Annotated in this window: 92 protein-coding genes, 2 pseudogenes and 1 riboswitch (1 of these 95 only partly in view); of the genes and pseudogenes, 39 read left to right on the top strand and 55 right to left on the bottom strand. The window is 71.1% G+C overall.

Annotated elements, in window-relative coordinates; translation table 11 throughout:
• Positions 1-205 precede the first annotated feature (205 nt).
• Both AB0878_RS14695 and AB0878_RS14690 read right to left on the bottom strand, forming a co-directional pair.
• Positions 206-3913 (bottom strand): BTAD domain-containing putative transcriptional regulator, encoded by a 3708-nt coding sequence (locus AB0878_RS14695; protein ID WP_366579952.1) that lies wholly within the window; start codon positions 3911-3913, stop codon positions 206-208.
• A gap of 192 nt (positions 3914-4105) precedes the next feature.
• Positions 4106-7396: a BTAD domain-containing putative transcriptional regulator gene (locus AB0878_RS14690; protein WP_366579950.1), complete on the bottom strand. Its 3291-nt coding sequence runs from the start codon at positions 7394-7396 to the stop codon at positions 4106-4108.
• 331 nt (positions 7397-7727) lie between these two features.
• On the opposite strand from AB0878_RS14690, the gene AB0878_RS14685 reads away from it, so the two are divergent.
• The 3 genes from AB0878_RS14685 to AB0878_RS14675 all read left to right on the top strand — a co-directional run bounded on the left by AB0878_RS14685 (position 7728) and on the right by AB0878_RS14675 (position 9163).
• A complete protein-coding gene (locus AB0878_RS14685; protein ID WP_366579948.1) occupies positions 7728-8036 on the top strand; it encodes a WXG100 family type VII secretion target in 309 nt (102 codons plus the stop codon).
• Positions 8033-8326 carry a hypothetical protein gene (locus AB0878_RS14680; RefSeq protein ID WP_366579946.1) on the top strand — a complete coding sequence of 98 codons (294 nt, stop codon included), beginning with the start codon at positions 8033-8035 and terminating at the stop codon, positions 8324-8326. The genes AB0878_RS14685 and AB0878_RS14680 overlap by 4 nt, the downstream gene beginning before the upstream one ends.
• A 201-nt stretch (positions 8327-8527) precedes the next feature.
• Positions 8528-9163, top strand: a complete 636-nt coding sequence (locus AB0878_RS14675) for a response regulator transcription factor (RefSeq protein ID WP_364050623.1) — start codon at positions 8528-8530, stop codon at positions 9161-9163.
• A gap of 88 nt (positions 9164-9251) precedes the next feature.
• On the opposite strand, the gene AB0878_RS14670 is transcribed toward AB0878_RS14675, so the two are convergent.
• A complete protein-coding gene (locus tag AB0878_RS14670) occupies positions 9252-9803 on the bottom strand; it encodes a TetR/AcrR family transcriptional regulator (protein ID WP_366579944.1) in 552 nt (183 codons plus the stop codon).
• Positions 9804-9893: 90 nt separating this feature from the next.
• On the opposite strand from AB0878_RS14670, the gene AB0878_RS14665 reads away from it, so the two are divergent.
• Together AB0878_RS14665 and AB0878_RS14660 are read left to right on the top strand one after the other, a co-directional pair.
• Positions 9894-10904 (top strand): NAD-dependent epimerase/dehydratase family protein, encoded by a 1011-nt coding sequence (locus AB0878_RS14665; RefSeq protein WP_366579942.1) that lies wholly within the window; start codon positions 9894-9896, stop codon positions 10902-10904.
• A 20-nt stretch (positions 10905-10924) separates the two neighbouring features.
• Positions 10925-12247, top strand: a complete 1323-nt coding sequence (locus AB0878_RS14660) for an amidase family protein (RefSeq protein WP_366579940.1) — start codon at positions 10925-10927, stop codon at positions 12245-12247.
• A 62-nt stretch (positions 12248-12309) separates the two neighbouring features.
• Here AB0878_RS14660 and AB0878_RS14655 read toward each other — a convergent pair whose 3' ends face one another.
• The 4 genes from AB0878_RS14655 to AB0878_RS14640 form a co-directional block, all read right to left on the bottom strand.
• Positions 12310-13566, bottom strand: coding sequence for a cell division protein DivIVA (locus AB0878_RS14655; RefSeq protein WP_366579938.1), 1257 nt, complete (start codon positions 13564-13566; stop codon positions 12310-12312).
• Positions 13567-13686: 120 nt separating this feature from the next.
• Complete coding sequence (locus AB0878_RS14650) at positions 13687-15678, bottom strand: SDR family oxidoreductase (protein WP_366579936.1); 1992 nt, start codon at positions 15676-15678, stop codon at positions 13687-13689.
• Between the two features lie 345 nt (positions 15679-16023).
• Positions 16024-16734 carry a class F sortase gene (locus AB0878_RS14645; RefSeq protein ID WP_366579934.1) on the bottom strand — a complete coding sequence of 237 codons (711 nt, stop codon included), beginning with the start codon at positions 16732-16734 and terminating at the stop codon, positions 16024-16026.
• A 16-nt stretch (positions 16735-16750) separates the two neighbouring features.
• On the bottom strand, positions 16751-18250 hold the full coding sequence (locus AB0878_RS14640) for a hypothetical protein (protein ID WP_366579932.1): 1500 nt from the start codon (positions 18248-18250) through the stop codon (positions 16751-16753).
• Positions 18251-18581: 331 nt separating this feature from the next.
• Here AB0878_RS14640 and AB0878_RS14635 point away from each other — a divergent pair, with 331 nt between their 5' ends.
• Positions 18582-19448, top strand: coding sequence for a Bax inhibitor-1/YccA family protein (locus tag AB0878_RS14635; RefSeq protein ID WP_366579930.1), 867 nt, complete (start codon positions 18582-18584; stop codon positions 19446-19448).
• Positions 19449-19776: 328 nt separating this feature from the next.
• Complete coding sequence (locus AB0878_RS14630; protein WP_366579928.1) at positions 19777-21333, top strand: DHA2 family efflux MFS transporter permease subunit; 1557 nt, start codon at positions 19777-19779, stop codon at positions 21331-21333.
• 374 nt (positions 21334-21707) lie between these two features.
• On the opposite strand, the gene AB0878_RS14625 is transcribed toward AB0878_RS14630, so the two are convergent.
• The gene (locus AB0878_RS14625) at positions 21708-22928 is read right to left on the bottom strand and encodes an acetyl-CoA C-acetyltransferase (RefSeq protein WP_366579926.1); all 1221 of its coding nucleotides are present in this window, start codon (positions 22926-22928) and stop codon (positions 21708-21710) included.
• A gap of 200 nt (positions 22929-23128) precedes the next feature.
• Between AB0878_RS14625 and AB0878_RS14620 the strand changes: the two genes are divergently transcribed.
• The 5 genes from AB0878_RS14620 (at position 23129) to AB0878_RS14600 (ending at position 30121) form a co-directional block, all read left to right on the top strand.
• Positions 23129-24499, top strand: coding sequence for a cystathionine beta-synthase (locus AB0878_RS14620; protein ID WP_366579924.1), 1371 nt, complete (start codon positions 23129-23131; stop codon positions 24497-24499).
• A 114-nt stretch (positions 24500-24613) separates the two neighbouring features.
• The gene (locus AB0878_RS14615) at positions 24614-26227 is read left to right on the top strand and encodes a hypothetical protein (protein ID WP_366579922.1); all 1614 of its coding nucleotides are present in this window, start codon (positions 24614-24616) and stop codon (positions 26225-26227) included.
• 1264 nt (positions 26228-27491) lie between these two features.
• Entirely contained in the window at positions 27492-28019 is a 528-nt protein-coding gene (locus AB0878_RS14610; protein ID WP_366579920.1) for a hypothetical protein, read from the top strand.
• Between the two features lie 85 nt (positions 28020-28104).
• Complete coding sequence (locus AB0878_RS14605) at positions 28105-28842, top strand: hypothetical protein (RefSeq protein ID WP_366579918.1); 738 nt, start codon at positions 28105-28107, stop codon at positions 28840-28842.
• A 121-nt stretch (positions 28843-28963) separates the two neighbouring features.
• On the top strand, positions 28964-30121 hold the full coding sequence (locus tag AB0878_RS14600; protein ID WP_366579916.1) for a cystathionine gamma-synthase: 1158 nt from the start codon (positions 28964-28966) through the stop codon (positions 30119-30121).
• Positions 30122-31235: 1114 nt separating this feature from the next.
• Here the strand turns inward: AB0878_RS14600 and AB0878_RS14595 are convergent.
• Positions 31236-31535 carry a hypothetical protein gene (locus AB0878_RS14595; protein WP_366579914.1) on the bottom strand — a complete coding sequence of 100 codons (300 nt, stop codon included), beginning with the start codon at positions 31533-31535 and terminating at the stop codon, positions 31236-31238.
• A 96-nt stretch (positions 31536-31631) separates the two neighbouring features.
• Here AB0878_RS14595 and ilvA point away from each other — a divergent pair, with 96 nt between their 5' ends.
• Complete coding sequence (gene ilvA / locus AB0878_RS14590; RefSeq protein ID WP_366579912.1) at positions 31632-32837, top strand: threonine ammonia-lyase; 1206 nt, start codon at positions 31632-31634, stop codon at positions 32835-32837.
• Positions 32838-32843: 6 nt separating this feature from the next.
• Here the strand turns inward: ilvA and AB0878_RS14585 are convergent.
• From AB0878_RS14585 to hppD, 7 genes and pseudogenes are all read right to left on the bottom strand, one after another.
• Positions 32844-33221, bottom strand: a pseudogene (locus AB0878_RS14585) (ferredoxin); the annotation flags it as partial.
• 872 nt (positions 33222-34093) lie between these two features.
• Positions 34094-34540, bottom strand: a complete 447-nt coding sequence (locus AB0878_RS14580; protein WP_285972541.1) for a hypothetical protein — start codon at positions 34538-34540, stop codon at positions 34094-34096.
• Positions 34541-34603: 63 nt separating this feature from the next.
• Positions 34604-35041: a hypothetical protein gene (locus AB0878_RS14575; protein ID WP_366579910.1), complete on the bottom strand. Its 438-nt coding sequence runs from the start codon at positions 35039-35041 to the stop codon at positions 34604-34606.
• A complete protein-coding gene (locus tag AB0878_RS14570; RefSeq protein ID WP_366579908.1) occupies positions 35019-38948 on the bottom strand; it encodes a hypothetical protein in 3930 nt (1309 codons plus the stop codon). The genes AB0878_RS14575 and AB0878_RS14570 overlap by 23 nt, the downstream gene beginning before the upstream one ends.
• Positions 38948-39262 carry a type VII secretion target gene (locus tag AB0878_RS14565; protein ID WP_366579906.1) on the bottom strand — a complete coding sequence of 105 codons (315 nt, stop codon included), beginning with the start codon at positions 39260-39262 and terminating at the stop codon, positions 38948-38950. Before AB0878_RS14565 ends, AB0878_RS14570 begins: the two co-directional genes overlap by 1 nt.
• A gap of 38 nt (positions 39263-39300) precedes the next feature.
• Positions 39301-39846: a YbaB/EbfC family nucleoid-associated protein gene (locus AB0878_RS14560; protein ID WP_366579904.1), complete on the bottom strand. Its 546-nt coding sequence runs from the start codon at positions 39844-39846 to the stop codon at positions 39301-39303.
• A 299-nt stretch (positions 39847-40145) separates the two neighbouring features.
• Positions 40146-41345, bottom strand: a complete 1200-nt coding sequence (gene hppD / locus AB0878_RS14555; protein WP_366579902.1) for a 4-hydroxyphenylpyruvate dioxygenase — start codon at positions 41343-41345, stop codon at positions 40146-40148.
• Positions 41346-41464: 119 nt separating this feature from the next.
• On the opposite strand from hppD, the gene AB0878_RS14550 reads away from it, so the two are divergent.
• A complete protein-coding gene (locus tag AB0878_RS14550) occupies positions 41465-41929 on the top strand; it encodes an Lrp/AsnC family transcriptional regulator (RefSeq protein WP_366579900.1) in 465 nt (154 codons plus the stop codon).
• Here the strand turns inward: AB0878_RS14550 and AB0878_RS14545 are convergent.
• The 3 genes from AB0878_RS14545 to AB0878_RS14535 form a co-directional block, all read right to left on the bottom strand.
• Positions 41926-42738 carry an MBL fold metallo-hydrolase gene (locus tag AB0878_RS14545; protein WP_366579899.1) on the bottom strand — a complete coding sequence of 271 codons (813 nt, stop codon included), beginning with the start codon at positions 42736-42738 and terminating at the stop codon, positions 41926-41928. The two genes, AB0878_RS14550 and AB0878_RS14545, sit on opposite strands and share 4 nt — an antisense overlap.
• 82 nt (positions 42739-42820) lie before the next feature.
• Positions 42821-43318, bottom strand: a complete 498-nt coding sequence (gene greA / locus AB0878_RS14540) for a transcription elongation factor GreA (protein ID WP_360594206.1) — start codon at positions 43316-43318, stop codon at positions 42821-42823.
• Positions 43319-43516: 198 nt separating this feature from the next.
• On the bottom strand, positions 43517-43972 hold the full coding sequence (locus AB0878_RS14535) for a DUF4307 domain-containing protein (protein ID WP_366579897.1): 456 nt from the start codon (positions 43970-43972) through the stop codon (positions 43517-43519).
• A gap of 212 nt (positions 43973-44184) precedes the next feature.
• On the opposite strand from AB0878_RS14535, the gene mca reads away from it, so the two are divergent.
• The 4 genes from mca to AB0878_RS14515 all read left to right on the top strand — a co-directional run bounded on the left by mca (position 44185) and on the right by AB0878_RS14515 (position 48101).
• Positions 44185-45045 carry a mycothiol conjugate amidase Mca gene (gene mca, locus AB0878_RS14530; RefSeq protein ID WP_366579896.1) on the top strand — a complete coding sequence of 287 codons (861 nt, stop codon included), beginning with the start codon at positions 44185-44187 and terminating at the stop codon, positions 45043-45045.
• Positions 45042-45383 (top strand): hypothetical protein, encoded by a 342-nt coding sequence (locus AB0878_RS14525; RefSeq protein ID WP_366579894.1) that lies wholly within the window; start codon positions 45042-45044, stop codon positions 45381-45383. The genes mca and AB0878_RS14525 overlap by 4 nt, the downstream gene beginning before the upstream one ends.
• A gap of 69 nt (positions 45384-45452) precedes the next feature.
• A complete protein-coding gene (locus AB0878_RS14520; protein WP_366579892.1) occupies positions 45453-47444 on the top strand; it encodes a thioredoxin domain-containing protein in 1992 nt (663 codons plus the stop codon).
• 99 nt (positions 47445-47543) lie between these two features.
• Complete coding sequence (locus AB0878_RS14515; RefSeq protein ID WP_366579890.1) at positions 47544-48101, top strand: hypothetical protein; 558 nt, start codon at positions 47544-47546, stop codon at positions 48099-48101.
• A gap of 357 nt (positions 48102-48458) precedes the next feature.
• On the opposite strand, the gene AB0878_RS14510 is transcribed toward AB0878_RS14515, so the two are convergent.
• Positions 48459-48953, bottom strand: coding sequence for a hypothetical protein (locus tag AB0878_RS14510; RefSeq protein WP_366579888.1), 495 nt, complete (start codon positions 48951-48953; stop codon positions 48459-48461).
• A gap of 127 nt (positions 48954-49080) precedes the next feature.
• Here AB0878_RS14510 and AB0878_RS14505 point away from each other — a divergent pair, with 127 nt between their 5' ends.
• Entirely contained in the window at positions 49081-50976 is a 1896-nt protein-coding gene (locus tag AB0878_RS14505; RefSeq protein ID WP_366579886.1) for an acyl-CoA dehydrogenase, read from the top strand.
• On the opposite strand, the gene AB0878_RS14500 is transcribed toward AB0878_RS14505, so the two are convergent.
• Complete coding sequence (locus AB0878_RS14500; RefSeq protein WP_366579884.1) at positions 50960-51835, bottom strand: AraC family transcriptional regulator; 876 nt, start codon at positions 51833-51835, stop codon at positions 50960-50962. The two genes, AB0878_RS14505 and AB0878_RS14500, sit on opposite strands and share 17 nt — an antisense overlap.
• Positions 51836-51925: 90 nt before the next feature.
• On the opposite strand from AB0878_RS14500, the gene AB0878_RS14495 reads away from it, so the two are divergent.
• The 3 genes from AB0878_RS14495 to AB0878_RS14485 all read left to right on the top strand — a co-directional run bounded on the left by AB0878_RS14495 (position 51926) and on the right by AB0878_RS14485 (position 53890).
• Complete coding sequence (locus AB0878_RS14495; RefSeq protein WP_366579882.1) at positions 51926-52819, top strand: MBL fold metallo-hydrolase; 894 nt, start codon at positions 51926-51928, stop codon at positions 52817-52819.
• 103 nt (positions 52820-52922) lie between these two features.
• Positions 52923-53063, top strand: a complete 141-nt coding sequence (locus AB0878_RS14490; protein ID WP_366579880.1) for a hypothetical protein — start codon at positions 52923-52925, stop codon at positions 53061-53063.
• Positions 53064-53158: 95 nt separating this feature from the next.
• The gene (locus AB0878_RS14485; RefSeq protein WP_366579878.1) at positions 53159-53890 is read left to right on the top strand and encodes a hypothetical protein; all 732 of its coding nucleotides are present in this window, start codon (positions 53159-53161) and stop codon (positions 53888-53890) included.
• Between the two features lie 27 nt (positions 53891-53917).
• Here the strand turns inward: AB0878_RS14485 and AB0878_RS14480 are convergent, their stop codons facing one another.
• Positions 53918-54601 carry a hemolysin III family protein gene (locus tag AB0878_RS14480; RefSeq protein WP_366579876.1) on the bottom strand — a complete coding sequence of 228 codons (684 nt, stop codon included), beginning with the start codon at positions 54599-54601 and terminating at the stop codon, positions 53918-53920.
• A gap of 87 nt (positions 54602-54688) precedes the next feature.
• Here AB0878_RS14480 and AB0878_RS14475 point away from each other — a divergent pair, with 87 nt between their 5' ends.
• On the top strand, positions 54689-55465 hold the full coding sequence (locus AB0878_RS14475; protein WP_285972559.1) for an isoprenyl transferase: 777 nt from the start codon (positions 54689-54691) through the stop codon (positions 55463-55465).
• Between the two features lie 86 nt (positions 55466-55551).
• On the opposite strand, the gene AB0878_RS14470 is transcribed toward AB0878_RS14475, so the two are convergent.
• Positions 55552-55797 (bottom strand): hypothetical protein, encoded by a 246-nt coding sequence (locus tag AB0878_RS14470; RefSeq protein WP_364050513.1) that lies wholly within the window; start codon positions 55795-55797, stop codon positions 55552-55554.
• Positions 55798-56532: 735 nt separating this feature from the next.
• Here AB0878_RS14470 and AB0878_RS14465 point away from each other — a divergent pair.
• Together AB0878_RS14465 and AB0878_RS14460 are read left to right on the top strand one after the other, a co-directional pair.
• A complete protein-coding gene (locus tag AB0878_RS14465; RefSeq protein ID WP_366579873.1) occupies positions 56533-57819 on the top strand; it encodes a PhoH family protein in 1287 nt (428 codons plus the stop codon).
• A gap of 101 nt (positions 57820-57920) precedes the next feature.
• Positions 57921-58706: a hypothetical protein gene (locus AB0878_RS14460; RefSeq protein WP_366579872.1), complete on the top strand. Its 786-nt coding sequence runs from the start codon at positions 57921-57923 to the stop codon at positions 58704-58706.
• Between the two features lie 43 nt (positions 58707-58749).
• Here the strand turns inward: AB0878_RS14460 and AB0878_RS14455 are convergent, their stop codons facing one another.
• On the bottom strand, positions 58750-60189 hold the full coding sequence (locus tag AB0878_RS14455; protein WP_366579871.1) for a GuaB1 family IMP dehydrogenase-related protein: 1440 nt from the start codon (positions 60187-60189) through the stop codon (positions 58750-58752).
• A 67-nt stretch (positions 60190-60256) separates the two neighbouring features.
• Here AB0878_RS14455 and AB0878_RS14450 point away from each other — a divergent pair, with 67 nt between their 5' ends.
• Entirely contained in the window at positions 60257-60739 is a 483-nt protein-coding gene (locus AB0878_RS14450) for a DUF309 domain-containing protein (protein ID WP_366579869.1), read from the top strand.
• A gap of 2 nt (positions 60740-60741) precedes the next feature.
• Here AB0878_RS14450 and AB0878_RS14445 read toward each other — a convergent pair whose 3' ends face one another.
• Entirely contained in the window at positions 60742-61470 is a 729-nt protein-coding gene (locus AB0878_RS14445) for an SDR family NAD(P)-dependent oxidoreductase (RefSeq protein ID WP_366579867.1), read from the bottom strand.
• 72 nt (positions 61471-61542) lie between these two features.
• Between AB0878_RS14445 and AB0878_RS14440 the strand changes: the two genes are divergently transcribed.
• Entirely contained in the window at positions 61543-62310 is a 768-nt protein-coding gene (locus AB0878_RS14440; RefSeq protein ID WP_366579865.1) for a helix-turn-helix transcriptional regulator, read from the top strand.
• On the opposite strand, the gene AB0878_RS14435 is transcribed toward AB0878_RS14440, so the two are convergent.
• Positions 62307-62930: an MBL fold metallo-hydrolase gene (locus tag AB0878_RS14435; protein ID WP_366579864.1), complete on the bottom strand. Its 624-nt coding sequence runs from the start codon at positions 62928-62930 to the stop codon at positions 62307-62309. The genes AB0878_RS14440 and AB0878_RS14435 overlap by 4 nt on opposite strands.
• 107 nt (positions 62931-63037) lie before the next feature.
• On the opposite strand from AB0878_RS14435, the gene AB0878_RS14430 reads away from it, so the two are divergent.
• Positions 63038-64258, top strand: coding sequence for an NADH:flavin oxidoreductase/NADH oxidase family protein (locus AB0878_RS14430; protein ID WP_366579862.1), 1221 nt, complete (start codon positions 63038-63040; stop codon positions 64256-64258).
• Here AB0878_RS14430 and AB0878_RS14425 read toward each other — a convergent pair.
• Positions 64218-64865: a Pr6Pr family membrane protein gene (locus AB0878_RS14425; RefSeq protein WP_366579860.1), complete on the bottom strand. Its 648-nt coding sequence runs from the start codon at positions 64863-64865 to the stop codon at positions 64218-64220. The two genes, AB0878_RS14430 and AB0878_RS14425, sit on opposite strands and share 41 nt — an antisense overlap.
• A gap of 69 nt (positions 64866-64934) precedes the next feature.
• The gene (locus AB0878_RS14420; RefSeq protein ID WP_366579858.1) at positions 64935-65402 is read right to left on the bottom strand and encodes a MarR family transcriptional regulator; all 468 of its coding nucleotides are present in this window, start codon (positions 65400-65402) and stop codon (positions 64935-64937) included.
• Positions 65403-65556: 154 nt separating this feature from the next.
• Between AB0878_RS14420 and AB0878_RS14415 the strand changes: the two genes are divergently transcribed.
• Positions 65557-66099 carry a VOC family protein gene (locus AB0878_RS14415; RefSeq protein ID WP_366579856.1) on the top strand — a complete coding sequence of 181 codons (543 nt, stop codon included), beginning with the start codon at positions 65557-65559 and terminating at the stop codon, positions 66097-66099.
• A 43-nt stretch (positions 66100-66142) separates the two neighbouring features.
• Positions 66143-67150 carry an iron-containing alcohol dehydrogenase gene (locus tag AB0878_RS14410; protein ID WP_366579854.1) on the top strand — a complete coding sequence of 336 codons (1008 nt, stop codon included), beginning with the start codon at positions 66143-66145 and terminating at the stop codon, positions 67148-67150.
• 197 nt (positions 67151-67347) lie between these two features.
• Here AB0878_RS14410 and AB0878_RS14405 read toward each other — a convergent pair whose 3' ends face one another.
• From AB0878_RS14405 to AB0878_RS14395, 3 genes are all read right to left on the bottom strand, one after another.
• Entirely contained in the window at positions 67348-68637 is a 1290-nt protein-coding gene (locus tag AB0878_RS14405) for a S53 family peptidase (RefSeq protein ID WP_366579852.1), read from the bottom strand.
• A gap of 124 nt (positions 68638-68761) precedes the next feature.
• The gene (locus AB0878_RS14400; RefSeq protein ID WP_366579850.1) at positions 68762-70285 is read right to left on the bottom strand and encodes an ATP-dependent DNA ligase; all 1524 of its coding nucleotides are present in this window, start codon (positions 70283-70285) and stop codon (positions 68762-68764) included.
• A 66-nt stretch (positions 70286-70351) separates the two neighbouring features.
• Positions 70352-70939 (bottom strand): NAD(P)H-dependent oxidoreductase, encoded by a 588-nt coding sequence (locus AB0878_RS14395; protein WP_366579848.1) that lies wholly within the window; start codon positions 70937-70939, stop codon positions 70352-70354.
• A gap of 103 nt (positions 70940-71042) precedes the next feature.
• On the opposite strand from AB0878_RS14395, the gene AB0878_RS14390 reads away from it, so the two are divergent.
• Positions 71043-71903 (top strand): helix-turn-helix transcriptional regulator, encoded by an 861-nt coding sequence (locus tag AB0878_RS14390; RefSeq protein WP_366579846.1) that lies wholly within the window; start codon positions 71043-71045, stop codon positions 71901-71903.
• Positions 71904-71912: 9 nt separating this feature from the next.
• On the opposite strand, the gene AB0878_RS14385 is transcribed toward AB0878_RS14390, so the two are convergent.
• From AB0878_RS14385 to AB0878_RS14365, 5 genes and pseudogenes are all read right to left on the bottom strand, one after another.
• On the bottom strand, positions 71913-73073 hold the full coding sequence (locus AB0878_RS14385; RefSeq protein ID WP_366579844.1) for an urea transporter: 1161 nt from the start codon (positions 73071-73073) through the stop codon (positions 71913-71915).
• A gap of 96 nt (positions 73074-73169) precedes the next feature.
• Positions 73170-74423, bottom strand: coding sequence for a formamidase (gene fmdA / locus AB0878_RS14380; protein WP_366579842.1), 1254 nt, complete (start codon positions 74421-74423; stop codon positions 73170-73172).
• A gap of 167 nt (positions 74424-74590) precedes the next feature.
• Positions 74591-74752, bottom strand: a complete 162-nt coding sequence (locus AB0878_RS14375) for a hypothetical protein (protein WP_366579982.1) — start codon at positions 74750-74752, stop codon at positions 74591-74593.
• Between the two features lie 27 nt (positions 74753-74779).
• Positions 74780-74881, bottom strand: a pseudogene (locus AB0878_RS14370) (FmdB family zinc ribbon protein); the annotation flags it as partial.
• Between the two features lie 256 nt (positions 74882-75137).
• Positions 75138-76535, bottom strand: coding sequence for a class II fumarate hydratase (locus tag AB0878_RS14365; protein ID WP_366579840.1), 1398 nt, complete (start codon positions 76533-76535; stop codon positions 75138-75140).
• A gap of 138 nt (positions 76536-76673) precedes the next feature.
• On the opposite strand from AB0878_RS14365, the gene AB0878_RS14360 reads away from it, so the two are divergent.
• The gene (locus tag AB0878_RS14360; RefSeq protein ID WP_366579838.1) at positions 76674-77645 is read left to right on the top strand and encodes an NAD(P)/FAD-dependent oxidoreductase; all 972 of its coding nucleotides are present in this window, start codon (positions 76674-76676) and stop codon (positions 77643-77645) included.
• A 35-nt stretch (positions 77646-77680) separates the two neighbouring features.
• On the opposite strand, the gene AB0878_RS14355 is transcribed toward AB0878_RS14360, so the two are convergent.
• From AB0878_RS14355 to AB0878_RS14330, 6 genes are all read right to left on the bottom strand, one after another.
• Positions 77681-78436, bottom strand: coding sequence for a serine protease (locus tag AB0878_RS14355; RefSeq protein ID WP_366579836.1), 756 nt, complete (start codon positions 78434-78436; stop codon positions 77681-77683).
• 18 nt (positions 78437-78454) lie between these two features.
• Complete coding sequence (glpX, locus tag AB0878_RS14350) at positions 78455-79510, bottom strand: class II fructose-bisphosphatase (RefSeq protein ID WP_364050444.1); 1056 nt, start codon at positions 79508-79510, stop codon at positions 78455-78457.
• A gap of 88 nt (positions 79511-79598) precedes the next feature.
• On the bottom strand, positions 79599-79829 hold the full coding sequence (locus tag AB0878_RS14345; RefSeq protein ID WP_220244087.1) for an exodeoxyribonuclease VII small subunit: 231 nt from the start codon (positions 79827-79829) through the stop codon (positions 79599-79601).
• 317 nt (positions 79830-80146) lie between these two features.
• Positions 80147-80590 (bottom strand): hypothetical protein, encoded by a 444-nt coding sequence (locus tag AB0878_RS14340; protein WP_366579834.1) that lies wholly within the window; start codon positions 80588-80590, stop codon positions 80147-80149.
• Complete coding sequence (xseA, locus tag AB0878_RS14335) at positions 80587-81837, bottom strand: exodeoxyribonuclease VII large subunit (RefSeq protein ID WP_366579832.1); 1251 nt, start codon at positions 81835-81837, stop codon at positions 80587-80589. The genes AB0878_RS14340 and xseA overlap by 4 nt, the downstream gene beginning before the upstream one ends.
• The gene (locus AB0878_RS14330) at positions 81834-82472 is read right to left on the bottom strand and encodes a lipid droplet-associated protein (protein WP_366579830.1); all 639 of its coding nucleotides are present in this window, start codon (positions 82470-82472) and stop codon (positions 81834-81836) included. Before AB0878_RS14330 ends, xseA begins: the two co-directional genes overlap by 4 nt.
• Before the next feature lie 151 nt (positions 82473-82623).
• On the opposite strand from AB0878_RS14330, the gene AB0878_RS14325 reads away from it, so the two are divergent.
• Entirely contained in the window at positions 82624-83634 is a 1011-nt protein-coding gene (locus AB0878_RS14325) for a 4-hydroxy-3-methylbut-2-enyl diphosphate reductase (RefSeq protein WP_366579828.1), read from the top strand.
• Between the two features lie 698 nt (positions 83635-84332).
• Here the strand turns inward: AB0878_RS14325 and AB0878_RS14320 are convergent.
• Positions 84333-85235, bottom strand: a complete 903-nt coding sequence (locus AB0878_RS14320) for a DUF6542 domain-containing protein (RefSeq protein WP_366579827.1) — start codon at positions 85233-85235, stop codon at positions 84333-84335.
• A gap of 801 nt (positions 85236-86036) precedes the next feature.
• Positions 86037-86951, bottom strand: coding sequence for a DNA recombination protein RmuC (locus tag AB0878_RS14315; protein ID WP_285972587.1), 915 nt, complete (start codon positions 86949-86951; stop codon positions 86037-86039).
• Between the two features lie 280 nt (positions 86952-87231).
• Between AB0878_RS14315 and AB0878_RS14310 the strand changes: the two genes are divergently transcribed.
• Complete coding sequence (locus tag AB0878_RS14310; RefSeq protein WP_366579825.1) at positions 87232-88386, top strand: exonuclease SbcCD subunit D C-terminal domain-containing protein; 1155 nt, start codon at positions 87232-87234, stop codon at positions 88384-88386.
• Positions 88383-91346, top strand: a complete 2964-nt coding sequence (locus AB0878_RS14305) for an SMC family ATPase (protein ID WP_366579823.1) — start codon at positions 88383-88385, stop codon at positions 91344-91346. Before AB0878_RS14310 ends, AB0878_RS14305 begins: the two co-directional genes overlap by 4 nt.
• Before the next feature lie 722 nt (positions 91347-92068).
• On the opposite strand, the gene AB0878_RS14300 is transcribed toward AB0878_RS14305, so the two are convergent.
• Together AB0878_RS14300 and AB0878_RS14295 are read right to left on the bottom strand one after the other, a co-directional pair.
• Positions 92069-92569: a methylated-DNA--[protein]-cysteine S-methyltransferase gene (locus AB0878_RS14300; RefSeq protein ID WP_366579821.1), complete on the bottom strand. Its 501-nt coding sequence runs from the start codon at positions 92567-92569 to the stop codon at positions 92069-92071.
• Positions 92566-93996, bottom strand: a complete 1431-nt coding sequence (locus tag AB0878_RS14295; protein WP_366579820.1) for an AlkA N-terminal domain-containing protein — start codon at positions 93994-93996, stop codon at positions 92566-92568. Before AB0878_RS14295 ends, AB0878_RS14300 begins: the two co-directional genes overlap by 4 nt.
• Positions 93997-94098: 102 nt before the next feature.
• Here AB0878_RS14295 and ychF point away from each other — a divergent pair, with 102 nt between their 5' ends.
• Entirely contained in the window at positions 94099-95181 is a 1083-nt protein-coding gene (gene ychF / locus AB0878_RS14290; RefSeq protein WP_366579818.1) for a redox-regulated ATPase YchF, read from the top strand.
• A 71-nt stretch (positions 95182-95252) separates the two neighbouring features.
• On the opposite strand, the gene AB0878_RS14285 is transcribed toward ychF, so the two are convergent.
• From AB0878_RS14285 to AB0878_RS14260, 6 genes are all read right to left on the bottom strand, one after another.
• Positions 95253-96095, bottom strand: a complete 843-nt coding sequence (locus AB0878_RS14285) for a hypothetical protein (protein ID WP_366579816.1) — start codon at positions 96093-96095, stop codon at positions 95253-95255.
• A complete protein-coding gene (locus AB0878_RS14280; RefSeq protein ID WP_366579815.1) occupies positions 96088-96402 on the bottom strand; it encodes a hypothetical protein in 315 nt (104 codons plus the stop codon). The genes AB0878_RS14285 and AB0878_RS14280 overlap by 8 nt, the downstream gene beginning before the upstream one ends.
• Before the next feature lie 24 nt (positions 96403-96426).
• Positions 96427-97095 (bottom strand): hypothetical protein, encoded by a 669-nt coding sequence (locus AB0878_RS14275; protein WP_366579813.1) that lies wholly within the window; start codon positions 97093-97095, stop codon positions 96427-96429.
• Positions 97096-97097: 2 nt separating this feature from the next.
• Positions 97098-98339, bottom strand: a complete 1242-nt coding sequence (locus AB0878_RS14270; protein ID WP_366579811.1) for a putative T7SS-secreted protein — start codon at positions 98337-98339, stop codon at positions 97098-97100.
• Entirely contained in the window at positions 98336-98653 is a 318-nt protein-coding gene (locus AB0878_RS14265; RefSeq protein WP_366579809.1) for a hypothetical protein, read from the bottom strand. Before AB0878_RS14265 ends, AB0878_RS14270 begins: the two co-directional genes overlap by 4 nt.
• A gap of 587 nt (positions 98654-99240) precedes the next feature.
• Complete coding sequence (locus AB0878_RS14260; protein ID WP_366579807.1) at positions 99241-99519, bottom strand: 4a-hydroxytetrahydrobiopterin dehydratase; 279 nt, start codon at positions 99517-99519, stop codon at positions 99241-99243.
• A 33-nt stretch (positions 99520-99552) separates the two neighbouring features.
• A riboswitch (TPP riboswitch) is annotated at positions 99553-99668 on the top strand.
• 17 nt (positions 99669-99685) lie between these two features.
• Here AB0878_RS14260 and AB0878_RS14255 point away from each other — a divergent pair.
• The 3 genes from AB0878_RS14255 to AB0878_RS14245 are packed head-to-tail and all read left to right on the top strand — an operon-like array spanning position 99686 to position 103401.
• Positions 99686-100744 (top strand): thiamine ABC transporter substrate-binding protein, encoded by a 1059-nt coding sequence (locus tag AB0878_RS14255; protein ID WP_366579805.1) that lies wholly within the window; start codon positions 99686-99688, stop codon positions 100742-100744.
• Positions 100720-102360, top strand: coding sequence for an iron ABC transporter permease (locus AB0878_RS14250; RefSeq protein WP_366579803.1), 1641 nt, complete (start codon positions 100720-100722; stop codon positions 102358-102360). Before AB0878_RS14255 ends, AB0878_RS14250 begins: the two co-directional genes overlap by 25 nt.
• Positions 102361-103401 carry an ABC transporter ATP-binding protein gene (locus tag AB0878_RS14245; protein WP_366579801.1) on the top strand — a complete coding sequence of 347 codons (1041 nt, stop codon included), beginning with the start codon at positions 102361-102363 and terminating at the stop codon, positions 103399-103401. It abuts the gene before it with no gap.
• A gap of 7 nt (positions 103402-103408) precedes the next feature.
• Here AB0878_RS14245 and AB0878_RS14240 read toward each other — a convergent pair whose 3' ends face one another.
• The 3 genes from AB0878_RS14240 to AB0878_RS14230 all read right to left on the bottom strand — a co-directional run.
• Complete coding sequence (locus tag AB0878_RS14240; protein ID WP_366579799.1) at positions 103409-104287, bottom strand: ABC transporter permease subunit; 879 nt, start codon at positions 104285-104287, stop codon at positions 103409-103411.
• 72 nt (positions 104288-104359) lie between these two features.
• Positions 104360-105361, bottom strand: a complete 1002-nt coding sequence (locus tag AB0878_RS14235) for an ABC transporter ATP-binding protein (RefSeq protein WP_366579797.1) — start codon at positions 105359-105361, stop codon at positions 104360-104362.
• On the bottom strand, positions 105358-106127 hold the 3' portion of the coding sequence (locus AB0878_RS14230) for a sigma-E factor regulatory protein RseB domain-containing protein (protein WP_366579795.1). 334 nt of this gene lie beyond the right edge of the window; only the last 770 of its 1104 coding nucleotides appear in the window; its start codon lies beyond the right edge, outside the window; the stop codon is at positions 105358-105360. The genes AB0878_RS14235 and AB0878_RS14230 overlap by 4 nt, the downstream gene beginning before the upstream one ends.

Below are 106127 nucleotides of genomic sequence, written 5' to 3'. Positions count from 1 at the left end.
TGATCACGTGGGGCCTCTGGAATTTTAGGATTCGATCTTCGCAAATCCAGTCCTACCAGCGGCCCCACGCCTCACCTCACGGCAACACGCACCCCCACCTCGCCCTACTGAGAAAACCTCAATGTGGCGTTCGGTGCGCCCAACGCACCCAACGCGGCGTTCGGTGCGCTCGACGCAACCAACGCCGCATTGGGGTGCGTGGAACTCAGCCGATCCGCCGCGCCACCGCATTCGCGACACCAGACCGCGACGGCGACTCCAGCTTCCCCAGCAACCGGGCCACATGCGCCTGCACCGTCCGCCGCGGCAGCGCCAGCTCCGTGGCGATGTCGGGATTCGACCGCCCCTCCGCCACCAGCGTCGCGATCCGAACCTCCAGCGGCGACAGCGAATCCCACCCATGCCCCGGCCGGGCGGTGGCCACGAACCGCCCGCCACGCCGGACCCCCAGTTCCCGCAGGCGCTTCTCCGCCCGCTGCAAGTCCCACCGGGCCGACAGCGACGTGTACAGCTCAGCCGCCTCGTCCAGCGCCGCGTGAGCCGCGGGCAGGTCCTCGGTGCGCGCGAGCAGCACCGCCGCGTCCTCCAACGCGGCGGCGAGCTCCGGGCGGCGGCCGACCGAGCGGAAGTGCTCGACCGTCCGCAGCACCGGCGCCGGGTCGCCGTCGATGAGGCCGCGGCACCAGTCCATGGCCGCGTGGGCGCGGGCCGGTTCGCGTTCCTTGGCGGCCTCTTCCTCGCACACCGCCAGCCCGCGCAACGCGAGCGCCTGGTCGCCGGCCTCCAGAGCCAGGCCGACGAACATCGGCAGCCACTGGTGCCGCAGCATCATCTGGGCGTAGGTCGGGTTGAGGATCGGTTCGAGGACGGCCAGCGCCTCCTTGATCTCCCCGCGCTGCCACGCCACCACCGAGTTGGCCACCAGCAGGAAGTCGAAACTCTCCCGCTCGGCACCGGTCGCCGGCGCGTACTCCTCGGCCGCGTCCAGATGCGCCGCCGCCTGCCCGCGCTCGCCGCGGCGGGCGGCGATCAGCGAAGCCACGCCGTGCAGCAGCAACGCCGCCGCGCCGGGTTCGCGCAGGCCGTAGAAGGTGATCGCCGGCCCGTCTTCCGTCACGGTGTCGAGCTCGACCAGGGCCTCGTCCCAGCGGCCCTCCCAATACCGGTGCACCGCGACCGACACCTGCAAGCCGATCGGCATCGAATGCCGCTGCGCGATCTCGCCGGCGGCCTGCAACGTGCGGTCCGCCTCGCCGAGCCGGTCGAGGTTCTGCAGCGTGAACACGCGGTTGTCCAGCAGGTCCAGGTGCAGGTCGGCCAGCTCGTGCTCGTCGCCGACGGCCTCGATGGCCTCGTCGATGTGCGCCAGCGCGCTCTCGTGGTGGCGGCGCACGGAATCCACCAGCCACAACGTCTGCAACGCGTGCGCCGACAGGTACGGGTCCCCGTCGGCCTCCGCGCGGGCCTGGTGCGCGCTGGCCTCCGCGACGTCGAGGTCGTCCAGCCCGCCGCGGCGGAAGTTGGCCAGCAAGTGCCGGCGACGCACGTGCCAGATCTCGGGCAGCGCCGGATCGTCCTCGGCCTCTTCGAGCGTCTGCACGGCGAGCGCGACGGCCCCGCGCCGGAACCGCAGCGTGGCCAGCAGGTGCCGCATTTCCGCGACGTTCTCCGGATCCTGCGAAAGCTCAAGCGCTTGTACGGCAAGGGTTTCCGGGTTGCGCTCCAGTCGGAAGAGCACCTTCGTCAACGCGGTGATCAGCGCCTCACGCCTCGGGTCGGCCGCCGAGCACGCCGTGAGCGCGCGCTCCAGCAGCTCCACGGCGATCAGCGGCGCCCGGTTGGTCACGGCCGACTGGTTCTCCGTCAGCCAGTCCAGCACCCACGGGTCCACAGTGGACGGAGCCGCCACGAGCTGCTCGGCCACCCGCTTCACCGGCGCGCCGATCCGCGCCAGCGCCTCCGCCGCCTGCCGGTGCAGCGCCGCCCGCGTGCCCGACAGCAGCCGGTTGTACAACGCCTGGCGCAGCAACGGATGCCGGAACGCGAGCTGCGTGCCCGTGTCGATGAGGACGTTGGCCGCCACCGCTTCTTCCAGCGGCGCCAACAGGTCCGACGGCCGGATGCCCAGCACCGCCGCGATGTCGCCGACCGCGAACTCCATGCCCAGCAACGCACCCCAGCGCAGCACGTCCTGCGTCTCGGCCGGCAGGAAGTCGAGCCGCCGGTCGACGGCCGCCACGAGCGAGCGCGGCGTCTCGAACTCGGCGGGGTCGTCGACGTCGGCGTACCCACCTTCCACTTCGACCGCACCCGCGCGCACGAGCACGTCGACCATTTCCTTGACGTACAACGGGTTTCCCGCGGCACGAGCGGCCAGCTCACGCAGACCGGGGCCGGGATCCGCGCCCAGCAGGCCTTCGATCAGCCGTACGACGTCGTCGGACACCAGCGGTTCGAGATCCAGCACCACGCCGTCGCGCGACTCGACGCCGCGGCGCAGCTGAGCGAGCTCCGCGCGGTCGGGTGCGGGCCGGGTCGCGGCCACGAGCAGCAACGGCAGCTGCCGCGTCGCCGCGCACAGCCGGTGCCACACGAGCACGCTCGACTCGTCGGCCCACTGCAGGTCGTCGATCACCAGCACCAGCGGGGCGTCGGCGCACAGCTCGTCGACCAGGGACAACAGCCGGTCGACGGCTCCGAGCACCGGGTCGCTCGAACCCCACGCGCGTTGCGCCGGCCCCTCGCCCATCAGCTCCTTCGCCACGCGGGCGCGACGCGGATCCGGCGAGGCGGCGTCGATCGCGAGGCACTCCAGCATCACCTGCAGCGGGAACCGGGTGCTCAGCTCGTCGGCCGCCACCCACGCGAGCTGCAGCCCACCGCCGGTGGCGTAGCTGAACACGCGCGTGAGCAGCTCCGACTTCCCGATGCCCGGCTCGCCCTCGATCCACACGGCCCGGCCCCGCCCGTCGCGGACCTCGGCCAGCAGCTCGCTCAGCTGCGCCGACTCGGCTTCGCGGCCGAACAACGGGCTGTCGTCCCCGTCGTCCAGCGCCCGGCTGACGCGCGGCGGCAGCACGGAAATCGGCTCGGGACCGGCCGGCGGCTCCGGCGTCTTCACCTTGGGCAGGTCGAGCGCCGGGTCCTGCTCCAGCACGCGCTGGTGCAGCTCCCGCAGCCGCGGCCCCGGCTCCACGCCCAGCTCCGCGCGCAGGGTGGCGCGGGCGTCGCGGAACACGTCGAGCGCGTCGGAGTGCCGGCCGCTGCGGTACAGCGCGAGCATCAGCGACTCGCGCACCGCCTCCCTCAGCGGGTGCTCGCCGACGAGCACGGTCAGCTCCGCGATCAGGTCCTGGTGGCCGCCGAGCTCCAGCACGGCGGCGGCGCGGCGCTCCAGCGTGTCGAGCCGCAGCTCGGCCAGGTGCTCGCGGTGGCGCTCGGCGAACTCGCCGGGCACGCCGGACAGCGCTTCGCCGTGCCAGAGGGCGAGCGCGGCGTCGTACTCCGCGGCGGCCTTGTCGTGGTCACCGGCGGTGGCGTGCTGCTGGGCCTGCTCGCGGTGGCGTTCGAACACGGCCGCGTCGAGGCCCCCGGGCTCCAGTGCGAGCGAATAGCCTCCGGCGTCGGACACGAGCACGCCCGAGGCCGCCCACTTCGTGCGCTCGGGGTCGAGCGCGCGCCGCAGCCCCGAGATGTAGGTGTGCACGCTGCCCTCGACGCTGGCGGGCGGCGAGTCGCCCCACACCCCCGCGATGAGCTCCGCGCGTGGCACGGACCGGCCTGCGTTGACCGCGAGCATCGCGAAGATGGCACGCTGGCGCGCTGGCCCGAGCTTGATCTCGGCCGGACCTCGCCAGGCCCGCAACGGGCCGAGCACGTCCACCCGCAACCCGCTGTGCGCATCCCCTGGCATGCCGTTCCATTCGACGTACCGGTCTGACTCGCCGAGCTTACCGGGAGCTGGTGATCACCCGGCATCGTACGAGTGGCCGGCATCCACCGATGCCCCCGCCACCACCCTCAACGGAGGCGCTGCGCGCCCATGTTCGACTCAAAAGCCCATCGGCCAGTCCCGCTCAGCGGGGCGCGCCGGGGAAAAGCGGGATCATTCCCCCGCCGCGCGGCTGCGCACGGGGTTCGCGCGGCGGATGCCGTGCGGGTGCATCCGGGTCTCGGCCCGGCGCACGTCCCACGCCGCGCCGAGCGTGGTGTAGCTGGTGAGCGCCGTGCGGAACGCCGAGCGGGCCTCGTCGAGCCGGCAGTGTTCCGCCAGCAGGATCGCGGCGTCCTCGGTGGCGCGCGCGTGTTTCAGCACCCGGCCGGCGGCCTCGTAGTGCGCGGCCGCGCCGAGGATCGCGTCGGGATCGCCCGCGACCAGGCCGCGGCAGTGGGCCGCGGCGGCCATGTGCGCGGGTGGGACATCGGTGCCCTCGGTGTCACCGATCAGCCGCAGCGCCTGGTACGCGTAGTGCGTCTCGCCCAGCTGCATCGCCAGGCGCACCAGGTCGGGCAGCCACTGCTGGCGCGCCGAAGGCGGATAACCCTGGTCCAGCAACGGGGTCAGCGCGGCGAGCGCCGCCTCCGGGTTGCCTTCCTGTTCGGACAGCTGCGCCTCGGCGGCCAGCAGGTAGTCGCCGCCGTTGGGCTCGAGGCCCTGCGGCCAGTGCTGGTGCGCAGCGGCGTCGAGGTGTGCGCTCGCTTCCTCCGGCTCGTCGCGGTGGCTCGCGATCAACGCGCCGACGCCGTGCACGAGCAGCGCGGAACCGGGGCTGCGCAACACGTACGACGCCGTCTCCGCACCGCCCTTGATCACCGTGTCGAGCTCGGCCAGCGCCTCGGGCCAGCGGCCGCGCCAGTAGTAGTGCACAGCGCCCGCCAGGTGCATCTCGCCGGGCACGGCGCGGGTCGCGGCCAGCCGGCGCGCGGTGCTGAGCGGTTCGGCGGCGTCGTCGAGGCCGTCGAGCACACCCAGCTCCGACAGGTCCGGTTCGGACGTTTCGTCCACGGCCAGGCGTTCGAGCGTCGCGCGCAGCGTCTCGTGCCGGCCGCGCCACATCTCGGGCACGTGCGGGTCGGCCAGCGTGCGACGGACCTCTTCGGACGCTTCGGCGAACTCGCCGCGCCGGTAGTAGATGTAGGCGAGGATCCAGCGCATCTCCGCGGCCTGCCTGCTGTCCTCGGTCCGCGCGACGACCGAGCGCGCCTCGGCTTCGGGCTCGCGGCCGAGCCAGAACAGCAGCCGCGCCAGCGTGGCCGTGAGCGGTTCGCGGGCGTCGGCGGGCAGCGAGGCCTGCGTGACCACGTGCTTGAGCAGGTCCACGGCCATGCGCGGCGCCTCCGTCGCGACCGTGCCGATGTGCTCGGTCAGCCAGCCCGTCACCCACGGGTCGACCTGCACCGGCGCCGCGGCCAGCTGCTCGGCCACGCGCTCGGGCGACGCACCGGCGCCCTGGAACGCCTCGGCGAGCTGGCGGTGCAGCGCGACGCGCATGGCGGCCGGCGTCTTTTCGTACAGCACGCGGCGCAGCAGCGGGTGGCGGAAGGTGAGCAGCTCGTCGGACTCGGTGAGCACGCCGGCCGCGAGCGCCTCCTCGACGGCGCCGACGAGCGCGGTCGCCTGCCGCTCGGTGGCGATCGCGATGTCCGACAGCGAGAACTCCTTGCCCAGCAAGGCCGCCCAGCGCAGGACGTCGCGCGTGCCACTGGAGAGGAAGCTCAGGTACAGCGTGACGCGCGAACCCAGCGGTGCCGGGATCGTGCGGCAGCTGTTGCCGTCGACGATCGCCTGCGCGCCGTCGAGCAGGATCATCGCGTTGGAGAGCAGCGTCTCCACGATTTCCTTGGCGTAGCGCGGATTTCCCGACGCGAACGCGATCAGCGTGCGCAGCACCTGGCCCGGCGGGGCGCCGGCGAGATCACCGGCGAGGTCGCGGATCGCGCTTTCGGGCAGCGGACCGAGCGTGAGCAGCTCCGTGCCGTCCGCCGCCAGCTCCGCGCGCAGGCCGTCCAGCTCGGCGGGACGGGGGACCGGGCGGCACGCGCCGATCAGCAGCAGTGGCAGCCGCCGCGTCTCGCGGCTGAGGTAGCGCCACACGCGCAGCGTGGTGTCGTCGGCCCACTGCAGGTCGTCGACCACGAGCGCGAGCGGTTCCTCGGCGCACAGCTCGCGCACGAGCCCGAGGATGCCCTCCACCGGGTCGGCGCCGGGGTTCTCGGCGAGCGCGACGGCCAGCTCCGCGCGGCGCAGGTCCGACGCGCGCGGGTGCACCCCGAGCGCGTCGAGCAGCGGCCGCAGGGCGAAGCGCTGGTCGAGCGCGTCAGCGGAGGCGAACAGCGGTTTGACGCCCGCGTCCTGGGCCAGCGACAGGGTTTCGGCGAGCAACGCGGTCTTGCCGATGCCGGGTTCGCCCTCGACCCACACCGAACGGCCGAGGCCGCCGGCGAGTCCGGCGACGGCCTCGCGCAGCAGCAACGTCTCGCTCGCGCGGTCGAAGAAGATCTCCGCGCGCGGCGGCAGCACCGGCAACGGGAACCGCGGCACCCGGGCGGGCGCCGGCGCCGGCCGTGGCGCGGGGGCCGGGGTCTCCACCGCGGAACCACCGCCCAGCAGCCGCTCGTAGAGCTCGCGCAGAGCCGGGCCCGGCTCGGTGCCGAAGCCCTCGATCAGCTTGTCCTGCAAGTCCGTGTACACGGCCAGCGCTTCGGTGCGGCGGTCGCCGAGCGCGAGCGCTCGCATGAGCAGCCCGTGCAGCGGCTCGCGGAACGGGTGTTCGCGCGCCGATTCGAGCAGTTCCTCGACGAGCTCCAGGTGCCCGCCGTTGTCGAGCACGACCTCGGCGCGACGCTCGACCGTCGCGAGGCGCAGCTCCTCGAGCCGCGTGCGCTGAGACGCCGCGAACGGGCCGGGCAGGTTCTGCAGCGGCTCGCCGTGCCACAGCGCGAGCGCCTCGTCGAGCTTCGCCAGCGCCGGACCGCGTTCGCCCGCCGAGAGGTGGCGCTGGGCCTGGTCGCGCAGGGCCTCGAAGTGGTGCACGTCGACGGTCTCGGGCTCCACGCACAGCGAGTACCCCGACCCGATGGACGCGAGCAGTTGCGGCCCGGTGCCTTTCGCACGGCCGGGCTCGAGCGCACGGCGCAGGCCGGAGATGTAGGTGTAGATGCTGCCCTGAGCGCTGGCCGGGGGCGCGTCGCCCCACACGGCGTCGATCAGCTCTTCGCGGGAAACGGTGCGGTTGGGCGACATCGCCAGCACCGCGAGAACCGTGCGGCGGTGGGCGGAGCCCAGATCCAGTTCGGCGCTGTCGAGTTCCGTGTCGCCGCGCCAGGCGCGGACCGGGCCGAGCAGGCGGATCTTCGGCGCGGTGATACCGCCTGCCGCGCCGTCCGCTGCCGACATCGGTCTCCCTTCACGCGTTGACGGATCGTCACACGCCGGATGCCACTCGTGATCTTACGCCCGAACGGGTGGTGGAGCGGGCCGGGGCCGGGTCTCGCCGGCCGCCCTGACCGCCAGTCTCGGGGCGCGGTGTTGCGGCCACTCGGCGTGACGGCGAACACCGGGGAAACTCCGCCGCCGAGACCCCGGTGGAACGGCAGGCAAGGATATCCGAAAATCGGGCATACCACCTGGTCCCCGGTTTCGCCACCCCCCGTCGGTGGGTCACGCTCGGTGGTAAGCCCGCGCGGCACGGGTGCGGGTACTGGGGACGTGTGGTGAGGAGAGCGTCGTGAATTCGATTCCTCCGACGGTGGTGCCGGACGGTATGCGAGGTGCGGCGGGTGAGTTCGCCCGCGCCATAGACTCGGCCAACGCCCATTTGAGGCGGGTCAACAGCGAGATGGCGGCGCTGCAGGCGTCGTGGCGGGGCGACGCTTCGGTGCGCTTCGGCCAGGCGATGAACGACTGGGAGCAGCAGTACGACCTCATCCTGGGCCGGCTCGCCGACCTGCTCGCGGTCACCGGCGGCGCGGCCGACGCGTGCCCGGCCGCCGACGAGCGGGCGACGTCGTGGACGGGCGGCCTGAGCGGGATATGAGTCCAGGGCGCTTCGACTTCACCGACGCCGACGAGATCCTCGACCGGATGGGCAGGACGACCGGCGGGATCCGGGCCGTGCTGACGGAGCTGGAGTCCACTGTGGAACGGGACATGGCGGCCTGGACCCCGGAGGCGCAGGCGCGCTACTGGGCGGCCAAGCAGGCCTGGACCGAGGCCGTCGGGCGGATGCCCGACTGCGTCGAACGGGCGCGGGAGGCGTTCCGGGAGATCGCCGGGAACTCCGGCGCGGCGGGGCCGGGCGCCTGCGGGGTGTGCTCCGAGGCGTGAAGGCCGGCGTGAAGCCCGGGCCGACGGGTCGCTCAACCCTGCCGTCAAGACCCTCGTGAAGCGGCCCGTAGAGGACGCTGACCTGCGGTTATCCGGAGGTTCTTCACGATCGCGGCGGGCGTGAAGAATCTTGGTAAGAAAACGTGAAGTCGTCCGCGCGAGACTTGTCACCGTCAACCTGGAGTGGTGGTAGGAGATCTCGTGAAGCTCGTCAAAGTCGCTGTTCTCGCCTCGGACCCGATCACCAAGGCCGGCGCCGCGAGTCTGCTGGGCACCCGCGCCGAGCTGCAGGTCCTCCCCGAGGACTCGGCCGCGCAGGCCGACGTGGTCCTCGTGATGGAGGAGCACGTGACCGACCGCGTGCTGTCGCGGGTCAAGGAGCTGGGCCGCGAGTCCGAGCAGCTGGCCGGACCGCACCTCGTCATCGTCGCCGACCACTTCCGGGAGAGCGACCTGATGACCGCCATCGAGTGCGGCGTCGTCGCGATCCTGCCGCGCCGCGAGACCGGTGGCGCCGAACTCGTGTCCGCCGTGCTCACCGCCGGCGACGGCACCGCCAGCCTGCCGCCGCGCCTGCAGGGCGCGCTGCTCGGCCAGGTCCAGCGCATGCGCCGCGACGTGCTGGAGCCCAACGGCCTCACCCTGTCCGGCCTCGCCGCCCGCGAGTGCGACGTGCTGCGGCTCGTCGCCGAGGGCTACGGCACGGAGGAGATCGCGACGAAGCTCTGCTACTCGGAGCGGACCGTGAAGAACGTCCTCTACGGCCTGATGACCCGCTGCGGCCTCAACAACCGCGCTCACGCCGTGGCCTACGCCCTGCGTGCCGGCGCCATCTGAGCCACTTTCGCCGGGCGGCAGTGCCGCCGCCCTTTGCTCCGGGCCTTCTCCCGTTTCGTGGGAGAAGGCCCTTTTCGCGCTTTGTGGTTCAGACGTCCAGAATGCGCAGGCAGAGGCGGCGCAGGGTGGCGCGCAGGTCGTCGTCGGACAGGTGGTCCAGTCCTCGCAGCGCCGGGCCGAGCTCGGTGGCCGTCCAGTAGGCGGCGGTCTGGTCGGGTGTCGGGTGGTCGCCGAAGAGCAGGCGCAGGCCGCGCCGGGCCTGGTCGTCGAGGGCCTGGCCGATGCTCTCGTGCCGCCGCGTGCCCGGGTCGGTGCGGCTGAGCGGCGAGACGGCGCGGTGGGCCACGACCTGCGCCACGAAACCGTCGACGAGCAGCTCGCGCCGCTGCTGTCCGGTTTGGACCTTCGCGGCTGCTTCGAGGAGTTCGTCGAACGCCGCGATGCTGCTCTGCAGGAGAGCCGCGAGGATGTCGGCCTTGGTGTGGAAGTAGTAGTAGACGTTGGCTTTCGTGACGCCCATCGTGTCGGCGATCAGCTGCAGCGACGTGGCGTCGAACCCGTGCTCGGCGAACAGTTCTCGCGCCGTGGCGAGCACCGTGCGCCTGGTCTTCTCGGCCTGCTCAGCCCGGGTGGGTGACACCCGGCGATGCTAACCCACGGTGTTCCTCGCCGGGATGGGCTACAGTGGTTTCATTAGCCAAGCGGCTAATGAAATATCGAGGAGAGACCCATGCGCGTACTGGTGACCGGCGGGACCGGCTACGTCGCCGGCTGGTGCCTCGTCGAGCTGCTGCGGCGCGGCTACGACGTGCGGACGACGGTGCGTTCGGCCGCCAAGGAAGCCGCCGTGCGCCGCGCGGTCGGCAGCGAGACCGACCCCGGTGACCGGCTGGAGGTCGTGGTCGCCGACCTGACGTCCGACGCCGGCTGGGCCGAGGCGGTGGCCGGCTGCACCTACGTGCTGCACGTCGCGTCGCCCCTGGGCGGCGACGGTTCGCGCGACCCCGACGCGTTCATCGGCCCCGCGCGCGACGGTGCGTTGCGCGTGCTGAAGGCCGCGACCGAGGCCGGGGTCTCGCGGGTTGTGATGACGTCCTCGCTGGCCGCCGCCGCGCCGCCGATCGGCACGCGCAGCACCGAGGTGTTCGACGAGACCCTGTGGACCGACCCCGACGACCGCCGCCTCAACCCGTATCGCCGCTCCAAGGCCGTGGCCGAGCGGGCGGCGTGGGACTTCATCGCGTCCTCGGGCGGCGGCACTTCGCTGGCGACGGTGCTGCCGGGCGCGATCCTCGGCCCGGTGCTGGCCGGCCAGGCGCTCGGCTCGGTGCAGCTGATCGGCGCCCTGCTCGACGGCCGCCTCCCTGGCGTCCCGCGGCTCGGTTACAGCATCACCGATGTCCGTGACCTCGCTGATCTCCACCTCCGGGCCATGCTCGCGCCCGAGGCAGCGGGCGAGCGGTTCGTGGCCGTCGGCGAGTTCCTGTGGCTGCGCGACGCGGCGCGCGAGATCCGCGCGAAGCTCGGCCCCGACGCCGCCAAGGTGCCCACGCGCGGTCTGCCCGACTTCGTGCTGCGCGGTTTCGCCCTCGTCAACGCGGGTGTACGCGAGGTGGCGCCGGACCTCGGCCGGAAGAACGTGTACACCTCGGCCAAAGCGCAGCAGGTGCTCGGCTGGCAGCCCCGGCCCGCGGCCGCGACCGTCGTCGACTGCGCGCGGAGCCTTGTCGCTGTCCACTGAGGACGGTTAGGGTGCGGATCATGGTGCAGACTGCGGTGGAGATCGCGCGCGCGGTACGCGCCGGCGAGCTGGATCCCGTTCAGGTGACCAAGGAGGCCCTCGCCCGCATCGCGGCGGCCGACGGCGTGGTCGGCGCGTTCCGGCGCGTGCGCGCGGCGGAGGCGTTGGTGGAGGCGGCCGAGGTCGCCGCCCGCGCGGACCTGCGTGACCTGCCGTTGGCGGGCGTTCCCGTGGCGGTCAAGGACGTCACCGAGGTCGCGGGCGAGTACGCGGGCTGGGGCTCGGTCGCCGGCCCGCAGACGCCGTTTCCTTCCTGCGGGGTGATCGCCGCGCGGCTGCGCGCGGCGGGCGCCGTGATCGTCGGCCTCACCCGCGTGCCGGAGCTGTGCCTGTACCCGATGAGCGACGACCCCACCGGCGTCTCCCGCAACCCGTGGGAACCCGCCTACACGGCGGGCGGCTCCTCGGGCGGCAGCGCGGCCGCCGTCGCCGCCGGCCTCGTCCCCATCGCGCACGGCACTGACGGCCTCGGCTCGGTGCGGTTGCCTGCCGCCATGTGCGGCCTCGTCGGCCTCAAGCCCGGCCGCGGTGTCGTGCAGGAGCCCGCCGAGGGCTGGTACGGCATGTCCACGCACGGCCCGCTCGCCACGACCACCGCCGACGCGGCCCTGCTGATGTCCGTGCTGGGCGAGCGCCCTTCGCTGGCCGAGGTTCCGGTGCCGGGCCCGCAGCGCATCGCCTTCTCCACGCAGGTCCCCGTCACGCGCGCCCCGCTCCCGCGCCCGCTCGGCCAGGCCGTCGCCCAGGCCTCGACGCTGCTGGCCGCTGCGGGTCATACCTTGACGGAAGCCACCCCCGCCTACGGCTTCGACACCATGCTCGCCCTCGTCGCCCGCTGGTTCGCCGGCCCCGCCGCCCAAGCCGACGCCGAGTTCACCTTCCGCCACCTCCAGCCCCGCACCCGCACCCACGTCCGCCTGGGCCACCTCACACGCGCCTTCGTCCGCGACCGCTCCCGCACCACGTGGATCTCCCGCGCCGAGGACTTCTTCACGTCCCACGACGTCCTCATCACCCCGACGCTCGCCACCCTGCCCCCGAAAGCCCAGCGCTGGCACCGCCGCTCCTGGGGCGCGAACGCCCTGCCGGCCGTCCGCGTCGCCGACTTCACGGGCTTCTGGAACCTCGCGGGCTTCCCCGCCCTCTCCGTCCCCGTCGGCCACCACCCGACCCTCGACCTCACCACCTCGGTCCAGCTCGTCGCCCCACCCGGCGGCGAATCCCTGCTGCTGGGCCTCGCCGCACAACTGGAGGCCGCCAACCCCTGGCCCCGCAGCCGCTGACTCCACCGACGACGAAGGCCGCTCCCCGATGGTGGGGAGCGGCCTTCGTCGTGAAGTGCGGGTCAGGAGCTGGACTTGCCGGCTGTCTGGGAGACCGGCTGAGGTGTGGAGCTCTTGCCGTTCGCGTTGCCGTTTGCGGGCTGGGGTTTCACCGTCGGGGCCGGGGTGGTCGGGGAGTCGACCGAGACGACCTCGGGCTTCGGCTTCGGGGCCGGAACCGGCTTGGGCGCGGGTGCCGGAGTGGCGGCGGGCTTGGCGGAAGCAGCCGGGGCCGGCGAAGGAGCGGCGGCAGGCTTGGCCGGAGCAGCCGCAGCCGGCTTGGCAGCAGCCGGTCCAGAAGCCGCAGCGGGCTTGGCAGCAGCCGGTCCAGAAGCAGCCGACGCAGAAGAACCAGCCGGATCATCCCCACCCACCAGCTTCGACGCCGACGGGATCACCGACTCCGCCGGGAGCGCCGCCAGCAGGCTCTCGCTGTTCTTCAGCACCTCGTCCGCCATCGCCAGGTTCTTGCGCGCCTGTTCGCGGATTTCGGCGAGGCGCTCGACCTTGCGGGTCGCCGCGGTGGTGCGCTGGGCGGCCTGCGTGGTGGCTTCGTCGAGGCGCCGCTTGGCTTCCGTGGTGGCCTCGTCGACGCGGCGCTTGGCCTCGGCCGTCGCCTCGGCGATGCGGCGCTCGGCCTGGTTCTTGCTCGCCGTGCGCTGGTCGGCGATGAGCTTCTCGTGCGCGCTGCGCTCGGCGGTGATCTTCGAGTCGAAGTCGCGCTCGATCTTGCGGCGCTTGCGCTCGGCTTCGTTGTCGAGGAGTTCCCGGCGCTGTGCCGCCTCGACCGTGAGCCGCTGGACCTCGGCGCGCGTCTCCTTCAGCGCGGCCTCGTGCTCGGAGTGCAGCGCTTCGGCCTGCTTGTCGAGCTCCGACACCAGGCGCGTGTAGCGCTCGCGCAGCTTCGTGGACGCCTCGGTGGACGAAGCCCAGTGCTTCTCCGCCGCCACCTGCGCGCGCTTGGTGATCTCGTCCGCGCGCGCCTGCGCGAGCTGCACGGTGCGCTGCATGCGCTCGTCCAGGTCCTCGAGCCGCTCGGGCGGCTTCATCAGCTCCTCGACGCGGCCCTGCAGCTTGGTCACCTCGCCGCGCGCGGCCTCGAGCTCGCGCGACAGCGTGGCGACCTGCGCCGCCGCCGCGTCGCGGTCACTGAGCAGCCGGCGCAGCTGCGCCTCGATGTGGTCGAGGTACTGGCGCACCTCGTTGCGGTCGAAGCCGTGCCAGGCTTGGGTGTACTCGCGCCGCAGGGGCAGGAGGCCGTTGTCTCGCTCGGGAACCATGGGCCCGACCGTACCCGCGCACATTGTGTCGTCGGCGTCAGGACTGGTGATTCACCGCCACGTGTCGGGCCCTACCTGGTGATCGTCCCCTGAACGGCCTCACCCTCGAACGCACCGTGACTACCAGTGGAACCCGCGCGACAGCCGCGCGAGCGCCATCGCCGCCCGTGACAGGTGTTTCTCGCCACGGCCGATCTTGAGCCGGCCCGAACCGCCGGCCGCCGTCGAGTCGGGGAAGATGCGGAAACCCTGGTACGCGATCGCGTCCGTGAGGCCCGGTGCCAGCGTGTACGTGAGCCCGATGGCCTGCCCCGCCGGCGTCCCGATGTGCTTCGGCCGCTCGATCAGCGCCTTCATGACCATGTCGGCCGCCTGCTCCGGCGACTTCGTGGGGAACGCGTCGTAGATCTTCGTCGGCCGGATCATCGGCGTGCGCACCAGCGGCATGTGGATCGTGGTGAACGTGATCCCGTCACCGTGGGTCTCCGTCGCCGCGATCCGTGAAAAGTAGTCGAGCGCGGCCTTCGACGCGGCGTACGCGGAGAAGCGCGGCGCGATGCCCTGCACACCGATCGACGACACGTTCACGATGTGCCCGAACTTCCGCTCCGACATGTGCGGCAGCACCGCGAGGATCAGCCGCACCGCACCGAAGTAGTTGATCGCCATCGCGCGCTCGTAGTCGTGCATGCGGTCGTACGACAGCTTGATCGACCGGCGGATCGAGCGGCCAGCGTTGTTCACCAGCATGTCGATCCGGCCGTGCTCGGCCAGCATCGCGTCCACGGCCTTGTGCACCGACTCCTCGTCGGTCAGGTCCGCCGGGTACACCGACGCCGTGCCGCCGGCCGCGATGATCTCGTCGCGCACCTCCTCCAGCTCGTGCTGCCGGCGAGCCACCAGCAGCGGCACGCCGCCCGCGGCCGCGACCTTCAGCGCCGTCGCGCGTCCGATGCCCGAAGACGCGCCGGTGATGATCACGCGCCGCCCGTCCAGCTCGCCGCGCGGACCGTGCTTGCGGGCGCGGAACGGGTCGAGGTGCTCGCGCCAGTAGCGCCACAGCGTGGCCGCGTAGTCCTCGAGCCGCGGCACCTCGACGCCCGTGCTCGCCAGCGCCTTGCGCGTCTCGGTCGAGGCGAACACCGACGGGAACGCCATCGTCTCCAGCAGCACCGGCGGGATCCCGAGCCGCTCCATCACCGCGTCGCGCGCGATCGTGAAGCCCGGGATGTGCTCGCTGAGCTTGACCAGTCCGATGAGCCCCTTCGAGACGCCGTCGCCCAGCTGCACCGAGATCGTCGGCGCGCCCGCGGAGCGCGCGAACGCGTTGTACACCGACACCACCGGCTGCGGCTCGGGGTTCACGAGGTGGAAGGCCCGCCCGTCGAGGCCCGCCGTGGTCACCAGCTCCAGCAGTGCCTTGGCCACGTAGTCGACCGGCACCACGTTGGTGTCGCCGAGGTCCGGCCCGACGATCGGCACGTCGGGCAGCCCGGCGAGCCGGCTGATGGCGGGGAAGAGGTAGTACGGGCCGTCGATCTTGTCCATCTCGCCGGTCTTGGAGTCACCGACCACCACGGCCGGCCGGTACACGCGCCACGGCACCTCGTGCTGCTCGCGCACCAGCTTCTCGGCCTCGAACTTCGTGCGGTGGTACGGCGTGATCAGCCGCTGCCCCACGTCGAACATGTCCTCGGTGAACAGGCCCTCGTGATCACCGGCCACCGCCACCGACGACACGTGGTGCAGCACGCCGGCGCGCAGGTCCGCGGCGAGGTCGACGACGTGCTGCGTACCGTCCACATTGGCCTTGATGCTGGTCTCGTCGTCGGCGGTGATGTCGTAGAGGGCGGCCAGGTGCACGACGTGGTCCACGCCGCGCAGATTGCCGCGGTCCTCCTCGGACACACCCAGCATCGGCTCGCCGAGGTCGCCGGTCACGAGCGTCACGCGGTCCGCGTGCGGCCACCCGTCCACCAGCTTCGCCAGCTTCTCCCTCGACGACGCGCGCACCACGAGGGCGACGCGTTCCGCATCCGGCCGCATGAGCAGCAGCCGGGTGAACTGGCGGCCGATCAACCCGGTCGCACCCGTCACCAAGAACGTCGCCATCTCCATCACCCTCCGCCGTACAACGCTGGACCCTTGCCGCATTCTGCTGCATCCAAGCCGCGCTGACCACAGCGCGCCCCAGTGATGTTACTCGCTAGTAACTTCTCGCGAAACCCGGGTCCCGCAGGTCGGAGGCACCTTTTCCCGGCGCCGGCGTCCCGATGAGTGGCACGAAGTGCCCGTTCGCGACACCCGCCGAGCAGCGCGAACGGTCCCCTCGTGCCACGCGAACTGCACGCCATTGCCTGCCACGCGGGAGAAAAAGGCAGAAAAAACGGTGCCCCGGCGAAATCCCGCCGGGGCACCGTTGTCGAAGAACGCGGTTGAAAAGCTCGTCGAAAAGGATCAGACCGGATCCGCGATGACGACCCGGTTCTCCTCGTACCCGTCGGCCCCGCCGACCCACCGGCCGCCACACGTCACGAGCACCACCCGGTGCGGCCCGGCCTGTCCGAAGAGGTCGTCGGCCCGGGCCGGGAGATCGTCCTTGTGCACGGTGACCAGCTGCGAGATCCGGTACTTCGACGTCTTCCCCGCACTGTCCACAATGGTCACCTCGCCGCCGATGCGCTCGGTCCACAGCTCGGCGAACGGGCCCGTCGCGCCCTTCCAGTTCACGTGTCCCGCGAAGACGCTCGCGCCGCTCACCGCGTCGAGCGCGGCGCCCCACCAGGCCGCCTGCCCGATGTCCGACGGCACCGGCAGCGTGTTGCCCGGCCCGAGGCCCTGGCGCACCATCGCGGCCGTCCCGCCGCCGGGCAGCCGCAGCGTGCCCGGCTTCTGCGGCGCGAGCGGAGGCTGCTTGTGCTCCACCGGCGCGGCGGGCGGCGGCGCGGCCGGCGCGGTGGACGACGGCGTCGGCGGAGGCGCCGAAGAAGAAGGCGCCTCCGGAGGCGCGGCCGGCCGCAAACCCGCGAGGGCGGCGGCGGCCGGCTGCGCGCTGCCGGCCACCACCGCCATCGGGGGTGCGCTGATCACGACGGTGGCGAGCTCCACCACGAGAACGCTCGCCGCGCCGAGGACGAAACCGGTGATCAACCGGCTCTTGCGTGCCATACCCGTTCCGCTCTCACTACCTCCGGGACGCGCGCCGCGCGGCGAACCCGACCAGACCCGAACCGACGAGCGCGAGCACCGCGAGGCCGATCAGCCCCGGCGTGGAGAAGCTCGTCTCGATCGCACCCTTCGCCATCGCGACCGGCTGGTCGCCCGCGGGGATCGCGTGGGGGACCTCGTTCGGTGTGTTGGCGATGGTGAGCGCCAGTGTGTCGCCCGGCTTCAGCGAGCCGCACACCGAGGGCGGGTTCTTCGGGTCGAACGCGTTCTCGTAGCCCGGCGGCGCGTTGACCTCGACGACGCAGATGTCCTGCGGCGCCAGCAGGTTGTCCACGGTCACCGCGCCGGTGTCGCCGGCGGTCGTGACGACCACGGGCTGCCCGTCGGGACCGTCGAGCGGCTTGCCGTCCTGCCCGGTGGCGGCGGTCTTCTTGTCCTTGCCGGTGATCCGCAGCGTCGCACCGCCGATGCCCTTGCCGGTCTTCGCGTCGGTCTTGGTCACCTGGACCTTGCCCGGCTTCGCGACGGCCACGGCACCTTCCGCGGTCAGCGTCTTCTCGCCACCGGTGGACACCACGTTCTGGATGCCGGTGTTCACCGGGTTCTGCACGTAGGGCCGGTCGGCCGGCGCCGACAGCGACGTCGCGAGCTTCGGCTGGTCACCGGTCGGCGTGAGCTTCACCGAGATCGTGCCGTCGGCGCCGGTCTTGAGCGTGGTCTCGGTCTGCGCGCCCTGCACGGTGGCGCTGCCACTGGCCGCGTCGGACGTCTGGGTGGTGTCGTCCGTGGCGTCGCCGGTCGTCAGCGTCGCGTCGGTGGCGTCGAGCTTCACCGCGACGTCCGGCACGCCGGTGCCCTTGGCGTTCTTCACGGTGACCGTCCAGGTCGCCGCGGTGCCGAGGTGCTGGTCGTCCTTCGGCGGCGTGACCGAGGCGGTCCACGGGCCGCGGTTGGCCTCGGCGTCGGCGGTCAGCTTGGCGACGTCGTCGTACGCCGTGGGGGCCTTGTCCTTCAGCCCCTGCAGGTGCATGGCGATGTCGTAGCCGATCTTGTCCGCGGGCAGCGCCTCGTTGAGGTCGTCGTGCCCGGGCCGCGGCGCGGAGGTCCACGAGTGCAGCAGGTGCGCGAGCGCGGCGGCGACGTTCGCGTCCTTCGTGTCGCCGTAACGCAGCAGCAGGTACGAGATGTTGGCCGCCTTGTCGGCGGGGATCTCGTCGCCCCACTTGGTGAGCAGCTTGTCGCCGGGCTTGTACTTCTCGTTCGAGTCCGGCGCCTTCAGCTGGAAGCTGACGCAGAAGACCTGCTTGCCGGCGACGAGGTAGGACCCGAGCCAGTTGCCGCTGTGGTCCTTGTTGTCGAACCGCTGGGCCGGGACCTCGACCCCGATGCCCTGCTGGGTCGCGGCGTCGGCGGCGGTCGGGGCGATTGCGGTGAGGGAGAGTGCGCCGAGCACGGCCGTGGCGACCAGACCGGCGGCCGCGCGCAGGCGAGCGCGCGGGCGTGAAGACCACCCCATGGTGTGTTGACTCCTTCAACATGCTCTGCCGTGACGCCTTTGCGTCGACGCAGGTCACACGATCGAACAACTCCCCGACACGCCTTCGGTCACATTCCGAACACGCGAAGTGAAGGTTCGCGGCTGATCACCCGGATTGTCTAGGGGCCATCGGGTGACCTGCGGTGAACGGTCGTGATCTCAGTCGCATACGGTGTAGCCCGGCGCGGGTCCGGTCCCCTGATCGGGCAAAAGGGTAAAGTCTCCTTTACTCGACGGTCTCGACGGGAACCAGCAGGCCCGAGCGGTCGTTGAACCCCATGCAAGGTGCCAGCAGATCCAGGAGGATCAGGTGCGTTCCAGTAGCAACCCGGCGTTCCGCAACCTGTCCCGCGGTTCGGCCGCTTCAGGGCAGTACGGGCCGAACGTGGGCTTCGACCAGCGGCCCTACGGCACTCCGCAAGGCCAGGGAGGTGTGCCCGGCTACGGTCCCGGGCAGATGGCCGCCGGTTCCGCCGACCGTCCGATGACGGTCGACGACGTCGTCGTCAAGACCGGTCTTTCGCTGGGTGTCGCCCTGCTGTTCGGCGTCCTCACGGCGATCTGGGCCCAGACCCAGCTCATCACCGACTCGCTCGGCCGCGTCGAGGGCATGAGCGGGGCGCTGCTCGGCGCGCTGTTCGGCGGCTTGATCGTGGGCCTGGTCCTCTCGCTCGTGATCATCTTCGGGCAGAAGGCGAGCGGTCCGCTCACGCTGGCCTACTCGGCCGCCGAGGGCATTTTCCTCGGTGCGCTCAGCGGGCTGTTCGAGCTGCTCTACCCGGGGATCGCGCTGCAGGCGCTGATCGGCACGGCGGGTGTGTTCATCGCGATGCTGGTGGTCTACAAGACCGGCGCCGTGAAGGTCACGCCGAAGCTGACCAAGTGGATCGTCGGCGCCGTGGGTGGCGTCGTGGTCCTGATGCTGGTCAACCTCCTCACCTCGCTGTTCTTCGGCTTCAACCCGCTGCGCGACGGCGGGCCGATCGCGATCATCTTCAGCCTGGTGGTCATCGGCATCGCGGCGTTCAGCTTCCTGCTCGACTTCGACCAGGCCGACCGCATGATCCGTTCGGGGATGCCGGCCAAGTGGGCGTGGTTCGCGGCCTTCGGCCTCATGACCACGCTGGTGTGGCTGTATCTCGAGATCCTGCGGCTGTTGTCCTACCTACGCGACTAGTGCTCGCGTAGGAATCCCGAGAAGGCGCTCCGTGTACTACGGGGCGCCTTTTCTGTGTACGCGTTCTGTGCGCGGGGAAATCGCTCTTCGCGCGACGGAGCGCGTACGCAGAGTGCTTGTGCGGGACCAATTCCTGGCCGCATCAGCGCAGGTGGAGGACTTTCCGTGGCCGGCCGGAGAACGCGAAAAGTCGTCTACGTGGTGCTTCGGGCGAAATCGATGGCTTTTTGTCGGTGGCGTCCTCTAGCCTCGACGAAGTCACGCAAGGGGGACCCGAACTGGGGCTTGCGTGACCTTTCGCTTCCGAACGATGGGGATGGTCCACCGCATGTCCGCACAACCGAGCCCGGCCGCGCCGGGCGCCGCCGGGCTCGATGACAAACTCGACCGTGGAGTGCTCAAGATCGCTTCCGTGGTGGTGCTCGGCGCCATCATGGCGATCCTCGACACCACGGTCGTCAACGTCGCGCTGCAGAAGCTCACGATCCAGTTCTCCACGTCGTTCGACACGATCCAGTGGGTCGCCACGGGCTACATGCTCGCGCTGGCCACGGTCATCCCGGTCACGGGCTGGGCGTCGGACCGCTTCGGCACCAAACGGCTGTACCTGCTGGCCATCGGCACGTTCCTGATCGGCTCGATGCTGGCGGGGCTGGCGTGGAACGTCGAGTCGCTGATCATCTTCCGTGTCGTGCAGGGCCTCGGCGGCGGCATGCTGATGCCCGCGGGCATGACGATCCTGACGCGCACGGCGGGGCCGCAGCGCATCGGGCGCGTGATGTCCGTGCTGGGTGTGCCGATGCTGCTGGGCCCGATCTGCGGTCCCATCCTCGGCGGCTGGCTCGTCGACGCCGTGAGCTGGCGCTGGATCTTCTACATCAACGTGCCGATCGGCATCGTCGCGTTCGTGCTCGCGCTGCGCCTGCTGCCGAAGGACAAGGCGACGAAGTCGGGCCGCTTCGACTTCGCGGGCCTGCTGATGGTGTCGCCGGGCCTCGCGGCGCTGATCTTCGGCGTCTCACGCATCCCGTCCACGGGCACGGTCACCGCGATCGAGGTGTGGCTGCCGGCGGTCGCGGGCGTCGTCCTGCTGGTGAGTTTCGTGCTGCGCGCGCTGCGGGTGGCCGACCCGTTGATGGACCTGGGCCTGTTCCGCAACCGGACGTTCTCGGTCTCGATGATCACGCTCTCGGTGTTCTGCATGGGTTTCTTCGGCGCGATGCTGCTGCTGCCCACGTACTTCACCCTGGTGCGCGGCGAATCCGCGCTGCACGCGGGCCTGCTGCTCGCCCCGCAGGGCTTCGGCGCGATGATCATGATGCCGATCGCGGGCCGCTTGTTCGACAAGTTCGCCGCCCGCCGCATCGTGCTGCCGGGCCTGGCGCTGATCGTGGTGGGCATGGTGCCGTTCACGCAGGTCACGTCGACCACGCCGTACGCGCTGCTGCTGTCGGCCGCGTTCGTCATGGGCCTCGGCATGGGCTGCACGATGATGCCGATCACGTCCGCCGCCCTGCAGACGCTGCGCTCCGAGGACATGGCCAAGGCCTCGACCACCACGAGCATCCTGCAGCAGACGTCGGGCGCCATCGGCTCCGCGATCATGTCCATCGTGCTGGCCGCCCTGCTCGGCTCGCGCTTCGGCGTCCCCACCAACCAGGGCCAGCTGGCGGCCACCGCGGCCACCCTGAACCCCGCCACGCACACCGCCGCCTCCGCCCTCGCCGCCGGCGCCTTCGCGACGCCTTTCCTCATCGCCACGGTGATCCTGGCGGTCTGCCTGGTGCCCGCCGCCTTCCTGCCGAACAAGCGCTTCATCCCGTCGCCCCCTGCCACCGGCTCCGACGACGCGGCCACTCCGGTGCCGGCGGCGCCGTTGCACTGACTTGGTTTGCTCCACGGGGGAGGGCCGCTTCGCGCTTGCCGCGGGCGGCCCTTTCCTGTGCTGGCTGGGGTTTCCTCGTGCGATCCCGCCCCGCCACCCGAGCGGCAGCCGCGGTGTGATTTGTCAGGGTGACCGGTTTCCTTGGTGTCACGGGATCACCGGGCGAGCGATTGGCTACTTCGCGCCGAACCGGCCGGATAGCTGCCGCTTACTTGCTCTGCGGCTCCATGGGAATCGCGCGAGACGCACCGCCTCCGACGAGTCTGCTGTTCGCCGCGGTGTCCCCGCGTCGGTCGTCAGGCATCACGCCTCAGGGACAGCAAAAGGGCCGCCCGCGCACAACGTCGCGAGCGGCCCTTCGTCCGCGTTCTAACTCAGGAAAGGCGCTCCAGCACCATCGCCATTCCCTGCCCGCCACCGACGCACATCGTCTCCAGCCCGAACTGCTTGTCGTGGTGCTGCAGCGAGTTGATCAGCGTCGAGGTGATCCGCGCGCCCGTCATGCCGAAGGGGTGGCCGACCGCGATGGCGCCGCCGTTGACGTTCAGGCGGTCCAGGTCGATGCCGAGGTCGCGGTAGGATGGGATGACCTGCGCGGCGAACGCCTCGTTGATCTCGACGAGGTCGATGTCCGAAATGGACATCCCCGCGCGGGCGAGTGCCTGCTTCGAGGCCTCGACCGGGCCGTAGCCCATGATCTCCGGCGACAGGCCCGTGACGCCCGTCGACACGATGCGGGCCAGCGGCGTGAGGCCGAGCTCGCGCGCCTTGGTGTCGGACATGACGATCACGGCGGCGGCGCCGTCGTTGAGCGGGCAGCAGTTGCCGGCGGTGACGCGGCCGTCGGGGCGGAACACGGGCTTCAGACCGGAGACGCCCTCGATGGTCACGCCGGCGCGGGGGCCGTCGTCCTTGGACACGACGGTGCCGTCGGGGAGGGTGACCGGAGTGATGTCCTTGGCCCAGAAGCCGTCGGCGATCGCCTTCTCCGCGAGGTTCTGCGAGCGCACGCCGAACTCGTCCATCTCCTCGCGCGTGATTCCCTTGAGGCGCGCCAGGTTCTCGGCGGTCTGGCCCATGGCGATGTAGACGTCGGGGACGTTCCCCTCCGTGCGCGGGTCGGACCAGCTGTCCGTGCCCGACTCCGCCGTGGCCTTCGTGCGCGTTTCGGCGTCGGCGAAGAGCGGGTTGTGCGTGTCGGGCCAGGAGTCGGAGCTGCCCTTCGCGAAGCGCGACACCGTCTCGACGCCCGCGGAGATGAACACGTCACCCTCGCCGGCCTTGATCGCGTGCATCGCCATGCGGGTGGTCTGGAGGCTGGAGGAGCAGTACCGGGTGATCGTGCAGCCGGGCAGGTGGTCGTACCCGAGCTCGACGGCCACCGCGCGGCCCATGTTGAACCCGGACTCGCCGCCGGGCAGGCCGCAGCCGAGCATGAGGTCGTCGATGTCGGCGGGGTCCAGCTGCGGCACCTTGTCGAGCGCCGCCCGGATCATCTGCACGGCGAGGTCGTCGGGGCGCATGCTGACCAGCGAGCCCTTGGCGGCACGGCCGATCGGGGAGCGGGCGGTGGAGACGATGACGGCTTCGGGCATGGCGTGACACTTCCTCGGGTCGGTGACAACGGCGGGCGCTAAGCGGTTGCTCACCATAGTGCCGCGTGTCCCGCGTCTCGCAAAGCCGAAGGCGACGTGGACCACTATCGGGCGTCCGCCTGAGTGGACAGCGCCGCAGGTCCAGCGTTTAGGCTGGGCGTCGCCGCCGAGATCCGGCGCGGAAGGGCAGGAGCGCAGTCGTGGAGTACGCCGAGCACATCGTCGACCTCGTGGGGAACACCCCGCTGGTCAAGCTGAACTCCCTCACCAAGGGGCTCAAGCCGCTGGTGCTCGCGAAGGTCGAGTACGTGAACCCGGGCGGCAGCGTGAAGGACCGCATCGCGCTGCGGATGATCGAGGCCGCCGAGGCGTCGGGTGCCCTCAAGCCGGGCGGCACGATCGTGGAGCCGACGTCGGGCAACACGGGCGTGGGCCTGGCCATGGTCGCGCAGCGCAAGGGCTACAAGTGCGTGTTCGTCTGCCCGGACAAGGTGAGTGAGGACAAGCGCAACGTCCTGCGCGCGTACGGCGCCCGCGTCGTCGTGTGCCCGACGGCCGTGGCGCCCGAGCACCCCGACTCCTACTACAACGTCTCCGACCGCCTCGTCCGCGAGATCGACGGCGCGTGGAAGCCCAACCAGTACGCCAACCCCGCGAACCCGGAGAGCCACTACCTCTCCACCGGTCCCGAGATCTGGCGCCAGACCGAGGGCAAGGTGACGCACTTCGTCGCCGGCGTCGGCACGGGCGGCACGATCTCCGGCACCGGCCGCTTCCTCAAGGAGGCCAGCGACGGCCGCGTGGAGGTCGTCGGCGCCGACCCCGAGGGCTCCGTCTACTCCGGCGGCACCGGTCGGCCGTACCTGGTCGAGGGCGTCGGCGAGGACTTCTGGCCCGAGACCTACGACCGCGGCATCGCCGACCGGATCATCCCGATCTCCGACGCGCACTCGTTCGAAACCACCCGCCGCCTCGCGGTGGAGGAGGGCCTGCTGGTCGGCGGTTCGTGCGGCATGGCCGTGGCCGCCGCGCTGAAACTCGCCGAGGGCCTGACCGAGGACGACGTCGTGGTGGTCCTCCTGCCCGACGGCGGCCGCGGCTACCTCACCAAGGTTTTCAACGACGACTGGATGTCGTCCTACGGCTTCCTCCCGCCCGACTCCTCCGGCGCGACGGTGGGCGACGTGCTCACCAAGAAGAGTGGCTCCCTGCCCAGCCTGGTGCACACGCACCCGAACGAGACCGTGGCCGAGGCCGTCGCGATCCTGTCGGAGTTCGGCGTGAGCCAGATGCCCGTGGTCAGCGCGGAGCCGCCGGTCATGGCCGCCGAGGTCGTCGGCGCCGTCAACGAGCGCGACCTGCTCGACGCGCTGTTCACCGGCAAGGCCCAGCTCGCGGACAAGCTGGAGACGCACATGTCCCCGCCGCTGCCGACGATCGGCGCCGGCGAACAGGTCAGCTCCGCGATGAAGGCGCTCGAGGGCGCGGACGGCGCGCTGGTCTTGATCGACGGCAAGCCCGCGGGCGTCGTCACCAGGCACGATCTGCTCGGCTTCCTGGCTGGGCGTTAAGGACGACAAATCGGCAAAGCGGGCCGGGGCGTTCCGAGCGCCCTGCCCCGCTATCCGATAGCGTGGGCGCGATAGAACTTTTTCGCGTCCTCGTCAAGGGGGTTCAAGACCCACATGAGTGCTCCGCAGCCACCGAACCAGCCCGGGGACGGCGGCGAGCAGCCGCCGCAGGGCCCACCGAGTGGTCCCACACCTCAGCAGGACAGTCCTTTCGGCGCGTCGGAGCCGACCCAGGTGGTCCAGCCGGGCCAGCCGTACCCGTCGGCCCCGTCTTCGGGCGAAGGCGGACTGTTCGGCGAAGCCCCCGAGCCCACGCAGGTCGTGCGGCCCGGTGACGCGAACGCCGGCGGCGAAAGCCACTTCGGCGCCGAGTCGACGCAGCTCGTCCCGCCCGGCTCGCAGCCGCCGGCCATCCCGTACTCCCCGCCGCCGAGCGCGGCCGACAACCCCGCTGCCATGGGTGGCGGGTTCGGCCAGCCGGGCTTCGGGGGACAGCCCGGTGCGCCGGGTGCCCCGGGCGCTCCTGGTGGCTTCGGCCAGCCGGGTCAGCCGGGCCAGCCGCAGGGCTTCGGTGCCCCGGGAGGGTTCGACCAGGGCCAGGGTGCGTTCGGCGCGCCGCCGCAGGGCGGGTTCGGCCAGCCGGGTCAGCCGGGTCAGCCGGGCGGTTTCGGAGCGCCGCCGGCCTTCGGCGCCGCGCCCGCCGCGTCCGGTGGCGGCAACAGCATGTACGGCTTCATCGCCGGTGGCGTCGTGGCGCTGCTGGGTGTGCTGTCGCTGATCTGGTCGTTCCTCTACATGGGCGACGCGAGCGACTACTCGTCCAGCCTCGACCAGGCCCGCCAGTCGGCGGGTGACGCGAAGGTCGACGAGCTGCTCAGCCAGTCCGGCCTCGCCTCGCCGGGCGCCATCTGGTTCTACGTGATCATGGTCCTGGTCGGCGCGGTCGTCTCCATCGCGGGCGGCGCCGGGCTCATCCTGGCCGGCCGTCTCGGCGGCGGGATCAAGAAGATCGTGCCGATCGTGGTCGCCGTGGGCGGCGTGCTGCTGGGCGTCTTCGGCATCCTGCTCATCGCCGGCTCCACGCCGAACCAGGAGCTCCTCGACCAGGCCGGCAGCAACGGCGCCGACAGCATCGGCATGCCGACGCTCATCTTCGGCATCCTGATCTTCATCGTCGGGCTCCTCGGCCTGATCCCGCCCACCGCCCAGTTCGTCGGCCTCGGCGGCGGCACCCCGGGCGGCTTCGGCGGCCCCGCGGGTGGCGCGGGCGGCTTCGGCCAGCCGGGCCCCTTCGGCCAGCCGCAGCAGGGCTTCGGCCAGCCGGGCTTCGGCGGCCAGCCGGGTCAGCCCGGACAGCCGGGTCAGCCCGGCCAGCCGGGTCAGCCGGGTCAGCCTGGCTTCGGCCAGCCGGGCGAACAACCCCCGTTCGGCCAGCCCGGCTTCGGCCAGCAGCCCGGCACCCCCAACCCGGCCAGCGGCGGCTTCCCCCAGCCCGGCGGCTACGGCCAACCCCAGCCCGGCTACGGCCAGCCCGGCGACCAGCCCGGCAGCGGCGGCTTCCCCCAGCCGGGCCAGCCCCAGCCCGGCTACGGCCAGCAGCCCCCTCCGGGCTACGGCCCGCCCCCCGGCTACGGCCAGCCCGGCCAACAGCCGCCCCCGGGCTACGGCCCCCCGCCCGGGCAGCAGCCCCCGGGCTACGGCCAGTCACCGCAGCAACAGCAGTGGTGACCAGCTGAGCTTCACGTGAACGGCCCCTTCGGTGGATGTCACCGAAGGGGCCTTTCGCTGTCCAGGGACTTGCACCGACAGCAGGTCGCCCCGTCGCCTCGCACCGCCGCCGGGCGCTGACCGCGGGCCGCCGTTCTGGGGTCGAGTCGCGCTCGCCTCTGTGCTGCCGTGCCCGCACTGGCGCTCGCGCTGAAACCGATGTCGTTCCGCCCGCCGCGCCGCCTCTGGGCAACGACTGCGGGCGGCCCTTCCGCACGTCGACTTGCGCGTGCCCGCGCGCGGCCCTACCCGCAGCGGCGCTTGCGCTGAGACTGACGTCGCTCTGCTCGCGCCGTCGCGCGCCGCGCCACCTGCTGGCGACGCCTGCGGCCGTCCTTTCGCGGGTCGACTCGCGGATGCCTTTGCGTTGTCGTGCTCGCGGTGGCGTTCGTGTTGAGGGCGAGGTCGTTTCGTTGTTGGGTCGCTCGCCGCGTCACCGCCAGGCACTGACTCTGTTCCGCTGATTCGCGGGTCGACTTGCGCATGCCGTTGCGTTGCCGTGCTCGCGGTTGCGCTCGTGCTGAGGGCGACGTCGCCCGGCGATGACTGCGGGCTGCGGTCTGCAATTTGCCGTGCGCCAGTGCCCACTGGCGCCGCGCGGTGGTGGATTGCTGGGCTCTGCAAACCTTCACTGCGCCGGCAGCCGACCGTCCCCTGAGGTTGGTTCGGTGTCCCGGCCGGTGTTGTGTTTGCGAAGTCAGTCGTGGCCGTTCGGGACCGTCGATGGCTGAACCTGTGCGGTGCGCTGTGTGGGGAAGTTCCGGTCGTGGCGAGTCGCTGAGTTCCGTCGCCGCGGGCGTTTGCCTCGTCGGCCGGACTCTCGGAGCGCTGTTCGGTTTCGCGATGTGCCGCGAACTTGTTGTCGGCAGTGGCGTTGAGGATCAGGCAGACAAGGCCGCTCGTCGAATACCGTTCGGTATTGCAAGCCCCCACGACCGAAGCCCGTCTCCGCGGACTTTTCCCCACTGTCGGCACTTATCCCGTTGCGCTCCGATAGCGCGGAGCCCCCGACGCCCCACCGCGTCACCCACACAGCGGATCTTTGCGAAAAATTGAGAAATGCCGTTTTTCAGTAACACCCCTACCCTCCTGATCTTGGGCCATTACCCGACCTGGGCGAAACGGGCACTGGTTCTTCATCGCTTCACCATTTCTCGTCCATGATCGCGATTTCCGGGCTAGGGTGAGCCGTTCGTTTTCGCCTTCGGCCCGAGGGGGAGCAGAGTTGAGCGGCCCGTACGGATCTCCAGCGCAGCAGCGGTCAGGTCCCGCGCACGGGGAACCGCCGGCGCGGCGCGGGCGTCCGTCCGGGGCGACGGCGTTGGTCGCGGCGCTGCTGGGGCTCGTGGCGGCCGGGGCGGCGGGCTACCTTCCGGTGACGTTGTTCATCGACATCCCTTCGGGGTTCAGTCTCGGCGACCTTCCTGTGTGGACACTCGTGGACCTCGGCGGTTACCTGGGCGCGGGCCTCTTCCTGCTCGTCGGCGCGCTCGCCGCGATCTTCCGCGCCACCGCGGGCGCCGTGCTGCTGATCCTCGGCGCGGTGATCGCCATCGGCGCGATCCTGCTGGAGCCGACGCTCGGCAACGGCGGCTACGCGGCCTACTTCGAGGCCGTCTTCGCGCTGAACTCGTTCGCGGACGTCGACCGGGCCGTGCTGGTGGTGCTGGCGCCGCTGGTGCTGGTGCTGGCGGCGCTGCGCCAGACGTTCTCGTATCTCAGGTACCGGACCTACGTGCCCGGACAGTGGTGATTTTCGCCCCGCAAACGTCTCCAGCCTGGCACGATACGAGGACATCTCCCCGCAGCCGGTGGGGGCCGGATTCCCGAGGACTTCCGTGAGCTATCCCCAGAACCCCGGCCAGGGGCAGAATCCGCAGCAGCCGTACGGCCAGCAGCCCTCCGGCCCACAGGCCTTCCCCGGTCAGCAGCCCTACGGCCAGCCGTACCCGGGCCAGCAGCCGGCGCCCTACTCCGGTCCGCAGCCCATGCCGGGGCAGCCGTACTCGGGACCGCTGCCGGTGCCCGGCCAGTACCCCCAGCAGTACGGTCAGCCGAGCCAGCCGTTCCCCGCGTACCCGGGCGGACCGGGCATGCTGCAGCAGAAGCCGGGCGGCGGGACCGCGATCACCGCGGCCGTGCTGGCGATCCTGGGTGGCATCGTCGCGCTGCTCGGGGTGATCAGCTCGATCGTCGGGCTGGCGACGTTCCACGGGACGGAGATCCTCTTCATCATTTCGCTGGTCGTCGACCTCGCGCTCGCCGGCCTGCTGCTCTACGGCGCCATCGCGCTGATCATGCACAAGCCCGCGGGCCGGATGTGCGTGATCATCGGCTGCGGCGTCTCGATCGCGTTCTCTTTGATCTCGGTGATCCTCAGCGCGGCGGGCGCCACCGCTCTCGGTTCGTCGGCCGAGTTCCTGGGCGTGGGCATCGCCGGCGCGCTCGTCGGGCTCATCCCGCCGGTGGCCACGCTGGTCCTCGCGATCGTGAAGCCGACCCAGCTGTGGGTCGGCCTCGGCGCGCCGGCGCAGCCGCAGTACCCGGGCACCTACCCTCCGCAACAAAGCTGGTGACGAACGGTCCCGCCGGCGCACTGCGGGACCGCACCGGCGGGACCTGCGACGACAGGTCCAGGCAAGCGTGAATTCCATCCCACCTGGCGGGATTGTCGGTACCGGGCCGTACCCTGGAACCATGGTCGACGACTACTCCGTGCTGGGTTTCGAAACACGTGCCATCCACGCCGGGCAGCAGCCCGATCCGCGGACGGGCGCCGTCATCGTGCCCATTTACCAGACGTCGACCTACGCGCAGGACGGCGTCGGCGGCACCCGCGAGGGTGACTACGAGTACTCGCGCACGGCGAACCCCACGCGCACCGCGCTGGAGCAGGCCCTGGCCTCGCTGGAAGGCGCCCGGCACGCGCTGGCGTTCGCGTCCGGCATGGCGGCGTCCGACGCGGTGCTGCGCACGACCCTGCGCCCGGGCGACCACCTGGTGCTGGGCAACGACGCGTACGGCGGCACGTTCCGCCTGATCGACAAGGTGCTGAGCCTCTGGGGCATCGAGCACACCGTCGCCAACCTCGCGAACGTCGACGAGGTCCGCGCCGCGCTGCGGCCCGAGACCAAGCTGATCTGGTGCGAGACGCCCACCAACCCGCTGCTCGGCATCGCCGACATCGCCGCGCTGGCCGGCGTGGCCCACGACGCGGGCGCGCGGCTGGTCGTCGACAACACCTTCGCCACGCCCTACCTGCAGACGCCGCTGGCCCTCGGCGCCGACATCGTGGTCCACTCCACGACCAAGTACCTCGGCGGCCACTCCGACGTCGTCGGCGGCGCCGTGCTCACCAACGAGGACGAGGTCCGCGAGCAGCTGTTCTACCTCCGCAACGCCGCCGGCGCCGTCCCCGGCCCCTTCGACGCGTGGCTCACGCTGCGCGGCCTGAAGACGCTGGCCCTGCGCATGGAGCGGCACAGCGACAACGCCGAGCTGATCGTGCAGACGCTCGCCAAGCACCCGAAGGTCTCGAAGGTCTACTACCCGGGCCTCCCTGAGCACCCGGGCCACGAGGTCGCGGCCAAGCAGATGCGCCGCTTCGGCGGCATGGTGTCCTTCCGCCACGCCGACGGCGAGCAGGCCGCGCTGGAAGTCGCCTCGCGCACCAAGCTCTTCATCCTGGCCGAGTCCCTGGGCGGCATCGAGTCCCTCATCGAACACCCGGGCCGCATGACCCACGCCTCCACGGCGGGCTCCACGCTCCAGGTCCCGGACGACCTGCTGCGCCTCTCCGTCGGCATCGAGGACGGCACCGACCTGGTTGCCGACCTCACGGCCGCGCTGGGCTGAGTCTGCGTTCTCGCGAAACCCCGTGCCACTTCGTCGTGGCGCGGGGTTTCTGCTGTGGCTGCTCGCTCGGTGGCCACACCCCCCGGCGTCTTCAGCAGGGTTCCGGCAAAGTCTTGTGGAGTGGTTGCAGGGCCCGCGGCATCGTGCCTCATGCCCGCCATCCTTGATCGGTTGAACCCGCGCATAACCCCGGACGCGAATCCGGAATGGGCCATGCACCTGCGTGAACTCCTGTGTCAGGTACCAGACCCGTGTGACCGACACGGTGTTCGCCGTTCCGTGGCCTCAATTCTGGTCCTGGCGGCAGTCGCGGAGCACGCTCGTTCGCCGCGATCGGCGAGGGGTCCGCGGATGCCCGCACCACGTGCTGGCGTTACTGGCCGCGACCGCATCAGGGCGGGTAGGTCGCCCCGGACGAGGCGACCGCGCGCCGGGTGACTGGCCGGCTCGCACCTCGGCGATTTCCTCCGCTACCCCGCGATCGAGTTCCCGCACGCGACTCATGCATTTCTCATCGCACGCCGCAGCACCCACCACACCAGCGGCCAACTCACCACCCACACCGCGATCGGGATCACCACCATCACTGGCCAATGGGCCCACCCCAGCCGCCTCAGCCCTTACGCCCGCGGCTACTGGCACATCCAAAAAACACTCTGCTGGATCCGCGACGTCACCTACACCGAAGCCCACTCGCTCGCCCGCGCCAAACCCAGCGTCAGAGCCGCCCCGCGCCACCTCGCCACCAGCGCACTCCGCCACACCGACTGAACCAACACCCTCAGCGGGATACCCCGCATGACCCGAGGCACAGGCCGTCACTCACCCCACCCGGCAATCGGCCCTCACCACCACAACAGCGTTGCCACACCCCCGCCCTCCTCGGGAGGACTGCCCTGCTCCAGTTTACCGAGGTCACGGGCACAAAATTGGCGATCAGGAAATTTGTGGACAACTCGCGGCCGGCGGGATCTGCTGTGGATAACTCAGGTGTACCTCGGACGGCACGTGCCCCTGGGCGGCCGGCGTGACGGTGCCACGGAGGCGGACCTCAGCACGCAAGAACCCCGCGCCGATCAGCGGCCGCGGGGTTCCAAAGGGAGGTCCAGACCCGTCAGGGCCGGTAGCTGCTCGGCTGCGGACCGGCCGTGTGCATCGAGTGGTGGACCGCCTCCTGCTGCTCGGCGGGCGCGGCCGGGAGCTCGGAGCCGTCGATGCAGCCGCCGACGAGCTCGACGTGGTTGTCGTGGCGGATGTACTGGGGGTGGCCGCCGCAGCCGGCCGCGTCGACGGTGAAGTAGGCGGCGCCGGTGAGGGCGAGGGCGGAGGCGACGCCCAGCACGAGGGGCAGGACACCGGCCGAACGGGTCGCGCGCGTCCCACGAGCGGTCGTGGCGTTTTTCGCGCGGGCCATGGTCGCACTCCCTGATCACGTGTGGTTGCCGTTATCAGAGTACCGGTCCCGCGGCGGTGGCACCTCGGCCATCCGTCGGTGGCATCATCGCGACCTATGGAACTGGTCAGCATCGAGCGGATCGAGGAGGCGCGCAAGCTCCTCGAGGGCATCACCAGGGTGACCCCCATGGAACACGCCCGTGACCTGCGGCGCCTACACGGCGGCCCGGTCTACCTCAAGTGCGAAAACCTGCAGCGCACCGGCTCGTTCAAGATCCGCGGCGCCTACACCCGCATCCACGGCCTCACCCGGGAGGAACGCGCCCGCGGTGTCGTCGCGGCGAGCGCCGGCAACCACGCGCAGGGTGTGGCGCTGGCGTCGTCGCTGCTGGGGATCTCGTCGACGGTCTTCATGCCGCTGCGCGCGCCCCTGCCGAAGCTCGCGGCCACCCGCGGCTACGGCGCCGACGTGCACCTGCACGGCGCCGTCCTCGAAGAGACGCTGGCGGAGGCCATCGCGTTCTCCGAGCGTACGGGGGCGGTGTTCATCCACCCGTTCGACCATGTCGACGTGATCGCCGGGCAGGGCACCGTCGGCCTGGAGATCCTGGAGCAGGTGCCCGGCGCGAAGACGGTGCTCGTGGCGACGGGCGGCGGCGGCCTTGTCGGCGGCGTCGCGGCGGCGGTGAAGGGGCTGCGGCCCGACATCCGCGTGGTCGGCGTGCAGGCCGAGGACGCCGCCGCGTACCCGCCTTCGCTGGCGGCCGGCTCGCCCGTGCGCCTGCGCGAGCTGCACACGATGGCCGACGGGATCGCGGTCGGCGAGCCGGGCCCGGTCAGCTACGCGCACGTGTCTTCGCTGGTCGACGACGTCGTCACGGTCAGCGAGGAGTCGCTGTCCCGCGCCGTGCTGCTGTGTCTCGAGCGGCGCAAGCTCGTGGTCGAGCCCGCCGGCGCCGCGACGGTCGCCGCGCTCATGCAGCACCCGGGCGCCTTCGAGCCGCCCGTGGTGGCGATCCTGTCGGGCGGCAACGTCGACCCCGTGCTGCTCCAGCAGATCATCCAGCACGGCATGACGGCCGGCGGCCGCTACCTCAAGCTCCACCTGCGCGTGCCCGACCGGCCCGGCTCGCTCGTCTCCGTGCTGACGTGCGTGAAGAACCTCGGCGCCAACGTCCTCGACGTCGAGCACTCCCGCATCTCCGGCAGCCTCGCCCTCGGCGAGGTCGACGTCGCGCTCGCCCTGGAAACCCGCGGCCCCGAACACTGCAAGGAGGTCGAGGCCGCCCTCGCCGACGCCGGGTTCACCATCGTGCCGTGACCGTCCTCAGTGGACTGGCGGCTCCCCGGTGACCGCCGCCAGCGCCAGCTGCCGCGCCGACTCCCCGACCTCGGGCACCTCGAACCGCCGCCCGCGAATGTGGCTCAGCAGCTCCGGGTCCGGCGCCACGGCGTGCTCCCGCAGGTAGTACGCGACGGCGCCGGGCCACACCCAGCTGCCATCCGTCCGGAACGTCAACGGCACCACGTCCACGCGCCCCGGATCGAACGCGTCGACGTCGAAACTCCGCGACGCCAACACCGCCGGCGCGGACTCGAGGTAGGCCAGCACCCGCTCTCGCTCCGCCTCGGCCAGCGCCTCCCGCTCGACCACGGGCCGCCCGGCGTCGTCGAGCCCGTCGTAAACCCGCGGCGTCCGCATCCCGGCCACCGTCGTCGCCGGCGGATCGGCGACGCCGGGCTCGACCGTCGCGACGGGGCCGGCCGATTCCTCGGGAGCGGCAGCGGCTTCCGGAGTGGGGACGGCCGTGTCCGAGGGTAAGGGGGCTGAGTCCTCGGTCGCCGGTACAGGCGCGGACAAGTCCTCTTGCCGAATCGCGGGCTCTTCGCCGCCGTCCGTTGGCAGTGGCGCGGAAGCGTTGTTCTCCGGCGGAGGTGAGGGAGCCGCGTCCGCGCCAGTGGCCGCCGCGGCTGCCTGGCGTGGTGTGGTAGGTGCATCGGCGGGAACGGGCGGCGTGGCGGGCGGTGGTGCCCCAGCCGGGCCCGTGTACGCAGTCGGTGCGCGGTCGGGCGGGGACGGGGGCGGGGGTGTGTCGGGCGTCCACGGGGCCGGGAGGGGTGGCAGGCCTGCGCGGGTGCGCAGCCAGGGTGGGATGAAGGCGTCCGAGCGGGGGAAGAAGCGGAGTTCGTCCTGGAAGCCGAGTTGTGGGGGTGGGCGGCGCCACAACGGTTCGACGTCGGGGCGGAAGTCGAGGCGAGGTGGGTGCTGAGGGGTGAACACGAGTGTCGCGCTGAGCCAGGTGCCGCGGCCGCGGCGGTACATGCCGCCGCGGAGGACGGCGAGGAGGCGGACGGCCTCCGGGTGCGGGCGGGCCGGGTAGTCGCGCCCGTCCGGGGCCGTGGTGACGACGTCGGCCTCGACGTGGCGCCCCACGGCCCGGTACTCGACCCGCAGCTGCCGCCACCCCGGTGGCGCGGCCGAGGCGCACGCCTGGCCGATCCGCTGGACGAGGTCCTGCTGCTGGGCCGGGCTCAGGGGTACCGGCGGTTGGCTCAAGGCGTCTCCCCGCGGTGGTGTCAGTTGCCGGCGGCGGCGAGCCGCTCGCGGAACCAGTCGGGCATGAACTCCTCGGTGCGGGGGAACCGCTCCTGCTCGATCGCGAACTGCTCCGCGGCCGGGTACGGGTCGAAGTCCGGCTCGTTGCGCCAGTTGTACTGGATCGTGAACCGGCTCGGCGGCTCGATGCCGAAGCGCGCGGAGAACCACGTCCCCTCGCCCTCGGTGTACATGCCTCCGCGCAGGCGCTGGAACATCTTCCACACGTCGACCGGCGGATCCCACGGGCGGAACGTGCCACTGGGATCCTTCACCCCGACGGCCACGTCGACATTGCGGCCGACCATGCGGTAGTCGATCATCACCTGCTGCCAGCCCGGCGGCAGGGCTTCGACCACGGCCGTGGTGATCTCACCCAGCAGCTCGTTCTGCTGGATCGGGTCCAGCTCCGGCCACTTGAACGGCATCGGTGATGTCCTCCTGATCGTTCGGACTTTTCGGGCGGCCCCATCATGGCACGGGGCCCGTGGTCACTCCTGGGCCCGCAGGCGGTCCTGCTCGCCGCCCTCGTCGAGCAGCTTCCGCAGCCACGCCGGCACGTGCTCGTCGTCGCGCGGGTACGCCTCCAGATCACGCGTGAACGCGCTGGGGTGCAAGGGCGGCCACCAGTTCGGGTCGCCGTCGAGGTCGTAGGTGAACTCAGGCGACGAGTCCGGGCGCAGCACGACCTTCGCGGAAAACCATGTGCCACGGCCGGGTTCGTACATTTCGTCGCGCAGCGCGCGGAACGCCGCCTTCACGGGCGCGGGCAGCTCCATCGAGCCGGGGGAGCCGTCGCGCATCCGGACCTGCAGCGCGAAGTCGTTGGCCACCACGGTCGCCGACACCATCAGCACGATCTCCGCCCACCCGGACGGCGCCGCGTTCGCCAGTGCCGCAGCGATTTCAGCGGGAACGGGATCGGTCACTGTACTGCCTGTTCTTTCCGAAGTTGATGTCCGCGGGGTTGTTCGGGAACTCGCGCTCCTTGGTCACGCGCGAGATCTCCACGCGTTTTCCGTTCTCCAGCACGACGTGCCCGTTGACGTCGGTCTTGTAAACCACTTCCTGCCAGCGCATGGTGACGCTCTCCGGCACGCCGTTGCTGTCGCCGTGCATGCCGACCTGGTAGTTCTGGATGTCCTGGCCCTCGGTGTTCGCGAACTTGCCGAGCTCCGTCTCCTGGTTGCGCCACGAGGCCTCGTGGATCCAGCCGTCGCGGTAGTTGCCGCTGTTGGACGCCGCCATCTGCGGGTGCATGTTGACGTACTCACCCGGGCCGCCCATCTCGTTGGCCGCGAGGTGCCCGCCCGCCCAGCGCACCTTCTCGTACTTGTCGCCGTATTCGGCGTGGTCGGCGAACGCCTCCTTGCCCTCGCCGCCGGACCGGTTCTGGGAGTTGGTGTCGCGGTAGGTGTCGTTGCGGCCGTCGAAGCTCGGGTCGCCCGTCATCGCGTCGGGCTTGCCGTTCTCGCCGATGTGGAAGGTCCACGACTTGTCCGCGTCGTGGAAGTTCGGCACGCGGTACTGCGCGCCCGGGATCAGCGGGTAGCGCAGGTCGGGGTTGTGGTTGGGCGACGACGTGCCGGGCGTCGCCTCGACGTGCGTGATGTGGCCGTCGGCGTCGGTGTAGAACCGCGTGGTGGCACCGTTTTCGTACGACACGCGGTACTCGGCGTGGCCCGCCAGCGGACGCTCGTCGTGCAGCGTCTGCGGCACGCCGTCCGGGTCCGGGTCGGCGTTGCTGGTCCGAGCGGGTACGTCGTCGAGATCGCGCGGCGAGTCGACGTCCGGGTGGCCGTCGCGGTGGCGCGGGCCGGCGAACTCGGAGTCGTCGGGCCGGTCCCAGTCCACGAACCGCCGGTCGAACTCCGGGGAGTCCGGGTTGTACGTGCGGGTCGCCGGCGGGAGGTCGAACTCCTCCTCCGGAACGCCCCCGTTGACGTCGTCGTCGCCCCGCGCGTGGGCGCTGTCGGCGTCGACGTCGTGCGGGTCGTGGTGGTGCGACTCCGGCGCGAAGCCGTCCTGGCCGGCGTGGTGCGACGTGCCGTCCGGGTGGTGCACGGACCACTCGCCGTCCGGTGGGATCCGCGGCCGCATCCGGCCGTCCGGCCCGATTTCGTAGTCGGACGAGAAGACCCGGCCGTTCGCGTCGGTCCACGCCGGTTTGGTCGGCGCCATGACGTCGGTGTCGAGCTCGCGCGAGAGCCGGTTGGCGAAGTCGTTGGAGCCGGCGTCGCAGCCGATCAGGCGGATGGGGCGGCCGTCGTAGTCCGCGTTGTGACGCAGGACGTCGGCGAACTCCTCCGGCGTGTAGTGCCGGTCGCCGATGCGCGCGTGCCCGTCGGACGTCACGTGCACGTCGACGGTGTAGCGCCCGTCCGGATCCGGCTGCACGCGGTGGGGGAGGTCGCCCATGTCCGTGTCGCCGCGGTGGTACGAGCTGCCCGCCGGCGTGCTTTCCGAGTGGTGCTGGTTGACCTCGTCCGGTGTCAGGGGTTCGTCGTCGTGGTGGTGCGGCCCGCCGTCGTGGTCGGGCGTGTCGTGGTGGTCGGACGGATCGTGGTGGTCGGCGTTGTCGTGATGATCGGTGTTGTCGTGGTGCTCTGGTGAACCGTCGGTGTCGTGGTGCGGAGCGCCGTCCTCGGGCTCGTTGTGATGGGGAGCCCGATCGTCGGGGTCACCGTGGCGCGGGGTCCGGTCGCCGGGCTTGCCGTCGGGAGTCCGATGTGGACTGTCAGCCTCCGGGCGGGTCGCGGTCGGCGAGCCACCACGCGCGGCGGGCTCCGGAGTGTCACTCGGCCGCCGCGGCCCGCCCGCCGCCGGGTCGCCCGGGCGGCGCGGCCCGTCGGGGCTCTGGGGCGAGCGCGGGTTCGGCTCACTCGGGCGGCGCGGCGAACCCGAGTCGGGCCGCCGCGAGGAGGGCTCGGGTCCCTCACCGGGCCGCCGCGACGAAGGCGCGCGATCGGGACCGGTGCGCGGACCTGAGGGTTCCGGAGTACGAGCGCCGGGGCTGCCCGGGGTACCGGTCCAGCCACCGCCGCTTCCAGGCCGGGCTGCCGGCGTGCCACCGGGGACGCCACCGGACGGCGAACCGGCCGGCGCACCACCCTGCGGCGGCAGGCCGCCCGCGACAGGTTGGTTCGGCGCGGTGGAGCCCGACGGACCGGCGCCATCGCCGGTGCGCGGCGCGGGAGCGCTGGGCGCCGGCTCGTCGACCTTCGGCGGCGCGTAGCCCGCGGCCGAGGTCGAGCTGTCGCCCGAGCTCTGGTGCGAAGACGGCGAGCTGCTCCCGGAAGAGCCACCACCGGAGTGGGCCGGGGCGCCGCCGCCGGACCCGCCGCTGCTGTGCGGCGTCGAGCCACCCGACGGTGAGCCACCCGACGGTGAGCCGCCGGACGGCGAGTTGCCCGCGTGCGCCGAGCTGGGCGCGTCACCGGTGTGGGCACTCGGCGCGTCGCCCGTGTGCGAGGGCGCGGAACTGCCGCCACCGGACGGCGAAGAGCTGCCCGCGTGGCTCGGCGAGCTCGACGAAGAACCGGCGTGGCTCGGCGACCCGCCACCGGACGGGCCGCTGGTGCTGTGCGGCGCGGAGCCGCCGGACGAGGGCGAATCGCCGCCGAACGTCGACGCGGAGTTGTCACCCCCGGCGTCGTGGGTGCCGTTGCCCGTGCTCCGGCGCGACGAATCACCGGAAGAACCGTCCCTTGTGGAGGGACCGCCGTCCGGGCTCGACGACGCGGAGTCCCCGTCACCGGAGTGCGAGCCGTCGGCGTCCGAGTCGCCGGAGTGCGAGCTCGCGGAATCGGAGTCACCGGACCGCGAATCGCCGGAGTCCGGATCACCGGAGTGGGAACTGTCGGCCTCCGAGTCCCCGGAATGCGAGCCATCCGGGCTGTCCGAACCCTCCCCGCCGGGCGAGTCCCCGTCGGAGCCGCTGTGGTGCGAACCACCGCCGGCGCCGCCACCGCCCGTGTGGTGGGCGAACCCGCCGGCCTTGATGTTCTTCGTGCTGATCACGTCGAGGCCCGTGACCTTGCCGGCCAGCTTGCCCAGGATCTTGATGATCTTCGTGAAGACGTCGGCCAGCTTGCCGAGCAACGGCGACACCCGGCGCATCGTGTCGCACAGCTTGGTGAGCAGCCCGCTGATCTTCTCGCCCCACTTGGAGATCGCCGTGACGGCCTGCGCGACCACCAGCGGCGTGCCGAAGCCGAGGGAGAAGACCTCCTCCATGACCCACGAGATCAGCTTGCCCACCAGATCGGCGATCAGCTGCCGCACGGTCTCCCGCACGAACGACACGACCTGGCCCATGATCATCGTGACGGTGCCGATCGCACTCGCCACGGTCGCGGCCCCGCCGAGCGCCTCCGCGCACTCCGCCGCGCCCTTGCGGTACGCGTCGGCCGCGTCGCCGGTCCACTCCGCGGTGCCGGTCTTCACCGCGTTGGCGTAGTCGGCCTGCCGGTCCTGCAACGCTTTCGCGACGTTGCCCCAGGTGTCCGCATAGGACTGGATCACGGGCGGGTTGCCCGCCACCGAGTCGAGCATGTCCTTCAGCGGCTGCACGTGCTCCATGAGGAACGACGCCACCGACGACATCAGGTAGCCGAACGGGTCGATCGCCGCGCCCGCGATCTCGCCCGCGAGACTGAGCACCCCGAGGCCACCCGAGACCCAGTCGCCGTCCTTGATGCCGTTGAACGCGTCCATCGCCGACTCGGCGACGCCGATGCCCGTGGCGTAGCCGTAGTCGCCGTTGCCCGCCGTGAGCGGCCCGGGACCGTCTCCGTCCTGCTTCGCCTGCGCGACGAGCGGGTTGCCGTCGGCCATCAGTCGGGCACCTTCGTGGACGCGATGGCGTCGGTCGTGCCGGTTTCGTAGGTCTCGTACGCCTGCGCGGCGTTGCGGACCTTCTGCGCCTGCGCGTCCATCGCCGTGACGGTGTTCTGCAACGCGTTGATGCCGAACTCCTCCACCGGGTCGAGCATCGCCCGGAACGGCTGGCAGAGGATGCCGTACGCGTCGGTGGGCATGCTGACCTGGTTCGCGGCGTCGACGGCCTGGCGCAGCCCGTCGCTGATCCCGTCGAGCTGGCGCGCGTGCGCCTCGAGGTCGCTGCCGACCTCGTATCCCTTAGGTGCCATGGTGTTTCATCCCCCAGGATGGCTGTGCGAAACCGGAATCAAGAAAGGATCGAACCGCCGAAGTCATCATCGTCGTCGGACGTCTCGGCCCGGCGACGACGCGGTGGCGGTTGCGGCGTCTGCTGCCGAGGCAGTGCGGCCGGTGGCGGGGGAGGCGGGTCGTTGTCCTCGGGCCCGAACCGGTGCACGGGCGCGGGCGGCGGAGGTGGCTCTTCCGGCGGCGGCGCGGGGAACGTGCTCTTCGCGTCCTCCACGAGCTTGTCCCCGGTGGCGTCACTGCCCAGCGTCTCGCTCGCAACCTGTTGCAGCAGCTCGGGAATCCGCGCCTGCGCCTTCTGCACGAGCTGCATCACCTGCGCCGACACCTCCGCCATCCGCTTGCCGCTGGCGGACTCGGAGATCACGAGGTTCTTCAGCAGCCCCTTGGCATCCACGGTCACCTCGACCGTGCCGTCCTTCGCTCGCTCGGTCACGGTCTGGCCCTGCATGCGGTCGGCCATCGCCTGGTAGCGCGCAGCCGTCTCCTGCAGCTGCCGCGTCCAGCCGTCCACCATGCGCTGGCTGGCGTCGACGCCGTCCGACATCGGGCCCCCATTCCTCTCGAGCCGACTTCCCCACAGTGACGGATCCGGCCCGCCCCAGGTTCCGGTGCCGTCCGAATTGATCCGATCGGCCCAGTTTGCCATCCGGGTCAACCGGTCTCGCCGGCACCTGAATCGACTGTACGTGCCCGCACCGACACAAAACGTGGCAAGCGGCCCGCTCGCGACTTTTCGTCGCGAACGGGCCGCTCGTACCACTCAATCCTTGACAACCACGCCGATCAGGGGTTTCCTGTGGCGCCGCAAGGCGTCCGAGATTGCCTCGGCTGTGTCCGATGGCGTCAGAGATTGCCTCGCCGCTCCTGCTCCCGCTCGATCGCCTCGAACAGCGCCTTGAAGTTCCCCTTCCCGAAGCCCAGCGAACCGTGCCGCTCGATGAGCTCGTAGAACACCGTCGGCCGGTCGCCGATCGGCTTCGTGAAGATCTGCAGCAGGTACCCGTCCTCGTCTCGGTCGACCAGAACCTTGTGCTCCTGCAACGTTTCGATCGACACCCGCACCTCGCCGATGCGCGCGCGCAGCTCCGGGTCCTCGTAGTAGGAGTCCGGCGTGTCGAGGAACTCGACGCCCGCGGCCCGCATCGCGGTGATCGTGGCGATGATGTCGTTGGTGGCCAAGGCGATGTGCTGGCAGCCGGCGCCCTCGTAGAACTCGAGGTACTCGTCGATCTGCGACTTCTTCTTCGCCACGGCGGGTTCGTTCAGCGGGAACTTCACGCGGTGGTTGCCGTTGGACACGACCTTGCTCATCAACGCGGAATAGTCCGTTGCGATGTCGTCGCCGACGAACTCCGCCATGTTCACGAAGCCCATCACGCGGTGGTACCAGTCGACCCAGTAGTCCATCTTGCCGAGCTCGACGTTGCCCACGCAGTGGTCCACGGCTTGGAACAGGCGTTTCGGCGCGCCTTCCGGCCGCGTCACCGTGCTCTCGCGCGCCTCGAATCCGGGCAGGTACACGCCGTCGTAGCGCGACCGGTCGATCAGCGAGTGGCGGGTTTCGCCGTACGTCGCGATCGCGGCCATCCGCACCGTGCCGTGCTCGTCGGAGACGTCGTGCGGCTCATCGAGGATCGTCGCGCCCTGTGCTCGGGCGTGCGCCACGCACTTGTCGACGTCGGTCGTCTCCAGCGCGAGGTCGCTCACGCCGTCGCCGTGGCGGCGGTGGTGGTCGAGCAGCGGCGAGTCCGGCCGCACGCCGCCGGTGATGACGAACCGCGCCGAGCCCGACTTGAGCACGAACGCCTTGCGGTCGAAGCGGCCCGTCTCCGGCCCGGAGTAAGCGACGAGCTGCATGCCGAACGCGACCTGGTAGAACCACGCGGTCTGCGTCGCGTTGCCGGCGACGAAAACCACCGCGTCGAGAGCCTTGACCGGGAACGGGTCGTTGGTGGCGTCGTGCTCGACGAGCCCCACGAGCTGACGGAGCTGGTCGAAGCTGACGTCGTCGAGTGCGCCCTGCGGATCCATGGTGTGGGTCATGCCGAAAGCATGGGTCCGCCACGGCAAGTTGAGCAACGGTCACCGAATTCACTGGACAATGTGCTCAGCGAAAACCCGTAAGCTGCGGTCAACGTGGACAACCTGCGCAGGGAGGAACCGTGCTCGACTCGCTCGACGCCCGGCTGTTGCTGCTGCTCACCGACTCGCCCCGGCTGGGGGTGCTGGAGTGCGCGCGCCGCCTCGGCGTCGCGCGCGGCACCGTGCAGGCACGCCTGGACCGGCTCACCGAACGCGGCATCCTCGGCGGCTTCCCGCCCGAGCTGGACCTCGCCGCGATGGGCTACGGGCTCACCGCGTTCGCCGTGCTGGAGATCGCACAGGGCCGGCGCGCAGGCGTGGCCGAGGCGCTCGCCGCCATCGAGGAGGTGTGCGAGGTGCACGCCACCACCGGGCAGGGCGACCTGTTCGTCCGGCTGGTGGCGCGCGACAACGACGACCTGCAACGCGTGATCGACGAGGTGGTCGGCGTGGACGGGGTGCTGCGCACGTCCACCTCGATCGCCCTGTCCACGCCGGTGCCGCCGCGCGTGCGCCCGCTGCTGGAACGCACCGCGCGCGGTTAGAACGCGTCGAGCGCGTGCGCGAGGTACCGCTTCGCCGAACGCTGCACGACCTCGTGCCCGTCACTGCGCACGATCCGGTCCCACCACGCGCCGTAGATCGCGTCGAACGCGTACGGCTCCAGCAGTTCGGCCGCGCGGCGCACCACGCTCGGCCGTTCCGGGATCAGGTTCGGGTAGCTGTACATGAAACCGACGTGGGTGCGGTCGGGGATGACCTGGACGATGTCGCCCGCCAGCAGGGCCCCGCGGCCGTCTTCACCCGCCGGCCAGTGGAGCACCGTGCCGCCGGTGAAGTGCACGCCGAGGTTGATCAGCCGCAGGTCGTCGGCCACGTCGAGGGTGGTGCCGGACCAGAGCCGGATCGACGGGTCGGGGCGGCCGATCCACTCCTGGTCGCCTTCGTGCAGGTAGATCGGCGCGTCGAACGCGTGGGCCCACTCGACCATCGTCGTGTAGTAGTGCGGGTGGCTGATCGCGATGCCGGTGATGCCGCCGAGTTCGGTGACCTGCTGCACCAGCGCGTCGTCGAGGTACGCCGCGCAGTCCCAGAGGAAGTTGCCGGAGGCGGCCTGCACGAGCAGTGCGCGTTGCCCGATCGCGAAACCGGGCTCGGAACCGATGCCGATCACGCCCGGTCCCTGCTCTTCGACGCGCGGGCGGTACTCGCCGCTCGACCGCAGCGTCGCGAGGTCGGTCCAGGCCTGGCCGGTGAGCGGGACGTACTGGCGTTCGTCCTCGCAGATCGGGCAGTCGTCGCGGGGTCCCGGGTATTGCATTCCGCAAGCGCGGCACATCGGTTCGGTGCTCATCGTGGCCTCCCAGTGGTGTTCAGGGGCCACGCTAGTCGCGTACCCGGCTCTCGCGAGCCGGGTACGCGGAGACCGCGGTGGGTCAGGCCTCGCTGTAGGGCACGGCCTTGACCAGCGTCACCTGCTGGGTACGGCCGTTGGGCAGCTCGTACTCGCGCGACTCGCCTTCCTTGGCGCCGAGCAGGGCCTTGCCCAGCGGCGACTCCGGGGAGTACACGTCGAGCGCGCCCTCGGCGCCCTCTTCGCGGGTGGCGAGGAGGAACTTCTCCTCGTCGTCGTCGCCCGCGTACTTCACGGTGAGGACCTTGCCGGGACCGGCGGTGCCGTCGTCCTCGGGAGCCTCGCCGACCTTCGCCGAACGCAGCAGTTCCTGCAGGTGGCGGATGCGCGCCTCGGCCTGGCCCTGCTCCTCGCGCGCCGCGTGGTAACCGCCGTTTTCCTTGAGGTCTCCCTCTTCGCGGCTGTCGTTGATGCGCGCAGCGATGACCGGACGATTCTCGATCATTTCGTCGAGCTCGTGCTTGAGCCTGTCGTAGGCATCCTGGGTCAGCCAGGTCACCTTGTCGCTCACGGTCACCATCTCCTCGTCGGGCCTGCCAGGCTTGGGTGTTCAAGCCGGCCTCCGCACGGGCTCACTGCGCCCGCACGGCTGGGATAAAGGAAAAACACGGCCCGCCTCGGGCCGTGCTGGTGTGTCAGCTTATCACGGCAGGGTGCAGCGACGCCGGTCCATTCCACGGCGCGCGGGCACTCGCCGCGCATTTCACCCCGTTGGCCGCTATGGGGTTGACATGTAACGTGGTATGGAGTACGAGCAGCCGTACACGTCGGCTGTCACCGGTTCCCCGATGCTCTTCACCACCGTGCTCACCCGGCTGTGGCCGGCCCCGGCGGGAACCAGCACCTCTTTCCGGCCGCTCTCGGAGCCGGACCTGTCCTGCACCCGCACGACGCACACCCCGGCTTTGTCGGGGTCGTCACGCGTCACGTTGATGGTGATCTGCATCGCGTTGCCCGGGCGGGGTTCGAACGCCACGCGCTCTGCGTCGATCGACGTCTGGCCGAGGTTGACGTAGGCGATCCACGCCACGGCGAAGCCCGCGACCACCGCGATCGCGGTGAAAACCCAGCGCTTCCAGCGTTTCGACCCCGTCTTGCCCGCCGACCCGTACCGGTCCGCGGGCGGCGCCGGACGGGCGTCTCCCTCGGCGGTTGCGGTCTCTCCGGTCTGCAAGTCCGGGCCTCCGGTCGTTCTTGTCGTACCCGCGGGGACAATGGGGGGAGCCCGCCTGGGGGCACCACCTGTCGTCGAGTATCCGCGAGCCGTTCCGGTGGCGTGGAGCCGGGGCAGGGTACGACGGAATAACGGGACACGAAAGGGTCGTTCGGAACATGGTGCGAGCTGACGAGCTGATGACGAGCGACCGCGCCTCAAACCTGCGTCTCATGGCGGTGCACGCGCACCCGGACGACGAGTCCAGCAAGGGCGCCGCCACGATGGCGAAGTACGTCGCCGAGGGCCACGAGGTCATGGTCGTGACGTGCACGGGCGGTGAGGCGGGCAGCATCCTCAACCCCGCCATGGACCGGCCCGAGGTGCTGGCCAACATGGCCGAGATCCGGCGCGACGAGATGGCGCGGGCGGCGAAGATCCTGGGGGTGAAGCACCGCTGGCTCGGCTTCGTCGACTCGGGACTGCCCGAGGGCGACCCGCTGCCGCCGGTGCCGGAGGGCTCGTTCGCCGTGGTGCCGCTGGAGGAGTCCGCCGAGGCGCTGGTGCGCGTGGTGCGGGAGTTCCAGCCCCACGTGCTGATCACCTACGACGAGAACGGCGGGTACCCGCACCCGGACCACATCCGCACCCACGAGGTGTCGATGGCGGCCTTCGACGCGGCGGGCGACCCGAACCGGTTCCCGGACGCCGGCGACCCGTGGCAGCCGCTCAAGCTGTACTACGTGCACGGCTTCTCCAAGGCCCGGATGATCGCGTTCGACACGGCGCTCAAGGCGGCCGGCCTGCCCTCGCCGTACGAGGAGTGGCTCAAGTCCTGGGACCCCGACCGGGCCGACATCATGGAGCGGGTGACCACCCGGATCGAGTGCGGTGAATACTTCGAGGTGCGCGACGAGGCGCTGAAGGCGCACGCCACGCAGATCGACCCGACCAGCCGCTGGTTCGCGGTCCCGCTCGAGATCCAGCGCGAGACGTGGCCGACCGAGGAGTACGAGCTGAACCGCTCCCTGGTGGACAGCACGCTGCCGGAGGATGATCTGTTCGCCGGCATCAAGGAGAAGGTGAGTCCATGAGTTTCGGTGTGCCGGCCGTCGCGGTCGCCCCGCTGACGGCGTCGGCCCTGTTCCTGGCCCAGCAGCCCGACAGCGGTGACAACGGCGGCCAGGGTGAGGACTTCGGCAAGTCCTCGCCCGTCGGCCTGCTGGTGCTGATCCTGTTCCTGATCGCGGTCGCGTTCCTCATCCGGTCGATGAGCAAGCACCTGAAGAAGGTGCCGGCGAGCTTCGACAAGGAGGAGGCGTCCTCCGAGGGTTCCGACACTTCGGGCGAAAAGCCTTCGGACGACGCGGGCGAGCAGGTCGAGGCGAAGGTCGCCGAGCCGGCGGACCCGGCGCGGGCCAAGTCCGACTGACCCTGCCCGCCGGGCGGGTTCGCCGACGGGCCTGACGAGGCCCGGCGAGCGCCGTGCCACCCTGGTGGCATGGCGAACCGACTGGCGGACGCGACCAGCCCGTACCTCCTGCAGCACGCGGGAAACCCCGTCGACTGGCGCGAATGGGGGCCCGAAGCGCTGGCCGAGGCGCGTGAGCGCAACGTGCCGATCCTGCTGTCGGTCGGCTACGCGGCGTGTCACTGGTGTCACGTGATGGCCCACGAGTCCTTCGAGGACGAGGGCACCGCGGCGCTGATGAACGCGCACTTCGTGAACATCAAGGTCGACCGCGAGGAGCGGCCGGACATCGACGCGGTCTACATGGCCGCCACCCAGGCCATGACCGGCCAGGGCGGCTGGCCGATGACCTGTTTCCTCACGCCCGAGGGTGAGCCGTTCCACTGCGGTACCTACTACCCGCCGACGCCGCGGCCGGGCATCCCGTCGTTCGGGCAGCTGCTCGTGGCCGTCTCGGAGGCGTGGACGGAGCGGCCCGAAGACCTGCGCGAGGGCGCGCAGCGGCTGATCGGGCACCTCACCGAGCAGAGCGGGCCGTTGCAGGCCTCGGCGGTGGACGCCGGCGTGCTGGCCGGCGCCGTGGAGAAGCTCGCGGCCGAGGTGGACCCCGTCCACGGTGGGTTCGGCGGCGCGCCGAAGTTCCCGCCGTCGATGGTGCTGGAGTTCCTGCTGCGCCACCACGAGCGCACGGGCTCGTCCGAAGCGCTGTCGCTCGCTTCGTCGACCGCGGAGGCCATGGCCCGCGGTGGCATCCACGACCAGCTCGCCGGCGGCTTCGCGCGGTACTCCGTGGACGCCGAGTGGATCGTTCCGCACTTCGAGAAGATGTTGTACGACAACGCTTTGCTGCTCCGGGTTTACGCCCATTTGGCGCGCCGGGGGTCTTCGTTCGCTCTGGGTGTCGCCGAGGGGATCGTCCGGTTCCTGGAGGCCGATCTGCTGACCGCGGAGGGCGGCTTCGCGGCTTCGCTCGACGCGGACACCGAAGGCGTCGAGGGTCTCACTTATGTCTGGACGCCGCCCGAGCTGCGCGAGGTGCTCGGGGACGAGGACGGCGTGTGGGCGGCTTCGGTGTTTTCGGTGACGGAGTCCGGAACGTTCGAGAAGGGGTCGTCGACCCTGCAGCTGCCGGGTGATCCGGAGTCCACTGACCGGTTCGAGCGCGTCCGGCAGGCGTTGCTGGCCGCGCGGGCTTCGCGGCCGCAGCCGGCGCGGGACGACAAGGTGGTGGCCGCGTGGAACGGTCTCGCCATCACCGCGCTCGCCGAGGCGGGTGTCGCGCTGGAGCGTCCACAGTGGATCGAGCTGGCGCGCGGAGCGGCTTCGCTGCTGCTGTCCACGCATCTCGTGGACGGCCGGCTGCGGCGCAGCTCGCGCGACGGTGTGGTGGGCGTGCCGGCGGGCGTCCTCGAGGACTACGCGTGCCTGGCCGACGGGCTGCTCGCCCTGCACCAGGCGACAGGCGAGCCGCGGTGGCTGGAGGAGGCTTCGCGGCTGCTGGACCTGGCGTTGACGCACTTCGCTTCGGACGTCGTTGGCGCGTACCACGACACCGCGGACGACGCGGAAACGTTGGTGCAGCGCCCTTCCGACCCCACGGACAACGCGAGCCCTTCGGGAGCATCGGCGTTGGCGGGAGCGTTGCTGACGGCTTCCGCGCTGGGCGGGTACGAGCAGGCCGCGCGGTATCGCGACGCGGCCGATGCGGCGTTGCAGCGTGCCGGCCTGCTGATCGGCCGGGCGCCGCGGTTCGCCGGGCACTGGCTTTCGGTGGCTGAAGCGGCGCAGTCGGGGCCGGTGCAGGTGGCCGTCGTCGGGGAGGACCGGGCGGCGTTGGTCGCGGCGGCCGCGCGACAGATCCACGGCGGCGGTGTGGTGCTGGGTGGCGCTCCGGACGCACCCGGCGTGCCGCTGCTGGCGGACCGCCCGCTGGTCGACGGCGCCGCGGCGGCGTACGTCTGCCGCGGCTACGTCTGCGATCGCCCGGTGACCTCGGCGGAGGACCTGCTCGCGCAGCTCTGAGTTCCGCCCCTGGTGAACACTGCCCTGCCCGACGTGTATTCGGCGTAGCTTCAGTAGCGAGGTAATCATGTAATCGCGCACTTCGAGGTGGTGGAACACATGGGACGAGGTTGGAAGGGCCGCGGCGGCTGGCAGCAGGCCGAGGTGCCGTCGGCCGAAGACGCGGCCGCCTGGCTCGGCGGCCGCCTCCCGGACGGCTGGTTCACGGGCGACCCGGAGGTCACCGTCGACCGCGAGGAGATCATCATCGTGGGCGAGCTGCCCGCGCTGACCGGCGAATACGCCGACGACGCGGCCCGCGCGGCCGCCGAGGACGGCCGCATCAGCCGGTTCCGCGAAGACACGCGCGACGAGCGCATCGAGATCGCCCGGCAGGCCGAGCACCGCTACCAGCGCAAGGTCGCGTGGGGCGCCAAGCTCGGCGGCACGAAGGTGCTGTTCACGACGTTGTCCGCGCCCGTGATGACACGGCTGCGCCAGCCCGAACGCCTGGTCCTCGACACCCTCGTCGCGGCCGGCGTCGCCCGCTCGCGCTCCGAGGCCCTGGCCTGGGCCGTCCGGCTCGTCGGCGAACACGCCGACACCTGGCTCGCCGAGCTCCGCGACGCGATGACCAAGGTCGACGACCTGCGCTCGAAAGGCCCGGACCTGAGCTGACAGCCGGGTACCGACGGGGACCCTCGCGCTTCGGTGCGAGGGTCCCTTTCGCGTATGGGGCGGCTGACGGGCGCGGGTAGTGGCGTGGCCGGACCGGCGCGAAAGTCCCCGCCGCGGGCGAGCCGGCCAGTCTCGGTCGCCCTCCCGCGCTGGTGTTCGCGGGGGACGCTCCGGGCCCGGGTTCTCGTTGCGGCGCGAGAGTTCCCCGCACGCAGGGGCCGGTTGTCGATGGCTGCGTGCGCGGTTGTGGTGGGGTTCCGTCGCCCGGCCACTCTCGTCTGGCGCGAAAGTCCCCGCCGCAAGCGAGCTGGCCACCCTCCGTTGCCGCACGGCCGTTCCGTCGCCCGAGTGTGCCGGTCAGACCCGGGAACGCCACCGTCCCCGCAGAGTCCGGCGGTCCGTCCGCGTCAGCAGGCCGTCGGAGTCGCGGCCCCAGTGCCCGCCGTGGGAGTCGGTGAACTGCAGGCCCGGGACGGCGGCGGTGGAGTACAGGTCGTCGGCCGGGAGCTGGGCGTGGCCGAAGGGCAGGCCGCGCACGGCGGTGGCGCCGGGCGGGACGATGGCGAGCTGCAGTTGGTGCGGGGTGTTCTCGTCGGGGCGGCGGACGGTGACGGTGCAGTCGAACGCGGGGGCGTCGCCGCCGTTGTGGACGCACACGACGTAGTCCTCGGCGCGGTCGTGGCGGCCGCCCTCGTCGAGCCAGGCGGACACGGAGTGGGCCTGTTCCTGCTGCCGGATCTCGGGCTGGTCCTTGCGGTTGAGCAGCATGATCCACACGTACGACGCGAACCCGAGCAGTGAGCCGGCACTGCCGATCGCCGAGACCCACGTGGCGGTGACTTGCGAACTCATCGCCGCGGGCTTTCCCCGCCGGGACAGCCACCAAACGATCGAGTCGTCTTCGTCACCTCGACCTGCGACGACGCGGCGGCGGGAGCAGGCTTACCAGTGAGTAGCCCAGTCTCACCGAGGAGGAGCCGTGGACATCCCTGCCGTTCCCGCGAAGGTGGATCCGGACGCGCTCACCGCCGTCCTCGACGGCCGCTGGGCCGAGCTGCGCGGCGGTGTGCGTGCGCAGATGTCGGCCGAGGAGTTCCGCGATCTCGTCGACCTGGACATCGAGGCGCACCGCGCGCAGGTGCTCGACCAGCTGCGCAAACTCGCCGCCACGGACCGGCCCGCGCTCGGGTTCGACCGCGCGTACGGCGGGCAGAGCGACATCGGTGGTTCCGTGGTGTCGTTCGAGATGCTCGGCCTCGGTGACCTGTCGCTGATGGTCAAGGCCGGCGTGCAGTGGGGGCTGTTCGGCGGCGCCGTCCAGCTCCTCGGAACCCAGCGCCACCACGAGAAGTACCTGCGGCGCATCATGGACCTCGACCTGCTCGGCTGCTTCGCGATGACCGAGCACGGCCACGGCTCCGACGTGCAGCACCTGCACACCACCGCGACGTACGACCCGGCGGCGCAGGAGTTCGTGGTCCACAGCCCGGATCCGGGCGCCACCAAGGAATACATCGGCAACGCGGCCCGCGACGGCCACGCCGCCGTCGTCTTCGCGCAGCTCGTGACGGGCGGCGAATCCCGTGGCGTGCACGCGTTTTTCGTGCCTATCCGCGACGACTCCGGCGAGCCCATGCCCGGCGTCACGATCGAGGACTGTGGCCGCAAGGCGGGCCTCAACGGCGTCGACAACGGCCGCCTGGCCTTCGACCACGTCCGCATCCCGCGCGAAGCGCTGCTGAACCGCTTCGGCGACGTCGCCGAGGACGGCATCTACTCCAGCCCCATCGAAAGCGACGGCCGCCGCTTCTTCACGATGCTCGGCACGCTCATCCGCGGCCGCGTGAGCGTCGGCGGAAGTGCCGGCAGCGCCACGAAACGCGCGCTGACGCTGGCGATCCGCTACGGCGAGCAGCGCCGGCAGTTCAAGCGTCCCGACGGCGACGAGGTCGTGATCCTCGACTACCTCGGCCACCAGCGCAAGCTCCTGCCTGCGCTCGCGAAGACGTACGCGCTGCACTTCGCGCAAGAAGAGCTCGTCGCGAAGCTGAACGACATCGCGCCCGACGCGCCCGAAGAGGAACAACGCGAGCTGGAATCCCGCGCGGCCGGCCTGAAAGCCGCCAACACCTGGCACGCCACCGCCACGATCCAGGCCGCCCGCGAAGCCTGCGGCGGCGCCGGTTACCTGTCGGAAAACCTGCTGGCCGGCCTCAAAGCCGACACCGACGTCTTCACGACCTTCGAGGGCGACAACACGGTTCTGCTCCAGCTCGTGGCCAAAGGCCTTCTCACGCAATACAAAGAGCACTTCGAAGACCTCAGTCCACTTGCGACCGCGCGCTTCGTCGCCGAACAACTCGTGGGCGCGGTGTTGGAACGCACCTCCGCCCGAAAGTTCGTCGAACGCCTGACGGAATCCGACGACGCCGAGGTGCTCTTCGACCGCGAATGGCAACTGCGCCTCTTCGAGGACCGCGAGGAACACGTGCTCGACGGCGTCGCCAACCGCCTGCGCAAGGCCGCCGACGACCCGTTCGGCGTCTTCAACGCCGCGCAGGACCACGTGCTGCGCGCCGGCCGGGTGCACGTGGATCACCTTGTGCTGTCGGCGTTCGCCCGCGCGGTCGACGCGTGCGCCGATCCGGAGGCCGCGGCTTTGCTGTCGCGGGTGTGCGATCTGTACGCCCTGTCGGCCATCGAGGAGGACCGGGCGTGGTTCCTGGAGCACGGACGCCTGACTTCGTCGCGGTCGAAGGCGGTGACTGCCGCGGTGAACGAGTTGTGTGCCGAGCTGCGCCCGCACGCTCGGACTTTGGTGGACGCCTTCGCGATCCCGGCGCAGTTCCTGGCCGCGCCTATGCTGCGGGACTGAGCCGGTACTGGCCCGGGGCCACGCCGAAATGTCGTTTGAAGGCGTGGGAAAACGCGTACGGCGAGCCGTAGCCGACCTGCCGCGCGATGGCGGGCAGCGCGCGGTCGCCGTCGCGCAGGAGGCGCGCCGCGGTGGCCATGCGCCACCACGCGAGGTAGGCCATCGGTGCGCGGCCGGTGAGGGCGGTGAAGCGGCGGGCGAGCGTCGCACGGGACAGGCCGACCTCGGCGGGCAGGTCCTCGAGCCGCCACGCGCGCGCCGGGTCCGCGTGCAACGCCTGCAGGGCCGCGGCGATTTCGGGGTCCTGCAACGCTTTCGGCCAGCCGGCTTGCGGGTGGTCGGCGAACCACGCACGTACGAGGTAGACGAGCAGCAGGTCCAGCAGCCCGGCGACGGCGGCGTCGCGACCGGGCCGGCTGCCGTGCATCTCACCGCCGAGCAGCGTGATGGCCGTGCGCAGCTCGGTGTGCTCGCCGACGCGGGCCGGCAGGTGCACGACGTCGGGCAGACCGTCGACGAGGAAGTGCGCTCGCGAGTGGTCGAAGCGGTACTTGCCGCAGAGGAGATCCGTGCCGCCCGCCGGATCGTCGACGGCGGTTTCGAACGGGACCGCGCGCCGGCCGTCGGGCGTAGCCGACAGGACGTGGGTGGCGCCGCGGGGCAGGAGCACGGCGTCGCCGGGGCTGAGCTGCACGGGTTCGTCTTCGGTGAGCAGCCAGCCGGTGCCCCGCAGGACCACGTGGAACCCGGCGCCCGCGTACGGCGCGAACCGGTAGCACCACTCGCCGCCGACGCGCAGCCGGTTGGACGACGGCTCGCCGGTGCGCATCACGGCGATCGCGTCGCTGAGCACATCCATGCGCCCAGTGTAAGGCGATGAGACTTTTGCGCATCGATTCGCAGATTTGAAGCATTGGAATGCTCATCGGTGCGGCTTAACGTCGAGAGCATGATTCAGCTCGGTGAAGTCGAAGTGACCAAGGTCGTCGAGTGGTCGGGCGACATCGCGCCCGTGTCCGCCGTTCTGCCGGACACCCCGGCCGAACTCTGGCGCGACAACGAGGAGTGGCTCGCGCCGCGGCACTGGCACCCGGAGGCCGACGCGTACCACGCCGCCGTGCAGACGTGGGTGCTGCGCAGCGAGGGCAAGGTGATCCTCGTGGACACCGGGGTCGGCAACGGGCGCACTCGGCCGCAAATCCCGCTGTTCGACCACCTCGACACGGACTTCCTGGCACGCCTGGCCGCCGCCGGCGTGCAACCGGGCGACGTCGACGTCGTGGTCAACACCCACATCCACTACGACCACGTCGGCTGGAACACCCGCGCCGACGGCGACGGCTGGGTCCCGACCTTCCCGAACGCCACGTACCTCATCCCGCGCGCCGACCAGGAGTGGTTCGATCCGCGCAACGCCCACCGCCGCTCCGTCGACCCGCTTCGCTTGCAGGGCAGCCTGCTGGTCTACGCCGACAGCATCACGCCGGTCCTCGATCGTGCCGTGCTGTGGGAGGACTCGTACCGCATCGACGGCAACCTGATCCTTGAGTCCGCGCCCGGCCACACGCCCGGATCTTCCTTGCTGCGCTTGACTTCCGGCTCGGATCGCGCGGTGTTCGTGGGGGATCTGCTGCACAGCCCAGTGCAGATCCTGGCGCCCGCGCACAGCAGCTGCTTCTGCGAAGACCCCGTTCAGGCCGCCACCACACGCACCCGGGTCCTGACCCGCGCCGCCGACCTGGGTGAACTGGTCGTCCCGGCCCACTTCGCCGACGCCTCGGCCGTCGAGCTCCGCCGCTCCGGCTCCGGCCTCTCCATCCACACCTGGCGCGACGCCACCTGATCGGCCCCGCGCGGCGACCCCGGGCCGCCCGCTACCCTTCGGCCAGGCGCCGGTTCTGCCGCTGCCTGGGGGGATTCCATCCCCATCACTGGAGGTCCTGGCCTTGACAGCCACCCGGGGGACCAGCCACGCCACCCTGCTCACCGCCGCCAAAGCCGGCTGGGCGACGACGTTCCGTTACGCACTACTGGTTTTGATCAGCCGGGGGACCGTGGGAGCGGCGGTGCTCTTGTTGCTGCGGTGAGCCAGGCGTAGAGCACGAGCCAAATCGACGCCGGCGATTCGAGCATCGCCGGCTACCTGGTTCAGTGCGGCGAGGTCGAAACCGCGCACTGGGCCTTGACCTGCACGGACGAGCTCCTCCGGATCGGCTCGGTGGGGTGCTGGCTGGAGTTGCGCGGCCGCGGTACTCCATCGGGCGGCGGCATGATGCCGGCGAAAGCCCTGGCGCTGGCCTCGGTCTACGTGCGCGAGGGCAAGCCGCGGGACCTCATTCGTGGCCGCCGGAAGCTGACCGGAAACGTGGGCGTCGTTCCCCCGGAGCATCGGGAACGACGGCCGTCCTTCGAGGCTGGGTGGTTGGCGCTCCCGCGGGATCACGGGGTCGGAGACGACGCTCGGGACTACTGGGAGGAGCCCTCCGCGCAACTCGCTCGGCCATCCGTGGCAGTCGCTGCCTTGCCGAGCTCCGAACCCGAGGGCCTCGTCGTGTCCGACGCGATCATGCGGTGGTCGAACGGCTTCACCAAGTACAACCTCACTGAAGACCTGATCCGCAACGACGTCGGTTACCTGCGAACCGCGGGTCAGTTCCTGATCATCGAACGAACCGCGGCACCCGACGCGCACTACATCCAGTCGATGCGGCGCCCGCAGGGTGACTATCAGATCGAGTACCGGGCTGGTGGCCCGCAGGAGCACTTCCAGGCATACGCCAGAAATCGCCCCCAGGTTGTCGCTGCCCTGTGGGGCTGGTGCACCCGTGACAAGGCATGGCGCGACCGACTCGAGTGGACGAACATCGGCAGCATGCTCCTCGATCCGGGCCGGAGAACCCGGATCGAGGAGTGAGAGGATCGACCCCTCGAAGCACCGCAGCTACGCGTACAACGCCAGCCAAATCGCGATGTAATGCGACACCGCCGCCAGCACCGTGCACGCGTGGAAGTACTCGTGGTACCCGAAGGTCTCCGGCCAGTGGTTGGGCCACTTCACCGCGTAGAACACCGCGCCCAGGGTGTAGAACAGGCCGCCCACGCAGATGAGGACCAGGGCGGCGACGCCGGCGTGGTGGGCGAGTTCCGGCATGACGAAGACGGCGACCCAGCCCAGGGCGATGTAGATCGGCACGCCGAGCCAGCGGGGGGCGTGCGGCCACAGCATCTTCATCGCGACGCCCAGGATGGCGCCGCCCCAGACGATGGCCAGGATGATGTAGCCCGTGGGCTTCGACATGGCCAGCAGGGTGAACGGGGTGTAGGTGCCGGCGATGAACAGGAAGATCATGGAGTGGTCGGCGCGCTTCATCCACTTGTACGCGCGCGGGCTCCACAGGCGGCGGTGGTAGAGAGCGCTCACGCCGAAGACGCCGAGGACGGTCAGGCCGTAGACGGACGTCGCCAGCGCGGCCAGGGGTGAGACGGTCGACGCGGCGAGGCTGACCAGGACGGCGGTGCCCGCGACCGCGCCGAAGAAGGACCAGAAGTGGATGTGGCCGCGCAGGCGCGGGCGGGTGTCCACTGGCGCAGGGCCGGACGGTGGGGGTTCGGTCGTCACGCTCACCGACCCCACGCTACGGGAGCGTAGGTTTTTCGCCACCCCCCGTGGCGCGTCACACGTGTGACGCGGGGGTGCGTACGCTCAGCCGACGTGAGCCTCCGGTCCTTCCTGTCCGACGTCGTCTACAGCGTCTACGGCCGCCGCCTGATCCAGCAGGCGCGGGGCCGCCATCCTCGGCACATCGCGATCATGCTCGACGGAAACCGCAGGTGGGCGCGCGAAGCCGGGTTCACCGACGTGGCCGACGGGCACCGCGCGGGTGCCAAGAAGATCGCCGACTTCCTCAGCTGGTGCCGCGAGGCCGACGTCGAGGTCGTCACCATGTGGCTGCTCTCGACCGACAACCTCAACCGCGACCCCGACGAGCTCGAGCCGCTGCTGAAGATCATCACCGACGTCACCGACGAACTCGCGGGTCCCGCCGTGCCGTGGCGGCTGCGGATCATGGGGGCGCTGGACCTGCTGCCGCTGGACGTCGCGAAGAAGCTCACCGCCGCCGCGGCCCGCACCGAGGACCGCACCGGCATGGAGGTCAACATCGCGGTCGGTTACGGCGGGCGACAGGAAATCGCCGATGCCGTGCGCAAGCTGCTGCTGCAGCACGCCGACGAGGGCACGTCGATCCGCGAGCTGGCGAAAATCCTCGACGTGGACCACATCTCGGAACACCTGTACACGTCCGGCCAACCGGATCCCGACCTTATTATCCGAACGTCAGGAGAGCAGCGGCTTTCCGGATTCCTGCTCTGGCAGTCGGCGCATTCGGAATTCTGGTTCACGGAGGCCTACTGGCCCGCATTCCGGCGCGTCGACTTCCTTCGCGCGCTTCGTGACTACGCCTGGCGGCACCGCCGCTTCGGAACCTGAGGCGCCCGGTCGGAGAAAACCCGGGCACAGCGGAAGAGCCCCCGGAGTCGGAACTCCGGGGGCTCTTCCGTAGCCGAGGTCGGCTATCAGCCGTGGTGCTCCAGCGAGTGGAGGACCAGCGCCGGGGTGGTGGCGATGCCCGTGTAGGCACCGGCGACCAGCGAGGCGGCACCGAAGCCCAGGGCCCCGCCACCCTCGATGAAGGTCGCGTAGGCGTCGCCGAACGTCGGGTCCGGGGTGTAGCCGTGGTCTGCCGGCGAGGCGAACGCCGTGCCGCCGATCATCATCAGGCCCGCAGCGGCACCGGCGACGATTCCAGCCTTCTTCAGCACTTCGCACACTCCTAGGTAGAGATATCTGGGATCCGGGGCACCGAAGTTTCCGGTGGTGTGTCCCGCAGTGAGAAAATTACCCTCGCCGGGCCCGAAATGAATGCCGCGTACGCCCATTGTGTGAGGCCGAAATCGCGTGGTTCACCCGGTCCGGTCCTGTCTTCAGGACGCGAACTGCATTCTCGTCCGGCCCGTGGTACAAGCCTTTGCGCTGATCTCGTGAACGCGTTCGGTGATCTTTTTTCCATGATCATGCCACCGCGTGATCGCTCGATCGCTGACTCGGTGACGCAGCGTGACAGTGACGGGGTGTCGATGTCGGACGACCTACGGTGAGGTGACGAATGAGCGAATCACCTGTGTGGCTGCCTGCACGAACCGCGATCCGTCGGTACCTTCCGGAAGTGAGGGCACGCGTTCCGTGCGGGTCCTCGCGGGAGGCCCTGGTCGTGGCGTTGATCGAGGGGGCGGCACAGCCGCCCACACGATGCACGAGGGGGCCGGCACCCGGCCCTCGTGGCCGTGCCCGCTGACGTAGCCAACGTCAGGGAGCACGGACCCAGCCAGGGAGGTGCCCGGCCCAGCGAGTGCGGGCGTGGGGTGCAACACGCCCTCGAGGGAGATGCCGTCGTGACTGCGCAGCGTTCACCCCGCAAGGCCTCTGGCCGTTCTTCGACCGGTGCCTCTGGCCCGGAGAAAGCCTCGATCTCGCCCGAATCCGGGCAGTCCACGTACGTGCTCGACACGTCTGTGCTGCTCTCCGACCCGTGGGCGGTGACGCGGTTCGCCGAACACGCGGTCGTGCTGCCCCTGGTCGTCATCAGTGAACTGGAGGCGAAGCGCCACCACCCCGAGCTCGGCTGGTTCGCCCGCGAGTCGCTCAGGTTGCTCGACGACCTGCGGCTCAAGCACGGCCGGCTCGACGCGCCGATCCCGATCGGCGACGAGGGCGGCACCCTGCAGGTGGAGCTCAACCACACCGACCCGTCGGTGCTGCCCGTGGGCTTCCGGACCGACTCCAACGACCACCGCATCCTCGCGTGCGCGCTCAACCTCGCGGTGGAACGGCCGTCGGTCACGCTGGTGACGAAGGACATCCCGCTGCGGGTCAAGGCGGGGGCCGTGGGTCTGGCCGCCGACGAGTACCGCGCGGGCGAGGTCACGCCGTCGGGCTGGACGGGCATGGCCGACGTGGACGCTCCTCAGGAGCTGATCGACAGCCTCTTCTCGGGCGGCACCGTCGACCCGGTCGAGTACGGCCTGCCCGACGTGGGTGAGCTGCCGTGCCACACCGGTCTGCGGCTGCTCGCGGGCAGCTCCAGCGCCCTGGGCCGCGTCACGGCGGACAAGCGCGTGCGGCTGGTGCGCGGCGACCGCGAGGCGTTCGGCCTGCACGGCCGCTCCGCCGAACAGCGCGTGGCCCTCGACCTGCTGCTCGACTCGGACGTCGGCATCGTGTCGCTGGGCGGCCGCGCCGGCACCGGCAAGTCGGCGCTCGCGCTGTGCGCCGGCCTCGAGTCAGTGATGGAACGCCGCCAGCACCGCAAGGTCGTGGTGTTCCGCCCGGTTTACGCCGTCGGCGGCCAGGACCTCGGCTACCTGCCCGGGTCCGAGAGCGAGAAGATGCAGCCGTGGGCGCAGGCGGTGTTCGACACCCTCGGCGCGCTGGTCAGCCAGGACGTGCTCGACGAGGTCTTCGACCGCGGCATGCTCGAGGTGCTCCCGCTGACCCACATCCGCGGCCGCTCGCTGCACGACTCCTTCGTGATCGTCGACGAGGCCCAGTCGCTGGAACGCAACGTGCTGCTCACGGTGCTCTCCCGCCTCGGCACCGCGTCGCGCGTGGTCCTCACGCACGACGTCGCCCAGCGCGACAACCTCCGCGTCGGCCGCCACGACGGCGTCTCGGCGGTGATCGAGAAGCTGAAGGGGCACCCGCTGTTCGCGCACGTCACGCTGACGCGCTCGGAACGGTCGCCGATCGCGGCGCTGGTGACGGAAATGCTGGAGGACCACGGCTGATCCGCTCGTGAGCCTGCCCGTCCCGAAACTGGGGCGGGCAGGCTCACGGTAGTTTCAGGTTCCCGGCCAAACGTCGGCCGGAGAACGGACATACAAACTTCGTGAGCCAGATCGAACTCTGCGCAGACCGCCCGGCTTGGCTCAAGATGGTGTGGCGCGGCTGGGCTCGGCCGGGAGCGACCAGCTCCGTCGAGGATGAGGCGGTCGCTGTGCGTGCCTACCGCCATTGGCGGCACGCCGAGGAGTTGCTGGACGTAGCGACGTCGGAGTTCCATCGAATTGACATTGTCACCACTCTCAAGCGGGCAATCGACCATCGGGTGCGATCTCTGCGCGAGATGTACCAGCTCAACCGGCTGAGACAGGTCGTGGGAGAGAGGAAGATCGGGGATCTGGAAACATTGCAGCGGCTGAACGTCTCTCGGCAGTTCATGCTGGGCAAGCTGATGCTGATCCGCAACGCCGTGGAGCATCAGGATGCGGTTCCACCGGCGGTCGCTGAGTGTCGCGAGCTCGTCGAATTGGTGTGGTATTTCCTGAAGTCGACTGACGCCTTGTTGTGCGTTCCACTGACTGAGGTGAATCTTGATTCCTCCACCACGGTGGAAGATGGCAGCTCCTCCCACTCGGAGGGCGGCGTGACTCTGTCGTTTGACTTCGAGACGTGGCTACCGAAGATCGCGGGGAATATGCCCGAGCGGCACTTCTCCCCGGTAGCTAAGCCAGGCTGGGCTGAAGTTCGCCTCGATGCCCTCGACGTACATGACAAGTGGGTGAGTTTCGCGGGTACAGTCCATGGCCCGCGCGAGGTGCTTTGGTCGATGTGGCGGGACTACTTCGCATGGGCTGCCGGCGGGCCGAGGGCAGTGCTTTACGAAGAGCATTGACTGGCTTGTCGCCACCCAGGTTCGGGTGGCGACAAACGCGTCCTCACCAGCCAGAAGGCAGCGGCCGTCCCTCCGCGAACCCGGCGGCCGACTGCACGCCCAGCAGCGCGCGCTCGTGGAATTCCTCCATCGTGCGCGCGCCGGCGTAGGTGCAGGACGAGCGCACGCCCGAGCAGATGGAGTCGAGCAGGTCCTCCACGCCGGGGCGGTTGGGGTCCAGGGCCATGCGCGACGTCGAGATGCCCTCTTCGAACAACGCCTTGCGGGCGCGCTCGAACACGTTGTCCGTGCGGGTGCGGGCGCCGACGGCGCGTTTGGACGCCATGCCGAACGACTCCTTGTACGGGCGGCCCTGCTCGTCGTAACGCAGGTCGCCCGGGGATTCGTGGGTGCCGGCGAACCAGGAGCCGACCATGGCGGCCGAGGCGCCCGCGGCGAGCGCCAGTGCGACGTCGCGCGGGTGGCGGACGCCGCCGTCGGCCCAGACGTGCTTGCCCAGCTCGCGCGCGGCGGCAGCGCACTCGGCGACGGCGGAGAACTGCGGCCGGCCGACGCCGGTCATCATGCGCGTGGTGCACATGGCGCCCGGGCCGACGCCGACCTTCACGACGTCGGCGCCCGCGTGGATGAGGTCGCGGGTGCCCTCGGCGGTGACGACGTTGCCGGCGACCACCGGGACCGCGGGCGAGATCGCGCGGACGGCCTTCAGCGCGGCGATCATCTTCTCCTGGTGCCCGTGGGCCGTGTCGACGACCAGCGTGTCGACGCCCGCGGCCAGCACGGCCTCGGCCTTCGCGGCCACGTCGCCGTTCACGCCGATCGCGGCGGCCACACGCAGGTTGCCGCCGGCGTCGGTGGCCGGGGTGTAGACGCCCGCGCGCAGCGCGCCGACGCTGGTCAGCACGCCGGCGAGGCGGCCGTCGGCGTCGAGGCCGAGCGCGAGGCGCCCGCCGTGGGTGTGGAGCAGGTCGAAGACCTCGCGCGGCGGCGTGTCCAGCGGCACGGCGACGGTCGCGGGCTGCGCGATCTCGGCCAGGCGCGCGAAGCGGTCGACGCCCGCGCACGCGGCTTCGTCGACAACGCCGACGGGGCGGCCTTCGCCGTCCACGATCACGACGGCGCCGTGGGCGCGCTTGTGGACCAGGTTGAGGGCGTCGGCGACGGCGTCACCGCCCGTGAGCACGAGCGGGGTGTCCCAGACGGTGTGGCGGCTCTTCACCCACGTCACGATCTCGGCCACCGCGGCGGTGTCCACGTCCTGCGGCAGCACCACCAAGCCGCCGCGGCGGGCCACCGTCTCGGCCATCCGCCGCCCGGCGACGGCCGTCATGTTGGCCACCACCACGGGGATCGTCGCACCGGTGCCGTCCACAGTGGACAGATCGACGTCGAAGCGGGACTCCACGTCCGAGCGGTTCGGCAGCAGGAACACGTCGTCGTAGGTCAGGTCGTGAGGGGGCACGTGCCCGTCGAGAAAGCGCACGAGTCCCCAGACTACGTGCCGGAAGCTCCGGACGCGAACCCGGCGTGACCCGTGGAACAATGCCGTTATGAACGGCCGTGATCGCGACGAAACGGGCCGAGCGCGCAACGCCCGCCCGCGCGACGGGCTCGGCCGGCCCCTGCCGTACGGCGCCGATGGCGTCGCCCGCCAGCCGGAAGGCGTGGTCCGCACCCCGGCGGGGACGCTCGCCGAAGCCCAGCAGCTGCTCGACGAGGGCCGCCCGTTCCACGCCCACGAGGTCTTCGAAGACGCGTGGAAGGCCACGGACGGCCCCGAGCGCGAGCTGTGGCGCGGCCTGGCGCAGCTGGCCGTCGGCATGACCCACGCCCTGCGCGGCAACGGCACGGGCGCCGTCGCGTTGCTGGAGCGCGCCGCGGTGAACCTCGAGCCGTTCGCGGCCGCGCCGCCGCACGGGATCGACGTCCCCGGCTTGCAGAAGTGGGCGCGCGACCTGGCAGGAGAAGCGAAGACGCGCGTGCGCGCCGAACCGGCGGCGCCGCGGCTGAGTTCTGCCGGCACCACGCCCTGAGGTCACCAGGGCACGGGCCCGTCCTCGTTGAGGAACATCCCGGTCGGTGCCGCGGCGCCCTGCGCGACCAGGTCGAGGACCACGCGCGCGCCCTGTTCGGCGGTGCGGGGGCCGGTGTGGCCGTTGAGGTCGGAGGCGATGAAGCCGGGGGTGACGGCGTTGACGTGGAAGTGCGCATACGCGGGGTCGGCGCGGAACGTGGTCGCGTAGCGGATGGTGAGCATGACGAGCGCGGTTTTCGACGACGAGTAGGCGATGGTGTCCGTCGCGGCCGCGAACTGCGAGCCCTCCGCGGTGGTGAGGGCGAGCGACGCTGAGGTGCTGGCGACGTTGACCACGTGCGGCGCTTCGGCGGCGCGCAGGAGGTTCAGCATCCGGTGCGTGACGGCGGCGACGCTGAAGAGATTCGTTTCGTAGGCGCGGCGGAGGTGTTCCGCGGTCAGCTCGGCGGGTTCGACGGAGAAGCGCGCGCCGGCGTTGTTGACGAGGACGTCGAGCCTGCCGTGGCGGGTTTCGAGGTGGTGGGCGACGTCGTCGATGTCCGCCGCGGACGTCACGTCGAGCCGGACCGGCGTCACGGCCAGGCCTTCGGCACGGAGCTCGGCGGCGGTTTTCTCGCCGAGGGCGAGGTCGCGGCTGCCGAGCAGGACGGTGGCGCCCCGGCGGGCCAGACCGCGGGCGATTTCGCGGCCGAGACCCTTGTTGGCGCCGCTCACGAGGGCTGTGATCATGGCCGCCAGCGTCGTCGCGGGGCTCGGCGGTCACCAGGCCGCGACAGGGCCACCCGCGGTTAACCTGGGGACGTGAACGCCATCGGCGACTTCCTGCGTGCCCGGCGGGCGCTGGTGAGCCCCGCCGACGTCGGCCTGCCCGACGCCGGCCCGCGCCGCGTGCCGGGGCTGCGGCGAGAGGAGCTGGCCGCCGTCGCGGGCGTGAGCGTGGACTACTACGTGCGCCTCGAGCAGGGCCGCGACCGGCACCCGTCGCCGCAGGTGCTCGACGCGCTGGCTCGCGCCCTCCGCCTGGGCGACGACGGCGCCGCCCACCTGCACCGACTCGCGTCACCGCCCCGCGTCACCGGCGGCGAGCTGCCGGCTGGGGTGCGTGAACTGGTCGAGCACAACGCCGCCCCGGCGCTCGTGTGGGGACGGCGGATGGACGTGCTCGCCGCCAGCCCGCTCGCCGTGGCGCTGGCGCCGATGTACCGGCCGGGCACGAATCTCGCCCGCGCGTTTTTCCTCGACCCCTCGGTGCGTTCGCTGCACCCGCATTGGGCGGCGATGGCCCGCAACGTGACCGCGATGCTCCGCGCCCGGACCGCGCTGCTCGATCCGGCGCTGGACGCCCTCGTCGCCGAGTTGCTGGCGGCGAGCCCGGACTTCGCCCGGCTGTGGCCCCGCCACGACGTCCGCACGAACGCCGCTCCGCGCAAGGTTTTCCGCCACCCGGTGGCGGGTGAGCTGTCGCTGGGGCGGCAGGTGGTGACGGTGCCGGGCGGGGAGTGGGACGTGCTGATCTACCACGCCGAACCGGGCAGCCCTGCTGCCGACGCGTTGGGCCGGCTGGCTTAGCTCTCCGGCCAGTCCTTCGACGCCGCCTTTTCCTCGCCGATCGTCGTGCCCTCGCCGTGGCCGGTGCGGACGGACGTGGGGTCCGGGAGGGGGAAAAGGCGTTCACGGATGGACTTGACGATGGTGGGGTAGTCCGAATAGGACCGTCCGGTGGCGCCGGGGCCGCCGTGGAACAGGGTGTCGCCCGTGAAGAGGACGGACAGGTCGGGCGCGTGGAGGCAGACGGCGCCCGGGGCGTGGCCCGGCGTGTGGATCACCTTGAGGTCGGTGCCGGCGACGGTGATGGTCTGGCCGTCGGTGAGGTCGCCGTCCGGGGCGCGGTCCGGGTGCGTGAGGTCCCAGACGACGCGGTCGGCCGGGTGCAGCAGGATCGGCGCGCCGGTGCGTTCCGCGAGGGCGGGGGCGGCGTTGACGTGGTCGTTGTGGGCGTGGGTGCAGACGATGGCGCGCAGCGCGCGGTCCCCGACCACGTCGGCGATGGCGTCGGCGTCGTGCGCCGCGTCGATCACGATCACCTCCGTGTCGTCGCCGACGATCCACACGTTGTTGTCCACTTCCCAGCTGCCGCCGTCGAGCTCGAACACGCCCGACGTGACCAGGTTCTGCACTATCGCCGTCATGGTCTGCAGACCCTAGTGCCCCGGCGCCCGTCCGGCAGCCATACCGCCGGTACCTACTTTCCGGTAGACTTACTGCCGGTAAGTTAGCCGTGAAGACGGGAGTGCCCATGACCGCCGCTCGGGAACTGCTGGCCGAACCCCTCAAACTGCGCTGCGGCGCCGTCCTGCCCCACCGCCTGGGGAAGTCGGCGCTGAGCGAGCAGCTCGGCGACCGCCGCAACGCCCCGACGCGCGAGCTCGCCGAGCTGTACCGCACGTGGGCGCACGGCGGGGCGGGCCTGCTCGTGACCGGCAACGTGATGGTCGACCCCACGGCGCTCGGCGAACCCCGCAACGTCGCGCTGCCCGCCGTCCCCGATCCCGCCGCCTACGAGCCGTGGGCGCGCAGCGTGGCCGGCACCGACGCGCAGCTGTGGGCGCAGCTCAACCATCCGGGCCGCCAAAGCCCGCGATTCCTTTCCCGCCAACCGGTTGCGCCGTCCGCGGTGCCGTTCGGCAACCGCGGCGTCCGGACCGCGTTCGCCGCGCCGCGCGCCCTGACCGGCGACGAGATCGAGACGATCGTGGACCGCTTCGCGCTGGCCGCGCGGACGTTCGTCGACGCCGGGTTCGCCGGCGTGCAGCTGCACGGCGCCCACGGGTACCTGATCTCGCAGTTCCTCTCCCCGCTCACGAACCTCCGTGACGACGAGTGGGGCCGCGACCGCAGCCGCTTCCTGCTGGAACTTGTGCGCCGCGTGCGCGCGGCGGTCGGCGACAGCGTGCCCGTGTCGGTGAAGCTCAACAGCGCCGACTTCCAGCGCGGCGGCTTCGACGAGGACGAGTCGCTGCGCGTGGTCCGCGCACTGAGCGACGCCGGTATCGACCTGCTCGAGATTTCGGGCGGTACCTACGAAAAGGCGGTGATGATGGGCTCCGGACGCGAGAGCACCGCGCGCCGCGAGGCGTATTTCCTCGACTACGCGGCGAAAGCGCGGCAGGTGAGCGACGTCGCGCTGATGGTCACCGGCGGCTTCACCACCGCCGCCGGGATGGCGGACGCGTTGCGGTCCGGGGCGTTGGACGTGATCGGGCTGGGCCGGCCGCTGACCGTCGACCCGGAGCTGCCGGGGCGGTTGCTCGCGGGCGAGGACGTGCGCGCGGAACGGCTGTGCCCGCACACCGGGATCCGCCTGGCCGACAGCCTGCTCGAAGTCCAGTGGCACACGCAGCAGCTGCACCGCTTGGCGGCGGGCAAACCGGCCGACCGCGGCCGCGGCGCGTGGCGCGCGCTGGCGCACACGGGGATCAACGATCCGCTGAACGCGTTTCGGCGGGTGCGTGCGTGAGCCAGCCGTCGAGGACCTTCGCGACGCTCGCCAGCGCGACGAACAGCACGGCGATGAGCACGCAGTTCACGGCCACGCGGCCGTAACCGAGCTCGGCGGCGTTGACGAACGGGTACGGGTAGAACCCGCCCTGCGCGCCGCGGACCAGCGTGAACGCCAGCCACGCAAGCGGCCAGCAGACCGACCACGCCACCGTGCGCCACTGCAGGATCCGCGGCGACGCGACGAGGAACCCGAGCACCGCGATGATCGGCGACACGGTGTGCAGCATGACGTCGGCGAACAGGGCCGCGCCGCTGAGGTCGAACAGCCCGGACAGCGCGACGTGGTAGACCACGCCGGTCACCGCGATGCCGATCAGCGCGTCGAGCCACAGCACGCGCAGCAGCCCGTGGGCCCGCGCGCCGGCCACGAACGCGACGGAAGCCAGCAGCACCAGCACGTTCGACTCAATGGTGAAGTACGCGAACATGTTGGCGACGCGCGCGCCCGCTGAGGGATAGCGGCCCGGCGTTCCCGCGCTCACGAAGCCCTGCGTGACGAGCCCGATCAGGACCACGAGGGCCGTCACCCCGAACCAGGTCCGGGTCAGTCGCGTCGGTGGCATGCGGTGAGATTACGGTTCACCACCGCGTTTCCTCAGCTGAAACGGCCGGTGCCACCCCGTCGGGGGTGCTCAGGCAGGCGGTTCGCGCAGGCGTTCGGTGACCGTGCGGAGGGTGTGCAGCTCCGCGGCGGAAAGCCGGGAGGTCACGAGCCGGCGGACGCCGTCGAAGTGGGTGTCCATCGCCTTCGTGAGGAGCCCCTCGCCGGCCTCGGTCAGCTGCGCGTCGACGGCCTGGTGACCGGGCTGCGACACGCGGGCCACGAGCCCGCGGCTGTGGAGCCGGGTGATCAGCTTGGTCACGCCGCCCCGGCTGACCAGCAGTTTCTCCGCGAGGTCCTTCATGCGGCACCGGCCACCGGGCTGGAGCCACAGCTGGTAGAGCGTGTCGAACTCGGCGATCGACAGGTCGTGGTCCGCGCGCAGTTCGGCGTCGAGTACGCCGAGCACGCGCGCTTCGAGTTCGAGCAGCCCGCGCCAGGCGAGCAGCTCGTCCTCCGTCAGGTGGGGCACCGGGCGTTCCCCGTGCGACGCGGTCACACCCCCACCGTAACCGAGCGTGCTCGTTGGGCCGTTGGGGCCGTCGTGGAAATCTTGTTGACGTGGAAACAAAATTACGCGTACCGTCATTATCACATCGCCGGGAAAAGTGAGAGGAATCGTCATGGGTATTCGGACGACCGGGTGTCATCACATGGCTTTCGTCACCAACGACATGGAAGAAACCGTGAAGTTCTACAACGGGATTCTCGGATTCCCCATCGTGGTGACGCTGCAGCTGCCCGACCCGGACCCGTTTCCCGGTGCGGTGCCCGGGAACCTCGCCGGCAGCAGGCACTACTTCTTCCGCATCAGCGAGCAGGACACGATCGCGTTCTTCGAGTTCAAGGACGTCGAGATCGCGGCGGACAACTCGTTGCTCGGGGCGGGTAACCACCTCGCGATCACGGTGCCTTCCGAGGGCGAACTGCAGCACGCGAAATCGGTGCTGGAGGAGAACGGGATCAAGGTCAACAGCGAGCTCGACCACGGGTTCTGCCACTCGATCTACTTCGAGGACCCGGTGAACAAGATCGCGCTGGAGTTCGCCACGTGGCAGCACCCGTGCGACGTCGCGCAGCCGTTCCTGCAGGACCCCGAGCCGGTGCCGGCGGCGCTGGCCGCGATCGGCTCGGACGTCTACGGGCAGCACCTGCTGCAGTACACCCCGGACGGCCACGGTGGCGCGGACCGCTGAACCCGTCCGCCGATCCCGCGACGCGGCAGTTGAGCAGAACCTGGTGTGGGGCAAGGGATCCCTGCGAGAACTTCCCGCGGTCGCCGACGCCCTGGGTTGCCGCCGCGTGATGGCGGTGGCAGCCCGGTCGGCGGATCCGGCCGTCGTCCTGCTGCCGGGGCTGCTCGGCGGGCGCTACGTCGGCCGGTGGTCGGACGTGCCCGCGCACGTACCGGCCCACCAGGCCAACCTCGCCGTCGGCTCGGCGCAGGAAACCCACGCCGACGCGGTCCTGGCCATCGGCGGCGGCTCGACGATCGGGCTGGGCAAGATCGTTTCGCTCGCGCTGCGGCTGCCGCTGATCGCGGTCCCGACCACCTTCTCCGGCGCGGAGCGCACGTCGCGCTACTTCGTCACCACCGATCGCGGCAAGGAAACCGGGACGTCCGACCGGGTTCTGCCCCGCGCGGTGGTCTACGACCCCGAGCTCGTCGCCAGGCTGCCCCGCGAAGTCGTGGCGGGCAGTGGCATCGCCGCCGTCGCGCACTGCCTGGAGGTGCTGTGCCACCCGGCGAGCGAGGAAGCACTCGCGTCGGCCCGGGAAGGCCTGCTTCTGCTGTGGGACAGCCTGCCTTCGCTCACGGGCGGCGCCGGTGATCTCCCGACGCGCCAAGACGCCTTGGCCGGCGCCTGCTTGGCCGGGCACGCACTGCACGAGCTGCGCCGGCCCGGCGTGGTGCACCACCTTTGTGACCTGGTGTCCACGCGGCACGGGCTCGGGCGAGGCCTGCTGTACGCGCATTTTCTGCCGCTCGTACTGGACGCGTACGGCGACGCAGCCGTCGGGGCGCGTGCTGCTCTGGCGGAGTTGCGGCCCGGTGTGCCGGCTGAGCGGGCGGTGGCCGAGTTCGCGGTGCGGCTGGGACTGACTGCGGAGGTCGAGCCCGGGTTGGTTGCGGCGTCGGTTGGCCTTGGCGCAGCTGAGCTGCGGCCGTTGCTTGCCGAGTTGGCTCTGGCAGCAGGGGACCGGGCGGAGGCGGAGGTGTTCGAGCGGCTCGTCGGGAGCTGTTGACCTGCCTCGGCGAACGCTCAGGTCGCGTCGCTCAGTGAGTAGTTCGGCGGCGGTCGTTGTTTGGTGCGGCGGGCGCCGCCGAGGGCGAGGCACGGGCGCAGGGTTGGTCAAGCGGCTCGCCACTTGCCTCGGCGACAACCGCAGCGAAGGGCGCGACCCGCAGGCCGCGCCCTTCGCCGGAGTGGTTCAGGGCCGCGTCAGCGGAGCGCCTTCACCAAGGCGGGGACGAACACCGACGCGTCGACCGTGCCCCAGCCGCTGGCGATGTCGAAGCCCGGGGCGGCGGTGAAGCCCTCGACGCCGTCCTGGCTGTTGTCGCCGGTGGTGACGTCGACGATGCCGGCCTTGGCGCCCTTCGGGCCGAGCTTTTCGTACAGGGCGGGGTTGATCTGGCCGAGCTTGCCGTGGTTGGCCTGCACCGCCAGGGCGAGCACACCGGCGAACAGAGGCGCCGACTGCGACGTGCCGGAAACGCCTTCCATGCTGATGTCCGGGAACGAGCGCATCTTGCTGCCGGTGATCTTCTTGACGCCGTCCTGCCACGCCGGGCGCGCGTAGGCCTTCGACAGGCCCGCGCCTTCGCCGAAGCCGTTGTCGGCGACGTTCACCAGGTCGTCCGGCTTCGTGCGGGCGCCGGTGGAGTCGAGGTGCAGCTGCGTGCCGCCGAGGGTGGTCACGTGCGGGTCGCTGGCCGGCCAGCTCGCGACGCGGTACGGGTAGTTGCCCGGGCCCTGCAGGAAACCGCCGGTCGGGCCGTCGTCACCCGAGGACGCGACCATCGTGATGCCCGCCTTGCTCGCGCGCTCCAGCGCCGGGTCGAGCGTCTTGATGGACTGGAACGACGGGAAGTTCTCCTCGGTGGTGCCGAAGCTCATCGAGATCACGTCGGTGAGCTTGTGCTTCGTGAGGTAGTCGACGGCGTTCATCATCTCGGGCAGACCGGTGAAGCCCTGCGTCTCGGCGACCGGTGTCGCGGCGACGATGATCTTCGCGTTGGGCGCCATCGCGTGCATCATCGTGACGTCGAGGTCGGTCTCGCCGCCCCAGGACTCGCAGGTCGCCGTGTCGACGCCCGGGTCGGTGCACGCCGGCACCGAGCCCGACGGCTGGAGCACCTCGACGTTGGCCGGCGGCAGGCCGTGGCGCTGGGAGTACTCGTCGAGCACCTGCTTCACCTGGTCGTCGCCGAACGACACCAGCGTGGTGACGGTGGCGCCCGCCCCCGTGATGCCCTGGTTCCACAGCTTCGTGGCGTTGTACGCGACGCTTTCCCTGGGCAGCGCGGACATCGCGGCGTCGAGCTTCGCGACGCGCTCGGACACCGTGCGCGCGCCGATGAACGACTTCGCCGCCGCCGAGAAGTGGTGCAGCGGCGGAGCCGGCGCGTTCGTGGCCGCGCCGGCCGGAGCCGCCACGGCCGTGACGGCCAGCGCGACACCCGCGAGCAGGGTCATCGGCCGGGCGGCGGCCCGAACCCGAAAAGTCATGTCGTCTCCCCAGTGGTGAGCGATGCGGTACAGCCCACTCTCATGCATCGCCGGAGGGCACAACATCGACTTTCGTCTGGCCTTTCGGCCACGACCGGGCGAATTGACCGGTGATGTCCGGATGTCATTCGGCCCGATCGCCCCGCAGGAGACCGCGCACGGTGTCGATCGTGTCGGCGTCGGCCGCTTCCTTGTCCGGCCGGTACCGCACGACCCGCGCGAACCGCAGCGCCAGCCCGCCGGGGTAGCGCGTGCTGATCTGCGCGCCGTCGAGCTCGATCTCCACGACGACCTCGGGCCGCACGTACACGGTGTAGCTGTCGCGGTGGGTCTCGATCTCCTGGAACCGCTTCGTCTGCCACGCCAGCAGCTCGTCGGTCATGCCCTTGAACGTCTTGCCCACCATGATCGGCGGCCCGCCGTCCGGGTCGCGCGCGCCCAGGTGCAGGTTGGACAGCGTGCCCGTGCGCCGCCCGTGGCCCCACTCCACCGCGAGCACGACCAGGTCGATGGTGTGCACCGGCTTCACCTTCAGCCAGGCGCGGCCTCGGCGCCCCGCCGCGTACGGCGAAGCCAGGTCCTTCACCATCACGCCCTCGTGGCCGCCCGCCATCGCCGCGTCGAGCACCGCCGCCGCGTCGGCCGGCTCCACCTCGCCGGGGATCACGTGCTCGCCCGCGACCTTCCGCAGCGCCGCGTTGCGTTCCGACAGCGGCGCGTCGAGCAGGTCCACGCCGTCGAGGTGCAGGCAGTCGAAGAAGTACGGCCGCAGCAGCAGCGCCCGCACCTGTTCCTCCCGCGTGCTGCCGAAGCGGCTCATCGTCTCCTGGAACGGCCGCGGCCGTCCGTCGTCGGTGAGCGCGAGCGTCTCGCCGTCGAGCACCACAGACTCGCACGGCAGCGCCCGCACGAGGTCGACCAGCTCCGAGACGCTGGCCGTGATCTCCCGCAACGTCCGCGTGTACACGTGCACTTCCGTGCCCTGGCGGTGCACCTGGATGCGCGCACCGTCCATTTTGTACTCGACGATCGCGTGCTCGTGTTCCGCCACCGCCTCGTCGAGCGATTCCGCGGGCGACGCGAGCATCGGCTTGATCGGGCGCCCGAGCGTGAGCCGGAACTCGGCCAGCCGCGCCGCGCCGCCCGTCATCGCCGCGTAGCCCGTGACGGAAAGCTTGCCGGACAACATGAACGCCCGCCGCACGTCCGCGGCGTCCACCTCGGCCGCCGCCGCGACGGCGTCGACCATCACGCCCTCCAGCGCACCCTGCCGCAGCTCCCCGGTGACCAGCCGGAAGAGGAACTCCTGCTCGCCCCGAGTGAGCCGCGTGAACAGCGCGGTGAGCACCTCCGCGCGCCGCTTCACCGACCCCGCCCCCGAAGCCGCCGCGACCTCCGTGAGCGCCTCGTCGACCTCCCGCACCTCGACGGTCGGCGTTTCGGCGGGCTCGACGGCCAGCTCCGCGAGCGTGCGCCACCCCGCGCCCAGCCGGTCCTGCGCCGTCTGCCCCGTGAGGTACGCGATCACGGCCGGCAGCTCGGCCGTCTCCGCGGCGCGCAGCACCGCGGCGAGGGTGGCGATCTTCGCCTTCCTCGACCGGGTGGCCGCCAGCTCGGCGGACGCGGTGACGATCTCGGTGAGCAGCACCCGACCATCATGACCCGCGGCACCGACAGTTTCCCGGCGAACGGCATCTGACCTGGAAAAACACCCTCAAGCGGGGTACGGCTCGGCCTCCCGCGCCCGCCGCAGCGCCCCCGCCCACCAGGCCAGTTGGTCGAGCAGCGTCTTCGCGTACGCAGGCGCTTGCGGGTCGAGCGGCAGGCCGACCTCCCAGGCGGTGAAGTAGTTCGGGAACGCGAGCCCGTCGCGGATGGTCACCGCGTGCAGTTCGGTCAGCACGTTCTCCAGGTGCAGCACCGCGTGCCGCCCACCGGCGGCGCCGCCGTAGCTGACGAACGCGACGGGCTTGGCCGTCCACTGCGTGAAGTGCCAATCGATGGCCGCTTTCAGCGACGCGGGATAGCTGTGGTTGTACTCCGGGGTGACGATGACGAAGGCGTCCGCGCTCTCCAACGCCGACGTCAGCACCGCCATCCCGGCGGGGCGCGGGTAGCCATCGCCCGCGTATTTGGGGGATTCCGCGGGCAGCGACAGCGGGATCTCGACGTCCGCCAGGTCGACGACCTCGACCTCGAACCCGCCGTGCTCCCGGGCCCGCTCGGCCACCCACGAGGCAACGGCCGGACCGAACCGGCCGTCGCGGACGCTGCCGACGATGATCACGAGTTTGTTTGCCATGGTCACCACCGTGCGCTCCGGCCGAAGCGGTAACCAGACCGCGCTCAGGCTGGCCCCGCCACGGCCACGCTGAGCCCGCCCGAACCGGCTTATGCTCGATGACATGGGGACGCCGCTGGGGGACTTCATCCGGGCCAAGCGCGACAGCACCCAGCCCGAGACGCTGGGGCTGCCTTCGCACGGCCGTCGCCGCTCGCCCGGCCTGCGGCGAGCGGACCTCGCCGCGCGGGCCGGCATCAGCGTCGAATACCTGACGCGGATCGAGCAGGGCCGCGACCGCAACCCGTCCGTGCCGGTGGTGAACGCCCTCGCCGACGCGCTCAGCCTGGGCCCCGCCGAACGCACCCACCTGCGCTACCTCTCGAAGATCACCGGCGGCGAGTGCACGGCCCGAATCCGGCCCGTGCAGCCACCGCGAGAGGTGCGTGCTTCGGTGCTGCAGACGTTGCGCCTGCTCGAACCCGGCATCGCCGTGGTCACCAACCGGGTGGGCGACCTTCTCGCCCACACCAGTGGCTTCGCGGCGGTGACGAGCGCAACCGGCCTGCTCGACGCCGAGGCGCCGAACCTCACCCGCTACGTCTTCACCGACCCCCGCGCCCGAGCGTTCTTCGCCGACTGGGCCGCGGTCGCCGACGAGCAGGCGTTCGACCTGTGGCTGGGGCCCGCGGTCGAGAACTCGGAGTGGCTCACGGCGGAACTCGCGCCCGTCGTCGGCGCGGAGTTCACCAGCCGCCTCAACTCGACCGTCGTGCCACCACGCGGGGTTCTGCGGTTGAACCACCCGGGCGGACGTTCCTTACGGCTGAACCGGGAAACGCTGGAGCTCGCGCAGGACTCGCAGCAGCTGGTCGTCTTCCTGCCGGCGGACGAAGAAACGGCTCGGGTCGTCGCGGAACTGCACCAGCAGGCGGCCGGACGGCTTCGGGTCGTCTCCGCCACGCGGGCCCGTTCTGTTGTGTGACCGGACAGGTCACGCGGCGTCGGTTTGCCGGTGCGCGTTGCCGGACGCCGCCATGGCGTGTTCGCGGTGCGAGCGCCGCACGTGTTCTTCCGGCGTGACGACCTCGGCGGGCGGCACCCACTCGAAGAACTTCGACGTGTCCTTCAGCAGCACGAACGTCAGCGTGCCGAAGCAGAACGGCAGGGTGAGCGCGGGCAGGCCCCACGGCACGAAGATCGACCCGATGGCCCCGAACAACAGGGCCGTGAAGATCGCGCACAGGACACCGAGAATGGCCGAGCGCCACGTCAGCACGTAGAACACACCGGCGATCGCCAGCGCGGCGTCGAACGAGTTGAAGCCCCACAGCCCGTTGTAGATCAGCACGCCGTCGGCGCCGAGAGCCATGCCGGTCAGCATGCCGACGGCCGAGCCGACCAGCGCGAAGAGGGCGGCGATCCGCGAGCAGAACGCGATCCCGACGATGATCAGCACACCGGCGAGGAGGCTGTTGCAGAAGAACAGCTGCCCGATGCCGCGGAAGATCGCGTTGATCACGGCCACCACGTCGGTGTTGCCGACCGCGTCGGCGCTCGCCCGCAATGACGTCCGCACCCCGGGCCCGTTCACCTGCGGTGCCGCCGGGGCGATCGCGTCGCTGAGCCGCCCGCGCGTGATGTGGAGCGCGGTGATCAAGAACAGGAGCGTGGTGATGTTGAAGGCCAGCGTGAACGGAGGCACACCCCACGCACCGCCGAACGCGGCCGCGAGCGCGGCCATCAGGATCGACGACACCGCGCTGAGCAGGATCATCCACAGGATCACGATCCCGTCCCACTCGGGCGCGAGGAACAGCGCGAGCCCGAGGCCGGTGAGCACACCGTTGAACCCGTAGAGACCCGCGTGGATCGCGTCACGGTCGAACCCCAGCGCCAGCGCGGCCAGCGTCGAAGCCACCACCCCGACCGTGGCCCCGAACCCCAGCCACGGTTGCTGCAGCCAGGCGGCCAGCAGGATGAACGCGCCCGTGATCGGGCTGTTCATGAACACCACCTGCCCGATTCCGCGCAGGCAGTACTCGACGAAGCCGACCACGGGCACCTTCAGCGCCCGTTCGTCGACCTCGGGCATGGTGCCGTTGATCCATCGCCACGGTCCGTGATGGCCGCGTTCCGGTGGTGCTGTGGTCATGACCGCCTCCTCCGGCGGATGGGGTGTGTTCTCGACGTGCCGGACCGGGCGGGAGGCCAGCCGCCTCCCGCCCGGGTCACCGGGCCGGCGTCGGCGTCAGAAACTCGCCGTCGGCACGCTCATGCCCTGCTCGACCTGCGCCGGGCCGGAAGCCGACGGGCGCACGTCGATGTCGAAGATCGCGGTGGGCAGGTACACGGTGGAGCACGAGTTCGGGATGTCGACCACGCCCGAGAGCCTGCCCTCGATCGGCGCCGAGCCCAGGATCATGTACGCCTGGATCGCGCTGTAGCCGAACTTCTGCAGGTAGTCGATGGCGTGCAGGCAGGCCCGCTGGTACGACAGGTGCGAGTCGAGGTAGTGCTGCACCCCGTCGAGCGTGACCGAGGTGCCGGAGAACGCGAGCCACTGGCTGTACTGCGGGTCGACGTTGCCCGGCATGAAGATCGCGTTCTCGGAGACGCCGTAGGTCTCCATCCCGCCCTTGATCAGGTCGACGTGCAGGTCCATGAACCCGCCCATCTCGATGGCGCCGCAGAACGTGATCTCGCCGTCGCCCTGCGAGAAGTGCAGGTCGCCCATCGAGAGTTTCGCGCCGTCGACGAACACCGGGTAGAACACCCGGGTTCCCTTGGTGAAGTTCTTGATGTCCTGGTTCCCGCCGTTCTCCCGCGGCGGCGCGGTGCGTGCGGCCTCGGCCGCGACCCGGTCGAACTCGGCGCCGGTGAGGCTGCCGAGGATCGCGGAATCCGGCAGCGGCGGCAGCGCCAGCGGTGGCACCCGGTTCGGGTCGGTGTCGATCAGTGCCTGTTCGCGCGCGTTCCACTTGGCGAGCAGCGCACCGGACGGAGCCGTGCCCATCAGCCCGGGGTGCACGATGCCGGTGTAGGAGACGCCCGGAACGTGCCGTGAGGTGGCGACCCCGCCCATGAAGTCCCAGACCACCTTGTAGGCGTCGGGGAACCACTCCGTGAGGAAACCGCCGCCGTTCTTGGTGGCGAAGACCCCGGTGTAGCCCCAGCCCTGGCCGGCGAGCGGTCCCGAGTCCTCCTGCGGAATCGGGCCGACGTCGAGGATGTCGACGACGAGGAGGTCACCCGGCTGGGCGCCCTCGACCGCGATCGGCCCGCTGAGCACGTGCACGCCGGGCAGCGGTGCGTTCAGCACGTCTTCGGCGGAATCGTCGTTGTGGATCGCGCCGTCGAACCATTCGCGGCAGTGGACGCGGAACGAATCCCCCGGCTTGACCTGAACCTGGGCGGGAATGTCCCCGTGCCACCGGTTGTGGCCGACAATTTCTTGTTCGGTGAATTTCTTCGTGGAATCGAGTGAAAAAACAACTTGCGGCATGGCATCTCCCGACGGCTTGGTAGGCGACCGTATTTGTGCGTGCTGAGCACCTCCGCGACGCGGAGCGTGGCGGCTCCGCAGAGCACCCGGGCATCAGCCGCAGTTCTTCTTCGCCGGCCCAGCGAGCGGGCCATTGCCCGGCAGGGCGCAGGCTGGGCCGCGTTCGCCTAAGGTCTCGGCAGACGTCGCAGCGCGGGGTTCGGTGTCGGCACCGGCCCGCGCGACCGGCCGCGAGCGGGCGGCACCGCGGACACCACGGCCGGCTCGTCGCGAGTTTTCTCCGTGTGGTCGATGGCCGTGACCAGCTCACGCCGTGCCAGCGAAAGCATCGGCGCACAGTAGTTCCGGGCTGCTTCGCCGCCGCAGACCGGACACGACGATCTCGGCGCGGCCGTCCCCATCGGCAGGCGCACCTCGAAGACGCCGTCCCGTGCGCATCGATATTGGTACGTCGCCATCGCAGCCTCCCAACTGCTTGCTCTCTCTTCGCCGCGGAATTGATCAAATCGCTCCGCCGAAAAGAAAATCAGAGCAGTGAACGACGTTACCAGCCTGATGATTCGCGCACAATCAAGCGATACGCCGGAATGAATTTGTGCGCAGAGATACCCCTCGTCCACTTGCGGTGACCGGTCCGGTGGCCACCCGGCGCGGTGAAACGACGAACGGCCCGCCTCCCCGAAAGGAAGCGGGCCGCTCTTCGTGAAGAGATCTCTACTCGCCGCCGCGAGCCATCCGCAGCACGTCGAGCGCCTCGTCCAGCTGCGCCTCGGTGAGCTTGCCGTCCTTGACGAAGCCGCGTTCGATCACGACCTCGCGGATGGTCTTGAGCTCCTTGAGCGCCTGCTTCGCCACGGCCGCGGCCGCTTCGTAGCCGATGTACTTGTTCAGCGGCGTCACGATGGACGGCGAACCCTCGGCGTACTGCCGGGTCCGCTCGACGTTGGCGGTGACGCCGTTGAAGACCTTGTCCGCCAGCAGACGCGAGACGGCGGCCAGCAGGCGGGCCGACTCGAGGACGTTGCGGGCGATGACGGGCAGGTTCACGTTGAGCTGGAAGTTGCCCGCCGCGCCGGCGAAGGCGACGGCGGCGTCGTTGCCGACGACCTGCGCCACGACCTGCAGCGTCGCCTCCGGGATGACCGGGTTGACCTTGCCCGGCATGATCGAGGAGCCCGGCTGGAGGTCCGGCAGGGCCAGCTCGGCGAGCCCGGTGCGCGGGCCGGAACCGAGCCAGCGCAGGTCGTTCGCGATCTTGTTGAGGGACACGGCGATCGTGCGCAGGTGGCCGGATGTCTCGACCACGCTGTCCTGCGTCGCCTGCGCCTCGAAGTGGTTGCGGGCCTCCGTGAGTGGCAGGCCGGTGAGCGCGGCCAGCTCGGCGGACACGGCCGCGCCGAAGCCGTCGGGAGCGTTGAGGCCGGAGCCGACGGCGGTGCCGCCGATGGGCAGCTCGCCCAGGCGCGGCAGGCCGGACTGCAGGCGCTCGATGCCGAAGCGGATCTGTGCGGCCCACGCGCCGGCTTCCTGGCCGAGCGTGATCGGCACGGCGTCCATCAGGTGCGTGCGGCCGGACTTCACGACGCCGGCCCACTCCTGCGCGCGCGTCTCGATCGCGCCGGCGAGGTGCTCGAGGGCCGGGATGACGTCGGTGAGCACGGCTTCTGTGGCGGCCACGTGGATGGTCGTCGGGAAGGTGTCGTTGGACGACTGCGAGGCGTTGACGTGGTCGTTCGGGTGCACGTCGCGGCCGAGGGCGCGCGTGGCGAGCGTCGCGATGACCTCGTTGGCGTTCATGTTCGACGACGTGCCCGAGCCGGTCTGGAAGACGTCGATCGGGAACTGGTCGTCGTACTTGCCCTCGGCGACGCCGTCGGCGGCCGCGGCGATGGCCTCCGCGACGTCGGCGTCCAGCACGCCCAGCTTCTGGTTCACGCGCGCGGCGGCGGCCTTCAACAGGCCCAGCGCGCGGATCTGAGCGCGCTCGAGACCGCGGCCGGAGACGGGGAAGTTCTCCACGGCACGCTGCGTCTGCGCGCGGTAGAGCGCGTCGACCGGGACGCGGACCTCACCCATCGTGTCGTGTTCGATCCGGTATTCCTGTTCTGCCATACCCCCGATTCTGGCCCTGATTCGTGACAACGGCGTGGTGGCGTCGCCCACGCCGAACCGGTATTTCACCCGTGAGATCGGACTAGGATCGGGTGTGTTCTCGATCACCGCCAACCACCACTGGCTGGAGCGAGCTGTATGGACTACGACCTCGTGATCATCGGCGCCGGGCCCACCGGGCTGTTCGCCGCCTACTACGCGGGATTCCGCGGCCTTTCCATGGCCGTGGTCGATTCCCTGCCCGAACCGGGCGGCCAGATCACCGCGATGTACCCCGAGAAGATGATCTACGACGTGGGCGGCTTCGCGGCCGTCCGCGGGCGTGACCTGGTGCAGGGCCTCGTCGACCAGGCGGCGCCGTGGAACCCGGCGTACCTGCTGGGCCGCAAGGCCGAGAAGCTGGAAACGGTGGGAGACCGCATCGAGCTGACCCTCGACGGCGGCGACGTGCTGAGTGCCGGAGCCGTCCTGATCACGGCCGGGATCGGTGAGTTCACGCCCCGCCCGTTGCCCGCGGGCGACGGCTGGCTGGGCCGCGGGATGGTGCACTTCGTGCCGTCGCTGCAGGTCCACGCCGGGCAGCACGTGGTCGTGGTCGGCGGCGGCGACTCGGCGTTCGACTGGTGCCTGGCGCTGCACCCGGTGGCGGCGAGCGTGACGCTGGTGCACCGGCGCGGGAAGTTCCGCGCGGCCGAGTCGATCGTGCGGCAGGTGCGGGAGCTGGGCGTGCCGCTGGTCACCGACGCCGAGGTGACGCGGTTCGTCGAGTCGCCTTCGGGCGAGCTGGAGCGCGTCGAGGTGTCGGTGAAGGGCGGCGAGGACCTGACGCTGCCGGCCAACGCCGTGGTCGCCGCGCTGGGGTTCACGGCCGATCTGGGGCCGATCGAGAGCTGGGGCCTGGAGATCGACCACCGCGCCATCACGGTCGACTCGACGATGGCGACGGCCCGCCCGCGCGTGTACGCGGCCGGGGACGTGGCCCACTACCCGGGCAAGGTGAAGCTCATCGCCACCGGCTTCGGCGAAGCGGCGACAGCCGTGAACAACATCGCGGTGGCGCTCGACCCGGACGCCCACCTGTTCCCGGGCCACTCCAGCAACGCCGAGTGATCCAGCCGGTCCGGTGAATCAGGCGGTCAGGTGGTTCAGCCGGTCTTCGACGAGAGCCACGGTTCGTACGCGACCACCGACGTGTAGATCGACGGGGCCGTCGCGCACGTCGGGGAACCGTTGCCGGGGCGGCTGGTCACGCCGATGAGCGTCCAGCGGTCGCCGTCGCGGGTCAGCTCGGGGCCGCCGGAGTCGCCGTAGCAGGAACCGGCCTTGCCGGACGGGTTGTCGGTGCAGAGCTCGGCCGTGCCGTCGAACGACGACGTGCAGTTGGCGCCCTCGACGAGGTGCGTGTCGAGCTGCTGCAGCGTCGGCACGGGATCGCCGCAACCGGGTGTGGCACAGGTCTGGCCCCAGCCCAGCACCCGGGCCGGAGTGCCCGGCGCGGCGGCGGCGCCGACGGCGATCGGCGCCGTCTTCGCGGGCGCGGCGAGGCGGACGAGCGCGATGTCACCCGTCTGCGTGGCGGCGTTGAAGTGCGGGTTGAGCACGATCTCGGCCGGCTGGGCCGTTTCGCCGCCGGAGTCGCTTTCGTTGGTGCCCAAGCGGAACGTGAGCGTCGCCGGGTCCTTTCCGGACACGCAGTGGGCGGCGGTGACCACCCACGCGGGCGCGATCAGCGAGCCGGCGCAGAAGAGCGTGCCCGATTCGGTGTGCATGGACACCGCGAACGGGTAGGGCTCGTCGGCGCCGGTCCCGCCGACGATGGCCGGTCCGGCGGCCGCGCTGCCGGCGGTGAGTGCGGTTCCCGCGACGAACGTGAGCAGCAGCGCGAACAACCGCTTGGGCACCGGGCGAACTCCTTGGGGTCAGGGCAGGGGCGGGACGACGTCTTCGTCCTCGCGCACGTCGAGGTTGCCGTCGAAGTTCACGGACGAGTAGGCCCGCAGCTTCTCCAGCCGGTGGTAACCGTCGATCATTCTGACGGTGCCGGACTTGGACCGCATCACGATCGACTGCGTGGTGGCGCCGCCGGCGCGGTAGTGCACGCCGCGCAGCAGGTCGCCGTCGGTGACGCCGGTGGCGCAGAAGAAGATGTTGTCGCCGCGCACGAGGTCGTCGTTGGTGAGCACGCGGTCGAGGTCGTGGCCGGCGGCCAGGGCCTTCTCGCGCTCGAGCTCGTCCTTCGGCCACAGCCGGCCCTGCAGCTCACCGCCGAGGCACTTCATCGCGCACGCGGCGATGATGCCTTCCGGGGTGCCGCCGATGCCGATCAACATGTCGACACCGGTCGTCGGACGGGCCGCGGCGATGGCTCCGGCGACGTCGCCGTCGGAGATGAAGCGGATGCGCGCGCCGGCCTCGCGGATCTCCTTGATGATCTGCTCGTGGCGCGGCCGGTCGAGCACGCACACGGTCACGTCGCCGACGCTGGAGTTCTTGGCCTTCGCCACGCGGCGGATGTTTTCCGCGATCGGCGCGGCGAGGTCCACCTTGCCCGCGGCGTCCGGCCCGACGGCCAGCTTCTCCATGTAGAACACGGCCGACGGGTCGAACATCGCCCCGCGCTCGGCGACGGCCAGCACAGCCAGCGCGTTGGGCATGCCCTTGGCCATCAGGGTGGTGCCGTCGACGGGGTCGACCGCGACGTCGCAGTCGGGGCCGTCGCCGTTGCCCACCTCCTCGCCGTTGAACAGCATGGGCGCTTCGTCCTTCTCGCCCTCGCCGATCACGACCACGCCGCGCATCGAGACGGTGGAGACGAGCTGGCGCATCGCGTCGACGGCGGCTCCGTCGCCCCCGATCTTGTCGCCGCGGCCGACCCAGCGGCCGGCGGCCATCGCCGCGGCCTCGGTCACGCGGACGAGCTCCATGGCGAGGTTGCGGTCGGGTGCTTCGCGACGTGGGTCACTGGCGGTGCTCATGCGGGCCTCCCGGATCGCGGAATACGGCGGGAGAACAGTGTCTCAGATGATCGCGTCACCTGAACGATTCAGTCGCGCATGGTGCACATCACTGTGCGTCGTCGGAATTCTCCACGGACGCCAACGCCGCCTCGATCCGCTCGCGCGCGCCCTCCAGGTGACGCTCGCAAACTTTGGCGAGCTCCTCGCCCTTTTCCCACAACGCCAGCGACTGCTCCAGGGACAGGCCGCCGGCTTCGAGCTCCCTGACCACCTCGACCAGCCGGTCGCGCGCCTGCTCGTAACCGAGTCCGGCGGTTTCGCTGCCTGCTTCGCTCACGCTCGACGCTCTCCGATGTTCCGATGCACGGGCTGTTCGGGCACAGTACCGCGCTGGTGATGGTCGGCGCTGGACCGCTGGGCCGGCTGGGCAAGGCCTCCCGCCTGCGTGAGGTGAGACGCCCGTCGAGGCGGTTGTGCGCGGACCTTGGGGCGGACCGATTCTCCTGCGTCACCACGGCGGCGTCAGCGAGAGGCGATCAGGCTCCCTTGGCGCGCACCGTCGGTAACCGTTCGGTCGCGTCTCGGCCGGTCGCGCTGAGCTTGGCTACCGAGTGGTGCGTCCGCGCTGCCACGGGCCGGCCGCGCCCGGGGCTGTCACGACCGGTGATCGACGCGGTGCCGTCCGCCCGTTCGCGGGGGCGGTGGGGCCGGCGGTGGGTTGCGGGACTGCTCGCGGCAGACGAGGGCGCTGGCCATGGCGTTGTCGTAGCCGACGAAGGCGAGGGCGAACTCCTGGCCGTCACCTTCGGCGATCGCGTCCTCGAGGGTTTCCTGGGCGCTCGCGACGCGGCGGCGGTGGTCGGCGCCCTCGGCGAACCACCAGCGGGTGCCGACGTGGACGGACGTGGCCTCGGACAGGCGGCGCAGCTGGGGGCCGAGCTGGCGGCGGGCGGCGGTGCCGCAGCCGGCGAGCAGGGCCGTCCAGCATTCGCTGGCGGCGCTGTCGGTGACGCGCGCCTGGTGGAGCAGGGCGCGGGCGTCGAGGCGGGCGGCGGCGTCGACGGTGAGCGGGAGGAACGCCGGCGCCCTGGTGGTCACGGCCCGTCTCCTTCCGTCTCGCGCGTTTCCGCGACGGCGTGGATCGCCCCGTCGGCGATCCGCACGCGCAGGCGTGCACCGTCCTCGATCTGGGAGACGGAGCGCAGCACCTGGAGGTTGCCTGCGTCGTCGGTGAATTGCACGACGGCGTAGCCGCGGGCCATCGTCGCGGCCGGGCCGAGGGCGGTCAGCCGGCCGCGCGCGCCGGCGATTTCGGCCTGGTCCTTGGCGAGCAGGCCGAGCATGGCGCGCCGGCCGCGTTCGCGGTGCATCTCGACGTCGTCGAGGCGGCGCTGGACCGGGCCCAGCGGGTCGGCGAGCGACGGGCGGCTGCGCAGCTGGGTGAGCAGCCGGGTCTGCGTGTCGACCCAGCCGTGCAGCGCGCGGCGGCCGCGGTCGCGCATCTGGCGGACGCGGGCGGTCTCCTCGCGCACGTCGGGCACGATGCGCTTGCTCGCGTCCGTCGGCGTGGAGCAGCGCAGGTCGGCGACGTGGTCGAGCAACGGCGTGTCCGGCTCGTGCCCGATGGCGCTCACCACCGGCGTGCCCGCGGACGCGACGGCCCGGCACAGCGCCTCGTCGGAGAACGGCAGCAGGTCCTCCACGCTGCCGCCGCCGCGGGCGATCACGATCACGTCCACCTCCGGGTCTTTGTCCAGTGTGGACAGAGCACGGAGGATCTGCGGCACGGCCTGCGGGCCCTGCACGGCGGTGTTCACGACCTTGAACAGCACGTGCGGCCAGCGGGCCTGCGCGTTGACGAGCACGTCTCGCTCCGCCGCCGAAGCGCGGCCGGTGATGAGGCCGATGCCTTGGGGCAGAAAGGGAATCGGGCGTTTGCGCTCGGGCGAGAACAGGCCTTCGGCCGCCAGCAGCTTGCGCAGCCGTTCGATGCGCGCGAGCAGCTCGCCGATGCCGACGGCGCGGATCTCGTCGGCGCGCAGGCTGAGCGTGCCGCGGCCGAAGAAGAACGACGGCTTCGCGTGCACCACCACGCGGTCGCCTTCGCGCAGCGGCGTCGCGAGCTCGCGCACCAGCCACATCGGCGCGGTCACGGACATCGAGACGTCGGCCGACGGGTCGCGCAGCGTCAGGAACGCGGTCTGCGTGCCGGGGCGCGCGTTGATCTGCGTGACCTGGCCCTCCACCCACACGGCGCCGAGGCGGTGGATCCAGTCGCCGATCTTGCGCGCGACGGTGCGGACGGGCCAGGGGTTCTCGGCGCTGGTCGAGGGGTCGCTGCTCACTGGCCTTCCGCGTCGTCGCCCTGCTGGCCCGCCTCTTCTTCCGCCTTGCGCGCGTTGCCGATGCGCCGCGCGAGCATGCCGACGAACGACGCGCGGTCGGCGTTGGCCTTCTCGTAGTCGAGGATCTCCTCGAGCTGCGGCACGGTCAGGCGACGCAGGCGGGCGCGCAGCTGGGGCAGCGTGAGGTCGTCGTAGCCGGCCAGGCCCGCGGGGCCGCCGGTGCTGTCGTTCTCGCCGTCGGCGTGGTCCTCGGCCAGGGCGCGTTCTTCCTGCGTCCACGGGTCGTCGGCTTCGTCCGTGAGCCCGGGCAGGTTCGGGCGGTGGCCGTTGGCCTGCGGCTCGGGCAGGTCGTCGACGGGCACCAGCGTGGGACGCGTCGGCAGGTCGGGCTCGACGTCCTCGTCGAACGTCGCCCAGCTCGGCGTGTCCTCGACCGGGCGGAGGCCGGACAGCGCGTCGTCGCCCTTGATCGCCAGCTCGGTGACGTGTTGCTGGACACGCATGGACAGCTGGAGGACCTGGCTGACGACAGTCACGGGCAGGCCGGTGATCTGCTTCGGGAGCTCACGAACCCGCTCGGCGGTGGTGACGGCGAGGCCCGCGGCGACCCGGAGGGGGAGCGGGAGTGGCTTCATGCCGTCTAGCGTGCCGTATGTGGGCCATCCTGCCCAACCGAACGGGTGGGTTGGGGCACAGGACGTGACTCCCGGCACAGCCCGGATGGCCGCCGACGTCATCCGAAAGAGGACTTCGAAGCCGGTACGGCACAGCCCGTACCCTGGGGGCATGACTTCTGCGAGTCCCGGAACCGAGCCCGCCGGTACCCCGACGATCTCCCAGTCCGGCGCCGCCAAACGCGTGTTGCTCGCGAAGCCGCGCGGCTACTGCGCCGGCGTGGATCGCGCGGTGATCGCCGTGGAGAAGGCGCTGGAGCTCTACGGCGCGCCGGTGTACGTGCGCAAGGAGATCGTCCACAACCGCCACGTGGTCGACACCCTGCGCGAACGCGGCGCGATCTTCGTGGACGAGACGTCGGAGGTGCCCGAGGGCGCCCTCGTCGTGTTCTCGGCCCACGGTGTTTCGCCGGCCGTGCACGCCGAGGCGGCCGACCGCAACCTCCGCACCATCGACGCGACCTGCCCGCTCGTGACGAAGGTGCACAAAGAGGTCAACCGCTTCGCCAAGGACGACTACGACATCCTGCTGATCGGCCACGAAGGCCACGAAGAGGTCGAGGGCACCGCGGGCGAGGCGCCCGACAAGGTGCAGCTCGTGGACAAGGCCGAGGACGTCGACAAGGTCGACGTGCGCGACCCGTCCAAGGTGATCTGGCTCTCCCAGACCACCCTTTCGGTCGACGAGACGATGGAACGCGTCGACCAGCTCCGCGAACGCTTCCCCGGCCTGGCCGACCCGCCCAGCGACGACATCTGCTACGCCACCACCAACCGCCAGGTGGCCGTGAAGGCCATGGCGCCGGAGTGCGACCTGGTCCTGGTGGTGGGCTCGACGAACTCCTCGAACTCCAAGCGCCTCGTCGAGGTCGCCCTGAAGGCCGGCGCGCGTGCGTCGTACCTGATCGACTTCGCCTCAGAGGTCGACGAGTCCTGGCTTTCGGGCGTGTCGACGGTCGGGGTGACTTCGGGTGCCTCGGTGCCGGACGTGCTGGTGATGGACCTGCTGACCTGGCTGGCCGAGCGCGGCTACGGCCAGGTCGACGAGGTGACGACGGCGAACGAGAAGATTGCGTTCGCGTTGCCGAAGGAGCTCCGGAAGGCCGCCAAGTCGGAGTCCTGACGAGGGCTTGGCTTTTTGAGGCCGCGGCGGTCGCCGGTTTTCCGGCGGGCGCCGCGGCTTTTTCGTGTGCTGCGCCTCGGATTTCGGGCGGGCGACGAGTTACTGCTGGGCTGCGGGTTGCGTGGAGCTGATGCTCTGCCGAGCCTGTTTCTCGCGATGAGTTCGGATTGCGACCGCTGCCGGCCTTGGCGTTCGATGCCAGGCGCAAGCGGCGGTCGGCTGATGTGGGCCGACGTTGTGAATCGACGTGCCGGCGGCGGTGCCGGGTGCTTCACGATGGCTCTGCGATTGCTGCTGCCTGAGGTCCTCGGGTTGAGCTCCTAGGAGTAATGCGCAGGCTTCCCGGAACGGCCGCGATCGGGCGTTGAGCGCGGCTTCAGATTGCGTGCAGCCGGCCTTAGGTGTTGCCGCCCGAACCCGGAGCCCTCGGGGTGAGCCGGCGAATACTCGCGGCGGTTCGCGGGGTTGGCGGTGCGGTCCTGGGTGTCGAGTGCGGCTTTCGGGTTGTCGAAGCCCTCAAGCCGGTTTGTTCTCGCCCCTGCGTTCTTGGAGTCGCTCCCGGTTGTGGGTCCGGCGGACAGGGCGCAGGGCAGGGACTTCGCCACAGGTGGCGGATGTGCGAAGGCCGCCGATCCGGGGTGGATCGGCGGCCTTCGTGGTGGGCCGGGCCGGGTGGGCCGGCCGTCAACGTTGTCCGGTCAGGATTCGTCGTCCCAGGGGCGGGGGCGGCGCGGGGGTTCGCGGCGCGGCGGGCGCGGGCGGCCGGGTGGTGGTTCGTCGGCGCGGGGGCGGCGGCGGGGTGGGGGCGCGTCGCCGCGGGGGTCGCGGCGGCGGGGGTCGCCTTCGGGTGGGCGGGGGCGGCGGCCGTCCGGCGGGGGCTTGCGTGCGCCGCGGGGGGCGGGGTCGCCGGGCTCGCGGCGCGGGCGGGCGCCGGGGTCCGCGGGCGGGCGGGGGCGGCGCGGGGGCGGGCTGTCGAGGTCGCGGTCGCGGGGCGGGCGGCGCGCGCCGGCGGGCGGCGGGGCCTGACCGGCGCCGGCGGGACGACCCGAGCCCGGCGGGCGCGTGCGCGGGCGAGCGGGCGGCTCGTCGCCGTCTTCGCGGTCGCGCGGCGGTTTGCCGTTCTTGAGCTTCACGGCGGCGTCGGGGTCGCGTTCGCGGAAGATGCGGAAGAACCCGAACAGCAGCGTGACGCCGGTGGTGATCGCCATCGTCGGGAAGCCGTTGATCAGCGGCGTGCCGATGTTGAGCAGCTTCGACAGGGTGTCGCTGCCCGAGCCGGATCCGCCGGTCACCAGCACCACGCCGGGCACCGTGACGGCCAGCACCAGCGGCGGCTGCACCATCGGTCCGAACAGAGCGCGTCTCTGCACCGCGCCCACCGCGAGCACAGCGCCCAGGAAGTAGCCGGCCTTGAACACGAAGTCGAGGCTGCCCTTGGTCTTCTCGTCGATGATGGCGCCCAGCACGGCCAGGCCGAAGCCCACGAGGACAGCCGCCCACCAAGGCAGGCCGCGCCTCTCGCCGACGACGAGACGCTCGTCCCAGGGCACGGTGGCGTCTTCGGCATCAGGATCGCTCTGGCGATCGCGTATCGCGGTCACGAGGCAACACCGTAGCCGTTACTTGTCACGATCTTGCTGCCACTGCCGAAGACCGCCCTGACCAGCCACCCGGCAGCGTGACGTGAGTTGCCGGCAGCCGGAACACGTGGTGTCCCGCGGCCCGTCTCGCCGCGTATCGCGCCCTGTCCGTGGTCTGGTCACCTGACCTGCGGATACAGCCCACTGGTCTGGTCCGACCGGCCGTCCCGTCGTCGCTCGGACGCCAGCCGCCCCGTCGCGCACCGGCCGCGGCGGTCGGCTACGCGGAACGTTCCCGCTACCCGGAAACCTCACAGCGACTGAACCAAACCCCGGGCAGCGCAAATGCCCCATCGACCCCGAACCGGCCGCGGTCGGAACGCACCGTGACGAGCCGTGCCGCCTCAGCTGCCGCGATCACGAGCCACGCCGGGCAAGGCTGCCGCCGTCTCGCGCTGCCTCCGGTGCGGCGCGCTGTCGGCACGTCCGGCACCGGCGCCGAGCTACCGGCCACGCCTGGCTGGCGCGCTACGGGTTGCCGCGGTTCAGCTACCGGGGCCGCAGACCACCAGCCACGCGCACTGGACGCTGTGCACCGAGCATCCCGCGCAGAGTGCCGAGCAGGAGCCGTGCCGTCCAAGCGCCTGCCGCGGGCCGTACGATCCCTGCCGCCAGCTGCCCTGGCGATCAGCTGTGACCGAAAGCGTGACACCGCACTGTCCGCCGCGTCCGTCCGGACGCCGCCTCACGGGCGCGATCATCGAGGCAGGCCTCCACCCGCCAGAGGCCGTCCGGCGAAGGGCCGCCGCGAAGAAGCCGTCTTCAGCTAGCTGCCAACTCGTCCCCCTTCCGCACCTCCGGCACCGGCGACGGGCTGCCCGACGCGTCCGTCAGGGGTGCCACCGTCGCGCGGAAGCTCTCCAGCGCCTCCAGTTCGCGCCGTCGCGCGGAGAGGAACCGCTGCAGGTGCGTACTCGTGAGGTTGAGCGCCTCGACCGCGTTGCCCGCCGAGCGGTGTGCCGCAGCGGCTCCCGCCCGGACCTGCTCGACGTCCTCCACCAGCGCCCGGTCGCTCGCGGCGAACAAGGCCGCCGACGCCAGCACGCCGAACCCCGTCGGTCCACACAGGAACACCCGGCGGTCGATCAGCCAGCGCAGCAGCTCCGGGTCGGTGTCGAGCGCGGCGACCACGGCCGCGTCGGACGGGACGAACATGATCGTGCCGTAGATCGCGTCGGCCCAGCGCTGGTAACCCTTGCCGGCGAGCTCGGCCGCGCGGGACCGGATCTGGCGCACGTGGGCGCGCAACGCGTCGAGCCGTTCCTCGGGGTCGTCGGTCTCCACGGCCTCGGCCCAGATCGCCATACTGGCCTTCGCATCGACAGGCACAGTGCGGCCGCCGCCCACGCGCAGCACCATGTCCGGCTTCACACTGCCGCCGCCGGCCAGGTCGGTCTGCAGCGTGAAATGCAGTTCTTCGCGCAACCCCAACGCGCGCGCGGTCTCGACCAGCACCTGCTCACCGAGCTCACCGCGGCCGCTGATCGACGCGAACGCCACCTCGTACCGCCGCAACGCCAGCTGCTGCTGGTCGTTCTTCGCGCGCTCGGCCGCCACGAGCCGCGCCGCCGCGTCGGCCCGGCGCATGCCGTCGCCGTAGAGCCGCCACAGCAGCGCGACCGCGACGCACAGGAGCAGCGCGAGCACGACGGCCGCGGTCGTGATCACCGTCTCCACCCGAGTCTCCTTTCTTCGCCCGACCAAGCCCCTGCTCGATCAAGCCCTGCCCGATCAACCGGACCAGTCGGAACGGCCGGTACCGATCGACGCCGACATCATGGCGGACCGCACCGACAAAAACCGGCAAGCGCGGTCGCGCTGCGTAGCTGACCAGCGCGTTCACCGGTTCGGCCGTCGGCGTGTCCACCAGGGCCCTGATAGGGTTCGTACACACGTTCGAGTGGCTCTCCGGCGAGTCTCCGCGGTTTCGTCGTGATCGCCTCTTACCGTGGTTGCCGTGAGACTCCTCCACACCTCCGACTGGCACGTCGGCCGCACGTTCCACGGCGCCGACCTGCTCGCCGAGCAGGAGGCCGTCCTCACCCATCTCGCCGAGCTCGTCACGAGCGAGCACGTCGACGTTGTGGTGGTGGCAGGCGACATCTACGACCGCGCGGTCCCTTCGGCCGAAGCGGTCCGAGTCGCGACCAAGGCCATGAGCCGCATCCGCCAGGCCGGCGCGCAGCTCGTGATCACACCCGGCAACCACGACTCCGCGGCGCGGCTGGGCGCCTTCGCGGACTTCGCGGCGGCCGGCGGTCTGCACCTGCGCGCCACGATCGCGGGCCTCGCCGAACCCGTGCTGCTGAACGACGAACACGGCGACGTCGCGATCTACGGCATCCCGTACCTCGAACCCGAGCCGTCGCGCCACGCGCTGGGTGTGCCCGAAGCGCGCGGCCACACCGGCGTGCTCACCGAAGCCATGCGCCGCGTGCGCGAAGACCTTGGCACGCGGCCGAAAACGCGCTCGGTCGTGCTGGCTCACGCCTTCGTGACGGGCGGCGCGAGCAGTGAATCCGAACGCACCATCGCCGTCGGCGGCGTCGAACAGGTCCCGGGCGACGTCTTCGACGGCGTCGACTACGTCGCACTCGGCCACCTCCACGGCCCGCAGACGCTCGCCGAGCACCTCCGCTACTCCGGCAGCCCGCTGGCCTACTCGTTTTCCGAAGCGCGCCAACGGAAATCGGTCTGGCTCGTCGACCTCGACGCGGCCGGGCTCGCCGGGGTCCGCCGCCACGAACTGCCCGTGCCGCGCCCGCTCGCGACGTTGCGCGGCGAGCTGCAGGAGCTGCTCGACGCACCGGAACACGAGGAATGGCGCGACCACTTCCTCTCGGTCACAGTCACCGACCGCGTGCGCCCGGTCGACGCGATGCGCCGCCTGCGCGAGCGGTTCCCGTACGCGGTGCACCTCGACTGGGAGCCCGAGGGCGGGCTGGCAGGCGCGCAGCTGAAGTACGCCGACGCCGTCCGCGGCCGCACCGACATCGAGATCGCCCGCAGCTTCCTCGACGACTGCCGCGGCGCGCTCCCCACGGAAACCGAGGAACGGCTGGTGTTTCTCGCGCTCGAAGCGGCCAACCGGGCGGCGGTGGCGAAACTGTGAGGCTGCACCTGCTGGAGGTCGAGGCGTTCGGTCCGTACGCGGGCCGCGAGGTGGTCGATTTCGACGCACTCGGCGCCGACGGCCTCTTCCTTCTGCACGGCGACACCGGCGCCGGCAAGACCACGCTGCTCGACGCCATCGCGTTCGCGCTGTTCGGCGTGGTCCCGGGCGCGCGCGGTGACGTGAAGCGGCTGCGGTGCGACGTCGCCGCACCCGAACAGCTCACTGAGGTCGTGCTGGAGCTGACGGTGCAACGCCAGCGGCTGCGCATTGTGCGCAGCCCCGAGTACCAGCGCGCCAAGAAACGCGGCGACGGATTCACCACGCAGCAGGCGAAGGTGTCGCTGACCTGGGTCGGCGAGCCGCCGGCCGGGCTGCCGCCCGACGGGATCATCCGGATCGACGAGGTCGCGCGCACCGTCGAGCGGCTGCTGGGGATGACGGCGGCGCAGTTTTTCCAGGTCGTGTTGTTGCCGCAGGGCGAGTTCGCGAAATTCCTGCGCTCCGACACCACCGAGCGCGAGAAGCTGCTGGAGCGGCTCTTCGGCACCGAGCGGTTCTCCGACGTCGAGCGCTGGTTCGCCGACCTGCGCGCCGAACGCGGGCGGGCACTGGAAAAGCGCCAGCAGGAGCTGCGGGAGCTCGTCGCGCGCTACGCCCAGGAAGCGCAGCAGGAGCCGCCCGAAGAAGACCAGGCGGAATGGGTCGACGCCGTGCTCGCGGAAGTCGCCGCACGCGCCGAAGCGGCGGAAACCGAAGCGGCACAGGCACGTTCGGCCGCGACCAAGGCCGAGACCACACTGCGGGAAGCCGAGGAAGACGCCGACCGCATCCGCCGCGTCCGCACCGCGCACACGCGGCTCGCGCAGATCGCCGAGACCGCGGGCGAACGCGCGGAGTGGACCGAGGAGATCGCGGCCGCGCGGCGGGCGTCGGCCGTGGTGCCCGAGGTCGAGCTGCTGGAGCGGCGGACTTCGGAGCTGGGCGACGCGCAGCTCGCCGAGGCCGACCACACGCGGGCCTTGGGGGAGCTGGGTTTCGACTCCGTCGGCCTCGCGTCGGCGGACCTGCGTGAGCGCGCCGGATCGTTGCGCGAGGAGGCGGGCGCGCTGGCCGAGCTGGTCGCGGAGGCCGAGCAGCAGCGTGTGGACACCGAGCGGCGCGACGAGCGGAAGGCCGCGGCCGGCGCGGCGGCCGAGCGCGTCACCGAGTTGCAGACGCGGCTCGCGGAGGTGCCCGAGCGGCTCACGGCGGTGCGAGGTGAGGCGGCGTCGGCGGCTGAAGCGGCGGCGAAGCTGGACGGTGCGAAGGCGCGCGTCGACGAATTGACGGTTGTTTCTCGCGCGGCCGCGGAGCTGCCGGAGGCCGTCGCGAAGGTCGGGCGCGGCGAGGCGAAGCTGCGCGAGGTCGTGGACGCACATCAGGCGGCTCGTCAGCATCGGCTGGACCTGCGGGAACGTCGGCTGGAAGGGATGGCCGCCGAGCTGGCCGCGAGCCTCGCCGAGGGTGCGCCGTGTCCGGTGTGCGGCTCGGCGGAGCACCCGGCGCCCGCGCGGCACGGGGCCGAGCTCGTGGATCCCGCCGAGGAAAGGGCCGCGGAAGAGGCGGAGCAGAAGGCCGGCGCCTTGCGGCAGCGCGTGGTGTCCGCGTTGGAGGAGGCGAAGGCGCGGCTGGACGCGTTGCGCGAGCGGCTGGGCGAGTGGACGGCCGAGTCCGTGGCGGCGGAGCTGGCGGAGGCTCGGGCCGGCGTGGGGGCGCTGTCCGAGCAGGCCGCGCGAAAGGACCGGCTCGCTCGGCAGGTCGTCACGCTGGAGCAGGAAGCCGACCAGCTGGCGGAGCAACGGCGGCGGGCCGACCAGGCCGTCACGGAGGCGCAAGCCGAGGTCCGGGCGCTGGAGGAACGGCTGGCCGAACGCTCGAAGCGGCTACTCGAAGGGCGCGGTGAGTTCCCGGACGTCACGGCGCGCCGGCGGCATCTGCTCACGTTGGCGGGCGCGTTGGATTCCGTCGCGGAGGCGCGTACGGCAGTGGGTGGTGCGGAGTCCAGGCTCGCCGAGCAGCACGGTCTGGTCGAGATCTCCTTGCACGCCAAGGGTTTCGCCACGCTGGAGGAGATGCGTGGCGCGGTCCGGTCCGACGAGCAGGTCACCAAACTCGAGCAAGGCCTCGCCGAAGCCGAGGCGACGGCCGCGGGGGCGCGGGAGCTGCTGGCGCAGCCCGAGCTGTTCGGGATCTCGCCCGACGACGTCGTGGAGGTCGCGCCGCTGGTCGAGGTGGCGAAGGCCGCGCGCGAACGGGCGGATACGGCGTTCGCGGCGTTGAAGTTCGTGTCGGCGCAGCACGGTGAGCTGAAGAAACTGGCCGCGCGGATGGGCAAGGCGCTCGCGGAGTTCGCGCCCGTCGAGGCCGAGTACAACGAGCTGCGCGCACTGTCCGAAGTGGTCAACGGCCGCGGCCAGAACTCGCGCAAGATGTCGCTGCGGTCGTACGTGCTCGCCGCCCGGCTGGAGGAAGTCGCGCTCGCGGCCACCGCCCGCCTGCGCACGATGAGTCAGGGCCGCTACTCCTTCGTGCACTCCGACGCGGCCGGCGCGCGCGGCACCCGTGGCGGCCTCGGCCTCGACGTGCTCGACGACTACTCCGGCGCCATCCGCCCCGCCAAGACCCTGTCCGGCGGCGAATCCTTCCTCGCGTCGCTCTCGCTGGCGCTCGGCCTGGCCGACGTCGTCGCCGGCGAAACCGGCGGCGCGCTGCTCGACACCCTGTTCGTCGACGAGGGTTTCGGCACCCTCGACGCCGAAACCCTCGACGTCGTGATGAACATCCTCGACGAACTCCGCGCCGGCGGCCGCGTCGTCGGTTTGGTCTCGCACGTCGAAGAACTCCGCCAACGCATCCCGACCCGCCTCCGCGTGCACAAATCCCGCACCGGCTCGCGAATCGAACTCCGCACGGCGTAGCGCCCAGCACGACGCGCGGGCCGAACCCCGAGGCGCGGGGCCTGGGGCGGCCGCTGAGAAACGCGGCATGCCTGCGCGAGCCGCCGCCTGAACGGCCAACGGTCGACGTCAGCGCCGGCGGGAGAACTGATGTCGCCGCCCGGTTGAGCCGCGAGGCGCGGGGAAGCCCGCCGGAGCGACGGGCCCCCTCAGACAGCCTCGTTCGTGAGCGGCTGGCAGTCGGTGTTAGCCGCGGCCCGAGAAGCCGATGTCGCCGCCCGGTTCAGCGGCAAGGCGGGCGGGGCCCGCTGGGGTGTCGTCGAGAAGCGGGCCCACTCAGGGGTCTCGCTCGGGGGCCGGCGGCGGTCGGTGCCAGCTGTGGCGAAGAAGCTGCCGCCGCCGGGTTCAGTAGCAGGGTGGGAGAGGCCCGCTGGGCTGCCCGAGAGACGGGACCGCTCAGGCAGCCTCGTTCGTGAGCGGCTGGCAGTCGGTGTCAGCTGTGGTGGCAGAAGGCAATGCCGCCGCCCGGTTCAGTGGGGAGGCCCGTCGGGCTGTCGCCGAGAAGCGGTGTGCCCGCTCGGGCAGCCTCTCCCTTGAGCGGTCGGCGGTCGGCGGTCGGCGGTCGGCGGTAGCTGCGGCGGAAGAAGCCGATGGTGTCGCCGGGGCCCGGTGGTTAGGCGGGCGAGCGCGTTCCGGGAGCGCAGCAGCCGTGGTCGAGAACGGGCGGCGGGCCGCCTGCCCGGTCAGGCGGCTTCGTGCGTCAGAAGCCACCGCTTCGCGGCCGTGCCCCAGCGGAAGTTGCCGACGGCGCCGCCGGTGCGGACGACGCGGTGGCAGGGCACGAAGAGGGCGGCGGCGTTGCGGGCGCAGGCCGACGCGGCGGCGCGGACGGCCGTGGGGCTGCCCGAGAGGGTGGCGTACTCGGCGTAGCTCACCGGGCGGCCCGGCGGGACCTTGCGCAGCGTGTCCCAGGCGTGCTGGTGGAAGGCGCCGGAGCGTTGGCGGACCGCGATGTCGTCGACGGCGTCCAGTTCGCCCGCGTGGTAGCGGCGGATGGCGGTGGTGACGGGGCCGAGGTCGCGGCGCTGGGTGAGGGTCGCCGGGGCGAGCGAAGGGGAGATGAGCGGGGTCAGGTCGGCGACGTCGGCGGTCCAGCCGGACGCGAGGACGGCGCCGTCGCCCGCCACGACGGCGGTGAAGGGGCCGATCTTGGTGTCCACAGTGGACCAGAAGGCCGTGCTCACGAGAGGTTCTCCTCGGGGTCGAAGGTCTGCAGGTAACGGGTGGCGTACGAGCTCCACGGCCGCCAGCCGCGGGCCGCGCCGGGAAGGTCGAGGCCGAGGGCGGCGGCGGAGCGGCGTACGGCGGGGTCGGTGGCGAGCAGGACGTCGGGGGCGCCGAGCACGCGCATCAGGACGTAGTCGGCCTCGACGCCGAAGGAGAGCAGCTCCGCCCGCAGCTCAGCCGGGTCCCGGCCGACGTGCGGGTCGAGGCTGCCGTCCGCCAAGGCCGCGGCGACCGTCTTGACGTGCGATTTCACGTCAGCGGCGGCCACGACGTCGGGCTCCGGGAACAGCGTGGTCAGAGTGTCCATCGGCAGGTCACCGGGCGGCACCCGCGAGCCGAGCGCGGCGACGGAGGCAGCGGCCGAGCCGAGCACGGCGCGCAGGATCAGCTCGGGCCCATCGACCGCACCGGGCACGCGCAGCCCCGGCACCTTCGTGACCAGCGGCGCGAGCACCGGATCCGCACCGAGGACACGCGCGACGGCTTCGGGATCGGCGTCGAGGTCGAGCAGCCGCCGCACGCGGGAGACGGCGCTGCCCAGGTCACGCAGGTCGGTCAGCGCCAGGTCGCAGCGGACGTGATCCGGTTGCGGCGAGAGCCAGACCAGGCCGGGGCCGTGGGAAAGCCGCAGCGTGCGGCCGTAGCCGGTGATGCCCTCGGCGCTGTTCTCGACGGCCTCGACCCCGGGCACCGCGCGCGACGCGTGGTAACGCAGCACGCCCTGCGCGTCGAACGGCGCGCGGAACGGGAGTCTCAAGCTGAGCCGTGTCGAGCCGGTGGGTTCGGCGCGACGTCCGCGCCGCAGTGAAGCGGCGCGAAGCTGTGAAGGCGTCGTCGCGAAGACTTCGCGGATGGTGTCGTTGAACTGCCGGATGCTGGAGAACCCGGCGGCGAAGGCGACGTCGGTCAGCGGCAGCGCCGAGAGCTCGATGAGCAGCCGCGCGGAGTGCGCGCGGTGGGCGCGGGCGAGCGCGAGCGGGCCGGCGCCCAGCTCGGCGGTGAGGACGCGGCCGAGCTGGCGCTCGGAGTAGCCGAGCCGCCGCGCGAGGCCGGGCACGCCTTCGCGCTCGACGAGGCCGTCGGAGATCAGGCGCATGGCGCGGGCGGCCAGGTCGGCGCGGACGTTCCAGTCGGGCGAACCCGGCACCGCGTCCGGCAGGCAACGCCGGCACGCGCGGAAGCCGCTCGCCTGGGCGGCGGCCGACGTGGGGAAGAACCGCACGTTCTGCGCCTTCGGCGTGATCGCCGGGCACGACGGGCGGCAGTAGATGCCGGTGGTGCGCACGGCCATGATGAACTGGCCGTCGAACCGCTGGTCGCGGGCGGTGACGGCCCGGTAGCAGCGCTCGGTGTCGCGCCAGAGCGGGGCGGTCTGGGTGGCCATGTGGTCGATGGTGCCAGCAGGTCGCGGGCTTGGCTGGCGGGAATCCGACACGGCGTTACCGGGTCGGCCGGGGCGTTTGCCGGGCACGTAGACTTTACTGTCGTGAGTCTGACCCTCGGTATCGTCGGCCTGCCCAACGTCGGCAAGTCCACCCTGTTCAACGCGCTGACGCGCAACGACGTGCTCGCCGCGAACTACCCGTTCGCGACGATCGAGCCCAACGTCGGCGTCGTCCCGCTGCCGGACCCGCGGCTGGACAAGCTGGCGGAGATGTACAGCTCGGAGAAGATCGTGCCGGCTGTCGTGTCCTTTGTGGACATCGCGGGCATCGTGAAGGGCGCGTCCGAGGGTGCCGGGCTGGGCAACAAGTTCCTCGCGAACATCCGCGAGGCCAACGCGATCTGCCAGGTCATCCGCGTGTTCGACGACCCGGACGTGGTCCACGTCGACGGCCGCATCGACCCGTCGAGCGACATCGAGACCATCAACACCGAGCTGATCCTCGCCGACCTGCAGACGCTCGACAAGGCCCTGCCGCGCCTCGAGAAGGAGGCGCGCACCAAGAAGGAGGCGCGCCCGGCGCTGGAGAACGCGCAGCGCGCCAAGGAAATCCTCGACGCCGGCCGCACGCTGTTCCAGGCGCAGAAGGAAGTGGACTTCGAGTCGCTGCGCGAGCTGAGCCTGCTGACGACGAAGCCGTTCCTGTACGTCTTCAACGCCGACGAGGGCGTGCTGACCGACGCCGCGCGCCGCGAGGAACTGGAAAAGCTCGTCGCCCCCGCCGACGCCGTCTTCCTCGACGCCAAGGTCGAGTCCGAGCTGCTGGAACTCGACGACGAAGAATCCGTGCGCGAGCTGCTGGAATCCGTGGGCCAGGCCGAGCCCGGCCTCAACGCCCTCGCCCGCGCCGGCTTCCACACCCTCGGCCTGCAGACCTACCTCACCGCGGGCCCCAAGGAATCGCGCGCCTGGACCATCCCCCAGGGCGCCACCGCCCCCCAGGCCGCGGGCGTCATCCACACGGACTTCGAGCGCGGCTTCATCAAGGCGGAGATCGTGTCGTACACCGACCTGATGGACGCCGGCTCGATGGCCGCCGCGCGCGCCGCGGGGAAGGTGCGGATGGAGGGCAAGGACTATCTGATGTCGGATGGGGATGTGGTGGAGTTCAGGTTCAACGTCTGAGCCCCGCTCGCGGTCCTGGAAGAGATGGATGGACGCGACTCAACTGCGGTGATCTCGTGGAGTTCGCCTGGTCAGATGTTGTCGTCGAGGATTTCGCCCAGCTCTGTGCGTCGGCGCTGTCGGACGGTGGCGGCTTTCGCCACGGCCAGGCCGCAGAGTGCGAGCACGATGAGTGACACGGCGAGGAGCAGCCAGAACGTGCTGCCGTCGGCAGAGGTGAGCGTGCCGACGAGGACGAAGACGCCGATGAAGCCGTAGAACAACGCCAGCCTCACCTGCCTGGCGAACTGCCGCGCGTACAGCTTGTGCTTCTGCCGGGCGGCGTCCAGGGCCGTGGCCGACGGTGGCTCACCGGCGACCGTGAAAGGCCCGTCGGTGAGGTCGTGAACGGTAGTCGTTCCGGGCCGGGCCAGCTCGAGGCTGGGGCGTGCGCTGTCCTGTGCTGTTCGGCGTACTTCCCAGCCCGCGGATTCGGCGGCATGCCGGACGTCGGACAGGGGGAGGTCTGGGTACTGGCTGGCGTCCAAGAGGTAGCGGCCGTGGACGTCCGGCTCGGCGGCGGCCAGTTCGCCCGCCAGGCGAGTACGGGCACTGCCGACTTCCGCAGGCTCGGTCTGCCGAGCGAAGTGCAGTGTCCAGGCCGTCTCGCCGACGTCTTCGGTGCGTAGCGTCCAGCCCTGCCTGGCCAGTACGTCGAGCAGTTCGGGCTTGGGGATCTCCCGGTACTCCAGCCAGTCGAGGTGCAAGGAAGTGCCGGTGCGCAGGTTCCGCAGCCGGCCCAGCTGACTTTCGCGACGGCGTCGCCGGGTCGCCCGTGGAGTGCCGGCCACCTGTGCGGCGAGGACCAGCACGACCAGTGCCAGAGAGGGCAGCAGCAGCCAGAGTGCGATGGAGTCGGCGACCTTGTCAGACATCCAGTGACAGCTTCCGTCGCTGCTGAGGCGGCTTGAACTCGAGGCCGCGTGCTCCGTTGTAGGTCATCCGCTCGCCGACGCACCGGTAGCCACGCGCGGTGGCGAGCTCCTTGATCATATGGTCGCTCAACGGGTGCGCCGACCACACGGCGACCAACGCCGTCTCGGAGCCCGGGCGAAGTTTCGCCAGCTCGCGGTGCACCTGCTCGACGGCCTTGCCCAGCCGCTGGGTACGCCGCCGCAGCCGGTCGACGAGCAGACTCAGCGCGACCAGGGCGACCACGCTCGCGCCGATCACGTTGGTCACCGTGCCCTCCTCGTCATCTTGGGTTCACGCATCCAGTGTCGCGGTGATCGATCTGGTCGGTTGATCGGTGAACGAAACGCTGTTCACGATCCCATTGAGGATCACCATCAGGTACGGCCAGTCCTCGAGACTCTCACTGGACAGACCGAACGTGGCAATCCGGCGGCGCTCGGGGCACGCGAAACTGACCTGTGCCTGTCGGACCCGGTGCTCGGCAGGACCCGGTTCGCCGAGCGGACCGAACGGCACTGTCACGATCAGCTCCTCGGCGACGATCAGCCCGTCACCCGCGGGGAACCGCTCCAGGACCACTTCGCGTGGAGAACCGGGCGCGCGCAGACCTCCCGCCGCGCCGGCGAGCGGACGTTCCGCGTGCAGGTCCGCAGCGTGGACGGTGACCGAAAACTGAGCGGTGACGATCCGGTGGGGGTCGGTCTCGGACCGGGCACAGCACAGTCCGAAGTAGACGCCACCGTGGTCGTTCAGCTCGGCGATCAGGTATTCCTGGCTGTAGGCGAGATGCAGTGCCTGCCGCTCGGTGAGCCCGTGCAACGATGCACGGAGCCGGTCGTACGTTCGCCGAATCCTGATCTCCGGATTCTCCGTCAGGTCGATCTCGTGCAACTGTTCCGGCACCTTGAAGGCCAGCTGTGCCTCGGTGCGTCCGGGATTGAGCAGGTCCGAGATTCCCATGCTCACCTCGCGGTCAGGATGCCGGTGGCCAAACCGCCCCAGCCGGCTGCGTTCTTGGCGTCGGTCGTGGCGTCGTGCGTGTCGAACAGGCCCGCTGCCGACGGTACTTGCAAGGCGACGTTGGTTCCGCCTTCGAACGCCTTCGCGACGTTCTGCGTCAGCGCGGGGTCGGTGAGCGCACCGGTGCCCATCGCCTTGTCCGCCAGCCATTGTGCGGCCCGGCTCGGGTCCTTCATCTCGCTGATCACTCGCGGCATTTCGTCGGCGAACGCGCGTCCGCCCGCCACCGCGGCGTCGCTCGCAGTGCTCAGCGCGCCACCTGCCCTGGTGACGTCGACCAGGCGGTCGACGCCGGCGACGGCGTCACCAGCGGCGTTGAATCCCTTTGACACCGCGCCGATGCCGGGGATCAGCCCGACGACGTCCCCGCCGAGTGAGACCCACGCGTTCGGGTCGTCGTACTTCTCGTTGACCGCCATGTCCGCGCCGTGTGCGGCCAGCGCGACGGCGCCGGCACCAAGCGCGATCGGACCGCAGATCGGGGTCAGGACGGGGATGAACGCCAACGCACCCGCCACGGCGGACACGATGCCGGCGATGTCCCCGATATCGCCGAGGTGGTCCTTGAACCATCCACCGATGTCGTCGAACATGCCGCCGAGCGAATCCCAGAACGACTCCTTGGGAGCCTCCTCCGCGGCGTCTTTGAGCGCGTCCGCGCAGGTGTCCGCGTCGTCTTCCCAGGCATCGCGTACGTCTTCGGCCTGCCTGCGGAGATCGTCCACCCTGGCCCAAGCGGAGTTCGCCGCGCTGATCTTGTCCGCCGCCTCGTTGTGCATCGTGGCGTTGTCAGGCTGTTGCAGAGCAAGGTCGCGGGCGGACTCGGCTGCGGAGTTCTTCGCCTCGGCGTCCCCGAGAGCTTTCCGGCACTCCTCCTCCAGCTGCTTTGCTTTCTGCTGGTGCGCGTCGAGCCGGTCGGACCAATCGGCAAGGGCTTTGCCCGCCAGCGTCAGCGATTTCTGGCCCTTGTCGAGGTATTCGGGTAGCTGGTCGAGCTTGCCGGCGAACGCTTCGGCGGCGTCGCCGGTCCAGACGTCTTTCTTGTCCTGGATGGATTTCAGCACGTTGTAGGCTTCGTCCGTGTAGGTGGCGGTGTCCTTGATCTGCCGGGCCAGTTCACGAACTGTGCTGACATTGCCGCGCGCCGGGTCGAACCGGAGAGCCGGGTAGTCGGCGTCGCTCATCCGGCGGTCGCCTCTTCGACCTTGGCGGCCATGCGCTGGAGTGAGCTCTTGAGGCTTTCTTCAAGTTCGGCATAACCCTGGACCGCGTTGTCGAGGCCTCCCTTGATGCCGGTGACGGCTTCCTTGATCTTCTTCAGCCCGCCGGACCAGTCCGAGGTGAAGTCGGCACACGCTTCGTCGAGGTCGTCCGGCCCGATCGAATCGGGGCCGATGTCCTCCATGCGTTTGGTGGCCTGCTCGATGTTCTCGCCGACGTGGTCGAGATTCTTGCCGAGCGCCTGCAAACCGCCGATGTCGACGGTGAAGTCGGGCATGTCGAGGTCCCCCCTCGGGCTTCGCAATGTCCAGTCCTGCCTCGTCGGCGGGCGTCAGGAGCCGACGAAAGAACCACCTTAGCCAAAACTGGGCGTTTCGGGTGCTGATTCGCCGGGTCTGGTGAAGGTGCGGACCGAATTCACGAAATCGGGGGGCGGAGTACCTCTTCGAGGCGGCCCGATGTTCGTCGGGCGCCGCGTGCTTCGGAGAGTGAAAAGAAGCGCTCAGCCCAGCAGGCCGAGCACCACCAAAGCCGCCAGCGTGAACGACGTCGCGAACAGCGTGATCCAGGCGCGCTGGGTGGCGGAGAGGGCAGTGGGCGAGTTGTTCATCGCGGGTCCTAGCGGGGCGGGGTGGGCGGATTCCGCTGGGATAGCGCGCTGATCAAGGGTGGTGTTACGGCCTGTGGTCGAGATCACGATGGGCGCGGAAAGTGCGCCACAGGACCGCGGCGGCGGAGGCCACCATCAGGGTGAACGCGGTGGTGCCGACGATGATCGCCTGGGTCATGAAAGTCCCCTCCGTGGAAGTCCGTACGAAGAGGGGACGTGTCAGCCCGCGGGAGGTGTCGCCGGGGTCGGGCAGATCACAGGGAGTCGATCTGGGCCGCGAGGGCGAAGTCCTTCGAGGTGAGGCCGCCGGCGGAGTGGGTGGAGAGGGTTAGCGTCACGGTGCGCCAGCGGATGTCGATGTCCGGGTGGTGGTCGGCGGCTTCGGCGAGGTAGCCGACGCGGACCACGAAGGTCACGGCGTCCGGGAAGGACGGGAGGTCGACCGTACGGGTGATGGAGTCGCCGGAACGGCGCCAGTCGGGGACGGTGGCCAGGGCCGATGAGATCTCGGAGTCGCTCAGTAGTTGCGCCATGTGTCCAATGGTGAACCCGTTTGGGCTACGCTGCACGGTTGCCACGGGAGTCCGGTGCAGCCGGGCTGAGAGGCGGGTGCCCGAGACCCGCGACCGTTCGCACCTGATTCCGGATCATGCCGGCGCAGGGAGGGCTGCTCTCCCCGCATCGGCGCAAGGAGGGCAGATGATTCCGCGGACCGCACGCACGGTGCTGGGCCTGGCCACGGTCACGGCGCTGGCGAGCGCGTGCTCGCTGTCCGGCGGCAGCTCGGGCGGCGACGCCCAGCAGACCCCGACGGTCACGCTCGTCACGCACGACTCGTTCGTCGCGCCGCAGGACGTGCTGGACGCGTTCCAGCGGCAGTCCGGGATCAAGCTCAAGATCCTCAAATCGGGCGACGCGGGGGAGCTCACCAACAAACTGGTGCTCACCAAGGCCAACCCGATCGGCGACGTGGCGTTCGGCGTCGACAACACGTTCGCCTCGCGCGCGCTGGGCGAGGGCGTGTTCCAGGCGTACACGAGCCCCGAGGCCGACCGCGGGCCGCAGCGGTACTCCGCGGATCCGCAGCACCGCCTGAGCGCCGTGGACGTCGGCGACGTCTGCGTCAACATCGACCCCGCCTACTTCGCGAGCAAGCACCTGCCCGAACCCAAGACCTACGACGACCTCGCCGACCCGAAGTACAAGGACCTCACCGTCGCCGAGAGCCCCGCTACGGCGTCGCCCGGGCTGGCGTTCCTGCTGGGCACCGTGGCGAAGTACGGCGAGCAGGGCTGGCACGACTACTGGGCCAAGCTCAAGGCCAACGGCGTCAAGGTCGACAGCGGCTGGGAAGAGGCCTACACCAAGGACTTCTCCGGCTCCTCGGGCAAGGGCCCGCGCCCGATCGTGGTCTCGTATGCGTCCTCGCCGGCCGCCGAGATCGGCGACGACGGCAAGCCGCGCACCAAGGCGCTGCTCGACACGTGCTTCCGCCAGATCGAGTACGCCGGCGTCCTCGCCGGCACCAAGCAGGTGCCGCAGGCCCAGAAGGTGGTCGACTTCCTGCTGTCGCAGCAGTTCCAGACGACGGTCGCGGCCAACATGTACGTCTACCCGGCCCGCGAGGGCGTCGACCTGCCCGCCGGCTGGGCCGCGGCCGCGCCGCTGCCCCAGGACCCCGCGACTCTGCCCGCCGACCAGATCCAGGCCGGCCGTGAGAAGTGGATCGGTGAATGGCGCTCGCTCATGGGCGCGTAACGCCGGCGCAGACCGCGCGCACGGCGGGCCTGGCGCTGCTCGGCCTGCTGCCCGTCGCGTTCCTGGTCGTGTTCTTCGCGTGGCCGGTCGTCGCGATCCTCGGCCGCGGCTTCTCGGCCGGCGGCGTGGACACGGTCCTGGCCGACGCGCAGACGTGGCAGCTCGCCGCGTTCACGCTGGTCAGCGCCGCCGCGTCGACAGTCGTCGCCGTGGTCGCGGGGCTGCCGGTGGCCTACGTGCTCGCGCGCGTGAAGCTGCCGGGTGTCGGGCTGGCGCGCACGCTGGTGCTGGTGCCGTTCGTGCTGCCCACGGTGGTCGTCGGGCTCGCGTTCCGCGCGCTGTGGCCCGACGGCGGTGTGCTGCCGCTGGTGCTGGCCAACGCGTTTTTCAACGTCGCCGTGGTCGCCCGGACCGTCGCCGGGCTGTGGAGCCACCTCGACCCGCGTGCGACCGAAGCCGCCCGCGCGCTGGGCGCCTCGCCGTGGCGGGCCTTCCGCACGGTGACGCTGCCCGCGCTCGGCCCGGCCGTCGCGTCGGCCGCGGCGGTCGTCTTTCTCTTCTGCGCCACCAGTTTCGGCGTGGTGCTCATCCTCGGCGGCGGCCGCTACCGCACGCTCGAGACCGAGATCTACCTGCGCACGGTCGACCTGCTCGACCTCTCCGGAGCGGCCGCGCTGTCGCTCATCCAGTTCGCCGCCGTCCTCGCCGCCCTCGCGCTGGGCGCGATCGCCCGGCGCCGCCGTGAGAACGCCGTGAAACTCAAGCAGGCCACGCCCCGGCGGCCGAGAAAAGGCGAATGGTGGACGGTCGGCGCGGCCACGGTCGTGATCGCCCTGCTGATGACGCCGATCGTCGCGCTGCTGCTGGAGTCGGTGTCCACACCGGACGGCTGGAGCCTCGCCGGCTTCCGCGCACTCGCGAGCACCGGCACGGACGACGCGCTGCAGGTCTCCGGCTGGGTCGCCGCCCAGAACTCGCTCGCCGCCGCCACCGACGCGACGCTGCTCGCCATGGCCGTCGGCGTCCTGGCCAGCGTCGTGCTCGTCGCCCTGCGGCGCGCACCCGGCCGCCTCGCCCGCGGCATGGGCGAGACGATGGACGCCGCCCTGATGCTGCCGCTGGGCGTCTCCGCCGTGACGGTCGGCTTCGGCTACCTCGTGACGCTCGACGCGCTGCCCGGCGACCTGCGCACGTCGCCGCTGCTCGTGCCGCTCGCGCAGGCGCTGGTGATCATCCCGCTGGTCGTGCGGATGATCCTGCCGGTGCTGCGCGCCGTCGACGTGCGGCTGCGCCAGGCCGCGGCGACGCTCGGCGCGAGCCCGGCCCGCGTGTGGCGCGAGATCGACCTGCCGCTCACCGCGCGCTCGCTCGTCGCGGCCGCCGGGTTCGGTTTCGTGGTGGCGCTCGGCGAGTTCGGCGCCACGAGCTTCCTCGCCCGCCCCGACGCGCCGACGCTGCCCGTCGCCGTCGCGACGCTCATCTCGCGCCCGGGCGAGCTCAACAACCAGATGGCGTACGCCGCGTGCGCGCTGCTCATGGTCGTGACGGTCGCGGCCGTCGCGCTGATCGACCGCTTCGGCTCCGTTCGCGGGCACGGCACGGTGGGGGAGTTCTGAATGGCGCTCACGGTGCGGGACCTCACGGTCCACTACGGCTCGTTCGCGGCGGTCCGCGACGCGCGCCTCGACATCGCCGACGGCGAGGTGCTCGCCCTGCTCGGCCCGTCCGGCTCGGGCAAGTCGACGCTGCTGCGTGCCATCACCGGCCTCGAGCCCATGACGTCGGGCTCGGTGAGCTGGGACGGCACCGACCTCGCCACCGTGCCCGTGCACCGGCGCGGATTCGGGCTGGTCTTCCAGGACGGCCAGCTCTTCCCGCACCGCGACGTCGCCGCGAACATCGCGTTCGGCCTGCGCATGCACGGGATCCCCAAGACGAAACACCGGGCCCGCGTCGAAGAGCTGCTGGAACTGGTGGGGCTCAAGGGGTTCGGACGCCGGCGCGTCACCGAGCTGTCGGGCGGCCAGGCGCAGCGCGTGGCCCTGGCTCGCGCCCTCGCGCCCGAACCGCGGCTGCTGCTGCTCGACGAACCGCTGTCCGGCCTCGACGCGGGGCTGCGCGAGCAGCTCGCCATCGATCTCGCGGACCTGTTGCGGCGCAGCAAGATCACCGCCCTGCTGGTCACCCACGATCAGGAAGAGGCGTTCACGCTCGCCGACCGCGTGGCCGTCCTCGACGCCGGCGAGATCCGGCAGGAAGGCGCCGTGCGGTCGGTGTGGCGCAACCCGGCGGACGACGACGTCGCGAAGTTCCTCGGCGCCACGTCGTTCGTCGACGGGGTGGCCGCGGGCGGCGTGGTGCACACCGGTCTCGGTGACGTCGCGCTCCCGGAGCTCGAAGACGGTCCGGTGCGTCTGGGGCTCAGGCCGCATGCCTTGCGCGTGGCCGAAACCGGCGTGACCGGCGAGGTGACGGCCGCGGTGCACCGGCGGGAGCACCTCCGGCTGGTCGTGCGACTGTCCGAAAAGGACTATTTCGAAAACGGCCCTTCCGATAAGGACACCGTCGACGCCGTCGCCCCCGTGACGGCGGACCTGCGTGCCGGCGATCCCGTCCGGCTCGAACTCGACCCGGACGGGATCGCCGTCGTCGGCTGAACCCCCGTCAGCCGTCGCGCGTGGCGAGCCGCCCGTAAGCCAGGGACAGGCCGACCACGATGTAACAAGCCGCCCGCAGCGCGCCCTCGCTGAGCATCGAGCCGCCGATCGGGTCCTGCAGGATCTCCGTCGGGGCCTCGGCCCAGTTGCGCGTGAGCAGGAACGGGTGCAGCCAGTCGAGCGAGGTCAGGAACCCCAGGATCGTGAACACGATGTCGCCGGCCAACACGGAGGCGACCACGAGCATCGGGTGTTCCGTCCAGCTCGACACAGCCAGCGCGACCGCGCCGACGGCCCACAGCTGCAGCACGATCCAGCCCGCCACCAGCAGGATCCGGCCCAGCGCCGCGCCGAGCGACAGCGTGGTGCCCGACAGCGTGAACAGCGATCCGGTGCCGTTGATGATCAGCCCGGTCACCACGCCCGTGACGCACATGGCCAGCACCGCGACCACGCACACCACCGCCACGCCGATGGCCTTCACCACCAGCAGCCGGCCACGGCTGACGGGAGCGACGAGCCACGCGCGCAACGTGCCGTGGGCGGCCTCGCCCGCGAGCGCGTCGGCGCCGGCCATGGCCGAGGCCAGCGGAAGCAGCAGGGCCAGCGTCATCGTCAGCGCGGCGATGGGCAGCACCAGCGCGTTGTTCACGGCCGACGCGAGCAGCGCCGCGTCGCCGTCGGCCGGGCCGCCGTCGGGACCGCTGTCGCCGACCAGCGTGAGGCCGATGCCGATCACGATCGGCACCAGGGCCAGCAGCGCGAGCACGGCCAGCGTGCGCGGGCGGCGGAAGATCCAGCGCAGCTCGGCCGCGACCAGCCGCGGCAGCGGCACCGTGTCGTGGCCCGTGCGGCTCACGGGTGCCGTGAGCGTCGCGGTAGTCATGCCGCCTCCGCGGGAGTGAGTACGTCGGCGGTGTTCATGCCGCCTCCGCGGGAATGAGTACGTCGGCGGTGGTCATGCTTCCCCCTCGGATTCCGAGCCGTTCGCACCTTCGGTGAGCCGGGCGAACAGGTCCTCCAGCCCGGTTCGCGCGCGAGTCGCCTCGTGCACCTCGACACCGGCGCCCACGAGCACCTGCAGGACCCGCGGCGCGGGCGTGGCGGTGAGGTCCGCGCGGACGCCGTCGGGCGTGAGCCGGGCCCCGATCCGGTTCTCCCGCAACACTTCCACCGCGTGTTCCGCGTCGGGTGTCCGCACGAGCAGCGCCGCGTTGCCCGACTCCAGCAGCTCCGCCAGCTCGCCCTGCGCCACGACCGTGCCCGACTGCAGCACGGCGACGTGGGTGCACGTCGCTTCGACCTCGGCGAGCAGGTGCGAAGACACGAGCACGGTGCAGCCGTCGGCGTGCAGCTCGGCGATGATCCGGCGGATCTCGCGCGTGCCGGCGGGGTCGAGGCCGTTGGTCGGCTCGTCGAGGATCACCATCCGCCGCGGCACGAGCAGCGCCGCGGCCAGGCCCAGCCGTTGCTTCATGCCGAGCGAGTAGCCCTTGTACCGGCGGCGCGCGGCGACGGTGAGGCCCACGCGTTCCAGCGCTCCGTCCACGGCCGCGGGGATCGCTCCCGACGCCAGCCGCGGCTCGGCGGCCGCGAAGCGCAGCAGGTTGTCGCGCCCGGAGAGGAACGGGTGGAAGCCCGGGCCTTCCACGAGCGCGCCGACGTCGGGCAGCGCGTGCGGCGCGCCGTCGGGCATCGGCCGGCCGAGCAGCTCGACCTCACCCTCGGTGGGCCGCACGAGGCCCAGCAGCATGCGGATCGTGGTCGTCTTGCCCGAGCCGTTGGGCCCGAGCATCCCGAGCACGGCGCCTTCGGGCACGTCGAGGTCGACGTGGTCCACGGCGACCGTGCCGCGGTAGACCTTGCGCAGCCCGCGCGTGCGCGCCGCGAGCGGGACCGCCGGGGCGGACACCTCCTGGGAGATGCCCGCCCCGGTCACGACCACTTCGGTCTCGGTCACTTCTGGCCCAGCGCTTCGTACAGCACCTGCTCCGGCACCGCACCGGCGGCGAACCGCCCGTCGTCGGTCAGCACCGCGCCGCCGACCTTGGTGGTGAACAGGTAGCCGCTGCCCCAGGTGCCGTTCACGCGCTTGGCGAAGCGGCTGAGCAGCTGCTGCGGGTCGACGTTGCGGCCCTCGGCCCCGGAGGCACCGGCCGGCTTCTTGCCGGACAGCGCGTCGGCCGGCACCTTGCCCGTGATGACGGTGTCCCAGCCGTCACCGACGAGCTTGGTGTCCTGCTTGGCCTCGTGGGCCATCGCCTTGGTCTGGTCGTCGACCTTCGCGGTCTTCTCCGTCACCTTGGCGCCCTGCGGGGGCGTGAAGGCGAACAGGTCGGCCGACTGCGGCGCGAACTTCACGTCGGTGAACGCCACCTGCAACGCCGGCGCGGTGGTTCCGTTGCTCAGCACGGAAAGCCGCAGCGGCATGCGCGTCTGCGAGTCCACGGCCACGCGGATTTCGCGCAGCAGCGTGCGTTCGGTCGGCTTCGGGGTGAAGACCAGCTCGTAGGCCGGGCGGTCGGCGACGTTCGCCGTGCCGTCCACGGAGACGGTGCTGTTCTCGCGCACCTTGGCCAGCAGTTCCTTGGTCGCCGTGGCCGGGTCGGCCATCTCGCCGGCACCCATGTCGTGCTTCGTCGCCACGTCGGCCGGGATGGTCGTCTTCGTGGCCGAGTTGTTGCTGGAGTGGTAATCCCACACCGTCGTGCCGTCGCGGACGATCG

This window comes from Amycolatopsis sp. NPDC047767, assembly GCF_040704195.1.
Classification (GTDB): Bacteria; Actinomycetota; Actinomycetes; order Mycobacteriales; family Pseudonocardiaceae; genus Amycolatopsis.
Note: the sequence above shows the minus strand (reverse complement) of the source record. Positions and strands in the feature narration are given on the sequence as shown.

Excerpts from the sequence above, each read along its gene's own strand:
- AB0878_RS14450 (WP_366579869.1), top strand. The coding sequence starts at position 60,257 with ATGAACGGCCGTGATCGCGACGAAACGGGCCGAGCGCGCAACGCCCGC.
- AB0878_RS14275 (WP_366579813.1), bottom strand. The coding sequence starts at position 97,095 with ATGGGAATCTCGGACCTGCTCAATCCCGGACGCACCGAGGCACAGCTG.
- AB0878_RS14430 (WP_366579862.1), top strand. The coding sequence starts at position 63,038 with ATGACCGCCGCTCGGGAACTGCTGGCCGAACCCCTCAAACTGCGCTGC.
- AB0878_RS14260 (WP_366579807.1), bottom strand. The coding sequence starts at position 99,519 with ATGGCGCAACTACTGAGCGACTCCGAGATCTCATCGGCCCTGGCCACC.
- AB0878_RS14510 (WP_366579888.1), bottom strand. The coding sequence starts at position 48,953 with ATGAGTTCGCAAGTCACCGCCACGTGGGTCTCGGCGATCGGCAGTGCC.
- AB0878_RS14395 (WP_366579848.1), bottom strand. The coding sequence starts at position 70,939 with ATGGCAAACAAACTCGTGATCATCGTCGGCAGCGTCCGCGACGGCCGG.
- ilvA (WP_366579912.1), top strand. The coding sequence starts at position 31,632 with ATGGAACTGGTCAGCATCGAGCGGATCGAGGAGGCGCGCAAGCTCCTC.
- AB0878_RS14680 (WP_366579946.1), top strand. The coding sequence starts at position 8,033 with ATGAGTCCAGGGCGCTTCGACTTCACCGACGCCGACGAGATCCTCGAC.
- AB0878_RS14660 (WP_366579940.1), top strand. The coding sequence starts at position 10,925 with ATGGTGCAGACTGCGGTGGAGATCGCGCGCGCGGTACGCGCCGGCGAG.
- AB0878_RS14415 (WP_366579856.1), top strand. The coding sequence starts at position 65,557 with ATGGCTTTCGTCACCAACGACATGGAAGAAACCGTGAAGTTCTACAAC.
- AB0878_RS14545 (WP_366579899.1), bottom strand. The coding sequence starts at position 42,738 with ATGAGCACCGAACCGATGTGCCGCGCTTGCGGAATGCAATACCCGGGA.
- AB0878_RS14600 (WP_366579916.1), top strand. The coding sequence starts at position 28,964 with ATGGTCGACGACTACTCCGTGCTGGGTTTCGAAACACGTGCCATCCAC.
- AB0878_RS14425 (WP_366579860.1), bottom strand. The coding sequence starts at position 64,865 with ATGCCACCGACGCGACTGACCCGGACCTGGTTCGGGGTGACGGCCCTC.
- AB0878_RS14570 (WP_366579908.1), bottom strand. The coding sequence starts at position 38,948 with ATGGCCGACGGCAACCCGCTCGTCGCGCAGGCGAAGCAGGACGGAGAC.
- AB0878_RS14385 (WP_366579844.1), bottom strand. The coding sequence starts at position 73,073 with ATGACCACAGCACCACCGGAACGCGGCCATCACGGACCGTGGCGATGG.
- hppD (WP_366579902.1), bottom strand. The coding sequence starts at position 41,345 with ATGACCCACACCATGGATCCGCAGGGCGCACTCGACGACGTCAGCTTC.
- AB0878_RS14295 (WP_366579820.1), bottom strand. The coding sequence starts at position 93,996 with ATGGCCACCCAGACCGCCCCGCTCTGGCGCGACACCGAGCGCTGCTAC.
- AB0878_RS14650 (WP_366579936.1), bottom strand. The coding sequence starts at position 15,678 with ATGGCGACGTTCTTGGTGACGGGTGCGACCGGGTTGATCGGCCGCCAG.
- AB0878_RS14240 (WP_366579799.1), bottom strand. The coding sequence starts at position 104,287 with ATGACTACCGCGACGCTCACGGCACCCGTGAGCCGCACGGGCCACGAC.
- AB0878_RS14445 (WP_366579867.1), bottom strand. The coding sequence starts at position 61,470 with ATGATCACAGCCCTCGTGAGCGGCGCCAACAAGGGTCTCGGCCGCGAA.
- AB0878_RS14255 (WP_366579805.1), top strand. The coding sequence starts at position 99,686 with ATGATTCCGCGGACCGCACGCACGGTGCTGGGCCTGGCCACGGTCACG.
- greA (WP_360594206.1), bottom strand. The coding sequence starts at position 43,318 with ATGGTGACCGTGAGCGACAAGGTGACCTGGCTGACCCAGGATGCCTAC.
- AB0878_RS14365 (WP_366579840.1), bottom strand. The coding sequence starts at position 76,535 with ATGGCAGAACAGGAATACCGGATCGAACACGACACGATGGGTGAGGTC.
- AB0878_RS14270 (WP_366579811.1), bottom strand. The coding sequence starts at position 98,339 with ATGAGCGACGCCGACTACCCGGCTCTCCGGTTCGACCCGGCGCGCGGC.
- mca (WP_366579896.1), top strand. The coding sequence starts at position 44,185 with ATGGCGGTGCACGCGCACCCGGACGACGAGTCCAGCAAGGGCGCCGCC.
- AB0878_RS14630 (WP_366579928.1), top strand. The coding sequence starts at position 19,777 with ATGTCCGCACAACCGAGCCCGGCCGCGCCGGGCGCCGCCGGGCTCGAT.
- AB0878_RS14500 (WP_366579884.1), bottom strand. The coding sequence starts at position 51,835 with ATGGATGTGCTCAGCGACGCGATCGCCGTGATGCGCACCGGCGAGCCG.
- AB0878_RS14265 (WP_366579809.1), bottom strand. The coding sequence starts at position 98,653 with ATGCCCGACTTCACCGTCGACATCGGCGGTTTGCAGGCGCTCGGCAAG.
- AB0878_RS14325 (WP_366579828.1), top strand. The coding sequence starts at position 82,624 with ATGACTTCTGCGAGTCCCGGAACCGAGCCCGCCGGTACCCCGACGATC.
- AB0878_RS14250 (WP_366579803.1), top strand. The coding sequence starts at position 100,720 with ATGGCGCTCGCTCATGGGCGCGTAACGCCGGCGCAGACCGCGCGCACG.
- fmdA (WP_366579842.1), bottom strand. The coding sequence starts at position 74,423 with ATGCCGCAAGTTGTTTTTTCACTCGATTCCACGAAGAAATTCACCGAA.
- AB0878_RS14330 (WP_366579830.1), bottom strand. The coding sequence starts at position 82,472 with ATGAAGCCACTCCCGCTCCCCCTCCGGGTCGCCGCGGGCCTCGCCGTC.
- AB0878_RS14655 (WP_366579938.1), bottom strand. The coding sequence starts at position 13,566 with ATGGTTCCCGAGCGAGACAACGGCCTCCTGCCCCTGCGGCGCGAGTAC.
- glpX (WP_364050444.1), bottom strand. The coding sequence starts at position 79,510 with ATGAGCACCGCCAGTGACCCACGTCGCGAAGCACCCGACCGCAACCTC.
- AB0878_RS14360 (WP_366579838.1), top strand. The coding sequence starts at position 76,674 with ATGGACTACGACCTCGTGATCATCGGCGCCGGGCCCACCGGGCTGTTC.
- AB0878_RS14390 (WP_366579846.1), top strand. The coding sequence starts at position 71,043 with ATGGGGACGCCGCTGGGGGACTTCATCCGGGCCAAGCGCGACAGCACC.
- AB0878_RS14245 (WP_366579801.1), top strand. The coding sequence starts at position 102,361 with ATGGCGCTCACGGTGCGGGACCTCACGGTCCACTACGGCTCGTTCGCG.
- AB0878_RS14615 (WP_366579922.1), top strand. The coding sequence starts at position 24,614 with ATGAGTGCTCCGCAGCCACCGAACCAGCCCGGGGACGGCGGCGAGCAG.
- AB0878_RS14405 (WP_366579852.1), bottom strand. The coding sequence starts at position 68,637 with ATGACTTTTCGGGTTCGGGCCGCCGCCCGGCCGATGACCCTGCTCGCG.
- AB0878_RS14690 (WP_366579950.1), bottom strand. The coding sequence starts at position 7,396 with ATGTCGGCAGCGGACGGCGCGGCAGGCGGTATCACCGCGCCGAAGATC.
- AB0878_RS14625 (WP_366579926.1), bottom strand. The coding sequence starts at position 22,928 with ATGCCCGAAGCCGTCATCGTCTCCACCGCCCGCTCCCCGATCGGCCGT.
- AB0878_RS14560 (WP_366579904.1), bottom strand. The coding sequence starts at position 39,846 with ATGTCGGACGGCGTCGACGCCAGCCAGCGCATGGTGGACGGCTGGACG.
- AB0878_RS14665 (WP_366579942.1), top strand. The coding sequence starts at position 9,894 with ATGCGCGTACTGGTGACCGGCGGGACCGGCTACGTCGCCGGCTGGTGC.
- AB0878_RS14640 (WP_366579932.1), bottom strand. The coding sequence starts at position 18,250 with ATGGGGTGGTCTTCACGCCCGCGCGCTCGCCTGCGCGCGGCCGCCGGT.
- AB0878_RS14515 (WP_366579890.1), top strand. The coding sequence starts at position 47,544 with ATGGGACGAGGTTGGAAGGGCCGCGGCGGCTGGCAGCAGGCCGAGGTG.
- AB0878_RS14525 (WP_366579894.1), top strand. The coding sequence starts at position 45,042 with ATGAGTTTCGGTGTGCCGGCCGTCGCGGTCGCCCCGCTGACGGCGTCG.
- AB0878_RS14695 (WP_366579952.1), bottom strand. The coding sequence starts at position 3,913 with ATGCCAGGGGATGCGCACAGCGGGTTGCGGGTGGACGTGCTCGGCCCG.
- AB0878_RS14580 (WP_285972541.1), bottom strand. The coding sequence starts at position 34,540 with ATGCCGTTCAAGTGGCCGGAGCTGGACCCGATCCAGCAGAACGAGCTG.
- AB0878_RS14565 (WP_366579906.1), bottom strand. The coding sequence starts at position 39,262 with ATGGCACCTAAGGGATACGAGGTCGGCAGCGACCTCGAGGCGCACGCG.
- AB0878_RS14285 (WP_366579816.1), bottom strand. The coding sequence starts at position 96,095 with ATGTCTGACAAGGTCGCCGACTCCATCGCACTCTGGCTGCTGCTGCCC.
- AB0878_RS14520 (WP_366579892.1), top strand. The coding sequence starts at position 45,453 with ATGGCGAACCGACTGGCGGACGCGACCAGCCCGTACCTCCTGCAGCAC.
- AB0878_RS14645 (WP_366579934.1), bottom strand. The coding sequence starts at position 16,734 with ATGGCACGCAAGAGCCGGTTGATCACCGGTTTCGTCCTCGGCGCGGCG.
- AB0878_RS14375 (WP_366579982.1), bottom strand. The coding sequence starts at position 74,752 with ATGCTTTCGCTGGCACGGCGTGAGCTGGTCACGGCCATCGACCACACG.
- AB0878_RS14435 (WP_366579864.1), bottom strand. The coding sequence starts at position 62,930 with ATGACGGCGATAGTGCAGAACCTGGTCACGTCGGGCGTGTTCGAGCTC.
- AB0878_RS14595 (WP_366579914.1), bottom strand. The coding sequence starts at position 31,535 with ATGGCCCGCGCGAAAAACGCCACGACCGCTCGTGGGACGCGCGCGACC.
- AB0878_RS14495 (WP_366579882.1), top strand. The coding sequence starts at position 51,926 with ATGATTCAGCTCGGTGAAGTCGAAGTGACCAAGGTCGTCGAGTGGTCG.